Here is a 115,343-nt window from a genome sequence, read left to right on the forward strand (position 1 = left end):
ATTGTTGATAAGTTTGATCACCATAAGTACCTGTACCAGTTTTGGCTGCAACATTTACACCAGATATACCGTGGCCATATGCAGAACCATATGCTTCAAATGTACCTTTAAGTACTTCTGCAAGCATATAAGAAGTGGAATCTTTCATTGCTTTCTTACTTGTGTGATCGTAATTAATTGTTTCCCCATCTTCTTTTTCTACTTTTTTAATAGAATGCGCATTATTATATTCGCCACCATTTGCAATTGATGCAAAAGCAGATGCTAATTGAGTAGGTGAGAATTCTGATGATGAACCACCTAATACTTCAGAAGGTCCAATATCTCCTTCATATTCCAAACCTACTTTATTTGCGAAATCTTTTGGTGCGTCATTTCCAGCGTTCTCTTTTGAAGATTGCCATGCTTTTAATGCTGGAATGTTGAAACTTTGACGTAAAGCGTCATACAATTTAACCTCGCCGTGACCTTTAGTATCATAGTTTCTAAAGGTAACACCATCTACTTGATATGCTTCTTCATCCTGAATTGCATGGTTCGTAGCCCAATTCATATTTTCTATAGCAGGGCCATAAGCTAAGAATGGTTTTAATGATGAACCAGTAGGGTGTGCATCTGTAGCTAAGTTTCTATCAACAATATCTTTATAGTTTCTACCGCCTGATATTGCCACTAATCCGCCAGATTCACTGTCTACGATAGAAGCACCAACTTGTTGGTCTTCGTTTTTATAGTAACCACCATTATCTACACGATCTTGAAGTGTTTGTTGTACGTCTTTGTCCATATTTGTGTAGATTTTAACACCACTGTTAAGAACTTCTCCTAAATCTTTACCTTTGAATGCTTTATTATTCATTAATTCAGATTTTACGAAGTTAACATAAGAATCGTATTCAGGATTTGAACTTTTATCACTAACTTGACGTTCTTCCGAATCACGTTTTACTAAATTATCTTCTAATGATGTATTTTGTGCTTCTTCTTTTTGCTTCTTAGTAATACGATTATGATATTCCATTAAGTATAAAACAGTATCTTTACGTGATTCTGCTTCTTTTGGATGATCATAGATATTATAAGTATTCGGAACTTGTGGTAAACCAGCAAGATAAGCCGATTCAGCTAAATTTAAATCTTTTAAATCTTTATCAAAATAATATTTAGCTGCAGCCTTCACACCATAAACACTGTCAGAATAGTAAATTTTATTTAAATACATCTCAAATATTTCATCTTTACTATATTCTTGTTCAAGTCTATATGATAGGTAAGCTTCTTGTGCTTTACGGGCAATTGATTTTTGATCCGTTAAGAATGAACGTTTAACTACCTGTTGAGTCAATGTCGATGCACCTTGTGAACCAAATCCTCCCGTAAAGTTTTTAGCCACTGCACCAAACAAACGTTTATAGTCAAGTGCACCATGGTCATAGAAACGATTATCTTCTGTAGCCAAGACAGCTGCTTTCATGTTTTTAGGTACTTCATCTAAATCAACATGTTCACGTCTTTGCCCATTATCAATCGTTTTAATCAAATCGCCATCTTTATCATATATTTTAGCAGGAATTGGATCTTGTAATTTTGATTCTGTAAATGCTGGTGCTTTCCAAGCATAATATGCAAATAACAAAATACCAATTAATGCTAGAACAATGAAGGCTATGATGAGAAATCCGATTATCTTAATAATCGTTCTTTTTATATTCCTATTCTTTTTTTCTCCGGACTTATCATTCTTTTTTGAATCAGAAGTCCTTTTTTTCTCCGTCATACGCGGTCCTCACTTTCATCTAATATCAACTTATCAACTGCTTTGAGGTAATTCAATCTTGGTTGATACTGATAAGGAATATAGTAACCATTTTTTCTAATTTCTTCAACCGTAATCGACTTTTTAATTTCTTTTTTGTACCGATGCCAATAATATTTAAATTTGCAATAAGGCAATAAATAAACTTCATCTAATAATTTAAAGCGAATTAATAAAAAAACAATACCTCCTTGATCATAACAAGCATCCATGTGTATCACTTGGTGCTCATGCATATTATTCAATGGAAATGAAGTTTTATTTTTAGTTTCTTTCGCTTCAAAATCTAAATAGTGCCCTTTATAAATACCATTGTAATCAGTAGTCGAAGGCGTTCGGAAATAAGCCTCATTAATTACCGCCTTACTTCTCATAGGATAATGAACATTAACTATTTGAACAGGGGTGGGCTTTTTATGTATAACAGCTTGCCCAAGTTTCAAATAGTGCGTATTAGATAATTCAATATCGCTCTCAAGTGACATACCTCTGCCACCATAATTTATTTTACTCTTATCATCCTTATAAGTTCGTCCGACTTGAGACTTATTTCCGTAAAATGGTTTCCCATTTGGATAATTCATTGTTTTTCACCACTTTAATTTGGTTTCAAAAACTTTTTCCATTATACATGAAAACAGTCATTTTTTCCAAACTATGAAATATAAAGCAATGTATCTGTACATACATCAATATTTATTTTAACGTGCTTTTCTCAATTAAACAATATTTCCCTATAAATAAGCCTATAATATAACATAAATGTAAGTTCATTGTTTCTCAAATGACTATCAAATTCATTTATGGTAAATTTAATATGTAGGAGGAAACTTCATGCAACAATTAATTACCCAACTCTTAAATGATGTACAAAAGATGCAAAATAGATACGAAACAGTCAAATCGAAAGATATAGATTATGACTTTTACAAAGATGTTGTTCCATTTACGAGTTACATAGATAATCTGTTAGAAACGTTTAGCACCTTCGAACCTAAAATACTAAGATTATCCTATATGAATAAGAAAAAATTTGATTTACTTATTTCAAATATTGAATCACTGTCCGTTGAATGTCATTTTAAAAGGACTAGTCGGAAATTATTTACTGAAAAAGTCAAGGCAGTACAATACGATTTAAGTTATATACAAAGAAGTGATGCTAAATTATGATAAAGACAATTTATGTGACTGGCTACAAGTCATTTGAACTTAATATCTTTAAAGATGACGCACCTGAAGTTTCATATTTAAAAAAATTTATAGCACATAAATTAAAATCATTGATTGAAGAAGGACTTGAATGGGTATTAATACAAGGAAAGATGGGTATAGAATTATGGACTGCTGAAGTAGTAATTGATTTAAAAGAAACGTATCCTGATCTTAAACTTGGTGTCGTTACACCATTTTATGGCCACACAGATAGATGGAATGAACAGAATCAAGCAAAATATAATCACATTGTACAGCATGCTGATTTTGTAGATAGTGTGTTTCATACATCATATGTGGGACCACACCAATTTAAACAAACAGATCAATTTATGCTCGACCATACAGATCAAACATTACTAATATATGATGAAGAACAAGAAGCTAGTCCAAAATACTTTAAGCAAATGTTAGTTGATTTTATGGAAAAAACAAATTATACTTGTGACATTGTTTCGTTTGATGAATTAACAGAATTTATCAACGATTTACAGTGGTCTCAAGAACAAAGTTTCGAATGAGGTGGAAAAAATATGTCAGATGTTTCATTAAAACTATCAGCTAAAGATATTTATGAAAAAGATTTTGAAAAAACTATGACACGTGGTTATAGAAGGGAAGAAGTGGATGCTTTCTTAGACGACATCATAGCAGATTATCAAAAGATGGCAGATTTAGATAATGAAGTTGTTAAACTTTCCGAAGAAAACAATAAACTAAAAAAAGAACTAGAAGAATTGAGATTGCGTGTGGCTACTTCAAGACCACAAGAAAACAAAAACTTTTCAGCAAATGGGAATGCTGCAAGCAATGCTACTAATAATAACAACGTCGATATACTAAAAAGAATTTCAAACTTAGAAAAAGCAGTTTTTGGTAAATAATAAAACAAGCAATCATAACAAATGCGATGTCCAAGTAGTTATAATTGCGTACATAAAGATAAGTTTTGTTTTTCTCAAAACTTATCTTATTTTTATTTGTTCTGATCTTTGAAAAATGATATACTCTTAAAGATGGTGTTTTGGGTAATCGCTATAGCGATATAGAGGAAAGTCCATGCTCACACAATCTGAGATGATTGTAGTGTTCGTGCTTGATGAAACAATAAGTCAAGGCATTAAGTTGACGGCAACGAAATAACCTAAGTCTTTAGATACGGTTAAAATAGTTTGAAAGTGCCACAGTGACGTAGCTTTTATAGAAATATAAAAGGTGGAACGCGGTAAACCCCTCGAGTGAGCAATCCAAATTAGGTAGGAGCACTTATTTAACGGAATTCAACGTATAAATAAGGCATACTTTAAAAGTATGTAGACAGATGGTTACCACCAGCGTACGAGTGTAACTAGTACACGTTGGCAGTACAAAGGTACAAAACATGGCTTATAGAAACATCATTACTAGACCCCAAGCTCTCCCAATTAGGAGAGCTTTTTTAATGTTTAAATTTAACATAAAGCCTTAATATAATCCAGAACAGAAGTAAGGTCATATCTATTTAAAATAACTTTTGATAAAATAAAATTAAATCTACTTAAAAAAGGAGCAAAACAATGTATCAATTATTAGCTGTGTGCCCAATGGGGTTAGAAGCAGTTGTTTCTAAGGAAATTCAAGAACTTGGTTATACAACAACAGTAGAAAACGGCAAAATCTTTTTCGAAGGTGATGAAGCAGCAATAGTTAAATGTAATTTATGGTTAAGAACTGCTGATAGAATAAAGATTGTTGTTGGACAATTTAATGCAACAACATTTGATGAATTATTTGAAAAGACAAAAGAACTCCCTTGGGAAACAATCATCGAAAAAGAAGGAAACTTTCCAGTACAAGGTCGTAGTGTAAAATCTACTTTGTATAGTGTGCCAGATTGCCAAGCAATCGTTAAAAAAGCAATAGTAGAGCGTTTAAAATCTGCTTATAAAGAAAAAGGGTGGCTAGATGAATCGGGAGCTAAATATCCAGTGGAAGTATCTCTATTAAAGGATAAAGCACTACTGACAATAGATACTTCTGGATCAGGACTTAACAAACGTGGTTATAGACTAGCTCAAGGTGAAGCACCTATAAAGGAAACACTTGCTGCTAGTTTAATTAAATTAGCAAATTGGACAGGTGATACACCATTGATTGATCCATTTTGTGGTTCTGGAACGATTGCGATTGAGGCATGTTTAATTGCTCAAAATATTGCACCCGGTTTTAATCGAGATTTCGTTTCAGAAACATGGGATATTATGCCTGATAGATTATACGATGAATTGAGAGATGAAGCTGATCAACAAGCTAATTATGATAGACCTTTAAAGATATATGCATCAGATATTGACCCAGAAATGATAGAAATTGCACGTAGAAATGCTGAAGAGGTTGGCTTATCAGACATTATTAACTTTAAAGTTCAAGATGTTAACACTTTATCAATTGAGTCGGCAGAACCAGTTGCATTGATTGGCAATCCACCTTATGGTGAACGCATTGGCGATAGAGCAGAAGTGGAAGAAATGTATCGTTATATCGGCCAATTAATGCAGGAGCATCCTTACTTATCAACTTATATTTTAACAAGTAACAATGAATTTGAATTTTTAGTTAATCAAAAAGCAACCAAAAGACGAAAGTTATTTAATGGTTATATAGAGTGTACTTACTATCAGTACTGGGGGAGTAAAAAACCTAAAAAATAGACTGCATGAGCAATCAGAAAGAGGTGTGACAAATGAATAACGAGTTTAAAAAAGGCATATTTTTTGCTTTTGGTGCATATATTTTATGGGGGATTTTACCTATATATTGGGATTTAATAGAAGATATTGGTGCTTTTGAAATATTAGCTTTTAGAATTATACTTTCAATGATATTTATGTTAATAGTGGTAGTCGTCACTAACAATACAGCACCATTTAAACGTGATTTACAACAGCTCATAGCAAATCCTATACAACTCATTGCTATCATAGCTGCTGGTTATGTAATAACAATTAATTGGGGCACTTTTATATGGGCTGTTACGAATGGCCACGTATTGCAATCCAGTTTAGGCTACTACATTAATCCACTCGTAAGTATTCTATTAGCGTTAATTTTTCTTAAAGAGCGATTTAATAAATTAGAATGGATTGCCATTGGATTTGCAGTTATCGGTGTTTTGTATATGACTATAAGAGTCGGTGTATTCCCTAGTATTTCGTTACTACTAGCATGTTCATTTGGTATTTACGGATTGATTAAAAAAATCGTACCGATTGATGCAATCAGTAGTATTACAATAGAATGCATTGTTACTGCACCAGCAGGCATTATATACCTATGGTACATATGGCAACAAGGTAGTTTAACGTTTGGCTATAATACCTCATCTTTCTGGTTAATCTTCTCAGGAGCTGTAACGGCAATTCCACTTATACTATTCTCAGCTGGCGCCCGTAGAATTCCGCTATCACTGACTGGTTTTATACAATATATCGGACCGACAATTATGTTTGTATTAGGTATTTTCTTATTCAAAGAACCTTTTAGCATCGATCAATTTATTACATTTATTTTTATTTGGGTTGGCATTGTAATTTATAGTATTTCACAATATGTAAAAATTAAAAAGAATAATAACCCTGTTATTCACTAAACGATATTTTCAATTCCGTAAAGGTAACTTTATATAAGTTATCTTTACGATTTTTATTATGTTTTGAAATTGTTCAAAACATGTTTACATATCAAATCGGTCATTTTATTATATTCAATGTCGCAAATATATCATTAGTATAAATTATGCATTTGTAGTATTGTAAAATTAGATAAAAAGTGAACCAATCGAAAATTTATTATATACACTATTATTTTTAATCATATATTATAATGGAGTGATTATATGACGAGAGTATTAATATTAGGGGCAAATGGAGCTATTTCTAAAGCAGCTATTAATTCTTTTTTAGAAAACACCTCATATACGCTGAGATTATTTTTAAGAGACGCTAACAGATTACCTGATTATGCATCAGATCGCATCCGTGTACGTGAAGGAGATGCTACAAACTTCGAGGATGTTAACAGTGCAATGGAAGATGTAGATATTGTATTTGCTAGCCTTTCTGGTGAATTAGATAAAGAAGCAAGTACTATTGTTAAAGCTATGGAACAAAATCACGTTGATCGTTTAATATTTGTAGCGGCTCTTGGTATTTACAATGAGGTACCAGGTAAATTTGGTGAATGGGTAAATAAACAAATCCATAATCACTTACCTATTTATAAACAAGCAGCTGATATCATTGAAAGTTCAAACCTCGATTATACTATTTTAAGACCTGCATGGTTATCAGATATTAACGAAATTGATTATGAGATTAGTCATAAAAATGAATTATTTAAGGGAACAGAAGTTTCCAGAAAAAGTGTTGCTGCTGTTGCAGTCCAAATTGCCAAAAACCCTGAACTGTATTTAAAAGAAAACATTGGTATTAACAAACCTAATACTGATTTTAATAAACCAAGATGGAAATAAAAATAAAATTGTAAAATCGACTAATTTATTAATGATTGCGAATACCACCAGTTAAGGTGGTATTTTTAATTTTAAATTAAGTCACATTCAATAAGTGGAAAATACTTTTTACATTTCTACTTATAAAACATTGCTAAATACAATTTAATTTTGCTAACTTACTTTAGACGCACATTAATTTGTTATACAATAGAAATTAATTACATATAAGTAATAAAGGGGATACATAACATGTCTAAAACGAAGCAACTCGATATACTATATAAATTAAAAAAAGAGGTTGAAAAATCAAACAATCATAGATTGATTCATATTATAAATCAAGTCATTAAAAAAATATTTTTAGAACAGTTTACTGCTACTTTTGTCGGCCATTTTTCAGCAGGCAAATCCACACTTATCAATATGCTACTAGAAGAAAGCATACTACCAAGTTCACCAGTGCCCACAACCAGTAACACAGCAATTGTCTCTGTATCAGATGAACCAGGTATTATAGCTAATTTGAACAACCAAAAATATACTTTATTAACAAACTACGATGAAGTTAAACAAATGAATCGTGAAAATATTGACGTTGAATCTGTAGAAATTAAATTTCCTTCTGATAAATTTAATAAAGGGTTCACACTTCAAGATACACCAGGCGTTGATTCAAATGTATCAACACACCAATCTAGTACTGAAGAATTTATGTATACAAGTAATGTTTTATTTTACACAGTAGACTATAACCATGTTCAATCTGCAATGAATTTTCAATTTATGAAACAGCTGAACTATGCTGGTGTTCCGGTCGTTTTTGTTATCAACCAAATAGATAAACATCATGAATCGGAAATTCCATTCGACACATTTAAACAACGCGTTGAAAAATCAATTGCTGAATGGGAAATCAAATTAGATCAAATATTTTATGTTTCTAAATTTGAACATGAACACAACCAAATTCAAGCACTTTCAGATTATCTCATCGATAAAGATCAACATAGAGAATCAATGGCGGATTATGTGGAGCGTACTGTGAATTTTATTACAGACGAACAACTATCTTTTATACAACATGAAATTCAAACGATTCTAAATGAGCTAGATATATTTGAAGAAGACTTTGACCAAGCATATTTAAACTTTCAACAACATCAACAAGTAAGTGAAGAAGCGAAGTTACTTAATAACCCTGATCAATTGTATGATTTCTTAAAACAAAAGCGTAAAGCGATTCTCGACAATGCATATGTTATGACGCACGATACTAGAGAAAAAATAAGAACTTATTTAGAGAGCAAAACTAAAGACTTTAAAGTAGGCGGCATATTCAATAAAAAGAAAAAAACATTAGAAACGCAACAAATTAGACTTCAAGAATTACTTGAGCAATTACAAGAAAAAGTAAATCAAGAAATACGCCAACCTTTGAGAGAAGATATGTCATTTTTAACGCGATTTATTAACTCATCCGAAGTAAATGATGCGATTTTAAACCAACACTATCAAATGCCTCCAAATCTCATAGATGATTTGTATCAAATGCAAATATCTATTAGTAATCAATATGTTTTAACATTTTCAGATGACTTAATGAAATCTATTAAACAATTTATTATTAAAGAAACTGAACCATTATTTGAGAAAGCAATCAGCCATTCTCAAGCAAACGACATTGGCACAGAAGAAGTAGAAGATTACAATGATTATGTTAAATTTATGGAGTTGCGTAATCTAAGAGAATCACTTGAAACACAAAATTATAGACACTACTACATTCATATTGATGATTCACTAGATAAATTAATAGATAGAGAAGAAATCACATATCAAGCTAAACCAGAGCATTCAGAAGTTCAAAAACAGAATCGTTCTAATACCACTAAAACAAAAACAACGGATACTTCAATTCAAGATATAAAAAATTCATTAAACTTGATAAAAGATATTCCATTATTCGAACAAACAAAACAAGATATCAACGATACACTGAAACGCCTAGATCATAAAATCATTAAAATAGGTGTTTTCGGGACGTTCAGTGCTGGAAAAAGTAGTTTAATCAACGCACTACTAGGCGATGCATATCTTGTTAGTTCACCAAATCCTACAACAGCAGCAATGACAGAACTGACATACGGTGAAGAAAGTCAAATTACACTTAAATCACCTGAGCAAATCTTAGAAGAGTTAAACCAATTATTTGAATTGGAAAACAAAACTTTTGATTCAATAGAGGCATTTTTAAATCAAAACACAGAAAAACTAACAGCATCTTTAGAAAAAAACAAATTAGCATTTATCAATGCGATTGAGAAACATTATGCGATGTATCAAGAAATGTTAGAACAAGGTTTAACACATACCATTGCACGGGATGAAATAAAAAAATGGAGTGCAGAAGACGAATATGCAACCTTTGTAAATACAGTTCATTTGAAATTACCTATCGATTGGTTGAAAGATAAAGTTATCGTAGATTCACTTGGGTTACATTCCAATAATCAACGTCATACAAATGAAACAGAAAAGATTTTAACTTCTTCAGATTTAATACTTTATGTAAGTTATTTTAATCATTCATTCACAGATAATGACAAACGCTTTATAGAACATATGAAAGAAATGAACCAATTAAGTGAAAATCAAGCATTTAAAATGGTCATAAATGCAACTGATTTAGCTGAAACTGAAGAAGACTTAAATGCAGTCATAAACTATGTAAGTGATGCACTTAACCAAGTAAATATGAATTCGGACATTTTTGCAGTTTCGAGTCGAGAAGCTTTAAAAACAGGAGACTTAGGAATTGATAAACTAAAAAATAGTATAAACTATTTTACTCAAGTTGAGTCTAAAGATATATTGCAACAACAAATGACGAAACAATTAACCAATATTTCAGAAGCATTTGACCAAATGATAGAAGACGCACAGCATAATCAATCTAAAATTAAGCAACGTAAAAACAAACTCGAGCAGTATCATAATCAAATATTACTGAATAATAATATATTACAAATTGCCGTGCAGCGTGCTTCAAATGAAGTTGAAGATCAAATTTATCACCTCAATGAACGTTTGAAAATTCAGTTGTTAGATGAAGTTAAATCAATTTATAATGGGCAAATGACACAGAGCAACAACTTTAACGAAGCAAAACGTCATTCCACAAAGCAATACTTAGATCAAATTCATCAAAGATTGTATTTAGAACAATCCTTACTAGTGGAACGTGTTAAAAAGTATTTCATTCAACAAATACATGAAGAAATTGCTCCTTTAAAACAAAAATTAGAGCAATTACACATTTTCATTGAACCTGAATTTAATAAGAGTAATATAGAACTAGACGATCCTTATTTAAAAATTGATTTAAGTCAAATGCTTTCCGCTTTGCCTAAATCATTAACGAAAAAGAACATCTTGCAGCCAAAAATGCAAAATGAAGTTCAAACCACAATAACTCAAAACACGCTCGTACAACTTAAACCTTGTATAGCTGAATTAAGAAAAGCATTAATTGAAATCGTGAATAATTTGAATAATGATGCAGAAATAAAATTCAATCAGTATGAAAAAGATATACACACACAAATTAAACAACTCTTAGCATTTGAAATGGATCATTCTTTAATAAAACAACTCCAAGAAACAAATAGCGAATTAAAAGCTCAGTTGTTAATTTAGAAAGAGGTACTTACGATGTCCAAAAAGATATTATTAATAGACGGTATGGCTCTGCTGTTTCGTCATTTTTACGCAACTAGCCTACACAAACAATTCATGAGAAATTCATCAGGTATTCCTACAAACGGTGTTCAAGGGTTTGTTCGTCATGTATTTACTGCGATAAACGAAATACAACCTTCACATGTGGCTGTGTGTTGGGATATGGGTAAATCTACATTTCGAAATGAAATGTTTGACGGATATAAACAAAATCGACCCGCACCACCAGAAGAATTGATACCACAATTTGATTATGTTAAAGAAATATCAAACCAATTTGGATTTGTAAATATTGGTGTCCAAAATTATGAAGCAGATGATGTAATAGGCACTTTGGCACATCAATATTCACAACAAAATCAAATTTTTGTAATCACTGGTGACAAAGATATTCTACAATGTATTAATCCTAATGTTGAAATTTGGTTAACTAAAAAAGGATTTAACTTATACAACCGCTATACATTAGACAGATTTCAAAATGAATATGGATTAAATCCGCTACAATTAATAGATGTTAAAGCATTTATGGGAGATAGTGCTGATGGTTATCCTGGTGTTAAAGGGATTGGTGAAAAAACTGCTATAAAACTTATTCAAAATCATGGTTCTGTTGAAGCAGTGATTGACGCTTTAAACGAATTGACACCTGGTCAAAGACATAAAATAGAAGATAATTTATACAATTTGAAACTTTCTAAATCACTAGCTAAAATTCATACAGAAGTACCTATTAATACTTCTGATTTATTAAACGACATGAAGTTTGGGACGGATTTAGCTGAAATACTAAATATTTGTAAAGAACATGAACTCTATGTATCAGGAAAATACTTAGCTACACATTTTAGTTAAATAAAAAATAAAGGGCTCATACGTATTCAAATAAATACGTACGAGTCCTTTATAATTATTGTCTAATCCTTTTCATCGTACATGTTTAACGAGATAAAAATGATATCCTTCTATCCTGTAGTCACACTCATATATTTTAAAATAAAGGTTTAAATTCAAAAAATGTGTTTAGAATCATCTATTAAAAGTTTCTCACTATAGAAAGGGACTATTTCTGATTTTCGTCATAATAAGTTTTCAAATATCCTACTGACTTTGAATTGTTAAGATACTGTTTTGATTTAACGCTTTTTTGCTCTTGTTTTAGTAATTTTATATAAGGCATTTTTGGCATGATGATTTGCTTCTTTATTTTGATTCCTTGGAACCCATTTAACAAACAATAAATCAAAATATGACTCTAATGATTTTATTTTGAGCAAGTAATTTATAAACTGCTTATTTTTTACTTGTCCTTTGTTCATACTATCTTCTATTAATTTCGAATCAGTGTATACGAGTGCTGTAGTAATCCCGTGGTGTTTTGCACATTCCAATGCAAATACGAAAGCTGCCCATTCTGCACTATGATTGTCTAAGATTCCTAAATCACAGTCATAATGCAATCGTTCTTGCTCAGTAATGATAACGATAGAACATGCGCTTTGACCAGGATTGCCTGCTGTAGCAGCATCAAAATATATTTTCGCCATAAATTCACCTTCAAATTTAATAAGTTAATTTTATATTATCAAAAGAACATAAATAAGTATAATCATGTAGATGCATTTTTCTTGGAAAAATACATCAATATAACGTAAGCTATTACCGTCGTTAAAAAAGCACAACATTAATTTAATAAAGGATGATCTAATTGAAAAATATGTTTATTATACATGGCTATCAAGCTAGTACAAAAAGCCATTGGTTTCAATGGTTAGCCTCACAAATAGAGGCATATGGTTATAATGTTGAAATTATACACTTACCAAATTCTGATCATCCTGAACTTGATTCATGGTGTCAAGCAATAGATGATATTATTCAAAGTAAATTGAATTCAGAAACTATTATCGTTGCACATAGTTTGGGAGTCATATCAATATTACATTATTTAACTTCTGTTAAGCCTCATTCAAAAATAAAAGGCCTTTTTCTAGTTTCAGGTTTTAACGAAAAGTTATCGAACATACCCGAATTAAATCAATATATAGATAACACACGTATAAAACTCGATAAATTATGCGCGCAACACATTATTACAATTGGTGCTTTAAATGATCCAGTAGTGAATATAGACGCGACAGATAGATTATCAAAACAATTAAATGTCAATACACATTATATAAATCATAACGGCCACTTTTTAGAAACTGAAGGGTATCACACATTCAAGTTCTTAAAAGAAAAGATAATTGAAATATTATAATTATATTAAATCACCAGAAATAAATAAGCCCGTAAATGAACTTATCTGTTAATCATTTACGGGCTTTTCCTCAGTTATATTAAAACATGTCATTAATAACCTTCATCTAATTTTTGTATTTTGCCTTTTCGGTACATTGATTTTGCCCAATAACCAAAAGGAACATTAAAGATAGTAGAAACAATTTTTAATAAATATGTTGTAATAAAGATTTCAAATACCGCTTCATTTGGCATTGCACCTAAAAAAGCAATGATGACAAATAACGCAGTATCCACGATATTACTTAAAATAGTACTACCATAAGCTCTTATAATAAATGTTCTATCTGAACTAAACACTTTTTTGATTAATGAGAAAAGTAATACATCTAAATGTTGTCCAATAATGTATGCTATAACCGAACCTAAAGCAATCCTTGGAACAATATTAAAAATAGATTCTAATGCTTTTTGTGTATTGTCTACCGGGGAAGGCGTGAAATGAAGCGAAAATTGCATCACGATAATCATCACCAATGTCGAACAAAAACCTAACCAAACTGCACGTTTAGCTATTTTGCGTCCGTAAATATCATTTAAAATATCAGTTGCTAAATAGATAGATGCAAACATAACATTTCCCAGGGTTGCTGAAATAGTAAAAATATCGATTGTTTTAATAACTTGGATATTAGCTATAATGGTGCCAATAGCAATCCATGCAATCAAACCATGTTTACCAAACAAACGATACATAGTAACTAATAATATGAATGTTACTAAAAAAGTAATAACGCCAAATATTTCATTAAACAATTTTATTCCTCCTAAATTTTGATAATGCGGGTGTTTAGAAACCGCAAAATAAACAACTACATTATTTTACTAGAAAATATTAAAAAAGCAAGTTCAAACTTCAACTGATTTTTTAAATATTTATACTAATGTTATATTTCATATTAATGATTAAACAATCGTTGTTACAAATGATATAATATCAACAAGTCTCAAATCTTATAATAAATTAACTAGTTGGGTACTTATAATTCATTTTTAGAAGTACAGGAGCGTGAAACGTATTCTAACCTATTCTGAAAAAGAGGCAATTGATGCCATAGACCAATTAATGAACACATATTGTAAAGCGTGTTTATTGAAACGTCATATAAAAAAGACAAACGGCAAAACACAAGCACATCATTTTTGTATTAATGAATGTTCTGTCGGAAAACAAATTAAGCAAATTGGCAATGAATTACAATAAAAAGGAGCATACGATTATGGAAATAATAAATATAGCTACGACACCAAATCCAAATACGATGAAAATTGATTTAAACATAGATAGTGGGGATAACAAACCTAACACATATACAAAAGTTAAAGAGGGACAACCTGACTTCATCAATGCAGTACTAGATGTAGAAGGTGTTAAATCTATATTTCAAGCAATGAATTTTATTTCTGTAGATAAAAATTCAGAAGTAGATTGGGATACACTTTTACCAAACATCACAAAAGCTCTAGAAGAAATATAAACATAAGGAGGGTGCCTTAATGGAAATAGTACGTGTTGAACCTACACCAAGTCCAAATACAATGAAAATTGTACTAAGTGAAAAAAGAGAAGATAACCAGTCTAATACTTATTCATCAGTCGCAGAAGGGCAACCTGATTTTATCAATGATGTTTTAGCAATTGATGGTGTTAAATCTATATTTCATGTAATGGATTTTTTGGCTGTAGATAAAAAACCAAAATTTGATTGGGAAGATGTTTTACCAAAAGTAACAGCAACACTCAATGATGAACAAGAAATAACTTCCGAAGCACAACCAGATGAACATTTTGGTGAAGTAAAAGCAGAGGTTTTGACATTCAAAGGTATTCCTTATCAAATTAAACTAACGACAAGTTCAGAAGAACAACGTAAACAATTACCTGAAATATATGTTGATAGCATGTTAGCTGCACAGAAAGATGATGATAATGTTGTGTTCCAACGTAAATGGGAAGATTTTGGAATACGCTATGGCGAACTCTCAGAGGTAATGGAAGACGTCGTTGAAGAAATAACGGCAATCTATCCTAAAGATCAATTGCAAAAACGAGTTGAAGAAGCTTTAGCATCCAACGTTACAATTCCTGAAACTAAATACCGACATGTAACATTGGAAGCATACCAAGCAACTGAAAGTTGGAAAGAACGATTAAGAATGCTAAAATCATTCCCAACACCTACAATTGAAGATTTACCGTTGCTCGGTGAGGTCGTGAGTGATGAACAGAAAACACCATTAAGACGTGAAGCAATTATACTCCTTGGAATGATTGAAGATGAAATCGTACTCCCATACCTCTATAAAGGCTTAAACGATAAAAGCCCTGCAGTAAGAAGAACTGCTGGTGATTGTTTAAGCGATTTAGGTTTCAAACAAGCATTACCAGAAATGGAAAAAGCATTAGACGATCCACATAAAATAGTCAGATGGAGAGCAGCAATGTTTATTTTTGATGAAGGTGGGCCAGAGCAGTTAAATTCACTTCGTGAACATGCTGACGATTCAGCCTATGAAGTGAAGCTGCAAATCGAAATGGCTATAACAAGAATTGAAAATGGCGATGAGGCATTAGGTTCCGTTTGGAAGCAAATTGCAAATCGAAATAATAGCTAAAGAAACTATCATTAAATGAAATAGGAGTGTTATAAATGAATGCTTATGAAGCATATATGAATGAACTCGCAACACAAATGCGCAGCGAACTCACAAATCACGACTTTAACAGTTTAGAAACTGCTGTTGATGTTGATAACTTTATGAATAATGTATCTGAAGATGAAACAACTTTTGTTGTGATTAATTCAACTTGTGGTTGTGCTGCTGGATTGGCAAGACCTGCTGCAGTTACTGTTGCAGAACAAAATGAAAAAAAACCAACAAATAAAGTGACTGTTTTTGCCGGTCAAGATAAAGAAGCAACCGAAGAAATGCGCGCTTTTATTCAACAAGTACCGTCCAGTCCGTCGTATGCATTGTTTAAAGGAAAAGAATTAAAACATTTTATGCCAAGAGAACATATAGAAGGTAGAGATATACAAGATATTTGTATGGATATTAAAGACATATTTGATGATTATTGTGATTAATCAATAAGACCAAGGCTGAGATATAAATAAATGTCTCAGCCTTAAATTGCTTTAATAACAAGTACAACATCCTTAATACTTATCATGCATTAATTTAATGAGCATATTTTTACTGTTTTTTGAGTAGTTTCTAGGTCATCCTTTTATTGATTATAACTATTTAAAAAGTTTATAATACTTCTAATTATTTATCATAATCATTAGAACAACCAGCCAATATTATTAAGGCATAAACTGAATACATATTTTATTCTCAAATTCCACTCATATTTTCACTTTACTAGTGGTTATTTCTTTAAATTATTGGTATTTTAAAATATGATTAACTATAAATAACTTTACTGTTGAAAGGAGTGTGTTCGTCATGCTAAATACATTTGATCAATCCTATCATGATCTTTGTAACGAAATATTAGAAATAGGAAAGCAAAAAGAAGACCGTACAAATACAGGTACTATTTCAAAATTCGGACATCAATTAAGGTTTGATTTGTCAAAAGGATTTCCATTGCTAACTACCAAAAAAGTATCATTTAAATTGATTGCAACTGAATTACTATGGTTTATCAAAGGCGATACAAATATTAAATATTTACTCCAATATAATAATAATATATGGAATGAATGGGCGTTTGAAAATTATATTAACTCAGTTGATTATAAAGGTCCAGACATGACAAACTTTGGTCATAGAGCCCAAACCGATGAGGCATTTAATAAAAAATATAAAGCGGAAATGCTTAAATTTAAAGAGCTAATTTTAAATGATGCGTCTTTTGCTAAAAAATATGGTGATTTAGGAAATGTTTATGGCAAACAATGGCGTGATTGGGAAGATAAAAATGGCAATCATTTTGATCAGTTAAAAACTGTTATCGAACAAATTAAACATCATCCGAATTCAAGACGCCATATTGTCTCAGCTTGGAATCCAACTGAAATCGATACTATGGCATTACCACCTTGTCACACAATGTTTCAGTTTTATGTCCAAGATGGGAAATTAAGTTGCCAATTATACCAAAGAAGTGCAGATATCTTTTTAGGTGTACCATTTAACATTGCTAGTTACAGTTTGCTGACACATTTAATTGCTAAAGAATGTGGTTTAGAGGTGGGTGAATTTATACACACATTCGGCGATGCTCATATTTATACAAATCATATGGAAGCTATTGAAACACAGTTGTCTCGTACAAGCTATGCGCCACCACAACTTAAAATAAATTCAGATAACTCTATTTTCGACATTAACTATGAAGATTTAGAAATAGTAAATTATGAATCACATCCAGCAATTAAAGCACCAATAGCTGTATAAAATTTTAAAAAATGATTAGTATTAATAATGATTTAATATAATTACTGATAATATTATATTACTATTAGGAGGGAAATTATGACACTTTCTATACTTGTTGCTCACGATCAGCAACGTGTTATTGGGGTAAATAATCAACTACCATGGCATTTACCAAATGATTTAAAGCATGTAAAAAAACTATCCACTGGCAATACACTTGTTATGGGCCGTGCAACATTTGATTCTATAGGAAAGCCGCTTCCTAATAGAAAAAACGTAGTATTAACAAGAAATAAATCATTCGCACATGACGGTGTAGATGTTATCCATTCAATTGACGAAATATATAATTTGCCAGGCCATGTGTTCATTTTTGGTGGACAAACATTATTTGAAGAAATGATTGATAAAGTCGATGATATGTATATTACAGTAATTGAAGATAAATATAATGGAGATACATTCTTTCCACCTTATACATTTGAAGAATGGGAAGTAGAATCTTCTATTCCGGGAACATTAGATGAAAAAAATACGATTCCACATACATTTCTACATTTAGTTCGTAAAGATACAACATAGGAGGAAAGAATAATGAAAATGAAAATTGTAACTGATTCAACATCAGATTTATCTCATGCTTATTTAAAAGATAATGATATACATGTCATCCCACTTAATTTAACTATTGATGGTAAGTCGTATGTAGATCAAGTCGACATTTCCTCTGAAGCATATATAAAAAAATTAGAAGAAAATGCTGATGTAAAAACGAGTCAACCAGCTATCGGTAATTTTATTGAGTTATATGATGAATTAGGCAAAGATGGTTCTGAAATCATTAGTATCCACATGACATCAGGGCTTAGCGGTACTTATCAAACCGCACTTCAAGCAAGTCAAATGACAGATAGTACGGTAACTGTCATAGATTCAAAATCTATTTCATTTGGATTAGGATATCAAGTCCAACATGTTGTAGATTGGAATAACCAAGGTTTTTCATCAGAAGAAATTGTTTCAAAAATAACTGACTTACAAAGTAATATAAAATTATATGTTGTTATTGGCCAATTAAATCAATTAATCAAAGGTGGTAGAATCAGTAAAACGAAAGGATTAATTGGTAATATGATGAAAATTAAGCCAATTGGGACGCTTGACGATGGTAAAATTGAACTCATTCATAATTCTCGTACTCAAAATGGTAGTATTCAATTTCTAAAAAAAGAAATCAGTACGTTTTTAGGAGATAAAAAAATTAAATCTATCGGTATCGCACACGCTAATATTTTAGAATTTGTGGATAAAATTAAAAAGCATTTTACCGAAGAATTTAATATCACTGAATATGATACAAATGTTACAACACCTATAATATCAACACACACTGGAGAAGGCGCAATAGGTCTAGTTGTTTTAAAATCATAAACTAATTTATAATAAATTAAGGTTCGTTTTAATTATTCTTTCATTTGTTAAATTTTCAAAACAATTTAATAGCTTATCACTGAAAATAATGATAACTTAATGACAAGATAATAAAAAAGGAGGTATACCATGGCATATGCGACATTAGCTGGGGGTTGTTTCTGGTGTTTGGTAAAACCGTTCACCTCTTATCCGGGCATTGAAAATGTTGTTTCTGGCTATAGTGGTGGACATGTTGAAAACCCTTCTTATGAAGATGTTAGTCATGGACAAACCGGCCATGTAGAAGCAGTACAAATCACATATAACTCTGAAATTACTTCCTTCGAGAACATTTTAGATGTTTATTTTAAAACATTTGATCCAACTGATAATGGCGGTCAATTTTTTGATAGAGGCGAACATTATCAACCAGCTATTTTTTATCATAATGAAGCACAAAAAAAAGCTGCAGAAGCAAAAATTCAAGAGTTAAATGAGCAGGCAATATTTAATAAACCCGTAATTACACCCATAAAACCATACAAAAACTTTTATCCTGCTGAATCCTATCATCAAGATTACTATAAAAAGAATCCATTGCATTATGAGCAATATCAACGTGGTTCTGGCAGAAAAAGTTTTATAGAAAAACATTGGGGGAAACAATATGATTAAGAAAAATAAAAATGATTTAACAGAAATGGAATACTTGGTAACTCAAGAAGATGGAACAGAGCCTCCTTTCCAAAATGAATATTGGAATCATTTTGAAAAAGGGGTTTATGTTGATAAAATTTCTGGTAAACCTTTATTTACCTCAGAAGAAAAATTTGAATCAGACTGTGGTTGGCCTAGTTTCTCAAAAGCTTTAGATGATGATGAAATCATAGAGCTCGTTGACAAAACATTTGGTATGGTGCGCACAGAAGTACGCTCTGAAGATGCGAACAGCCATTTAGGACATGTTTTCAATGATGGTCCAACTGAAAGTGGCGGTTTAAGATATTGTATTAACTCAGCTGCCGTGCAATTTATACCATTTGAAAAACTGGAAGAATTAGGTTACGGAGATTTAATACCACATTTTGAAAAATAAGGAGCGAACAAGACATGTTTAAAAAATTATTTGGTAAAGGTAAAGAAGTCGACAAAGAAACGAGTGTATATGCACCTATTACTGGAGAATATGTGAAAATAGAAGATATCCCAGATCCAGTGTTTGCGCAAAAAATGATGGGAGAAGGATTTGGAGTAAATCCAACTGATGGTGAAGTTGTTTCTCCAATCAATGGTAAAGTAGATAATATCTTCCCAACAAAACATGCAATTGGTTTACAAGCTGATAATGAACTTGAACTACTTGTTCATATTGGTTTAGATACAGTACAACTTGACGGAGAAGGTTTCGAAGTATTAGTCGAAAGTGGCGATACTGTTAGTGTGGGAGACCCATTATTACGTTTTGATTTAGATTATATAAAAGAAAATGCTAAATCAGTTATTTCTCCAATAATTGTTACAAACTCAGATAACACGTCATCTGTGGCAATTGCCGACGATATAACATCAGTAACTAAAGGTGAAACTAAAATTATTGATGTGACAATGAACTAATGAAAGATCATTCATTTTATCAATTTGCATTAACAGCACGTGGTCGAAAAGACGAAAAAGGCGAATTAGCTGAAGAAATTTTTGATGATTTGTCTTTTCCACGACAGGAAAAAGATTTTCATGCTCTATCAGATTACATTGAAATGCAAGGAAGTTATACCGTTTCAATGTCTGTTTTTGATAGTTTATATGATGAATATACTGAATGGTTAAAATTTTAGTCTTAGTTTATATTTGAGAGAATATAGTAAAGTATATTAAAATAATAAAGTATCATAGAGAGCTGGGATTAATCTTTAATGATTCAATCCCAGCTACTTTTATTTTCAAATCAATAAAATTTCGATTTGAATTATACATATATTTAGGAAGTGATAAAATGTCGGAAAGATCAGACATGCAAAATGAAAACCACGAAGAAACTAAAAATAACGATGCTAATAACAAATATTCCACTAAAAATATGAGCTTTAAACGGAAAAATTTCATTTTAACAATCATAAGTATTGTGCTTATAACAGCAGTTTTAACAGTTTTTGCAACCATAGCAGTCATGAACTGGACAAGTGGGTTAGATGGAAAACAAAGAACAGAAATGAAAAAGGTTGAAGATGTCTATAGTATTTTAAATAAGGAATATTATAAAAATACAGATTCAGAAAAAATATCGGAATCTGCAATTAAGGGAATGGTAAAAGATTTAGATGATCCATATTCGGAATATATGACTAAAAAAGAATCTAAATCGTTTAACGAGGATGTCTCAGGTGATTTTGTGGGTATTGGTGCAGAAATGCAAAAAAAGGGAGATAAAATTCAAATTACAAGCCCTATGAAAAACTCTCCTGCAGAAAAAGCTGGCATTCAACCTAAAGATGTAGTGACTAAGGTGAATGGTAAGTCTATTAAAGGCCAACCACTTGAAGCTATAGTCAAAAAAGTGCGTGGAAAACAAGGTTCAAAAGTTACATTAACAATTGAAAGAGCGAACCAAGAACACGACATCACTATTAAAAGGGATAAAATACATGTTAAGAGTGTTGAATATGAAAAACATGGTAATACTGGTGTGTTTACAATAAATAAATTTCAAAGTAGTACTTCTGGTGAATTAAAATCTTTAATTATTAAAGCTCATAAAGATGGAATTCGAAAAATTGTTCTAGATTTACGTAATAATCCTGGTGGATTGCTTGATGAAGCTGTGAAAATGGTAAATATTTTCGTGGATAAAGGAAAAACCGCAGTTCAACTTGAAAAAGGCGATCAAAAAGAACAAATAAAAACATCAAACGATGCAAGCAAAGAAGCTAAGAATATGGATGTTTCAATTTTAGTGAATAAAGGTTCGGCCAGCGCGTCAGAAGTATTCACTGGTGCTATGATGGATTATAATAAAGCTAAAGTTTACGGTTCAAAAACTTTTGGTAAAGGTATAGTACAAACCACACATGAATTTGATGATGGTTCTCTATTAAAATTTACGAATATGAAATGGTTGACTCCAAAATCTCGTTATATTCATGGGAAAGGCATTAATCCTGATACAAAAATTAATGAACCTGAATATCAATCTTTAAGCGTCATACCTAATACACAGACATACCAGTTGGGTGATGAAGACAAACATGTTAAAACAATTAAAGTGGGTCTATCTGCATTAAACTATCAGTCTAATAATAAATCTAAACGCTTTGATAAGGAATTAGAAGATGCTATTAAATCATTCCAAAAAGATAATAATTTAACAGTTAATGGAAAATTCAACAAACAAACCAATGATAAATTCACACAAGCTTTAGTTAATAAAGCAAATAAAGAAGATACTGTATTACAAACCCTATTAAACAAATTAAAATAAAGAGGTGAACCTCGCATGATAAGATTAGGTACCGTAGAAGATTTACCAACTATTTTAACGATTGTAGAAGAAGCAAAGTCAATAATGCAACAAGAAAACAACAACCAATGGGATGAACAATATCCATTAAAATCACATTTCAAAGAAGATATTAGTAAAGATTCATTGTTTGTTTTAGAAGAAAAAGATACAATTTTTGCCTTTATAGTTGTCGACCAGCAACAATCTGAGTGGTATGATGAACTGGCATGGCCAATTGATAGAAAAAATGCATACGTTATTCATAGATTGGCAGCCTCATCAGAATATAAAGGTGCTGCTACAAAATTATTTGATTTTGCTGTTAACCTTGCTTTACGAGATAATGTACATGTAATGTTAACTGACACTTTTGCATTGAATAAACGTGCTCAAGGATTATTCCAAAAATTTGGCTTTATCAAATTAGGTGAAGTAAATATTGATTATCCTCCTTTCGATAAAGGAGAACCATTCTATGCCTATTATAAAAAATTAGAAGAATAGAGGTAATAATATGACAAAAATCGCATTTACTGGTGGCGGTACTGTTGGACATGTTTCTGTTAATCTAAGTTTGATTCCAACAGCTTTAGAAGAAGGACATGAAGCATTTTATATCGGCTCCAAAAATGGTATGGAACGAGAAATGATTGAATCCCAATTACCAGAAATCCCATATCATAAAATTTCAAGCGGTAAATTAAGACGATACATCTCTTTTGAAAATATTAAAGATATTTTTAAAGTATTAAAAGGTATCTTCGATTCAAGACGCATATTAAAAAAAGAAAAACCTGACCTATTATTCTCAAAAGGTGGTTTTGTATCTGTGCCTGTAGTTATCGCTGCTAAATCCCTAAAAATTCCAACTATTATACATGAATCTGATTTAACACCCGGACTAGCAAATAAAATTGCTTTAAAGTTTGCTAAAAAGATTTATACAACCTTTGAGGATACATTACAATACCTGCCGAGTGAAAAAGCGGATTTTGTAGGTGCTACAGTGCGGGAAGATTTAAAAAGTGGTGATAAAAATAGAGGCTATCAGTTAACAGAATTTAAAGATAATAAAAAGGTTTTATTAATCATGGGTGGTAGCCTTGGAAGTAAAAAGTTAAATGATATTATTAGAGATAATTTAGACGCATTATTAAATAATTATCAAGTGATTCATTTAACTGGTAAAGGATTGCTGGATCAATCCTTGACAAATAAAGAAGGATACGTTCAGTTTGAATTTGTTAAAGACGATTTAACTGATTTATTAGCGATAACAGACACAGTTATTAGTCGTGCTGGCTCAAACGCTATATATGAATTCTTGGCATTAAGAATTCCAATGCTCTTAATTCCATTAGGCCTTGACCAATCTAGAGGAGATCAAATTGACAATGCGAAAAATTTTGAATCTAAAGGTTTTGGAAGAACAATTCCTGAAGACACTTTAACCGAGGATAAACTCATCGATCAGTTAAAAGATATCGAAACTCACCGTGAATCTATTATAACTCAGATGCAAACATACAAAGAAAGTTTTACACGCCAAGATTTATTTCATAAAATTATTAAAGATGCAAATAACTAATAATAGGGAGGATACGCAATGAGTCGTTGGAAAAGAATAAGTCTACTCATTATTTTTACATTAATTTTTGGCATTATTGCATCCTTCCATGAATCAAGATTAGGGAAATGGATAGACAATGAAGTTTATGAATTCATATATTCTTCTGAAAGTTTTATAACTACTACATTTTTCTTAGGAGTAACTAAAATCGGGGAAGTATGGGCAATGGTTTGTTTATCATTATTACTTATCGCCTATTTAATGCTTAAAAAATTAAATATAGAGGCACTTTTCTTTGCAATAGCAATGAGTTTATCAAGTACTTTAAACCCATTATTAAAAAACGTATTTGACAGAGAACGACCTACACTATTACGTCTCATAGATATCTCTGGTTTTAGTTTTCCAAGTGGACACGCAATGGGGTCAGCCGCTTTCTTTGGCAGTACCATTTACATTGCTAATCGTGTCTTGAAAGGTAAAACAAAAGGAATTATGATAGGTCTTTCAGCACTATTTATTATTTTAATTTCATCATCAAGAGTATATCTTGGTGTTCATTATCCAACTGATATCATTGCTGGTATCATTGGTGGTGCTTTTTGTGTCGTATTATCAACATTAATATTAAGACACAAATTAAAAATTTAAAAAATAACGAAATAGAACAAATGGCAATTTCTATATAAAATAGAAATTGCCATTTTTTAAATTCATCTGAGATACTTATATCTCAAACTTAATTTAATTGTGTCAAAAATTATTATAAAAACCGATTTCATAATGCAAACCGGTTTCTATATATACGTTGATTTACAACGTTAGTCTTTTACGGGCATATAAAAGGGGATATTTACGAAAATGATCAATTCTACTAAAACAAATATGTGTGGGGGGAATGTCTATGTAGTATTGATAATCATTTTCAATTACATTATACAACACTGAGAATAATTGTCAATTAGATTTCGAATATTTTCTTATTTTTTATTTCAACATCGTTATACTTATTTATATTCAATATCTTATTTTATTTTTAATACCCTGTTACTTTCTATAAACTGTTATTTCATATATTATATATTTTGAGGTGTAAGCAATGACAAAAATTTTAATTGTTGAAGATGAACAAAATCTTGCACGTTTCATCGAGTTAGAATTAGAGCACGAAAACTATGCAGTAGATATTGAATATGATGGCAAACCTGGGTTAGAAAAAGCTTTAACAGATGATTACGATTTGATTTTGTTAGATTTGATGCTACCTAATATTAATGGTTTAGAAATTTGTAGACAAGTCAGACAAAATAAATCCACTCCTATAATTATTATCACAGCAAAAAGTGACACTTACGATAAAGTAGCTGGATTAGATTATGGGGCAGATGATTATATAGTAAAACCCTTTGATATTGAAGAATTATTAGCAAGAATAAGAGCAATGTTACGTAGACAGCCACAAAAGAACATCATCGACATGCAAGGCATTATTATAGATAGAGATGGCTTTAAAGTAACTGTAGATGGTAATTCTTTAGATTTGACGAAAACAGAATATGATTTATTGACCTTATTAGCTGAAAATCGTAATCATGTATTACAGCGAGAACAAATTATCGCAGATGTGTGGGGTTATGATTCAGAAGTTGAAACTAACGTTGTTGATGTATACATCCGCTATTTAAGAAATAAGCTTAAACCATATAATAAAGATAAAATCATAGAAACTGTACGTGGCGTGGGATATGTGGTTAGAAAATGAAACAGCGTAAATTAAAAACCAAGTGGATGATTATCACAACAACGATTACATTTTCAACCATATTTATATTTAGTTTAATTATCATATTCTTTCTAAGTAACGCATTACGTCACAACGAACTAAGCGAAGCTGAAAGAAGTTCATCGGATATCATTCAACTTTTCGAATCTAAACAATTAAACGATATTACACCATTAGACTTAAATGCTTCGTTAGGTAATTTTCAAAAAGTGATTCTTTATAATAAAAATGGTGAAAAACAAATAGAGACTTCAAATGACAACGATATCGTTTATTCACCTAATTTCAAACCTAAAGAAATTGATACGGCTTTAATAAAAAAATACCATAACAACGATTATTTAATTATTACAAACCGGATTAATACGCACCATTTTAAAGGATATAGCGTAATCATTCATTCTTTAGAGAATTATAATGCACTCGTCAATTCATTGTATTTTATTGCACTCATATTTGGAGTGATTGCTACTTTTATAACTGCAATGGTAAGTTATTTCTTCTCTGCACAAATTACAAAACCATTAATCTTAATGTCTAATAAAATGCAGCAAATTCGTCGTGATGGTTTCCAAGAAAAAGTGGACTTAGTTACTAATTATGAAGAAACAGATAATTTAATTGTCACTTTTAATGAAATGATGTTCCAATTAGAAGAATCGTTTAACCAACAGCGTCAATTTGTTGAAGATGCTTCACATGAGCTACGAACTCCATTACAAATTATTCAGGGTCACTTAAATTTGATACAGCGGTGGGGCAAAAAAGATGCAGCAATTCTTGAAGAGTCACTCGACATATCCTTAGAAGAAATGACTAGAATTACAAAATTAGTTGAAGAATTATTATTGTTAACAAAAGATAACAACAATAGTAAAGAAAATGAAACCGAAAGTGTAGAAATTAATCAAGAGATTACATCCAGAATTAAATCACTAAAACAACTTCATCAAGATTATGTTTTTGAATTTGTACCTTATCAAAAACCGCTTAATATAAAAATAGACCGTTATCAATTTGAACAAGTACTAATTATCTTCATTGATAACGCCATGAAATATGATCAAGTTAATAAATATATTCAAATTCAAACAAATCTAAGGAACAAACAAATATCAATTGAAATCACTGACCATGGTGTAGGTATTCCAAAAGAGGATATAGATTTTATTTTTGACAGATTCTATAGAGTTGATAAATCCCGTTCCAGAAAGTTAGGCGGCAATGGTTTAGGTTTATCGATAGCTAAAAAAATCATTGAATTAAATCATGGAACAATTCATGTAGAAAGTGAAGTAGGAAAATACACGACATTTAAAATCACATTTTGATTTTTAATAGGTTACTCATTCAAGTAAAAATATGTTACGCTATAAAATGAAAATACAATTAGCAGAGCCAAATACAATCAGGTTCTGCTTTTTTCATATAACTAGTTATTGATACTTTAATTTGCATTTATTTAATGCTATTATTGATTTGTAAGCGTTTTAACTATTTTGTGGAGGGTGTAATATGAGCAACGAAAGTCAGGTTACCCAGGCACCTGTAAATTTCGGGGCAAATCTTGGATACATTTTAGATCTATATGATTTATATTTGAATGATCCAGCTTCAGTCCCTGAAGATTTACAAGTCCTATTTAGTACAATCAAAAACGGTGAAGCAAACATCACAACAAATACAGCTGATGGTCAACAAAATACGACTAAAGCTGATAGCACGATTAAACGTGTTATGCGTCTCATAGATAACATACGTCAATATGGGCATTTATTGGCAGATATTTATCCAGTTAACAAACCTGAAAGAGAAAATGTTCCAAAATTAAATATTGAAGATTTTAATTTGGATAAAGAAACACTAGAGTCAATTTCAGCAGGTATTGTATCTGAACACTTTAAAGATATTTACGATAATGCTTATGAAGCTATTGTTCGTATGGAAAAACGTTATAAAGGACCTATTGCATTTGAATATACACATATCAATAACAATAGGGAACGTGTATGGTTAAAACGTAGAATAGAAACACCATACAAAGCAACATTAAACGATAATCAAAAGATTGAATTATTTAAAAACTTAGCACATGTAGAAGGCTTCGAAAAATATTTACACAAAAACTTTGTGGGCGCAAAACGTTTCTCAATAGAAGGTGTAGACACACTAGTGCCAATGTTACAACAAACATTAAGACTTGCTAGTGACGAAGGCATTCAAAATATACAAATAGGTATGGCCCACCGTGGTAGATTAAATGTACTTACACATGTGTTAGAAAAACCATATCAAATGATGATTTCTGAATTCATGCACACTGATCCAATGAAATTCCTACCAAAAGATGGTAGTTTAGAATTAACTTCAGGTTGGTCAGGAGATGTAAAATACCATCTCGGTGGTGTAAAAACTACAAATTCTTATGGCAGTGAGCAGCGCATTTCCCTTGCGAATAATCCAAGTCATCTTGAAATCGTTGCGCCGGTTGTATTAGGTAAAACACGTGCAAATCAAGATGATACCGACAAACCTGGAAAAGTTCATACTGATTTCCATAAATCTATGCCGATATTGATTCATGGTGATGCTGCTTACCCAGGACAAGGTATTAACTTCGAAGCTATGAATTTAGAAAATTTAGACGGCTATTCAACAGGTGGTACACTCCATATTATCACTAATAATAGAATTGGCTTTACAACTGAGCCAGAAGATGGTCGTTCTACAACGTATTCATCTGATGTTGCAAAAGGCTACGATGTACCTATCATGCATGTTAATGCAGATAATGTTGAAGCAACTATTGAAGCAATTGAAATTGCTATGGCGTTTAGAAAAGAATTCCATAAAGATGTTGTCATTGATTTGGTTGGTTATCGTAGATATGGGCACAATGAGATGGATGAACCATCCATTACCAATCCGTTACCATACCATAATATTCGAAAACATGACCCTGTTGATGTACTTTATGGTCATCAATTAGTTCAAGATAATATTATTTCTGAAGATCAAATGAATCAAATCTTTGATGAAGTTCAAAAAGAACTCCGTGCCGCTCATGATGAAATAGATAAAAACGACAAGATGGATAATCCAGATATGCAAAAACCAGATAGTCTTGCCGAACCACTCCAAAGTGTCGATGTGAATGTAAGTTATGAACAACTTAAAGAAATTAATGATGCAATGCTATCATATCCATCTAACTTTAATGTTCTTAAAAAATTAAATAAAGTCTTAGAGAAAAGAAGAGAGCCTTTTGAGAGCGAAGATGGATTAGTTGATTGGGCTCAAGCAGAACAATTAGCATTCGCAACAATCACTCAAAAAGGTACGCCTATTCGCTTAACTGGACAAGATAGTGAACGTGGTACATTCAGTCACCGTCACGCCGTACTCCATGACCCTGATTCAGGTGAAGAATATATCCCACTTCACAATGTTCCAGGACAAAAAGCAACTTTTGAAGTGCGTAACTCGCCACTATCAGAAGCAGCGGTTGTTGGTTTTGAATATGGTTATAATGTGCAAAATAAAGATTGTATGACAATTTGGGAAGCCCAATATGGAGACTTTTCTAATATGGCTCAAATGATATTCGATAACTTCTTATTTAGTGCTAGAGCTAAATGGGGTGAACGTTCAGGTTTAACACTATTCTTACCTCATTCATTTGAAGGTCAAGGGCCTGAACATTCATCTGCACGTTTAGAAAGATTCTTACAATTAGCTGGGGAAAATAACAGTACAGTAGTAAACTTATCAAGCTCAAGTAACTACTTCCATTTACTGAGAGCTCAAGCTGCTAGCTTAGGTACACAATCAATGAGACCACTAGTAGTAATGTCTCCTAAGAGTCTCTTACGTAATAAAACAGTTGCTGACCCAATTGATAAATTTACATCTGGAAAATTCGAACCAATTTTACCAGAAGAACATGATAAAGAAGCTGTTAAAAAAGTAATTCTAGCGTCAGGTAAAATGTTTATTGATTTAAAAGAATATTTAGCAAAAAATCCAAATAATTCAATTTTACTAGTTGCCGTGGAAAGATTATATCCATTCCCAGCTGAAGAAATTGAAACATTACTAAATGAATTACCTCATTTAGAAAATGTAGCTTGGGTACAAGAAGAACCTAAGAACCAAGGCGCTTGGTCATTTGTTTATCCATATCTGAAAGAATTAACTACAGATAAATACGATTTAAGCTATCATGGCCGTATTCAACGTTCAGCTCCTGCTGAAGGTGATGGAGAAATACACAAACTTGTTCAAAATATGATAATCGAACAAAGCACAAAATTTAACTAGGGGGAAGTTAAGCATGCCAGAGGTAAAAGTTCCAGAATTAGCAGAATCCATTACAGAAGGTACCATTGCAGAATGGTTAAAACAAGTCGGTGATAGTGTAGATAAAGGTGAAGCTATCCTTGAATTAGAAACAGATAAAGTAAACGTCGAAGTAGTTTCTGAAGAAGCTGGTGTATTGCAAGAATTACTTGCAAATGAAGGTGATACGGTAGAAGTTGGCCAATCTATCGCTGTTGTAGGCGAAGGAAGTGGCAATAATAATTCAGAAGCACCTAAACAAGATAATTCTGAATCACAAGCAGCTGATAGTAACGAAAAATCAGAGCAACCAAAATCAGAAGCTCAAAATGATAATGAAAGTACTGCTGACGATTCACAAAATAAAGGACAACGTGTTAATGCGACACCATCTGCACGTAAATATGCACGTGAAAAAGGCATTGACTTATCCGAAGTAGCAACGCAATCAAATGATGTTGTTAGAAAAGAACATGTTGATCAATCACAAAATAATAAGAATGAACAAGCTGCACAATCATCATCAAAAGAAGAACCTAAAAAACAAGCAGCTCCACAAAACCCAACAAAACCAGTTATCAGAGAAAAAATGTCTCGTCGTAAGAAAACAGCTTCCAAAAAGTTATTAGAAGTATCTAATAATACAGCAATGCTAACAACATTTAATGAAGTTGATATGACAAATGTGATGAACTTACGTAAACGTAAAAAAGAACAATTCATTAAAGATCATGATGGTACAAAACTAGGTTTCATGTCATTCTTTACAAAAGCATCAGTAGCAGCATTGAAAAAGTACCCTGAAGTAAACGCTGAAATTGATGGTGAAGACATGATTACGAAACAATACTATGACATCGGGGTTGCCGTATCTACAGATGACGGATTACTCGTACCATTTGTAAGAGATTGTGATAAGAAAAACTTTGCCGAAATTGAAGATGAAATAGCTAATTTAGCTATCAAAGCGCGTGATAAAAAATTAGGTTTAGATGATATGGTAAATGGCTCATTTACTATTACCAATGGTGGTATCTTTGGTTCAATGATGTCTACACCAATTATTAATGGTAGCCAAGCTGCGATTCTAGGTATGCATTCTATTATTACACGTCCGATTGCTATCGACGCAGACACAATTGAAAACCGTCCGATGATGTACATTGCATTAAGTTATGATCATAGAATCATCGATGGTAAAGAAGCAGTAGGTTTCTTAAAAACTATTAAAGAATTAATTGAAAATCCAGAAGATTTACTATTAGAATCTTAATCCACAACACAAAATAGTTTACTAACCTTAATACAACGGCGTTCAGCGTCGTTGTATTTTTATGTGCTTATTTCATTTTTAATAACATTCAAATGCCCGCTCTAGCATTATTTTACTATTGAAAGTCATTGTGATTATTTGAATATAAAATAAAAAGCACCTAAATTATTTAAGTGCTTTTGTATTATATGAAAGATATTATTACTAATAATAAAGCACAAGCTAAGCAGATGTAGCCTGTAACTTTAAAATTTTGCTTAAAAAATACATAACTTAAAATGAAAATAGATAGAGTTAGACTTAAGATGGATAGTAGAACAGATACATGAATGATATTAAAACTTATGAAAATATGAAAAACAAATAACATTGTAGCTATTATTAATAATATTATTTCAAGTGGTTTTAAATCTTTCATTTGAGGATTGACCAAAATATTGTCCTCCCTGAATTTATCTAATTAAGCATATCCTTATCATCAAACATGAAAAGCTGTAAAAATATTCATTTCAATCTATTGATATTATTACATATTAATAATGAATAGTCATATGTAAGTACACAGGTTCATCATGTTGGTTTAAATATTGGTGAAATATATTTCCATTGAATTTAATAGCTTCATTTTTATGAATAACAAAGGTTTCTCCATCTAATATAAGTGTTAAGGTACCTTCATAGACTGTGATATATTCCATTGTATTTGATCCATGGGGCGACCCGTCCATTTGCCCTTCAACTCCAATAACAACCATATAGCTTTCAAACTTCTTTTCAATATCAAACTTAAATAGAGGATATGCTTTATATTTATTATCTTCTGAAATTAAGGGTTGTATTTCATTCAAACTAACTTTCTGTATAATATTGCTATTTTCTTGTGTTAATTCTGTGAATGATACTTTTAAACCATTTGCTATCTTCCATAATGTTGTGATAGATGGAATGGATATCTTACGTTCTATTTGTCCCAACATTGTTTTACTTACACCTGTGACATCAGATAATTGTTCCAATGAATAACCACTTTGTTTTCTATATAATTTTAAATTTTCAGCTATAATGTCGTTAATTTCTCTCATCAATTTAAGCACCTCTATTTACAATATAACGTATAAACCATATACTTTAAAGACCAAACATTATAACGTAAATTTGGACGTTATAATGTTTTGATACGTGGGGGAGATTAAAATGTTAATAATATCTATGCTTATATATGCTGTTGTTGCAAGCTTTACACCCGGTCCTAATAATATAATGGCTTTGTTTTTTTCACAAAATTTAAATTTTAAAAGCAGCTTGCGATTTTCAATTGGTGTTGGATTTGGTTTTCTTTTGTTGTTACTAATATCCAGTATATTTAATACAACTTTGCATGCCGCTTTTCCTAAAATTGAATTTTTGATGAAAATATTTGCATTTATATATTTACTTTATTTAGCTTTAAAGATTTCTATGAGTTCTATTTATGGGACAAAGCAAACTTTTAGTCACAAGCTCAGTGGTTTAAAATCTGGTGTAATGCTACAATTCATTAATCCTAAAGGAATTATTTATGCTTTAACAGTAATTTCTACTTTTATCACACCTTTTTCTACGGATTGGCAAAAACAATTACCCTTTATTATCTTACTGGCTATTATCGGTTTTTTAGGTACTTTGAGTTGGGGTGTTTTAGGTTCTTTATTTAAATCATTTATATCAACACATGAACGTATATTTAATTTTGTCATGGCTGGTCTATTAGTTTATGTTGCTATAAATATTTTAATACACTAGTTATGAAATGATTGTTATTTAATGATTATCATATTGTTGTGAAAATTCGCGCGGACTACAACCATATGAGGTTTTAAATCTTCTGTAAAAATTCGAATAATCACTAAAACCACAATGAGTTGCTACTTGTTGTGGATTTTCTCCATTTTTTAATAACCTTTGAGCATTTTGCAAACGCAGATTTAATAAATAACGATATGGTGGATAGCCAACTAGTTTTGTAAATTGTTGCGTGATTTTATGTCGACTTACAAAAAATTTATTTTCAAGTTGCTCTAATGATATTTCCTGACTGTAATGTAATTCCATATAGTCTAATACCTGTCTAACTAAGTGACTAGATGGGTCATCACTATAATCAACGATACCTTCATTTTCTATTGCTACTCTATTAAGTATGATTAAAAACTGTGTCAGTAAAGATTTAGCAGCTAAATCTTTACCAAAAGCTTGATTATCTTGTTCATTAATTAAACCTTGTAACAAATAATATAATTCTCTTTTTTGATATTCCGATAACTGCAATAGATATTTAAATTTAGATGAATATTTATCAAAACACACGCTTAGATCACAATTTTCTACAGAAAGTTCATTTATTATTTCAGCATCAAATCGTAAGCCGATACGCTCTGCGTGACCATCCTTTTGTTCATCCAAACGATGGAATTCGTATGGTGGAATAATGAGCATTGAGCCAACCTCTAAATTAAAAGATTGTCCTTCTATGGTATAAAGCAAATTTCCAGATAATGAAAAAAATATTTCATAATGATCATGATAATGTAATTCATTTCCAAAATGACCGTCACTTATTTTATGCCATGCGGCGTATTGACCATCAAAGGGTAATGAAATTGTATCAAATTGTTGGGTAAATGTTTCTCTATCTTTCATGAAAATATCCCTCCTGCTCAAAAAACATACTTTTTTCCATGATTTACAATGTTGTTATTTTTCCCTCAAATTATAATTATATTATAACACTAAAATATAAATATTTTTGAAAGGAAGAATGAATATGACATCAACTCAAATTGGCGTTCAAATGATGATGCTCAAACAAAAAGTACAAGAAGAAGGATTATATAACGTACTGAAGAAAGTCAGTGATTTAGGTTATAATGCGGTCGAAATTTCTCAAATCGACATGAACCCACAGAATATTGAAGCAATGCAACAAGCGATTAATGATTTTGGAATGAATATTGCAGCAATGTCCTGTGGTGTAGAGCATATATCTGCCAAACAAAAATATCCTGGAGATACATTAGAAGATGATTTCGATAAAATTGTAGCTGATTGTAAAGCTGTGAACTGTTCTATCTTGAGAATAGGGATGTTACCAATTAACTATATGGGGTCCAAAGAAAGCACCTTACAATTTGCTGAAATTTGTGAAACTTATGCCAAAAGACTTAAAGAAGAAGGCATTGATTTATACTATCATGCCCATAATTTAGAATTTGTTCAATACAATGGACAATTTATGCTTGATTTAATGAGAGATCATACAAATCATTTAGGTTTCGAACTAGATATCCATTGGATTTGGAGAGCAGGACTTAATCCAATAGATGTCATTCCAAAATATGCAAATCGTATTCGTGCTATACATTTAAAAGACTATCGAGTAGGTGAAATAGATATGTCACAATACCCTGGCGAAGGACATGAAAAATTATATTATATGTTACATATGATTACTCAATTTGCTGAATTAGGAAAAGGCACTTTACCGCTTAAGGATATTATTGAAATTGGACGTGAAAGTGGCAGTGAATATTTCTTCGTTGAACAAGACGAGCTATACGGCGAAGATCCATATAATTGTTTAACAATTAGCCGGGACCACTTATATGATCTGGGTTATAAATCTTGGTTTTAATGTTTACTCTAAAATAAATATTCTGTGCTTATTTACATTTAATTAAGTAAGCGCTATCAAAATGATAAGGATGTAGATACGATGTTTAAAAATATTGAGATCTCTGGATTTTCTGATGAAATCGCTTCAGATTTTCAAACACAGTTAAAAACGGTAAATGAGCTAGGCATGAGCTATATTTCCTTACGTGGAATCGATGATAAAAATATTGGTGATTACTCAGTAGAAATGATTAAGAAAGATGTAATTCCTCGCTTAAAGCAATGGAATATCGGAGTATCATCTATAGGTTCACCAATTGGCAAAATTTATATAGATGATGAAGCAGCGTTTGAAAGACAATTAGTAATGCTCAAATCATTATGTGAAATAAGTCAATTGCTCAATTGTCAGTATATTAGAATATTTAGTTTTTATATTCCTAAAAAAGACAATTTTGATGATTATAAAAATGTAGTGATTTCAAAATTAAAGGAATTTGCAAAAATAGCTGAGCAATACAATATTGTACTGTTACATGAAAATGAAAAAGATATTTTTGGTGATATTGCTCGTCGATGTAAACTTATTCTTGATGAAGTAAACTCTCCAAATTTCAAGGCGATATTTGATTTTGCGAACTTTGTCCAATGTGGAGAAGATACACAGGACTGTTACGACTTACTTTCAGATGACATAGCGTATATCCATATTAAAGATGCAGTATACAAAGATAATGTTAATGTGCTATGTGGTACAGGTGATGGTCAGATTGAAAGTATCTTAGTACAATTTTTTGAATCAGGTTATCAAGGATTCTTAACACTTGAACCTCATCTTGTCGTTTTTGATGCTATTAAAGACTTAGAATTAGAACATTCAACTGAAACAATTCAAAATTCTGCTGCAAAAGATGGTGCAGAAGGATATAAAATGCAATATGAAGCACTTTTGAAAATATTATCGAATATAAACAATAAGGAGAATACACAATGAAAAAAATTCGTTTAGGCATTATTGGTTTGGGCGCTCAAGGTAGTACGTATGCTGAATTTATTAAAGCTGGTAAAATTCCACAAATTGAAATTGGAGCGATTTGCGACATCAATACTGAAAAGAAAAATGAAGTAAAAAATCATTATCCTAATGTACCATTTTATAATGACTATATCGCTATGCTAGAAAGTGGGGATGTTGATGCAATTGTTACAACCGTTCCTCATTATCTGCATACTGATATAGGTAAAGAAGCCTTAAAACGGGATATTCACGCTTTACTTGAAAAGCCGGCTGATATTTATGCTGAAAAAGTGAAAGAAATAAGTGAATTAGCAGCATCCAAACCACATTTAACATTTGCGATATTCTTTAATCAACGCACAAATCCACTTTATCAAAAAGTAAAATCTCTTATTGATGACGGTGTAATTGGAAATATTCGTCGTACGAATTGGATCATCACGACTTGGTGGCGTCCTCAAGCATACTATGATCAAAGTTCATGGAGAGCTACATGGTCAGAAGAAGGCGGCGGTGTTTTAGTAAACCAAGCGCCACACCAAATAGATCTATTACAGTGGCTATGTGGGATGCCAAAATCTGTGTTTTCAAATATTAAATATGGCTATCAGCGTGATTTAGCGGTTGATGATGATGTAACAACCATTCTAGATTATGGCAATGGTGCGACAGGTGTATTCATTACATGTACCCACGATATTATCGGTACTGATCGTTTAGAAATCACAGGTGATAATGGCAAAATATTAGTTGAAGATAGTAAGACAATCACATTGACACGTCTAAAAGAATCAGAAACACAAATGAATCGAAATATGTCTTGGGAAGAAGCAGCTAAAATCTTTAAAGGCAACGGATTAGAAAATATTTATGATCAGCAAACATTTGAATTTGAAAGTGTATGGGGTGAGCAACATATAAATGTATTAGAAAATTTTGCCGCTAATATCATTGACGGGACACCTTTAATTGCGCCTGGAAATGACGGCATAAATGGCGTGAATTTAGTAAATGCAATCTATTTATCTAGTTGGACAGGTAAAGAAGTAACAGTTCCAGTAAATCCCTCAGAATTTAAAGATGCATTAAAGCAACAAATTCAAAACGAAGCACATTAAAAATGTTTAAAATCGGAGCTGGTAATATGTTGAAAATTGGAATTATAGGACTAGGTGATATTTCAGCAATACATCTCAATACGATAGAGGCAAATTCCAATGTAGCATTAGTAGCTGCATGTGATATTGATAACGCCATGCAAACTAAAGTACCCAATGCTCAATTTTTTACAAATTTTGAAAATATGTTAAAAGAAGTGGATCTAGATTGTGTACATATTTGTTTGCCTCATCATTTACATGTATCTGCGACAACTGCCTGTGTAGAAAGAGGTATACATGTTTTGCAAGAAAAACCTTTATCAATTAATACTAAAGAAGGATTAAAATTAATACAATTAGAGCAAAAATATCCAGATACTAAAATATGTGTTTGCTTTCAAAATAGATTTAATGAAACATTTCAAACTTTAAAACAGATAGTACAAAGCAAAAAGTTTGGTGAAATCATTGGTATAAAAGGTATCGTTACTTGGTTCAGACCTGAATCATATTATACTGATAAACCATGGCGTGGAAAATTAGATACTGCTGGAGGTGGTGTATTAATCAACCAAGCCATACACACCTTGGATTTAATGCAATTACTTTGTGGCCCTGTTGATACAATTAAAGGCAATGTATCACAATTGTTAGATTATCATATTGAAGTCGAAGATACCGCTTCTGCACATATTAAATTTAAAAATGGGGCGAATGGAATGTTTTTTGCCACTAACGCTAATTTTGGCAATTCAAGTATCGAACTTCAAGTCATTTTTGAAAATGAAAAATTCACAATTAAAGATAATATACTTACACGTGTTAATAAAGAAGGATACAAAATTCATATTATTGAAGATAAAAAATTGCCAGGTACAAAATCATATTATGGACCAAGTCATGGGACACTCATAAATCAATTCTACGATTCCATTTATAATCACACTAAAAACTATATACATGTTAAAGATGCATTACCATCAATAGCAATCATAGATGCAATACAAAAATCTTCACAAACAAATGAGACAATTCATTTTACGAGTATTTAGCAAACAAATGAAATTTTGGTATTTTAATTTATTGTGGAACATAATCATAGCGATTAAAAGTAAACTCATTCAAGTTAATTAATGAACTGGTCAGAAATCCTTTTTATATCGATTTCTGTCCATTTTTATTATTCTTAGCTTTATTGTAAATAGTAATTTTATAAACTATAATGATAATAACCAAAATAAGGAGTAATCATGATGACCACAAATAAAATTATTTTAGATTTAGCGATTACATTGGATGGATATATAGAAGGGCCGAATGGAGAAGTTGATTGGTGCATCATGGACGAAGAAATGAACTTTAATCATTTTCTAGAACAAATTGATACTATTATATATGGTAGGAAAAGTTATGATTTATGGGGAGAATTTATGCCAAATTTAAAGGATGATCAATTTGGAGATAAAATGATGTGGGACCAAATTCATAGCAAGCAGAAATTTGTGTTTACTAACCAAAATTATAATGATAAAGCGCATACAAAGTTTATTAACGGTGATGATATCAGTAGCAAGGTTTTGAAAATCAAAAAACATAGCAACAAAGACATTTGGCTCTATGGCGGCTCAAATATTATCACAACTTTTATAAATCTTAACCTTATTGACGAATATAGACTTTCAATCCACCCAGTCATTTTAGGATCTGGAAAACCTCTTTTTGAACACAATCAAAATCGCGTCAACATCTCATTATGTAATACACATGTTTATAAAAGTGGTGTAGTGCAAATGATTTATCAAAAAATAGATTAAACATAGAAGCAAAAATATCTTATTTTTGCATAAACAACTTTAAATGGGAAGTGGTCTTTATCTTATTTGCATTAAAATTAACAAAATGTCAATTTCTATAATTTTTCAATAGAAATTGACATTTATATTATTTCACCAATAATATTAAAATCTTTGGCTAATTTAAAGCGCGTTATTTTAAGCAATAAATACAAAAAGCTCAATAATCGCTAAAATTAAAAACACTAGAAAAACAATGCCATAAATATTATTTTTCTTAATACTTTCTTTGCTTGCTTTTTGCTGTTTTGCTTTATTATTTATATTGGAAAAGAAAGTAATACCTGAATAAACTGCAATCAGTACTGTGACACCAAATAAAATCCATGTACCAAACATATATATAACCTCCTTAAATAACTAAAATAAAATTTTTCATACATATAAAATAATTATTCCTATTATATACCTATATTAATACATTTCTGCTAATCCTCCAATGTTTAAAATTTACAATTTTGTAAATACAATCACAATCAGATACTTCATCATACAAATAACATGTAAAATAAGTTATAATGTATTGAAAGAATATGAATAGAGGGGTTAATATAATGAATGGTCTTAGAAGTGTAACTACAGGGACAAATGATTTAAGTAAAACCAAAGAGTTATTCTCCAGCATACTTGGATTAAATGTGGCAGATAAAGGACAAGCTTTACGTTTTGGTGATGCTGAATTAAATTCAGGTACACGTATACATTTTGTAGAAGTACCAAACTATATTAACAATAACAACCATATTGAAAATATCGGTTTAAGAGTTCCAAGTGATGAAGGACTTGAAGAATATCAATCAATTTTAGAACAGCATCAAATTGCTTTCGGTGCGCCTACTGATTTAAACGGTCATAAATATTTCAATTTCCAAGATCAAAATGGGCAGACATTTAATATTTATTCCAATGAACATAATTCTGGTACACCACTCGGTATACCAACCTTCGAAAGTAATGTTAACCCGCTGCATCAAATTCAAGGCCTAGGTCCTGTTATCTTAAAAGTTAACGATATAGTACTTACACAATCTATTTTAACTAGGGTGTTTGGCCTAGAACATTTTGCAGAATATACTCCTAACGACCATGCTAATTTTAAAATACAAGTTTTTCGTATTGGTGATGGTGGTTTAGGCGGCGAGCTGCATGTTCACGCATCAGACGAAGAAATTTTAATGCCGGAACATGGTATATTAGAACAAATTGAATTTGGAATAGAATCTAAATCACAATTCCAAAAGACTATTGAAGAACTTGAATCCATTGGAATCCCTTATCAAACATTAGATCAAGAAGGCGAAAGATCACTAAGAATCACTGAAAAAAGTGGTATTACATTCATTTTAACCTTAGAAACTTCATAATAAAAAAGAGAGGATTTTTAGCTATGCTACATGAAACTTGGAAAGATCATACACCCATTAAAAAAGTAGAAGTTACACATACAGATGCACAAAAATTCACAGTGTCTGACATGTTAACTGTAGGACAACAATATGATGTAATAAATGAAACTGAAGAATATTATCAAATCATCGACAACTCTGGACTTGTCGGTGGCTACTTTAAAACCTATTTTAAAGAGGTATAATTTACAATATGAAACATGTGAAATAGAAAACGTGTAATATTAAATATAACTTAAATTAATAAGACTAGGGCTATATAATTTCAAACATTATCCAAGCCCCAGTCTATTTTTAATGATATGAATTTTATAAATTATTTTATTTTTAAAGGAGCAAGGAACAATGACGAATTCGCAATATATTAACAAAGATGAAACTGTGTTTGATGATGCGACATCAATGATGGCATTGAATAAAAATATTTTATTAAAAGGACCAACGGGCTCTGGAAAAACAAAGCTAGCTGAGACTTTGAGCGAAACAATAGATCGTCCAATGCACCAGGTCAATTGTTCAGTAGATTTAGACGCTGAAAGTTTATTAGGTTTTAAAACGATACAGACAAATGAAAATGGCACACAAGAGATTGTATTTATTGATGGACCAGTTATCAAAGCAATGAAAGAAGGCCATATACTTTATATCGACGAAATCAACATGGCAAAACCAGAAACTTTACCCATTTTAAATGGCGTATTAGATTACCGTAGAAAATTAACAAATCCGTTCACTGGTGAAATTATCAATGCTGCCCCTGGATTTAATGTAATCGCTGCAATAAACGAAGGATATATTGGTACATTGCCAATGAACGAAGCACTTAAAAACCGGTTTGTCGTTATTCAAGTAGATTATATTGATGGCGATATTTTAAGTGATGTAATTAAAAATCAAAGCCAATTATCAGATGATAAAACAATACAAAAAATCATTAATTTTAATGAAGATTTACGAACAATGACCAAACAAGGCCAAATTTCTGAAGAAGCAGCGAGTATACGTGCTTTAATTGATTTAAGTGATTTGGCTACCGTGATGCCTATAGAGCGTGCCATTAAACGTACAATTATCGATAAACTAGAAGACGAACGTGAACAACAAGCCATATTAAATGCAGTAGAATTAAACTTTTAGTGAGGGATATTTATGAGCGATCGTTTTATATTATTTAATGACGAACAGCTAGATGCAAAGCAAGTAATGATGTTGCAAGATTTGGCTCGATTATTACTAAAAAATGAACAAACACAAGTTAAAATTCAAAAATTCCCATATTACGATCCAATCAATAATATGTTAATAACGAGTGCTTTTTGGTCGCATAGAAGAAATGACATTGAAACAACGGGGCTCAAGACTGATGTCATGCTTGCTGCTTACGGCTACAAATTGATGGATGAAACAGTTGTCAACGAAGTTATTCATAATAATACGTTTAAACATCCAAAATTTTTCCAACAACTTTTTAAATTATTAGAAGATAAAAGAGTATTAAACGAAATAGTTAAACAACGGCCGTCTACTAAAGATGCCATTCACATGCGCAATGAAATTAGATTAAGTTATACTAGTACACAAATCAATGTATATAAAACCAAAAAGACGTTTACAGATTTACTCTTTTTATATTTGGAATCGTCGTTTTTAAGTGAAAACTTTTACGACATACCCCAAATTGGTCCACAAATTGATGATATTCTGACAAATATGTATCAATATTTGCCTAATTTTTTCTATAATGATTCGTCCGAGGATAATATGTACTTAGCTGAACGGATTATGTTCCAAATTGATGATATCTTAAATGAAGATATGTTAAATGAATATTATCATTTACCTAAAAAAGTATATGAAGCCATTCACGAACTCAAATTTGAAGATATAAAACGAACGGATGCAAGTAATACTGATAAATCTTCAAACAATGACCATGATGAAGAAAGTGTTAGTGAAGATATAGAATCTAATCATCAAGATAGTGCTTCACAAGGTGGAGCATATTTAGAAATGGAACTACATGAAGGTGAAAATAGTGAGGTTGTTGGTGATAATGACACTGCTAGAGAAGGCGACAGCGGTGATGATATGACAGATATGCAAACTAAAAAAGGTAAAGGATCTACGAATCAAGTAGAAAGTGAAGAAGGTGGGTCAGTAGGCAATCATTCTGCTTTTGCATTAAAAGGGATAAACGCAAACGTAGACGTTAAATGGAACATACCTGAAATACTACCTGAATATCATAATGAATATCATGATGTTGAAAAAGAAGTCCAATTTGAAACAAAAGACTTGATACAAATTATCAAAAAAACAATAGATAGAGAATACCAAGATGAGCGTCGAAATCTAACAAAAGGACGATTACAAAAAAATCTATTAAATTGGTTTATTGATGATCAATATAAATTATTTTATAAAAAACAAGATTTAAGTCAATCATTTGATGCAACCTTTACTTTATTAGTTGATGCTTCAGCAAGTATGCAAGATAAAATGTCTGAAACAATTAAAGGTGTCGTTTTATTTCATGAAACGTTAAAATCTTTAAACGTAAAACATGAGATACTAGCATTTAATGAAGATGCCTTTGATGCTGATGATACAAAACAACCTAATATTATTGATGAAATTATTGCTTATGATCAATCAACTATAAAACGAGAAGGACCTAGAATCATGGCATTACAACCACAAGATGATAATAGAGACGGTGTTGCGATAAGAATTGGCAGCGAACGCTTAATGCGTAGAGCGCATAATCAACGTTTTCTAATTGTGTTTTCTGACGGTGAGCCATCAGCTTATAATTATAGTCAAGATGGTATTCTTGATACTTATGAAGCTGTGGAAACAGCTCGTAAATTGGGTATTGAAGTTTTTAATGTATTTTTAAGTCAAGACCCAATTACAGAAGATATTGAAGAAACAATTCATAACATTTATGGCAACTATGCAATTTTCGTAGAAGGTGTAGAAAATCTACCAAGCCATCTTGCACCATTACTTAAAAAATTATTATTAAAATCTTTTTAGTACGTAATTTATTTATAAAATCACACATAAATTGAAATATTCAGAAATTTATATAGACGCATTCTTATAAATCGTGATAGAATAGTAAATATTATTTTATAGGCAAGAAGGAGAACGATTTATGAATAAAAATACATGGATTATAGGATTCACGCTGTTTGCTATGTTTTTCGGAGCCGGCAATCTTATATTTCCACCAAATTTAGGTTTAGATAGCGGCCAATTCTTTTGGCCTTCCATATTAGCATTTGCTTTAACTGGTATAGGATTGCCCTTATTAGGGGTAATCGTTGGTGCTTTAGATAAACAAGGTTATATTGGTTCTTTAAATAAAATTTCACCAAAATTTTCTGTGATATTCTTAATTGTCATATATTTAACAATTGGACCTCTTTTTGCAATACCACGTACTGCATCTACGTCATTTGAAATGACAATTACACCAATTGCCCATACAAATAGTAGCTTAGCATTGTTTATATTTACAATCATTTACTTTTTAGTAGTTTTATATTTATGCATTAATCCAAATAAAATGGTAGATCGCATTGGGTCATTGTTAACACCATTATTATTAATTACTATTTTAGCGATGATTATCAAAGGGTTTGTTGATTATGGTGGTAATACACATAGTCAGGCAGCTGAAGCTTTTACTTCTAATTTTGCAGGTTTTTCACAAGGATTTACGAATGGTTATTTGACAATGGATGCGATTGCTGCCATTGCTTTTTCAATGATTGTGGTTAACGCGGTAAAAGCAACTGGCATCACGCACGCCAACAAAATTTTCAGACAAACACTATTAGCTGGAATTATTGCTGCAGTGGCACTTATGTTTATTTATATTTCCTTAGGATTTATTGGTAACCATATGGCTGTCCCGCAAGAGAAAGTTGCCAGTTTAATTGCTAACTATCAAAATATTGGTACATATTTACTAACGACAATGGCAAGCGCTGGATTTGGTGCTTTTGGAAAGTACTTGTTAGGTATCATCGTAGCTCTTGCTTGTTTAACAACTGCTTGTGGATTGATCGTATCTGTTTCAGAGTATTTTAATAGAATATTCCCAAGAATTTCATATAAAACTTACGTTATCATCTTCACGTTAGTGAGTTTTATTTTAGCAAATCAAGGATTAAACTCAGTGATTACAATGTCAGTTCCTGTTTTAAGTATTGTATATCCAGTAGCGATTACTTCGGTACTTTTAATATTACTAGCACGTTTTATTCCAACAAAACCAATTGCACAGCAAATTCCTGTAGCAGTAGTTTCTATTATTTCAATCCTTAGTGTGATTCACACACAAGGTTGGTTCAAGTTAAGTCTTATTGATAACTTACCACTGAAAGATTATTCATTAGAATGGTTCCCAATAGCAGTGATCACTACAATTATTGGTTATATTGTAGCACCGTTATTTAAGAAACAGAAAACTATCGTTTATGAAAAAGAATAATAAAATCAAATAACTCGTAGGGTATAAACATCCCTCATTTACGAAAAAACGTCAATTTCAATAGAAATTGACGTTTTTGTATATTAAGATTACTTGTTCTAGGTGAAAGGAGTACGTAACTGATGGACAGTAACAAGCTCATGATATAACAACCAAGACAAAATATACAATGAAAAAAGAGACCCGTAAATGAATCATTAAAAACATTCATTTGCGGGCTTAATATCTTATAAATTATTTTTGTATCCATTTTATTTTTGCTGTTTCATACCTAATAATTGATTTTTCATTTCTGTTTCTAATTGGTTTAATTCAGTTTCTGCTTGTTTACGTTTATTTCGACCCTGTTCTTGGATTTGGAGGGTCTGTTCAATCGTGTCTATGATATCTTGCTGTGTTGTTTTTAAGGTTTCAATATCGACAACGCCACGTTCATTTTCAGTAGCTGTAGCAACAGCATTTTGCTTTAAAAGTTCTGAATTCTTGAGTAACAAATTATTTGTAGTATCTGTTACTGCTTTCTGTGCAGAAACTGCATTACGTTGTCTCATTAAAGTCAGTGCAATAGACATTTGGTTTTTCCATAAAGGAATGCTCGTTAAAATTGAACTTTGAATTTTTTCTGCTAATGCATGATTCACATTTTGAATCATTCTAATTTGTGGCGCAGTTTGTATAGCAATTTGTCTGGATAGTTGTAAATCATAAATGCGTTTATCTAATCTATCTATAAATTGTTCCATATCTGATACAGCTTGTACATCCATTTGATTACCTGTGGATTCAGCTTGAGCATTTAATTTCGGCATATCTTCTTGTTGTATCACTTGTTGCTTTCTTTTAGCTGCTTCTATATACAGTGTTAATTCATCAAAATACGTTTTATTTAAATGATACAATTCATCTAGCATTCCAATATCTTTATTTAAATTATTTTTATGTTTATCTAGTTCAATTGAAATGCGATCAATTTGAGATCCTACAGATTGCATTTTTGAAAAAATTTCATTAACTGAAGCTTTTGTTCTTCTAAAAATACGTTTTAATTTTGATTGATTTTCTGGGTTTAACTCATCTGGGTTTACAGATTTAAGTTTGCTCATCAATCCATTTAAAGATTCCCCAACAGGACCAACATCTGTCGTTTTCACCTCATTAAGAATACGATGTGAAAATTGAGACATATCAGATTGTGCAGAAGTACCATAATTTAATAAGCTATCATTATCCATTGGTTTTATTTGTTTAGATAATTCATCAATCTTCTGTTCATCTTCTTTAGTATATTGTTTTGTGCTGTTAATAATTTCTGATTCATTTGCTGATTGTTCATCAATATATTTATCCAATGGGTGCGAATTTAAAAAGTCTTGTTCTCTTACCATTTAATTTCACTCCACTTCTTTATATAAGTTACTTTTGTCTTTTTTGTTCAATTTTATTTAATTCCATTTCTATATCTAATTGGCTATAATCTTCTTCATTAATTCTCTTTAAATCTGCTACTAAAGTTCGTTTAACTTCATCTAAAGTGATGCGAGTTTGTGCTAACTTTTGCTTTTCTTCTTCTGATTTTTTTGGTGATTTTGCTAATCTCGTATAAGATTCAATGAGATTTAATGCATTATCAATATGAGAGTAGAAAAAACTTTCTACTTTAAAAAACATTCTGGGTTGTTGCTTTACTGCATAGTATATTGCTCGAGATATTCTATATATTTCGTTTACTTGTCTAAAATCTTTGATTGATCTTACGTTAACAAAAGTTTTTAAAATTCTTCTTATCTTGTCTTGTGCATTATTTAATTGACTATTTACAAAATGATAATCTCTTCGTGTTAAACCAATCTCATTTAAATATTTTCTAGAAGTTAAACGCTGAGTAGGGAAGTAGAATGCTATAAACGCTACTGCAGAAATAAGAAAATCAAAAATAAAATTTAACTCTAATGCAAATACACTAGAAATCCACGCGATAACAGCTATTGGAAAAGCAATAATGGTCCCATAAATTCGCGAAATATTATATCTCAAACTTCATCTTCCTTTATATTGTACTAAAATTTTCCCATGATTCATTCGTTTCTATCTCTTCAATTTCATAATCTTCAACTTGAGAAGCAGGTGAAGCACCCTCAGTGATAGCATTAATAAATGATGTTAGTGATGATTCATCTCCTTGAGCATAAATCTCTACATAATCAGATATATTTTGAACAGTACCTACAACATTATATTTTTTTGCTATCTTCTCAGTATAATAGCGAAAACCAACGCCTTGTACTATACCAAATACTTTAATATGTTTGCATTGCATATAATCACCTCTTATTATCATTATACGAAATTTTATCATACAAAACTAATATTTTTGTCTGAATAACAAGTGTCTATCCGTCAAAAGTATGAAACAGATAACTTGATTTTATATATGATACAGTTAAAATATTACACATAGCTATTTAGCAATATCTTTTGCGTATGGATGAATAAATTTTTTAAAATACGTTACATAACATATAGACAATATATAAAATTATATACAAATAATTCAAAATAAACGTAATAAATCATGATTAATATAATGATGATCATTACAATGATTTATTTGATAAGAGCAAGTATGAAGTTGAAAGTGAAAGGGTGTAATTTACATGTGGACAGTTGCAAAAATTCGGGCTGATTACGAAGGCTGGTGGTTATTTAGTGACTGGACTGATCATATCGTGGAACAATATCATTTTGAAAACTATGAAAAGATGCTAAATTACTATCAATCTATCATTGAAAATAGTAAAAAGCACTATGACAATTTTCTGGTTGGTAAATACAATATTCATGCATTTTATAATAATTGTGAATTAGGATTTTGTGAAGATTGTGATGAAGATTTACAGATTTTTTATAGTTATATTGTTTTAAATAATAATGAAGTTTATTATAAATTACCGATTGTTTAAGAAATTGTTTTTTCACAATTGCATTGCATTTTCAGCTATTATGGCTTATAATATAAGTCAAGCAATTGTTTTATTCCATATTGCAAAGAATATTGTAAGACAGATTTACACTGTGAAATTGTATTTTTTGTAATATGCGAATAATGCATATTGAATGAATATTAGTCTTGGAGGTTTCACATTTATGAAACAAGGTACAGTAAAATGGTTTAACGCTGAAAAAGGATTTGGTTTTATCGAAGTAGAAGGAGAAAACGATGTATTCGTACACTTCTCAGCGATTAACCAAGAAGGTTACAAATCATTAGAAGAAGGTCAATCAGTTGAATTTGAAGTAGTTGAAGGCGATCGCGGTCCTCAAGCTGCAAACGTTGTAAAACTATAATATAGATTGCAATATTGACTATAAAAAGAACCTTGTTAAAGGTTCTTTTTTAATATATAAATTTTTAAAATGTAATTTAAAAAGCTCTTTTAAAGTGAATACTCGTTAATCGAGTACTTTAAAAAGAGCTTTAATTATGATTGATTCTTTATATTATTAACAAGTTATTTTGTATCATTTATGATTAATTGTCGCAATGATTGTCTTTTTATAACTTCTCTAGCTTTACTATCTTTTAGAAAGAATACTGACGGTTTTTGCATTTGGTTGTAATTAGATGCCATGGAATAATGATAAGCACCTGTTGATAAAACAGCTAGATAATCACCGCGTTTAACGGTACTAGGTAACTTAGCATCTTTAATTATAATATCTCCAGACTCACAAAGTTTTCCAGCTATTGTTACAGTTTCATCTTTTGGTTCATTTCTATTAACTAATAATGCTTCATACTGAGCATCATATAATGCAGTACGAATATGATCACTCATCCCACCATCAACTGATACATATTTGTTAACATTGGGAATCTCTTTAATTGTACCAACTTCATATAATGTTACACCGGCTTCTCCAACTATAGATCTACCAGGTTCTATTCCAATTTCTGGAAGAGGGTAGTTAAATTCAGTTGAAATTTCTTTTATCGCATCAGTAATTTCTGAAATTCCAGTTTCGATAGGGAAACTTACATCACCTTCAACATATCTAATACTGAAACCACCGCCTAAGTTAATCAGTTCAACCTCTATAGCATTTTCTTTTAACCATTGAATTACTATTTTTGCTGTTTCAATCATCGCTTCTGTGCCTTCAATTTGCGATCCTACATGAAAGTGAACACCTTTTAAATTTAAATGTTTCGTGTTTTTTACTTTTTCAACTGCTTGATTTGCCAATCCATGTTTAATTGACAAACCAAATTTACTATCTTCCTGACCAGTTTGAATAAATTCATGTGTATGGGCTTCAACACCAGGGTTTAAACGTAATACGACATTTACCGTTTCACTCGCATATTTATCTATGAGTTCTATTTCTTCTAATGCATCAATAACGATATAGCCAACTTTGCTTTCTAAAGCATACCGTAACTCATGCTTTGTCTTGTTGTTACCATGAAAATGTATATGCTGTGGGTCAAAACCGGCTTCCAATGCTGTATACAATTCTCCTTCAGATACTACATCAAGTTCAAGACCTTCTTCTTGTACTAATTTCACCATTTGTAGACAAGTAAATGCTTTAGAAGCATATGAAATGTTATAGTTTAATCCACTTTTCTGAAAAGCAGTGTGAAATCGTTGCATTTGTGATCTGATTTGATGTTCATCGTAAACAATAGTAGGGGTTCCGAAACTTTGAGCTATTGTTTTAAGACTTGTACCTCCCATTGTTAACTCGCCACGATCATTATATTCTACTACCATAATTTATCTATACTCCTTTATTAGTGAGTCGTGATTCATTGCACTTAATTGTTCAGAATTCGCGCCAACACCTTTAAATGTAAACTCGTCAACACGAATATCATTATTATATAATATTACTTCATCTTGTGCATGCACGTTGTTATCAACTTCAACAAACATATGGCTCATCATCAACGCACGAATAGGGTAACGCTTGCCGTTGATAAGTGCCTCATGTTTTGCTCTTGATTTAAGAATACCATCTCCATAGCCAATATCAACTACTGCTAATTTTGTGTGATTATGCGTAGCTTCGAATGCAAAACTATAGCCACAATAATCACCCTCATTTACTTCACGAACTTGGATAACATTACCTTTAACGGTCAGTGATTGTTCAATCTCATTTACATCAATCGTTTGATAAGGTCTAGAACCGTAAAGCGCAATGCCAACGCGCGCATGTGTATGGTTATCAAACACACCGTTTTCCCTATAATAACTTGCACTGTTTTGTGCATGTATCATTTCAAAGTGATAACCTTCGTCTAATAATGCGTCAACAATCTCTAACCAAGCTTTACGCTCTTTATGATATTCTGATACATCAAATTCATCTGCATATCCAAAGTGAGTCCATAAACCTGTAATGCGCATTTTATCTTTACTTTCATCTTTCATATGATGGTGCAACACTTCTTTTATTTCATCTATACTCTTCAAACCTGAGCGATGCAGTAAATTTTCAAATTCTAAATGAACTTGAATACCTTGTAAATCTTTAATATGTTCATAATAGAAATTTAACGAGGGTAGGGTCATTTGAATTTGATAATCTCGCACTTTATCAAATTCATATACTGCATTCATTAAGAAAATCGTTGCATTAGGGGCTAATTGTCTTATGCGAATTGCTTCTCTTAAGGATGTCGTACTAAAAGTATTAATACCAGCTTCTAAAAATTGCTGTACTGCAAACTCCAACCCATAATGATAGGCATTATTTTTAACTACTGCCATAATTTGATTGTTTTGGATTACTTTAAGCACATTATTGTAAAATCGTTGAGTGTCAACAAACCAAACTGCGGTCATTGTGATTCCACCTCACTATAGGATTTTAAAATCGCTTCATAATAATCTGCAATTTTAATCAACATATGTTCATTAAAATTTAAAAGGGCAGTATGCAAACCTGTGACAAAACCTTTTGTCTCGTCTCGTACACCGACAAAAATAAAATAACTAGGTGCAAGTTGACTATAAAAGCTGAAATCCTCGCCAAATAAGTAAGGTGTAGGTTTATCAACTATTGTTAAGTTAGCAATGTTGAGACCATTTTCAATATGTTTACGTAATTCAGGTGAATTATATGTTGGTGGATAGCCTTCTTCAAATTTCACTTCACAATCAACGTCAAATAACAATTTTACACTTTCAGCAATTTTGTGCATTTGCAGTTTCACAGTTTCCAAATCATGGACATCATAAGTTCTAATAGTGCCTTCTAAATAGCCATTGCTTGGTACTGTGTTTATGGCTTCTCCGGCTTCAAAATGACCCATATGTACAATATTTCTCTTTAAGCCATTTAAATGGAATTGTTGTATCTGACCCACTTGACTTAAAACATGCTGCAGCGCTTCTCCAGCAGAATGTCCTTGTTCTTTATCCGCAACATGACTTGATAGACCAGTTAAATAAAAACGATACTCTGTAGCACTTGCTGTAATTTCTTCATCACGAATTACAACTCGACCTTCATCTTCAAAAGGCATCACGTGGATACCAAATATAGCTTCGATAGGGTATTTATCAAAAGCGCCTGCATGGATTAAACGGTTTGCGCCACCTCCTGTTTCTTCAGCTGGTTGAAAGATAAATACAATATTTTGAGGCAATGTGCCTTGATCAGCCATAGACTTACAACGTTTAACAAATAACATTAATGCAGTTGTATGCCCATCATGTCCACATGCGTGCATGACATGATCTGTTTCACTTCGATAAGAGACATCATTTTCTTCATAGATAGGCAAAGCATCTATGTCTGCGCGATAAGCAATCGTATGATTACCATTACCTGGTAGATAAGCAATCAAACCTGTTTCCAATGGACGATCGTATTGGACACCAAGTTCATCTAAAAATGCAGCAATATATTTAGTGGTTTCAAATTCATGGAGGCTTAATTCTGGATGTTGATGCAAATGACGTCTATGCGTTGTAACAAATTCTAACTCATTCATTAAAATCAAATCCTTTTAGTTATTTTAATATGTATTAATATAAAAAATGCTTATTTATGTATAAAAAGGAGGTTAGACGATTTTATAGTTACAAATTAATATATACATTAATAATAAATGAATACATTAGTAATAAAATGTTATATCGTCTAAAACCTCCTACAAATATTAAAATTTCAGTTTTTATGATCTATCTTCTTAATTCAGTATTAATCATTTAATTTTCTTAGTGCTGAAACGATTTCTCTTTTTGAATCTTCAACTTCACTTGTTTGCTTAATTACTTTTGCTGGTGTTCCAGCAACCACAGATCCGGCAGGGACATCTTGCGTAACGATTGCACCAGCTGCAACAATAGAGCCTTCACCAACGCGAACACCTTCAAGTATTACAGCATTTGCACCAATGAGTACGTCATCTTCAATGATCACAGGTGATGCACTAGGTGGTTCAATTACGCCAGCTAATACTGCACCAGCTCCAACGTGAACGTTTTTACCTGTAGTAGCACGACCACCAAGTGTTGCGTTCATGTCAACCATCGTTCCTTCGCCGACTACAGCACCAATATTGATCGTAGCACCCATCATAATCACTGCACCATCTTCAATCGTAGCTTGTTCACGAATAAATGCACCAGGTTCTATACGTGCATTCGTATTAGTTAAATCTTTCAATGGAATTGCTGAATTACGACGATCCATCTCAACTTCTAATTCATCAATCGCTGATTGATTTTTTTCATAAAATTGTTTCCAATCATCCGCTTCACAAAAGATTACTTTAGAGTCAGGTCCACCAAACACTTTAAAATTATCAGGAAATGTTACTTTATCGAACTTACCATTCACATAAACTTTAAGAGGTGTAGATTTCTTTGCATCACTTATATATTGAATAATTTCTTCTGCCGTTAAATGTTGTACCATAATTTTTTCGCTCCTTAAAAGTTATAAATTATCAAATGTATAAAAATCATTTGATTTATTAATTAATTTTTCTGCTGCACCAATCGCTCCATTGGCAAAAATATCTTTTGATTGAGCACGATGGGTGATTTCTATTGTTTCATCAGTACCTGCAAATAACACATCATGTTCACCAACAATCGTACCACCACGAATTGAATGGATACCAATTTCATCTTGTGTACGTTTTTCATCTAACTCATGTCTGTCGTAAACTGGCGTTGTTTTTTCACGTAATGACTCAATTACATCATAAAGCTTTACTAATGTACCACTAGGTGCGTCCACTTTTTTATTATGATGTGCTTCAGTTAGTTCAATGTCAAAATCTTGAAGTAGGGGAACCGCAGCTTCCAAAATTTTAGTTAAAGCATGAACTCCATAACTCAAATTTGCACTGAAAAATACTGGCATTTTACTACTTAATTCTTTTAATTTTGCAATAATTTTTTCTTTTTCTCCAGTTGTTGCGATAACTAATGGCAAATTAAATTCATCATCTAATAAAGGCAACAATAACTCTGGATTTGAAAAATCAATTGCAACATCGGCATCTTTAACGTCTGAAATACGTTGGAACGTTGGATAAGGGTATGATTTAGATGAATTAGGTACAATCACACCTTCAATTTGATGTCCTTTTGCTTCAGCTAATCTTGCTACACGTTGATTCATGGCACCATAGCCTATTAAAACAATGTTCATGTATTGTCACCTGCTTTAAATTGTTCATATGCTTCTTCTAACGTTTGACGTTCTGCATCTTGCAGTTTCACTAGTGGAAGGCGTACTTCATAATTACCAAACCCTTCAACGGCTGTTAATGCTTTGATAGGAATAGGGTTAACATCAACAGCTAATGCATCTAATAGCGTTTGTATAGGTTGAAATTGTGAATTGATATCTTTTCCACTTTGTTTTGCATCGAATAATGACTGGAATGCATTAGGAATTACATTTGCAGCGACAGAAATGACACCGTTACCACCTTTTTCAAAATAATCTACCACATTATCATCATTACCGCTATACAAAGCAAAATGATTTAAATCTAAACGTTTTTTCAATTCATCCATATATTCAAAATCATTAGTAGCATCTTTTATCGCTACAATATATTCATTATCACTTAATGTTTCAACCGTTTCTGGATTAATAGTCATATTCGTACGTGAAGGTACATTATACAAAATGACAGGTAATTTTACTGCATTAGCTATGGTTGTAAAGTGTTCAATCAATCCACGTTGATTTGTTTTATTGTAGTAAGGCGTGATTAACATAATACCATCTGCGCCAATTTCTCTCGCACGTACTGAAGCTTGAATAGATTTTTGAGTATTATTCGTACCTGTGCCAGCAATCACTGGTACTTTGCCATCTACATAATTAACAACTGTCTCTAATACTTGATCTTTTTCTTCATCAGTTAATGTAGGGTTTTCGGCTGTTGTACCATTAACCACGATACATTTCGCATTATTTTCTAATAAATATTTTACATGTCTTCTAAGGGCGTTTAAATCAACTTCGTTGTGTGTGAAAGGTGTTGTCAAAGCAACACCTACACCTTCAAAAATATGTCCCATTTTATCTTACTCCTTTCAAACTCATTACTTGTTCTAAAACTTGTACTGCATTTAAAGCTGCACCTTTTAGTAAGTTATCTGAAGTACACCAAACATGGAAAGTATTATCTAACGAATCATCTCGACGAATTCTACCAACAAATATTTCATCCTTACCAGTTGCATTTATCGCTAGTGGATATTCATTTTGTTCTGGATTATCAATCAGTACGACACGTCCGTCATTGTCAAAAAGCTGCTGAATTGCTTGTACTGAACTTTCGCTTTCAAGCGTAACGCTCATATGCACACTGTGACTATCTTGAACAGGCACACGCACACAAGTTGCTGTTACTTTCAAATCTTCATCTTTTAAAATTTTTCTTGTCTCATCAATCATTTTTTGTTCTTCTTTTGTATACCCATTTTCTAAAAAACTATCGATATGTGGTAAAACATTATTATAAATAGGATGTGGATATGCTTCAGGTGCTTTACCATTCGCACCTTCAGATAAATCTTGTCTGCCTTTTACACCAGACCCTGAAACAGCTTGATATGTTGTATAAGCTACACGTTCTAATCCAAATGCTTCTTGCAATACTTTTAAAGGTACAACCGATTGAATAGTAGAGCAATTTGGATTAGCGATGATTTTTCTTTTTAATACAGGTTCATTAACTTCAGGTACAATTAAATCAATGTCATCTGCCATTCTCCATTGACTAGAATTATCAATAACAATGGCACCAGCTTGTTCAAAAATAGGGGAGAAATGGGCGCTGGTACTTCCACCGGCACTCATTAAAACATAGTCATAATGTTCACTTGCAGCTTCTTCAGTTAATTCTTTAACCGTATATGTTTTGCCTTGAAATTCAATTTTTTCTCCTGCTGAACGTGCTGAAGAAAACAATACTAATTCATCAAATGATATGTTTTTACGATCTACTGTTTCTAACATTTTTCTTCCAACTAAACCAGTTGCGCCTGCTATTGCTAATTTTGTCATATATTATACACTCCATTTTCATTTTAATAAGTTTGCTAAAATTAATTATATTTAGAAAATTCAGATATCAAAAGTTTGATACAAGGCATGAACTGCGCGTTCACCATTTTCAGAATCTATTACACATGAAATACTTATTTCGGATGTGGTGGTTTGATAAAATGCAATATCATTTTCAATCAATGTTATAAATGCTTTTGAAGCAACACCAGACATATCTCTCATACCAGAACCAATTAATGAAAGTTTAACGTATCCCTCATTTATCTTGAAGTCTAAAGCATTAAACCTTTCTTTTAAGTCATCTAAGATGTTTGTTATTTGAACAGCATCTGTATCTTTTATCGTGAAAGACATTTGTAACCCTTCCAAATTAACGATTTGAGAAATCATATCGACATTGACTGATCCTTCTTCTAAATGGTTGAATAAATCTGTCAGTAATCTATTATCCGGTAGGGGATAACTAATTGTAACATGTTGCATATGTTTATCTAATGCAACACCAGTAACTGCTTTTTTTTCTAATAATTCTGCTTGTGACATAATCCATGTTCCTTTCACATTTGATAAAGTTCTTCCTAAATACAAGGGGATGTTATAATTTTTCGCTAATTCAACGCTTCTCGTTTCAAGTACGCCTGCACCTAAAGCGCTCATTTCCATCATTTCTTCATACGAAACATAGGACAGACGTTTCGCATCTTTGTAAACCCGGGGGTCAGTCGCATATACACCATCTACATCAGTGTATATCTCACAAGTCGTTTGGTTACTTGCAGCTAAAGCTACAGCAGTGGTATCTGAGCCACCACGACCTAAGGTAGTTACTTCTAATTCATCATTTACCCCTTGAAATCCTGCTACCACTAGTACATCGTTACTTTCAAAAGCTTGTTCAAATGTACTTGGGTCGATTTCAGCAATTTTACTTTTTAAATGATGACCAACCGTTTTGATTCCTGCTTGATATCCAGTCATCGCTTTTGCATTTATACCGATGTCATTTAATACCATCGATAAATAGGAAACGGTCTGTTGTTCACCAGTTGTTAATAACAGAGCCAATTCTTGATCTTTTGGTGTCGTAGTAAGTGTTGAAACATTAGCCATCAGCTCATCTGTTGTTTTACCCATTGCACTTACAACAACGATAAGTTGCTCACCTTCATCAACTCTTGTTTTTAACATGCCTGCTATATTTTTAATTTTAGTAAAATCACTTACTGAAGAACCTCCAAATTTCAAAACACTTCTTTCCAATTCCATATCCTCCTCATTTGATAGGGGAGAATCACAGTGATATAAAAAAGAACAAGTCCGGAATGCGAACCTGTTCTATAATTTATATACAAGTGATGCACTCCATTATTTTAAAATAATGACAGACTCTTAGCTCTTAACCATAAAGTCCAACTTGTTATAAGCTGCTATTATAACTGTTTCGGCATCTCACCCTTTCAAAATTAGCTGCTAGCAGACAGGTTCTTCTAAAATTTACTAATGATTGATGCGCCTCATCAAAACTTATTTAATTTTTGTTTATGAATCATATTATACATATGCTTATATGTACTGTAAACCGCTTTTACAAAGTTTTTTAAATTTACTGAAAAATTAAACGTTTTTATAAACGTTTTGCTAATTAAGTGTAATTTATATACTTTTAAAAAGAACTAAAATATTAAACTTTTAAAATTTATGAGCTTTCTCTTTAAAATTCTTCATATATGGCTGGATCTTGGTCTTTACGTCTACCATCTACACGTGTTAATGCGTTGATTTTCTCAATGTCATTATTATCAAGGGAAAAGTCAAAAATATCAATATTTTGTAATTGTCTTGATACTGTCGTAGATTTCGGAATAGGTACAACACCATTTTGAACATGCCATTTTAATATAACTTGAGGAATAGTTTTATTATGTTTTGTGGCAATTTCCACAAGGTTTTCATCATTGATAACACTAGAAGCACGACCTAATGGACTCCAAGCTTGAGTAATAATTCCTTTAGAAGTATTGTACTGAACCAATGCTTCTTGATTGAAGTATGGATGTAACTCAATTTGGTTCACAACTGGCAAAACGCCAGTTTCTTGTTGTAGTGTATCGATATGTTCTGGTAAAAAGTTACATACACCAATTGATTTTATTAAGCCAGCTTTTTGTGCTGCAATCATTGCTCGCCAAGCTTCAACATACTTTCCTTGTTTGGGATTAGGCCAGTGAATTAAATATAAATCAAGATAATCTACACCTAGACGATAAATTGATTCCTGAATTGCAGTCAGTGCATCGTCGTAAGTTTGATAACGACCAGGTAATTTTGAAGTAATCATAATTTGTTCGCGTGAAACTCCACTCATCTCGATTGCTTTACCTACAGTACCTTCATTCTCATAATTATAGGCAGTATCTAACAAACGATAACCTTGTTCTAAGGCATTCACAATCGCATGTGTGCCATGCGCGCCATTTAACTTATATGTACCAAAACCAATTTGAGGAATTACTTGTCCATCTAACATATTTAACTGTTTCATTTGCATACCTCCATAACGAAATATGTATTTGATTATATTATGCTTAACCATTTATGCCTAATATTTAGACTCGTAGGGAGGAAGTTACTATAAACAAAAAAGCTAAGATATGTTAATATCTCAGCTTTTAACGTACGATTTCAATCATTGATAATATTTTGCATTTATTTTTAATAACGCGATTTACAATCTGAATTTTTGAAATATACAATACGTATCATCAATTCAATATGATACTTTATATATCGCTTTGTATTTTTAAAGGGTTATTTACTTAATACACCAGTTTCTTGTAAATAAGCTTCATAAGATATTTCTTTTGATAAACCACCAGTAGGGTTTAAGTCAATTACTCGGTTTGCAATTGTATTGATAAATTCAAAGTCATAAGATGTGAAAATCATAGAACCTTTGAAATTTTTCAAACCATCGTTTACTGCAGTAATACTTTCTAAGTCTAAGTGGTTTGTTGGTTCATCTAGCAATAGAACATTTGCGCTAGATAACATCATTTTACTTAACATACAGCGTACTTTCTCTCCACCAGATAAAACACTAGCTTTTTTCTTAACTTCTTCGCCACTAAATAACATACGACCTAAGAAACCTCTTAAGAATGTTTCAGTTTGTTCATCTTCAGGTGCATATTGACGTAACCAATCAACTAAATTCATATCTACACCTTCAAAGTAGTCAGAGTTATCTTTAGGGAAGTAACTGCGAGAAGTTGTGACACCCCATTTTACTGATCCTTCGTCTGGTTCCATTTCACCTGCAAGTATTTTAAGTAGAGTAGTTTTCGCAATTTCACTATCTCCAATTAAAACCGCTTTATCATTAGGGTTCATTGTGAATGAAATATTGTCTAACACTTTATTACCATCAATCGTTTTTGATACATTTTCCACAAATAGCAAGTCATTACCAATTTCACGTTCTGGCGTGAATTTTACGTATGGATAACGGCGTGAAGAAGGTTGAATATCGTCTAATTCAATTTTTTCTAGTTGTTTTTTACGACTTGTTGCTTGTTTAGATTTAGATGCATTTGCAGAGAAACGAGCAACGAAATCTTGCAATTCTTTAATTTTTTCTTCTTTTTTCTTATTTTGCTCTTGTGCCATTTTCATTGCTAATTGACTTGATTGATACCAGAAATCATAGTTACCAACATAAACTTTTATTTTTCCATAATCTAAGTCTGCAATATGTGTACATACATTATTTAAAAAGTGTCGGTCATGTGATACCACAATTACTGTATTTTCAAAGTTAATTAAGAAATCTTCTAACCAGCTTATCGCAGGTATATCTAAACCGTTGGTCGGTTCATCAAGTAGAAGTACATCGGGCTTGCCGAATAAACTTTGAGCTAATAATACTTTTACTTTTTGATTATTTTCTAATTCAGCCATTTTTTTATCTTGTAAATCAGCAGATATACCCAATCCAGATAATAAAGAACCTGCATCTGCTTCGGCATTCCAACCGTCCATTTCAGCAAATTCGCCTTCTAATTCTGCAGCTCTGATTCCATCTTCATCACTGAAATCTGGTTTCATATAAATCTCATCTTTTTCTTTCATTACTTCATATAAACGTTCATGACCTTTAATCACAACATCTATCACACGTTCATCTTCATAAGCAAAGTGATCCTGTTTTAAGATTGCTAAACGTTCGTCTTTTCCCATAGATACATGACCTGATTGTGCATCCAACTCACCAGATAAAATCTTTAAAAACGTTGATTTTCCAGCACCGTTGGCTCCAATCAAACCATAACAATTTCCTTCTGTAAATTTAATATTTACATCCTCGAATAATTTACGATCACCAAACCGTAAACTTACATCAGTAACTTGTAACATGCATTTACTCCTTTACGTTAATCTACCGGACAAATTATAACACACTTAAGAAGGAGTTTCGACCATTCACAATGAGGTGATGCTTGTTTCTTTATAGCATGTTATAATAGTTAAGAATAAATTTAAGTACGAAGGAGAACAGTATGGCCCAAGAAGAGAAAAATATTGTAGGTTCCATTGAATTTCTTGAAGTCGTTGGATTAGAAGGATCTACTTACAAGTTACAAGGACCAAACGGAGAAGAAGTTAAACTCAATCAATCAGAAGTTAATGAAGAAGACGAGTTAACGATAGGCGAGGAATATAGTTTCTTCATTTATCCTAATAGATCAGGTGCATTGTTTGCGACACAAAACATGCCAGACATTACTACTAGCAAATATGATTTTGTGAAAGTATTAAAAACCGACCGAGATGGTGCACATGTCGATGTAGGTCTTCCAAGAGAAGTTTTAATTCCATGGATAGATTTACCAAAAGTCAAAGATGTATGGCCGACACAAGGTGATGAATTATTAGTTACTTTGCGTATTGATAGTGAGAATAATATGTATGCTCGACTAGCAACTGAGACAATTGTTGATTCAATGTACACGCCAGTACACGATGATACATTACAAAATAAAGTTATTGAAGCAAGACCATACAGAGTTTTAAGAGTCGGAAGCTTTATGCTATCCAAAGATGGCCATAAAATATTCGTACATGAATCTGAACGTAAATCTGAACCTCGTTTAGGTGAAAAACTAGAAGTTCGTATCATCGGACATAATGAAAAAGGGGAGCTTAACGGTTCATTTTTACCATTTGCACATGAAAGACTTGACGAAGATGGTCAACATATTTTTAATTTACTCGTAGAATATGATGGTGAGCTTCCATTTTGGGATAAATCAAGTCCTGAAGCGATTAAAGAAGTATTCAATATGAGTAAGGGTGCATTTAAGCGCGCAATTGGCCATTTATATAAAAACAAAATTATCACTATTGAAACTGGTAAAATTGCATTAACTAATAAAGGTTGGAGTAGAGTCGAAGATTAGTTTCTACTATATAAAATAGTGTTTAGATACTTATAAATTAAATTTATCCTGTACTACATAAATCGTTGTGTAGTACAGGATTTTTTTGTTTTTATATTACAAAACAAACGTATTTTGTAATATTTATATTTTTACAAATACCGTCATATCAACATTTCAAAAATCATAGCATACATAGAATCTCTTATTGTGAATTTTGTAAATGAGGTCAATAAATACTTAACAAAAGATTTACATTATCTATATTTGTATTTAATAAAAGGTGTGTAGTATAGGAACTGTAAGAAATACATATAACTTTTGGGTTATTCACTTATTAGGAGGATGTTTCAATGAAAAAATGGCAATTATTTGGTACTACTGTAATCGGCGCTTCACTTTTATTAGGAGCTTGTGGCGGTGGAAATAGCGATTCTGGTAAAGGAAGTGGAGAAGTTAAAGGTGATGGTTCATCTACTGTAGGTCCAATCATTGAAAAATTAAATGAAAAATTCGCAAAAGATAATTCAGATGTAACTGTATCTAATGGTACAGCTGGAACTGGTGGCGGTTTTGAAAAATTCATTTCAGGCAGCACTGATTTCTCAAATGCATCTAGACCTATAAAAGACGAAGAAAAGAAAAAATTAGATGATAAAGGTATTAAATATGATGAGTTTAAAGTTGCTCAAGATGGTGTGACAATTACTGTAAATAAAGATAACGACTTTGTAGATGAACTTACTAAAGAACAATTAAATGAAATCTACTCAGGCAAAGCAAAAACATGGAAAGACGTTAATTCAAAATGGCCAGACAAAGAAATCAAAGCATTTTCTCCTGACCAATCTCACGGTACTTACGATTTCTTCTCTGAAGAAATTATGGACAAAAAAGATATTAAAGCAGAGAAAAATGCTGATACAAATACAATTGTTCAGTCAGTAGAGAAAAATAAAGATAGTGTCGGCTATTTTGGTTATAACTTCTATAAACAAAATAAAGACAAGCTAAAAGAAGTTAAAATCAAAGATGAAAATGGTAAATTAACTGAACCAACTAAGAAAACAATTCAAGATGGTTCTTACGCATTAAGTAGACCACTTTATATCTACACTAACGAGAAAAAATTAAAAGATAATGAAGGATTCCAAGACTTCATGAAATTTGTCATGAAGGATAAAGGAAAATCAGCTGAAGACGCAGGATTTGTTGCCTTACCTGAAAAAGATTACACTGAACAACAAAGCAAATTAAAAGACATCATTGGTAAAGATAGCGACAAAAAAGACAGCAAAAAAGAAGATAAATAAACATAATAGCAATTTTAAAGTTGGGATTCAGGAAGTAGATAGACAAATAGCATGATTAAGTTATCTATCTACTTCCAAGTTCAATTTATCTAGCGTTTAACAATATAGTGAAAATCGCTATGTTGCTCAACACTAGATGATGAACAATCCCGACTTTTATTTTAAATATTGGGAGTCTATAAGAAAGAAGGGTATTTACATGGCTAATCAGAATACTTCTGTTAGTGAAATGATTGCTAAAAACAATGCTAAGAAAAAAGGTATTAGCGATAAAATTGTACCGATCATTCTGGGAATCATTGCAATTTGCTCAATTTTAGCAACAGTAGGGATAATCGTTACATTATTAACAGAGACCATTACATTTTTTACACGTGTTCCAATTACTGAGTTTTTATTCTCCAAAGATTGGAATCCATTCTCATCAACACCACAATATGGCATTTGGGCATTGATCTTAGGTACGCTTAAAATAACAGTTATTGCAACAATTGTTGCTGTTCCTTTAGGATTAGGCGCTGCTTTATATTTAAGTGAATATGCTTCTACAAGAGTGAGAAAAATAATAAAGCCGATTTTAGAAATATTATCTGGGATACCAACAATTGTTTTCGGCTTTTTCGCTTTAACATTTGTTACCCCTGTACTCCGTGCAATATTTCCTGAATTAGGTAGTTTCAATTCAATTAGTCCAGGTATTGTCGTAGGCGTTATGATTATTCCACTAATTTCGAGCATGAGTGAAGACGCGATGTCATCTGTGCCAAATAAAATGCGTGAAGGTGCACTCGGTTTAGGCGCAACAAAATTTGAAGTTGCTACAAAAGTGATATTACCAGCTGCTACTTCAGGTATTATGGCATCTATCGTATTAGCTGTCTCACGTGCAATCGGGGAAACGATGATTGTATCACTTGCAGCAGGTAGTACTCCAAGTTCTTCATTAGATTTAACCGGATCTATCCAAACGATGACTGGATATATTGTGCAAGTTGCAACAGGAGATGCGACATTTGGCTCAGATATCTATTACAGTATCTATGCTGTTGGTTTCACACTATTCTTATTCACACTTGTGATGAATTTAATTTCACAATGGATTACGAAACGCTTTAGAGAGGAGTATTAAAATGGCAGAGACAAATACTAAAGCGCTTGTTAATCAACAAAAAGTTGAGAAAAAACTTTCCAGTAGGTTAGCAACAAATAAATTCAATAAATGGGCATTTTTCACATGTACTTTAGTAGCCTTACTTTTTTTAGCTGCTTTAATTATAGATACACTCATTAAAGGTGCAGGGCATTTAACACCGTCGTTCTTCACCAATTTCTCATCTTCTACGCCTTCAATGGCCGGTGTGAAAGGCGGTTTAATCGGTACAATTTGGTTAATGATTACTATTATTCCAATTTCAATTATATTGGGTGTAGGTACAGCAATTTATTTAGAAGAATATGCTAAAGATAATGCATTAACAAGTTTTATTAAAGTTAGTATTTCAAACTTAGCTGGTGTACCTTCAGTCGTTTTTGGTTTACTTGGTCTCACTATTTTTGTAAGAGGTATGGGTATAGAAGCGCTTGCTTTAAGTAACTCTGTACTTGCTGCGGCTTTAACTATGTCGTTACTTATCTTACCAGTCATTATCGTTGCAAGCCAAGAAGCCATCAGATCGGTACCAAGCTCTGTTAGAGAAGCTTCATATGGCTTAGGTGGAAACAAATGGCAAACGATTCGTCGCGTTGTATTACCAGCAGCGATTCCTGGTATATTAACAGGCTTCATTCTAGCATTATCTCGTGCATTAGGTGAAACTGCACCACTCATACTTATTGGTATACCAACCGTATTATTAAGTTTACCTTCAAGTGTATTCGACCAATTCCAAGCGTTGCCAATGTCGATTTACAATTGGGCAAAACTACCACAAGATGAATTCCAAAATGTTGCGTCGGCCGGTATCATTGTCTTGCTAGTGATTTTACTGCTAATGAACGCAATCGCAATATTCTTAAGAAATAAATACAGTAAAAAATATTAATGTTATTTCAAAATCAAATTTAATTAAGCGGTTATTTTGGGGAAAATTATAATTTTATAGTTTATAACATAATCGCAAAAGGAGTTTTAATTATGACTAAAGATACAATTAAAGAAGAAAAATCAAAAATCGCAGAACATACAAATCAAGATTCTGCACCAATTGCATCGATTGATAGAGAAACAAATAAAAATGACAATAAAATTCCTGATAGTGAGAAAAAAATAGTTTATTCTACAAAAAATTTAGATTTATGGTATGGCGATAATCATGCTTTAAAAAACATCAATCTAGATATTTTAGAAAATAATGTCACTGCAATCATAGGACCATCAGGTTGTGGTAAATCTACTTATATTAAAACATTAAATAGGATGGTAGAACTTGTGCCATCTGTTAAAACAGCAGGTAAAATCATTTACCGTGATCAGAATATTTTTGATGAAAAATATTCTGTTGAAAAATTAAGAACAAATGTCGGAATGGTTTTCCAACAACCGAACCCATTCCCAAAATCTATATATGATAACATCACTTACGGACCTAAAATACATGGTATTAAAAATAAAAAGATTCTTGACGAAATTGTCGAAAAATCTTTACGTGGCGCTGCAATATGGGATGAGTTAAAAGACCGCTTAGATACAAATGCATATAGCTTATCAGGTGGTCAACAACAACGTGTTTGTATCGCACGTACATTAGCAATTGAACCAGATGTTATTTTAATGGATGAACCAACATCTGCGTTGGATCCAATTTCAACATTGAAAGTAGAAGAACTCGTACAAGAGTTAAAAGAAAAATATTCAATTATTATTGTTACACATAATATGCAACAAGCTGCGCGTGTTTCTGATAAAACAGCATTTTTCCTTAACGGCTATGTAAATGAATACGACGACACTGATAAAATCTTCTCTAATCCTTCAGACAAACAAACAGAAGATTATATCTCTGGTCGCTTCGGTTAATATATGGTTATTAGAGAAAAATATGAAGGCCAATTAGACGAATTAATGAAAGATTTACGTCGACTTGGCCTTCACGTATATTATAATATTGAATATGCATTAAGATCGTTAAGTGAAGAGGATAGAAATTATGCGCGCCAAACGATTGCGAACGATAAGGATATTAATGCCTTAGAAACAGAAATAAATGAAAAAGTGATTATGTTAATCACCAAACAACAGCCTATTGCTACTGATTTAAGATTAATGATGGCTGCACTAAAAATCGCTTCTGATTTCGAAAGAATAGGTGATAATGCCGCAAATATTGCTGAAATTAGATTACGCGCTAAAATCACCGATGAATATGTGCTTACAAGATTGAATACTATGGGTAAACTCGCATTATTAATGTTAAAAGATTTAGATGATGCAGTAAAAAGAGATGATGTCACTTTAATTAAGGAAATTATCGAACGTGACGAAGATATAGATGATTTATATAAAAATATCGTTAACACAACTTATTTAATAGATAACGACCCTTTTGTTGCAGGACAAGCACATCTAGCAGCTAGACATTTAGAACGTATTGGTGACCACATTAGCAATGTTGCAGAAAGCATTTTTTACTTTGTTACAGGTGAACGTTACGAATCATATGATTAAATACAAATAGCACGATGTCGAATATTAGCTACATCCAGTTGGAAATCCGGATTTGCTTATTTTATCGGCATCGTGCTTTATATTTAAGATAGATCTTTGTTTATATTATAGTTATTGATCTTCAGCCTCGATTTCATCTGTAAGTTGTTCTAACTCATCTACCAAGTTACCTATATATGCAATTGTCGCTTTTAGTGGTTGATCCGTGCTAATATCAATACCAGCTAATTGAGCTAATTCGGCAGGTGATTGGCTACCTCCTGCTTTCAATGTAGTTAACCAATCATTCACAGCAGGTTGTCCCTCTTGTTGAATACGTTGTGACATTACCGTACCAATTGTTAAACCAGCAGAATACGTATACGAATATAATCCCATATAATAATGTGGTTGTCTCATCCATGTAAGTTCAGCACCTTTTGTAAATTTAACACTTTCTCCAAAAAATTGAGAATAAACATCCAACATAATTCGATTCAATAACGGGGCAGTCAATGATTCACCATCATCAACTTTTTTATATACCTCGCGTTGATACGCTGCTTCTAGTAAGTGCGTTACCATATTGTGATAATAAGTTCTAGAAACGATAGAACCAATTACCCAGCGCTTAAATTGAGCATCACTACTGTTTTTGAATAAATAATTTGCCATTAGCATCTCATTCATTGTCGATGGTGCTTCTACAAAATACATGGACGGTTCTGATTCTAAATAATTTTGATGACTTTGTGCTAAGGTAAAATGACCAGCATGACCTAATTCATGTGCTAAAACAAAGGTTTCAGTCATTTTTCCAGTCCAAGAAATAAATATATATGAATGTGTAGCATATGGACTTGCACAATACGCACCAGTATCTTTACCTTTATTTTGAGCAAAATCTATCCATCTATCTTGATAGGCCGTTTCAACCATATTTAAATAATCTTTACCTAAAACATTTAATGCACCATAAATATACTTTTTAGAATCCTCAATAGAGATATCGGGTTCGTAATTAGGATCTATAGATATTTTTAAATCTTCAAAATGCATGACTTCTAAGCCATGAACACGTTTAATCAATTTTGCATATTTTTGCATAATAGGTGCTAAATCACTCATAATAACATCAATTTGGCGATCAAACATATCTCGATTAATTTCTTGATCTTGTAGTAGGTAATCTATTACAGAATCATAACCGCGTAGATCTGCTTCAATTTTTTCTTGTTGTACTTGCATATTATATGTCGCAGCAGTTGTATGTTGATACTTATTTAATGCATCGCTAAATTTTTTGAAACTAATTCTTCTAAATGCTTCTTCTGGATGATCTTCATATTCATTTTCAAAAGTAGCATAATCTAAAGAGTATGTTTTGCCTTTATATTCAAATGAGTCAAAATCTATATCTAACATCTTCGTGATACCATATAATTCAAAAGGGCGTTCAAACACTGATGATAAACTTGCTAATGTTTTTTCAACTTCAGGACTAAGTTGATAAGGTTTGCGTGCCTTTAATTTTTCCAAAAAATGTGGGTATTTAGATGTTGAGATAAAACGCTTGAACGTTTCATCTGAAAGTGCCAATATTTCGGACTCAACAAATGATAATTCACTGGCAATTTTCCCATAAGTATTTGAAAATTTAGCACTTAATGTTTGTGCATGTTCATTTGTTGTATCCACACTTAATCTCAACTCTGCATAATTTGCCATTTTATCTAATTCAATCAGAATATCAGAATATATAGCCAATGCCTTTTCAATTATAGTAGGATTATCCAATTGATGAACATAGTTTTCATTAAATGTTTTAGCAGCAGCTGTTGTTTTTTCTAAAGTTTGATAAAATGCTTCATCGGAAGAAAACAGAGCTGAAATGTCCCAAGTTATTTCATCAGAAACTTCATTTCTAAGTGGTAAAGTATCCGCCATTTAATCACTCCTAGTTATGTATAATAAATTCAATTTTAATTATACATGAAATCACCTTGTAAGATACAATTGTGCGTTTATATGCTAAATTCGCATCAGAAAACAAACTTTCTACTTGAACAAAACAAATGTTAATTGACGTGATTAATGCAATATTTTAATATATTATTATACGACTCAAGATGGATATGATATATAATTTCGTTTAGTATAATAATATTATTATAATGACAAGTATGTCGATTTTTATAAGGAGCGCTATAAATGACTATTTTTGATTTACCCAATTTTTTATGGATTACAGTGGTAGCTGTTATAATAGTTACATTATTCTGTACACTTGTTTTAAATAAATGGTTTACATCAGCTATTTTAACATTTGTAATTTTAGCTATTGCTGCATTCTTAATACCTAATTTCGAAAATATTACTTACGAGCCATTATTAGGTTTTGCTGCATTTATGGCGGTACTAAGTTTAATCATGAGCTTTTTAATTTGGTATTTCACACGTGACTTTAGACGTAAACGTCGAGAAAAAAAGGCGCTTAAAGAAATGCGAAAACGTGGTATCTCACCTGAAGACGAAGCACATGAGTTTAAAAGAAGAAAATAATTATTTAAATATAACATAGAAAATTAATCCCATAATAATTGCGTCAACTAATATGGTTAAAAGTCCCAGACATATTTTGTCTCAGGGACTTTTTTTATACTGCTATAAATTATGTAAAAAGTTATTATTGACCCTAACGTTCCGTTAAAGATTATAGTTATTATATAAGGAGGTAAATTAAATGCAAATGACAGTTAAACAGATTGCAGATTTAGTAGGTATCAGTGTGCGTACGTTACATTATTATGATGAAATTCATTTATTAAATCCTACCAAACTGTCTAAATCAGGGTATCGGCTATATTCAGAAGCAGACTTAGATAAACTACAACAAATATTATTTTTTAGAGAGCTAGATTTTCCTCTTAAAAAAATTAAATCAATCATTGCTAGTCCATCCTTTGATAGACAAGAAGCCTTAAAAATGCACAAACAATTGCTTATAGATCGAAAAAATCGAACCGATCAAATGATTCAAACAATCGATCAAACGTTACGCTATATGAGGGGAGAAATAACTATGACAAATGAAGAAAAATTCAAGGGTTTTAATTTTGACAATTTACCCAAAAGCTATGATGAAGAAGCACGTAAAAAGTGGGGCGATTCTACCGTTACGAAAGCAAACCAACATATCAACGCGTGGTCAGATAAAGAAAAAGTTGTGAAAACTAAAGAAATGAATGATATCTTTTCAACTTTTGCCAATTTAAAAAGCCAATCGCCAGAATCTGCTGAAGTCCAATCAAATGTGCAAAATTGGTTTGATTATCTAAATTCAAACATAAATTTTGATTACACACTAGACATCTTTGAACGTTTAGGTCATATGTATGTTGAAGACGAACGATTCAAAGTAAATATAGATAAATTTGGAGCTGGCACCGCTCAATTCATTAAAGACTCAATTGAAGTTTATGTAAAGAACAATCAATAATCATATACGCCTTTATTAAATCCAAAAAATTACGATTTGATAAAGGCATATATTTTATATGACATTATCTGTTAATTACGTTAAATAACTACGTCAAAATCAACAATAATAAATTATAGATTTACAGCAAATATTTAACATACAATCTAACTTACTGGCTATAAAAACACATGGTCGTTTGATATTTACAGTCATGAATACAGTATTAATATAACTCATAATCTAATTTAAACAGAAACTAAAATATAAATTAATGCAAAATAGGTGCCCTATATCAAAATATACATAACTTCCTATAATATATATTATGTAAACTAAATTGTTAACTGAAATATGTATGCCGATTTTCGTCTTATTTAAAAGATATTTATCACTTACTTTATTTAAGTCCAAGTATTGCTTAATTCAGCTTTGATAAATCATCAAAATCTATACGTTTAAAATGAATTGAAAACATACATTAACAACAATTTCAATATGTCTATGTTAGTCATCATCATTATATGTATTTAGTTTCATTCATTTGCTCTTAATTTTTCAACAGCAATGCTCAATATATAATTTTTATAATCTTACTGTAGAGATCTAAATACCGATAACATATTTATAAACAAATTTTTGTTCGCTCATTTGCAATCATATCTACATTGATACACAAAAACAAAGTTCAACGTTCAAAAATCAACTTCTCAGCGTTTCAAAATGATATAGCTTTATTAAAATAATTACAATTTTTAAAAATATAAGCGAGAATGCTATCAAACATTACTCGCAATAATCTTTAACTGTATGGTTTTTAATTAAACCTATAATATTTATAGTTTACATAACATAAATAAAATAAACTATAAATGCCAATTACTTTAAGTACTATATAAATATAAATGGTGTTAAAACAGAAAATTAAGTTTCAACACCATTTATCAAAATTTTTGTATTAATTATCACAGTATAAATAATCTCTTGTCATTGGAAGTTCATTATTAACACCTTTTGTGATTAAAAATTGATGCAAATCGGAAACACCACATGTGAAGTTTGCCGCACATGCATTTAAATACAAACGCCACATTCTTATAAATCGCTCATCAAATTGTTCGCGTACTTTATCTATATTTGCTTCAAAATTTTCTGCCCAGTTACGTAAAGTTAAAGTGTAATGCCTTCTTAAGCTTTCTACATCTACAATTTTCAAGTTATTCTGTGACATATTGTCAACTAATGCTCTTATTGAAGGAATTGCACCTCCGGGGAAAATATATTTAGTGAGAAAGTCGTTACCTTCTACTTCAACAAGTCCAGTAATACAATGTAACAATGCCACACCGCCATCGTTCAATAACTTATGTGTATTTTCCATGAATATAGGAATATGATCATGCCCAACATGTTCTAACATGCCTACACTTACAATTCGATCAAAAGTTCTTTTTTCATTAATAAGTTCTCTATAATCCATTAACTTAACATCCACCTGGCCGATCAAACCTTCAGCCTTTATGCGCTCTTTTGTTTTGATATATTGTTCTTCACTTAATGTAATACCTAATGTTTGAACATTATATTGTTTTGCAGCTTCAATAATAAGATGTCCCCATCCAGATCCAATATCCAATAAACTCTGGCCAGACTGTAAATTTAACTTTTTTAATATATGGTTAATCTTGTTAACTTGAGCGGTATATAACGAATCTGCTTTCGTTTTAAAATATGCACATGAATAATTCATCGTTTTATCTAACCATAAGCGATAAAAATCATTGCCTAAGTCATAATGAAATGAAGCATTTTCTTTAGCAATTTTTTTAGTATTTTTATATTTTTTTCGAGAATGCACATGCTTTTGCTTAGGTTTATTTATAAAACTTCTTTGTTGTGAAAAAATGGATTCCATAATATATTCTAAATCCCCATCGACTTCAATATCTTTATCCATATAGCCTTCAGCTAATGCAATCATGGGATTTGTTTTTAGCAGTTTTTTATTTAGCGGTTTGTTAAAAATTAAATGGAATTTAGCAACTCCATCGTTATAATTTACCACTGAACCATCCCAAAACGTTACACTAAACGGTTCAGTAGCTAAATTTTTTAGTATTTTTTTATAAATTGATTTTTGAATCGAAATACCCATTAATCAAACACTCCCTAACGTAAAATGAATATTTATTTTAAAACCCTATATCTTATACATTGGACCTAAATATTGATTAAATCAAACAAAACAGATTACTTTGTTATTCGTTTTTGTTAACATAACATTATTATGATTCACCAAAGTGTTGAATTCTTTCATTACGGGTAAATGTTATTAAGATTGGAGTGTAAAACATGCAACAAAAAACGGGAATTAGATGGTCCAGTTTATTAATTGGTGTTTTCTTCTTGATTATAGGTGTTTTTATCATTAGTTTTCCTGAAGAAAATTTATTTGCTATTACTTGGCTAATAGGTATTTTATTCGTTATTAACGGTTTCATTGAAATTTTTGTGAGACGCATTATGAAACAAGCTACGCAAAAGGGTTCAAATTTGCTGATTGTCTTAGGTATTATCAACATCATCATCGGCATGCTTATATTATTTAATGTAGTAACAAGTACGACATTTATTGTTTACTTATTTGCTATATGGTTTATTATTAATGCAGTTTTAAATATGTTTACAATTACACCCGCAGAAGGTTCAAACAAACGATTTCATATGGTATCTATCTTATTAAATATTATAGAAATTATATTGGGTGTAATATTATTATTTAATCCATTGATCGCTGCTGTTATTATCGCTGTATTTATGAGCGCAGTTTTCTTTATTATTGGAATAACTTATCTCATAGACGCCTTACGTTAATTTATTCTTTTAAAAACGTATTTAAAATGTAAATGTATAGTAAGCACATTTTAAAATTATAATAAATTAATAATATAATATAAGAATTTACTATTCAATTATAGAATAAAATAATATTGCGCTTCTTATGAGTGAGTTATATACTAAAAATGTGGAAACAACCAGAATAGACATCGCATGATTATCCACATAAAAGGAGTTGGCAGAAATCTAATTTTCAGCCGCGGCAAAAATGACTAGAATTGAAAAATTATTAGGGTTTATCAGAGCTTCAGTTCAGTCATCTATTGCCAAAATAAAATGAGGTTCGGCGAATACATTATGTCGCTGCCTTTTTTGAACATAAGAAAGCATACTGGCTTAGGGCTTATATACCAGTATGCTTTCTTTTTATTTTTATTTTTTAATTTTTTTCCTAATATTGTTAAGCGTATTGAATAACTTATATTTTGTTTTTTTGATTGGTTTATAAAAATCACCAATTAATTCTTCGATTTGTACACCGAAACCACGCTTAAATCGGTAAACACCATAGTCTTCACTATTTTCAGTGAAGTCACCAGATAAGCCATAGAAATTATAACGACCATATCCGTGATCAAAACAATAATTAATCATAAACCAATGCATCATATATGGCCCCATATATTGATTGTATTTCTCAGATGACCCACCTGAGAAGTAATTCACTTCATATGCATTAGCAAAATATACGCCTGCTGCAAGATTTAAGATTGAGCCATCTGTCTGTCTTAATTCACTCGCATGTAATAATTCTTTTTTATCATGTTCAATTTGTTTATCGATTTCAGCAATTTTTTTCAATTGCTTGTCAGATTTATTCTCATTTTGCATCATTTGATCTCTACGTGCTTCTTTTTCATTAATACTTTCTTGTGTATGCGTAACATATTCATCTAAATCTAAATAAGCTAGAGGAATCAAAGCTTTATCCCCATAATTATCTATGAAATTATAGAAATATTCATCCGTTTTGGATACAAAACCAGCACGTTTTTCAGTTTCACGATAAAGTGATAAAAAGATATCAAATTCTTCTCTTTCTAAAAATCTTACTCTTACGCCGAAATTAATAGCTTTATTTATATTTCGTTTTCTTTGACTATCAAACTGTTTTTTTAATGACGCAGGTGTTTTACCATCTAAATTAAGTACACCCATCCATCTAACCTGACTTGAGGTATCATATTCTGTTGTAAACCCATGATGCGTATATCCATGAGATTTAAATAAATTAACAAGCGCATCATTTTCTTGATGATCAGCCATTGGATGAATATCTTTATCATAAATTTGGTATATCCAATAAGGATCCATTTTTACATATAAGCAATTTTGTTTTTGAAGATAAGTATCTAATTCACGTAAATAGAAATCAACTAAACCTAAATCTTTATAATCCATGACTGGACCACGGTTTGAATAATAAACATAGCTTCCCATAGTTGGGATTTTAGAGAAAAGACTAGCTGCGATAACTTGATTATCATCATCTTTTAAGCCTAATAAAACAACTTGAAAACCATCTTCTTCTCTAGTAGCTATATTTTCTTTTACTTGAAAGTAATGACTCTCTAATGCTGGATTTTGTACAAAATTGTCAAATTCTTTGACAGTTAACTCTGTAAATTTCATTATAGCTAGTTCCTTTCTAAATATAATACATATTACTTTTTATCTTTTAATCCCTTTAACATTGTATAAATTTTGTACATTGGCTTATTGATTGGTTTTATAAAATCACCAACATATTCAACTACATCAGCGTTGAATCCCTTTTTAAACTTCACAACACCTGCATCTTCTGCTTCTTCCGAAAAATCACCACTAATGCCATAGAAGTTATATCTATCGATATTATTATCGATTGCATAATTAATCATTTTCCATTGTATTGCATAGCTTCCTGCAAAATGTCTAAACTCGTTAGATGTTCCTCCCGCATAATACACTACTTCGTATGGATTGACGATAAAGAATGCTGCTGAAATTGGTAATTCATTACCGTGTTGTTCTTGTAATGATTTAGCTTCATCAATCTTTTGTTGATTTGCAATAAGTTGTTTTTCTAAATTTTCTTTTTTATTATATGCTTTTTTATTTTCTGGACGTTTTTCTATATCTTTAAGCGCTTTGTTAATATCTTTACTTAACACTTCACGCTCTGACTTGAGTTCATCGATGTATGCTTCAAAATCCATATAAGCTAATGGCACTAATACACGATTCTTATAATACTTCAGTCTATTGTAATAGAAGCTGTCTTCTCTATCATCAAAATCTTTCGATTCTGAAGTATCTTCCATAAACGAACGGAAAATTGGTAATTCATCTTCGCCTAAGAATCTGACTTTCACACCATTTTTTTGAACTTTTTTTGTATTACGTTTACGCAAACTATCCATATCATTTAGGACATCTTTTGCTGTCTTATCTTTTAAATCTAAAACAGAGTGGAATCTTATTTGAATAATTGGATCAAAACCAGTTAAAAACCCTTGATGTTTATATCCAAGTTGCTTCATTTTATCGAAAATCCAATCATGACCAGCATTTTCTAATACATCTCCATCATGATTTCGATATTGATATGCAAGGTATGGATCTACTCTTAAATACAATGCATTATGTTTTTTCACATATTTAGCTAATTCATTGAAAAAATAATGGACAAGTTCTTTATTTTCGAAATCAATCACCGGTCCACGATTTGTATAAAAATATTTGAATATTTTCATAACCGGTACAGCAGTTAATAAGCAGGCTGCTATAACTTCATTTTCATTATTTTTCACGCCTACCAAATGCGTTTCTGTACCTTCTGCAATTTTCAACTCATAATTCCCTACCATTTGTGTAAAATGACTGTTGGGCATATGGTCAACAAATGCACCAAACTCTTTTGCAGTTAAATTCGTAAATTTCATTTTATATACTCCTATTTGTCTATAGTACTTTATTTCGAGTTTAAACTTTAATCTTAATTATTATACAATATTCAATTATAAAACTAAATCGATACCCTAGTTAGAATTACTAAATGCTACAATTTACTTATAATTTATGTGTTGCTTTATTATAGCATTACTTTTATTTTAACAAAGAATAACTATTTAAACACAAATCTTAATTAAATTATGAAAAAATAAAAACTACTAACAAGTTTTATACTTGTTAGCAGTTTAGGTTATCTAAAATCACCTGGTTTTTAAAGACTAGCTATTTTAAGGCATCTTTTAGTGCTTCACCGATTGCTACACTAGATTGAGGATTTTGGCCAGTGATGAATTGGTTATCTGTTTCAACATGTTCTGTGAAGTTATCTTTTGGAACAAATTTAGCGCCTTGTTGCTCTAACTCTGTTTGCGTTAAAAATGGTACTTTATTTTCTAGTCCCATCGTACGCTCTTCATTATCTGTAAAGGATGTTAAAGTAACACCTTCTACAAGATATTTACCATTTTTGTCTTTTGCACCGACAAATGCACTTGGACCATGACATACAGAACTGATAAATTTGCCTTCATCTTTAAAATCAGACAATATATTCGTTAATTTTTGATTATGCGCGAAATCAAATACTGTACCGTGACCTCCTGGTAGGTATACTGCATCATATTCTGAAACATTAATGTGATCTATATTTGGCACATCACTAATTTTTTCTACAAATTGTGCGTATTTCGTTAATTCATCATTTTGAGTTGAATTTGGATCTAAAGGAATTTCTCCACCCTCAATTGAAACGATATCTACGTCGATACCTGCTTCCGTTAAAATATGATGCGGTTCACTTGCTTCCTCTAACCATAATCCTGTTGGTGTACCGTCTTCATATTGTGCTCTACTTGTTATAATGAATAAAACTTTTTTATTCACGATTGTCACCTCTTCATTTATTTAGGTTTTTATCTACTTGAACTCAGTTAGAATTCAATTCTGTGTTTTGATATTGACTATCTATTTCAAACAATACCCACCTAAAATAAACTTTACACATCAACCGTTAATTTATACATCATCTAACGCTGTTCTAATAGATTTTAGATAAGCGATTGTTGATGCATTTTGATCTTGTTCAAACCGTTTAACAATTTCACTACCGATGACTACGCCATCAGCTACTTCGCTAATATCATTAACATGAGCTTTAGTTCGGATACCAAAACCTGCCACTACAGGTACATGCGCTTTGTTTTTAATTTTTTCAATTTTTCGTTTCAGCTCTGGATGGAACTTTCCATTTTCTCCTGTTGTCGCATTCATTGTAACTGTGTAGATAAACCCTTCAGCATTTTCAGCAATTTGATTGATGCGTTCATCAGATGTTGTCATAGCAACTAATGAAATAATATTAACTTTACGGTGAGGATGTCTATTTTTTAATTGTTGGACTAGTTCATGTGGCAAATCAGGTATTATTAAGCCATATACACCAGCTTTCTCACATGCGTCAAAAAAAGCGTCTTCTCCATAATGATTAATGATATTGATATACGTCATAAGTACGTATTGACTGTTTATAGCATCACGATGTGCAGTCAGTTCATCAAAAATATATGTGATATTCACACCTTGTTGTATGGCTTTATTACCGGCTTCCATAATTACTGGTCCATCAGCTACTGGATCTGAAAATGGCACCCCTATTTCAATAATATCCGCGCCTGAGTCACTTAATATTTTCATGTTTTCAATAAAATTTTTGTTCCCCATGATATAGGGAATAAATAATTTATGCATCACTTTCGCCACCTTGTCTCATGTAATTTCTAATTGTTTCCATATCTTTATCACCGCGCCCTGACACAGTAACAACAATGATTTGATCTTTATCCATAGATGGTGCTAACGCTTCTACAAAACTAAGTGCGTGTGCACTTTCTATCGCAGGTATAATACCTTCTGCCTGAGTGAATTTCACTAAGGCATCCATAGCTTGTTTATCGCTAGCAGTTGCATATTTAACTCTACCTATATCATGATAATATGAATGTTCCGGTCCTACACCCGGATAATCTAACCCAGCTGAAATTGAATGTGCTAATTTTATCTGTCCATTTTCATCTTGTATTAAATACATTTTCGTACCATGTAAAATACCTTCTTGTCCTTTATTTATTGCGAGTGCATGTTTGTCACTGTCAATGCCCTCACCTGCTGCTTCAACACCATATAGCGCCACATCATCTTGAATAAATGGGTAAAATGTACCAATTGCATTTGAACCTCCACCTACGCATGCAACCATCGCATCTGGTAAACGTCCTTCCTTAACTTTGATTTGATCTTTGATTTCATTACCTATAACTTTTTGGAAATCTCTCACGATAGTTGGAAATGGATCTGGACCTAAAGCAGACCCTAATAAATAATGTGTATCGTCTACATGACTTACCCAATATTGTAGCGCCTTATTAACTGCATCAGATAACGTACCCTGACCTTCCGTTACGGGTTCTACTTTTGCACCAAGTAATTCCATTCTAAATACATTTAATTCCTGTCTTTTGATATCTTCTTCACCCATAAACACTACGAGCTCCATATCAAACAATGCCGCTGCTGTCGCACTAGCAACACCATGTTGTCCTGCACCTGTTTCTGCAACTAATTTATTTTTGCCCATTCTTTTAGCTAAAAGTGCTTGACCCAAGGCGTTATTAATTTTGTGAGCACCGGTATGATTTAAATCTTCTCTTTTTAAATATATTTTTGCGCCACCTAGCGCTTTTGTATATGATGCTGCATATGTTAACGGTGTCTCTCTTCCCACATAATCTTTTAAATAATTATTCAGTTCATTCTGAAACTCAGGATCTATTTTAGCTTCTCCATAAGCTTGTTTAAGTTCTTGAATTGCTGGCATTAACGTTTCAGGGACATATTGACCACCAAAATCACCAAAAAATCCAAATTCATCTGCTTCTGTCTGTATGTTTTTAACCATATTTAATTAACTCCTTTTACAAGTTCTATGATTGCTTGCATTTTATTGCTATCTTTTATACTATTTGTTTCGATACCACTTGCAATATCATAACCATTGTGATTTAAATTAAGTTTATTTATACTTTGAATATTTTTATAATTCATTCCGCCAGCTATTAAAAAATCTACATCTTTTATATCTTTTAAGATTTCCCAATCATAGGATTGGCCAGTACCACCGTAAGCAATTGAAGGTGTATCAATTATAAATTGGTCTACAAAATCTTTATAATATCGAATGTCTTTTGCTAATGTATTTGCATTTTTTGCAGGCAAAGCTTTAATAATTTTTATATTACTTTTTTTCTGACGTATAAAATGGATAGTTTCTAAATTTTCTGTTCCATGTAATTGAATGGTAGTAATATTTGTATTATCTATGAGATGACTGATTGTTTGATGATCTGGATTTACTACAATTACTACTTTGTCTTTATCTTTTGGTATTAAATTTGCAAATGCCTGTATCTTATCAATTTCCACATAACGTTTACTGTTGGGATAATGAATAAAACCTATTGCATCAATATTTAAATCTTTTGCTTTATATACATCTTCAAGTGTTTTAAAACCACAAAATTTCAACTTCATCCTTTCACCTTATCTAACTTAAGACTTGGTAAAAACTGACTTAAATCATCGCATTTCATTAAAGATTCACCAATAAGCAAACCATCAATACCTGCGTTTACAATGTTTAATACATCTTGTTGATTACGTATGCCACTCTCAGAAATATAATAATAACCTGCTTTTTTATTTTCTAAAATTTCATTGGTATGCAAAACATCTGTTACAAATCGTTTTAAATCTCTATTGTTTACACCAATAATTTTGGGATTCAACTTGTAAGCACGTGCCAACTCTTGTTTATCATGAACTTCTACTAAAACTTCTAAATTTTTTGAAGTCGCGTAATCATATAATTCTTTCAACTGCTTGTCGGTTAATACATTTACAATGAGTAAAATAATAGACGCCCCTGCTTTTTTGGCAACATCAATTTGAATAGGATCAACTACAAAATCTTTACACAATACAGGTAAATCTGTGACCTGTGTCAATGTTTGTAATCGTTCGTAACTTCCGCCAAAATAATGTTCGTCTGTTAAAATTGAAACTGCATTAGCACCAAATGCTTCATACGCCCTAACTTGTTGTGTTAAATCTCTTCCTGGAAGTTCAGATAATGTCGGACTTTTTGATTTTATCTCAGCAATTACTGATAATTGATCAGCCTGTGATAACTGTGATTCAAACGTTTGTTTATGCGTGATGTCTATTTGCTTAAGGTCAGATAATTTTTTTGTATAATAACCGCTTTGTAACAATTCCTTTTTATAAGCTACGATTTCATCCAATATAGTCATACGTTTTGCCTCCCATTTTGTTGTATTGTTTGAGCGCATCTCCATTTTTAATCAGCATCTTTGCTTTATGAACACCTTCTTGAATGGTGGTAGCTTTTTCAGAAACATATAAGGCAATGCCTGCGTTCAATAGCACCACATCTCTTTTCGCGCTTTGATCTTTACCATTTAATATTTGTTTTGTGATTTCTAAATTTTCCTGGGGAGTTCCTCCTATTAAATCTGCATTTGGGGCATAATCTAATCCTACATCTGTCGCATTAATAGTATAAGATTTAATATATTTATCTTTCGTTACTTCATATAGTGTGTTTTCCCCGGATAATGTAGCTTCATCCATACCATTGGCCCCATGTAAGACGATTGCTCTCTTTCTACCTAAATCAGCTAATGTTTGAGCAATTTTATTTAACTGTGAAGATTCATAGACACCCATCACTTGATAATCTAATTTGAACGGATTAATGAGTGGTCCAGTAACGTTAAAAATAGTTGGATTACTAATGGCTTTCCTTAACGGTTGGATATGTTTCATAATTGGATATGTTTCAGTCGCATTTAAAAAAACAAGCCCTTGTGCTTTTAAATGCGTTTCTGTTTCCTCAACATTTCGCGTTGGAATACACATTGCATTTAATAAATCGGTACTCCCTGAAGCTGACGTAACACTTCTATTACCATGTTTAATCACTGGAACACCTGCACTAGCCAATACAAAAGATACTGTTGTTGAAATATTAAAGCTATTAGATTTATCTCCACCAGTCCCACAAACGCACATACTATTAGGATAAGTTGGTTGTTCAGGGTACATAGATCCTATTAAACTTTTCGACATATATGTTAATTCTGCTTGACTCGGTTCTCTCTCTGAAAAGGCTTCTAACAGTTCTCTTTTAGTATCGATTTCTAATTGATCCGTGATCAATAATTCTATAAATTCATTCATTTGTGCTTGATCAAGTGGTTTATACTGTTTTATATGATTTTGTAGACTCAATATAATTGGCCTCCTCTACTATATTTAAAAAGTTACTTATGATTGCTTCCCCATATTCTGTCGCAAAAGATTCTGGGTGATATTGAATACCAAAATGTAAATAATTAATATGTTCAAATGATTGAATACTATCTTTTGTTTGAGCAGTTATTTTTAGTGTATCTGGTAACGTTTTTGGGTCACTAATCAATGAGTGGTACCTCATTATTTCAGAATATTCTGTAATATTCCGGTATAGTTTAGACTCACTTACAATCTGCATTGTATCTTTTTTTCCGTGACATATTTTTTTACTTTGGATAACATCTCCGCCGTGGTAACATGTCAATGCTTGTGATCCCAGACATACACCTAATATCGGTTTATATTTATAATGTTCAATAATATTGACTAAATGGTTAGTATCTAGCGGATGTCCAGGGCCAGGTGATATAACCAAACCATCTATTTCTAAATCAAATATATCTGCATCGTCTGGATATTTAATAATTACATCAGAAGTCTTTCCTACAATATCGACTAAGTTATACGTAAAAGAATCGTAATTATCCACTACTAATATCATGGTGTAACCTCCAATAAACTTTTGGCTTTTAATTTTGTTTCTTCTAATTCTTTTTCAGGTATTGAATCATAGACGACACCACATCCTGCTTCTACATTGATATACGTTTCATCAATCATCATTGTACGAATCGCTAAGGCAAAATCTAGGTCATGATTACAGTTGATATATCCTATACCACCACTGTATACACCTCTTTTTTGAGGTTGTGCTTCATATATTCTTTGTATCGCTCTTAATTTAGGTGCGCCGGATACGGTACCCGTTGGTAATAAACTTGCGATTACAGTCATCGGTGAATAATTTGATTTCAGCTTTCCTGTTACCTCACTCACAATATGCATCACATGTTCATAGCGTTCTATTGACATTAATTTTTCAATTTTAGAACTAGCAATTTCACTTACTCTATGAATATCATTTCTGCCTAAATCAACAAGCATGCTATGTTCGCTTATCTCTTTTTCATCGCTGATTAACTGTTTTTCATTTTCAAGATCTTCTTTGTCAGTCGCGCCCCGTTTTATTGTTCCAGCTATTGGGTTTGTTACTACATTTTGTCCTTTCACTTTGACAAAACTTTCAGGCGAACTACCTACAATAATTGGTTCATCAAAATTCAAATAATACATATAAGGACTTGGGTTTTGTCTCTTTAAATTTTGATAAAGCTGATAAGATAATTGTTGTAAATTCATTCCAAAATCATGTTTGTACTTATATATAATTGAAGGTACAACTTGAAACATATCTCCTTGTTGTATCAGCGATTTCATTTCGCTAACAGTTTTTTTAAATTGATCAGGAGCAATATTTGACTCAATTGCTTTTGCTTTTGTGTCATTTTTTATAGGTGCAGGATATATATTTACGTCTTGTAACTCATCAACATGACGTTTGACACGGCGTGTTAATTGTTCTTCACTTTCATTTGAAAACAAGTTTGTGGATATAACATATAGATGCTCTTTGTAATGATCAAATACATATACATCCTCTACCATGTAAAATTTAGCATCGTGTTGTTTATGGTCAGCTAAATCGATTTGCTTTAATACAGGAAATTCATGTCTTACCAAGTCAAAACTACACGATCCAACAAATCCTGATACAAACGGTAATTGTGCTAAATCTTCATCTTCTATTTCTGCTTTATATTGATCTATAAAAGCTTTCAACTTTTCATATGGTGCTTCGTTTTCTATTTCATTTTGCCTATCATTGTATTGAATGACCATATTTTCATTATCTAAAGTCACGGCGCCGTACACATCAAATATTACAATTGAATAGCGTCCTTTTACTTTAGATTGTTCTGTACTTTCCAATACTATTTTTCGTTTTTTCAATCTTGCCAATGCTTCTGGTGTTACTTCAGCATTTATCCTTTGATATTGTACTTTCATTTTTATTCCTCCTCATAAAAAAATCAGCATCCTTAAATATTAATTAAGGACGCTGATGCGCGGTACCACCTAAATTAGTAGACATTATCAGTTTCATCTACTCACTCATTTAATTATGCAATTTTAATCCAACAAAACCCAATTTCAGTATGTGTAGGTGTTAGTTTTCATCTACCACTAACTTTCTGCTTGCTACCATTCACAACTTACTACATTTTGTTTTTTTATAAAAAAACACCACACTAACGCATGCTGTAAGGACGCGTTACCGTGGTGCCACCTTAGTTAACAATTTCATTGCTCACTTTAAATGCTATTATATTATCCTCACGTTTAAAAGCCCAATTCACAATATATGTTGTGCTAATTTTCATCTGCCATTAGCTTTCTACTTGCTACAAATCATATACGTTACTTTATCTTTCAAACGGCAACTATCGTTGCAAAATGAATTAACTAGAATAATACAAGTATCATTTAATTTTGTCAACTCTTATTTTAAATTTCTTCAGTTTATTTAAAGTTAATTAGTGACTAACCTTTTTAAATATATAGCCTTTGTTTTAGTTAAATCATTTCGAATCAAAAGTGTTTTAAAATCGTGTCCTTATATGTTAAGTCTGTTTATGAAATAGAAATTGAAACACGTATTGCGAATTAACTTCACCTACTATACAATGTTACTATTCTGAAAATTTTGATAGAGGTGGTCAGCAAAATGAAACAAATACTTTTTGTAGGTTTAGGCTTAATTGGTGGTAGTCTGGCCAGTAATTTAAGATATTATCACAATGACATTGAAATTACTGCATATGATGCAGATCGCTCTCAACTAGAAAAGGCTTTATCTATTGGAATTATTGATTATCAATCTAGTGATTATAAAGCCTGTGTAGAAAATGCAGATATTATTATTTATGCCACGCCTGTGCAACAAACAATCAAATATTTACAAGCACTACCAAACTATCAAACGAAGCCTAATGTCATCGTTACTGATACTGGCAGTACTAAATTGACAATTTTGCAATATGAACAATATCTTTTAAATTACAATATCCACTTAATTGGTGGTCACCCAATGGCAGGTAGCCATAAATCCGGGGTGCTCAATGCAAAGAAACATTTATTTGAAAATGCTTTTTATGTTTTAGTTCACGATGAACCTGCAAATGATAAAGCTTTTGATGAAATACGTTTATTACTTAGTACAACAAATGCTAAATTTATTGCTACCAATCCAAAAGAACATGATTTTGTAACAGGCATTGTTAGTCATGTCCCTCATATCATTGCATCGAGTCTCGTGCATTTAAATGCAAACCATGCGTCTCACTCTTCACTTGTTAAGACACTTGCTGCTGGAGGTTTTAGAGATATTACAAGAATTGCAAGTGGCAGTCCAATTATGTGGCGTGATATTACCATTGAAAATAAAAATACCATCGTTGATATATTAAAGGAATGGAAATCACAAATGGAAGATGTCATCACGCTCGTTGAAGAAAATAAACCGGAGGCGTTATATGATTTTTATAATGACGCAAAAGTATATAGAGATGAATTGCCACTTAAATCACAAGGAGCACTGTCTATAGAGTATGATCTTTATGTAGATATTCCTGACAAACCAGGTATGATCAGCCAAGTAACACACATCTTAAGTTTACATAATATTTCTATAAGCAACTTAAGAATATTAGAAGTTCGTGAAGATATTTATGGTGCATTAAGAATTAGCTTTAAAAATCCTGAAGACCGAAAAAAAGGCGCTGAAGCATTAAGCGACTTTGATACTTATATTGAATAGACTTTATCTTATCTTTATAATTTAATAACTTCATTGTGATTGTGTTAAGTAATTGCTTAATTTAATTTTTCTTTGCACAAATGCAAAACTTGAAAAAACATTTAAGTCAGTTACTTATTTAGAATCTGTTAAATATTAATTAGTTCAATGTCAAAATAAAAACGTTTTAGTATATGACCAAATATGAGCCTAGCGCAAGTTTTATTAGAAAACTTGCGCTAGGCTCATATCATTTAGTTCTTTTGTCGATTTCATTTGAATTAAAACCATCCAATATATCATACGCTGTGCTACATATTTAATTTATCAATTTCCCTTCTTCTTCTTGTATCATCTCTATAATTTCATTATCTTCATTCATAAGTGCAACTTTTGGACTATGATTTAATGCTTCTTCTGCTGTAACTTGTACATAAGACATGATAATAATAATATCATTTACTTGAACAAGCCTAGCAGCTGCACCATTTAGGCATATTTTTCCACTATTACGTTCTCCTTCAATCACATAGGTTTCTAATCTTTCTCCATTGTTATTATTCACAATTGCAACTTTCTCATTTGGTAATATATCTACCGCATCTAAAATATTGCGATCTATCGTGATACTTCCTACATAATTAAGATTAGCTTCTGTTACACGTGCACGATGTATTTTTCCATTCATCATAGTTTTTATCATTTGTTTTATACTCCTGTTCAAAAAATTAATTTTACATTTTTAGTTGATTAACACTTTATTATTTATTACTATCATAAGCATATCTATTATAATTTTATTTTCTAAATAAACGGAGGTCAACTATAAATGAAAAAAATAGGTATTATTGGTCCTGGCGCTGTCGGTAGTTGTATCACAGTTCAACTTTTAGCAACAGAACATAAAGTCTATTTAATTGGTAGACGTAATGCGTGCATTACCTATCAAGATCCTTCGAAAAATGTAAATATGACACTTAATGTTGTTACAGCATCGGACATTACCGAACCATTAGATATTATATTCATCGCTGTTAAAATCCCACACTTAGATGGATTATATAAACAAATTAACCATTTAACTCAAGATACTACTATTGTTATATTAGCTCAAAATGGATATGGACAACACTTTAAGCTCCCCTTCCCAAATATGTATCAAGCTGTAACTTATATTAGTGGTCAAAAGACTGATCAACACGTGATTCACTTTAGAGATGAGATACTTCACTTACAACGAGATGATAACACAGAGTCATTGAAAAAAACATTAGCTTCAAGTGGACTTTCACTTGTGTTACATAAAAACATTGAAGTGGAAATATGGTATAAACTATTAGTAAATCTAGCAATCAATACAGTTACTGCGCTTGGAATACAGCCTGCTTCTATACTCAAACAACCTCATATTTATTCGCTATGTGTATCACTATTAAAAGAAGGTTATATAATAGCTAAACACTCTGGTATTAATTTTTCTGAGGATGTTATTGATGAAATAATGACAATTTATCAAGGTTATCCAGATGATATGGGAACAAGCATGTATTATGATGTACTTGCAAATACTCCATTAGAAATCGATGGAATACAAGGTTTTCTATATCGACAAGCGCGAAAGTATAAATTAACGACACCGCACCTAGATACGATTTATGCTTTATTATTATCTAGACATCATGTTTTTTCAAATAATTCATAGTAAGCATGTGCACCCTATTATTTTATACATGCTTCTTATGCTGATATTATATTTACAGTTTGGTGGGTGTGTGTTTATTTTATCCTTACGTAGTATAGACAAGACAATTCGTTAATGATGTTATAGATATATGATTTAAATTGTGTCGTTAAACGCTCACTCAATTTGATTTAATAATTATTTTTGGAACGGGCCGCCCCATATAAGCTTATTTAAAATGATACCCGTTCCACATATTGATAATGAAGTTAATTTATAACTACTTTAAATCTTTAGTTTATCATTATTCCTTTTCACATTTTATGGCCTGCCATAAGCCCTAAACGCCCATGTTTTGTACCTGCGTCTGTATAAGAGATTGCTTTAGATACGATACCCTTACCAAATTTTTGATGTAACGCGTCAATCGTTTTGGCCAATTTTTCATTTCTTTTTCTTTCGTATTCATCTATAAATAAATTCAATTGTGTATTTCGCTCATCTATAAACTGTGTGAGTGAAATACTCACTTTTCTATATAGCATTGTTGAATCACATAATTTGTCAGCTAAAGATTCTACCACCTTGAAAATCGTACCTTCTAAATTAGTTGGATCCTCTAATGTGTATTGCTTATGCACCCCTCCATGATCACTATAACCAAATGAAAAATGTATCGTCTTAGCTAATTTATTTCTTGCTCTAACACGACTCGCTACATCCTCAATTAACTCCTGCATCACTACTTTAGCTTCCTCATAACGATAATCACGCATCAATATTTGACTTTTACAAATCGAGGGATTAACTACACTATACTTGTCTCTTATTCTACTTTGATCAATACCATTCGCATGCAAGTGTAAATCCACACCTACTGTACCAAAATCCCTTTTTAAATATTGATATGGATAATGCGCTAGATCTCCTATAGTAAAAATACCGCGTTTATTCATTTTTGCTTCTGTTTTTTTACTAATTCCCCAAAATTTACTCAATGGTGAAACAGGCCAAAGTTTGTGTGGCACATCTTGATATCTCCATTCAGCAATGAAACTATTAGTATGTTTTGCTTCTATATCCATTGCAACTTTACTCAATAACATATTTGAACCAATTCCTATTGAACAATGTATACCTGTTTCTTCTAGAATTTCATATTGTAGCTTTTTGCAAAAAGACTGAATTGTACTACTAAATCTGTGATAACTATTTGTTACATCCATAAAGAATTCATCAATGCTATATTGATGTAAGTCTTCCGGAGCGACATAGCGTAAAGCAATTTTAGAGATTGCTACTGAAACTTCCAAATATTTTCTCATGCTTGGATTGATAATATATATATCATTTCTATGAGGAATTTCGAATAATCTCGATCCTGTTTTAATACCTATAGCTTTTAGTGGACCCGTAGCAGCTAATACAACTGATCCCTGTCTCTTAGTATCTGCAACAACTGCTAACTTTTCTTTCATTGGATCTAGACCTTTTTGTATACAAGAAACACTTGCAAAAAAACTTTTCTGATCAATACACAATATATCTCTTTCCTCTAGCAGATTGTAATCATAAAATTCATACATATGACATTCCTCCCCTAATCACTTATATTATACAAGAACAAATGTTCTATTTCAACTTAAATAAGAACGTTTGTTCTTGTTGTTATTTTTATAATTTTGTGAATTTTCATGCTATAATATATAAAAATAGATTAAGGTGGGATTTAAATGCCAATAGTAAATGTAAAATTGTTAGAAGGTCGCTCTGATGAACAACTAAAAAATTTAGTCACAGAAGTTACTAATGCAGTAGAGAAAACAACAGGCGCAAACAAAGAAGCTATACAAGTTGTAATAGAAGAAATGAAAACTTCTCATTATGGCGTTGCAGGAATTAGAAAATCAGATCAACAATAATTTACATACGAACATAAACATCAATATCTATTGCATCATATAGATATTGATGTTTTTTTACTTTTGCCAAATCTAACTATACATGAATGGTATGCTTAGAGAAACGTATCATGTGTAGGCATATAAAACTGTTTCAACTACATCATTTAAAGCAATTGGGTCATTTGCTGACACCCGAGGAAACAAATATGCAAAAGAGGCTATGGGCACGAATCATATTCCTAGGCAAACTGCACAATCAAAATCGCAACATTCAAATAAATAAGGACTAATCCATTGGCACATGATATGCTCCCTTCAAAGTAGACACTTAAAAATGTAAACTTTGAAGGGAGCTTTTTTATGACTCATAGAAAATTATCACCTGAAACTTATCAAAAAGCTTTCAGCTTATATGAAGAAGGATATAGTATGAAAAATGTAATTCAAAAATTAAATTTAAATTGTTCTCCTAGAATATTATTGATTAACTATTATAAATTTAAGAAGCATGGAATAAAGGTGCTTTTACCAATTCAAAGAAATAATACCTACTCAAATGAATTTAAGCTTAAAGTTGTGAACGAATATATAAATGATGGCCTATCTTTAACTGATTTAGTAGTTAAATATAATATCCCCACTACTTCAACTGTAAACAAATGGATTTCAAAGTATTTATCGGGTAAAATATTAAAAACATATTCTCCAAAACCCGAGGTGTATCAATTGAAATATAAATCATTAACATTTGAAGATCGTGTAGAAATCGTTGATTATTATATGAATCATGGCCAATCGTATAAGACAACAGCAAATCATTTTAACATCAATTATAGCCAAGTATATAACTGGGTAAAAAAGTACAACTTGCATGGGTATGATGGGCTTAAAGATGGACGTGGAAAAGGGAAACCCCAGTCTGTATTAACACCTGAAGAGGCATTAAAAGCTGAAATTAAGATACTTAAAGAGAAAAATAAATTTCTTCAAATGGAAAATGACGTTTTAAAAAGGAAGAAGAAATAGAAAGGAAGTTGATGAAACAGGCATCAGACAAAAAGCATCATACCAAACGGTAAAAGCATTTAAAAACCTTTATCCGATAGCTTGGTTATGTTCAGTATTAAAGATATCACGTTCAAGTTACTATAAATGGTTACATCGCAAACCATCAAATAAAGAAATTGAAAATCAAAAATTAATCAAAGATATCGTTGATATCTACAATAAATACAAAGGCATATATGGATATCGTCGTATATACATATATTTAAGACTTAAACTACATCAAAAAGTAAATCATAAACGTGTCTATAGATTGATGAATCAACTTAATCTAAAATCTACTATCCGCCCTAAAAGAAAACGATATATTAAAACAACACCTGAAATTACAGCACATAATATATTAAATAGAAAATTTGAAGAACAAATCCCAAATAAAAAATGGTTAACTGACGTTACAGAATTCAAACTCAGCAATGGTAAAAAACTTTACTTAAGTGCTATTTATGACTTAGGCAGCAAACAGATTATCAGTCATAAATTAAGTACCTCAAATAACAATAAATTTGTATTAGATACGCTCAAAAAAGCAGTCAAACTTGTGCCGAATACCGAAGGTATACTCTTGCATAGCGACAGAGGATATCAATATACAAGCAGATTATTTAAAGTTACGTTAGAGCAACTTGGTATAAAACAAAGTATGTCACGACCAGGATGTTGCATAGATAATGGACCTATGGAAGGTGTATGGGGAACTATTAAAAGTGAATTGTTTAGAGGAAGAAAAAAAGTGATTTTTAAAGACAAGGCTACAGCAATAAAAGCAATTAATTCATATATAGAATTTTTTAATCAAGAAAGAATAACATTAAAAATGGCTACCCTTATATCGTAAATATAAGGTAGCCATAAACATTTTGTTTTTTTCACTGTCTACTTGACAGGGTGCAGTTCAACACGGATTAGTCCTTATAGCGTGAAATTTGTATTCCATTCTCATTTAAATGAATTCACTAAACTCGTTATTCATTCAAAAAATTCTGTACTTCCTTTTTATTTTTGGCTTTATCGATTTCTAACGCACTACCATCCATTGGTGATTGGATATCTTGATAAGTGTTTTGTATAGGTAAAGTAATAGAATCTACCTTTTTATCACCACGTATTCCAAAATTCAAACCAGTTTGAATGAGTGCAGAATCAGGCATATTTGTATTTAAATAACCTCTCAAAATACCCGCAACTCGAGGTAATTTAGGTAGCGTATCCAAACTCGCTAATTCTTGTTTAAGTGATTGCATGACTTGTTGCTGACGTCTTACACGACCGAAATCGCCTTCTTCATCATGTCTAAATCTAGCATACCCTAATAATTCTTTACCATTTAATCGATGATGACCTTTCTTCAGTGACACACCTATATTTTTAGACATATCTTTTTCAACATCAATTGGAACACCATTAGGTTCCAATTCATCAATCATTTTTTCAAAACCAGTAAAATCAAGAATTGCATAATACTCAGGGTCTATACCTAAATTTTTCTTTAATGTTTGTCGCAATAGTTCAGGTCCACCGATAGAATAAGCAGAATTAATTTTATGTTGACCATTTCCCGGTATATCCGCATAAATATCTCGCATGACAGACATCATCTTCATTTTTTTATGAATATAATCATACTGTGCAATCATAATCGAGTCTGTTCTAGAAATACCACCTTGCTCTTTATCTGCACCTAAAACCATAATTGTGATTTTTCCATCATTTTTTTTAGCACCGTTAAATTTGTGTTGCTTGAGCGTTTTGCCCTGATCTTTTGCGTATTCAATACCTGATTTATAACCATGCACAGAATAGCCAACAATAATGGCTAAAATAATTACAATAATTAAAATTATAATTGGAAATTTTTTAATTTTTCTTTTTTGTCCTACGCATCGTCGGTTGTTCTTCTGTGTTTGTGCTTTCTTTACTTCTGTGTTTATGTTCATTCATATGTAATCAACCTTATATCTTCAAAATTGCACTGCTATGTACTATAATTAACATATATTAAAGTTATATAAAAACTGAATAAAAATCAAGTAATATCTTAATATATGGTACTAAGGTCTAATATGGAAAGGATGTTAAACATGAATATAAATAAAGCATACTTCGCTGGAGGTTGCTTTTGGTGTATGGTCAAGCCTTTCGACACATTTGAAGGGATTGAGAAAGTGACTTCTGGTTACATGGGAGGTCATAAAGATAATCCGTCGTATGAAGAAGTTAAGACGGGTGACACCGGGCATTATGAAACAGTTGAAATAGAGTATGATGTCGCTCTATTTTCATACAATAAATTATTAGAAATATTCTTTTCTGTAATAGATCCAACTGATGAAGGAGGACAATTCCAAGATAGAGGATCACAATATAAAACAGCAATTTTTTATACAAACGAAGACCAAAAAGCAGTAGCTGAAGATTATGTAGCACAATTAAAACAAACTATAGACAAAGAAAAAGCTATTGCTACAAAAATATTACCCGCTTCTACATTTTATGAGGCTGAAGCAGAACACCAAGATTTTTATAAGAAAAACCCTGAACGATATGCTCAAGAACAACAAGAACGTCAAAAATATAAGTAAACAAAAAAACCGGTGCTTTTGCATCCGGTTTTTTGTTTACTCGCACTTTAACATAAATTACTGCCGCTTCATTTCTAAAGGAATTTTATTCTTTTTCTCAACCTTTTTACCATTATATAAATCCATTATCGTTTTAACACTTTCTTCACCCATCAAATTAGGTTGTTGCGCCACTGTAGCAAATAGCTTACCTTTTTCAACAGATTTAATCGCATCTTCATTACCATCGAAACCAACGACTTTAATGTCTTTATTTCCTATCGCTTCTACAGCACCTAATGCCATTTCATCATTTTGAGCAAAAATAGCTTGTATTTCAGGATGAGCTTGAATAATATTTTGTGTCACATTTAGACCTTCTGTTCTATTAAACTTAGCACTTTGTTTGGAAACTACATCAAGTGATTGATCTGCGACGTTATGGAAACCTTTACCACGTTCCCGTGTAGCACTGGCACCTGGGACACCTTCAAGTTCAGCTACTTTCGCATCTTTACCTAATTCATCAACAATGAGTTTCCCTCCCATATCACCGCCTTTGATATTATCCGATGCTATAAATGAAGCAACATCCCCTTTAGCTACATCTCTATCTAATGTAATGACTGGTATTGCCTCATCATTTGCGATTTGAATACTACCTGATATCGCATCAGAATCTGTCGGGTTTACAATCAAGTAATCTACTTTTTGTTGAATTAAGTCATCAATATCATTAGCTTGTTTCGCTGCATCATCTTGAGCATCTGCAAACTTAACTTTGACGCCTTGTTTCTTCGCTTCTTTTTCAATACCATCTTTAATTTTCACAAAGAAAGGGTTATTTAATGTAGAAATACTCACACCAATAACAACATCAGATTTTTTCTTATCTACTTTACCATTGTCATTTTTTTCTATAGGTGATTCTAGTGAACAACCTGTTAAAAATAATAATATAGCTGTTACAGTTATAAAAAGCTTTTTCAATACCAACACCCCCTGTTATTTGTTTTTTCTATCTATAAGTACTGCAATGATAATCACGACACCTTTAACCACTTGTTGGTAAAATGAAGATACACCTAATAAATTTAAGCCATTGTTCAAAACACCGATAATTAACACACCAATCAACGTCCCAACTATACGTCCTTTACCACCTGTAAGCGAAGTACCGCCAAGAACTACTGCTGCAATAGCATCTAATTCATAGGACATCCCTGCAGTTGGTTGTGCCGAATTTAAACGTGAAGTTAAAATTGATCCTGCCATAGCTGACATTAAGCCGGCTAAACTATAAATCATTATTTTAATTTTATTGACCTTAATCCCTGAAATAAATGCCGCCTTTTCATTACCACCCATAGCATAAGTCTGTCTACCAAATACAGTTTTATGCAGTAGGATATATAATATGATAAATGTAATAAACATCGTGACAGCTGGTACTGGAATACCTAAAAAGTAGCCTCTACCAAATAATTGAAATGCATAACTACCATTTAAATTTGTAATAGGATTTCCATCTGTAATAACAAGTGTTAGCCCTCTAAATACGGTCATTGTAGCTAATGTCGCAATGAAAGGCGCCATTTTACCTATCGTGATGAGCAAGCCATTTATAGCACCCAATACCGCCCCAAATATGCAACCTATAAATAAAGCTACAATAGAATCCATACCAGAAACCATTAAAATCGCAACAAATGCACTAGATAAGGCAAGTGTCGATCCTACTGATAAATCAATACCTCCAGTTAATATTACGAAAGTCATGCCAAATGCAATTAAACCATTAATTGAAACCTGTCTTAATAAATTAAATAAATTAGAAGGCTCTAAAAAAGCACTATTTAATACACTGATAATAACAACTAATAATATTAAACCAATAAAAGGTATAATTTTTTCTAAATACGAATAAGAAAATGATAATTTAGACTGCTTCATTTAATTTTCCTCCTGTAGCTAAAGTCATAATACGCGCTTCCGTGATAGCTGAATCTTCTAATATGCCTGCAATGGAACCTTCATGTACAACTGCGACTCTATCACTCATGCCTATAATTTCTGGTAATTCTGATGAAATCATAATAATAGACATACCTCGGTCCGTTAATTCATGCATCAATTGATATATTTCTCGTTTAGCACCTACATCGATGCCACGTGTTGGTTCATCTAATATTAATACATGTGGTGCAGTCGCAATCCATTTAGCCAAAACAACTTTTTGTTGATTACCACCAGATAAAGTGCCACATATATCTCCTATTTTGCCTTTAATATTTAAACGCTGAATCATCTGTTCTGAATATTGTTCCATAGCATGTTGTGTTAAAAATCCAGAGCTTGAAAAGCTTTTTAAAGCTGGTAAAGTAATATTTTCTAAAATTGAATCTTGTAAAACTAACCCTTCTTCTTTTCTATTTTCTGTAATAAAAGCTAAACCTTGTGAAATAGATTGATTAGGATTTTGAATTTGTAATTGTTGATTATTTAGTTTTACCGTTTTATTCCCTTTATCTAATCCAAAGAGTACTCTCATAATTTCTGAACGACCCGCACCCATCAAACCACTAAAGCCAAGTATTTCTCCTTTATGTAAATCAAAATGTATATCCTTTAAATGATGTTCATCTGAATCTAAATTTTCAACAGTAAGCACAACATCTTCTTGATGATATTGTCTAACAGGGTATTGATTATCTAAATCTCTACCAATCATAGATTTTACTATTTCAGCATGTGTCGTATTTTGTGTTTCCTTAGTTAAAATCGAACGACCATCTCTCATAACTGTAATACGATCTGAAATTGTAAAAATTTCTTCCATTCTATGAGAAATATATACAAAAGAAACGCCATCTTTTTTTAAATTTTTAATTTGTTCAAATAATGTATCTATTTCATTATTTGTTAAGGCTGCAGTAGGTTCGTCCATGATAATGATTTTTGATTTTTCCATTAATGCTTTACTGATTTCAAGCATCTGCTGCATACCAACGGATAAAGTGCCTGCCATACGATTTAAATCGATTTCAATATTTAGCTTTTTAAAAATGGCCAAAGCACGTTGTTTCATTTTATTATTATCAACAATGCCAAATAATTTTGTTTCTTCTTTTCCTAAAAACAAATTTTCAAGTACTGTAAGATTAGGCCAAATATTTAACTCTTGCTGAATAAACGACACACCATTTTGTTCAGCATCTATTGTATTTTTAAAGTGTATCGGCTGACCATTTTCTAAAACATTACCACTATCCGCATTATATACGCCAGTTAATACTTTCATAAGTGTACTCTTACCAGCTCCATTTTCACCCATTAACGCATGTACTTCTGCATCATTGATTTCAAAATCAACACCTCTTAAAACATCGTTTTGACCAAATGACTTATATATTTGATTCATCGTTATCATATTTTTCACCCCTTAAAATAAAACACCACTAGATAAAATTACATTAGCGTAAGGTGTCGCTTCACCTGTTCTTATAATTGCTTTAGTTTCCTTACTATACATTTTTAAAGTTTCATGAGATTCCGTGATCATATCAATATTTTCAGCTAATAATTTCACATATAACTCACTATTTTGTTTTATCATTTCATTTGCAATAGTAAGCTGTTCAATTGCCATATGTTCTTTAACTACATTAAATACTTCTTCAAATGATGGATGTCCAAAAGTTAATGCTAAATCTATTTTTTTAACACCATCTGGTACCGGCAGTCCACAATCAGCTATGATAATTGTATCTGTATGACCTAAATCACTAAGCACTTTAGAAATTTCGCTATTTAAAATACCAGTTTTATACATTTAAATCCCCTCTCGTTAAATCTTATTTTATGTAACCCGTTACACATTACTACTTAAATCTAATACTATTTCTGCGTTTAATTGATAACTTTAACCTATTATCTTGTTGTTCAATTATAGAATTTTTATTTAACTTTAATAAAATTGATACCGCTTGCTGCCCTAAAAAATATGCGGACTGATCAATAGTTGCAATTTGAGGAAACGTCATTGCAGAAAAAGGTATATTATCATAGCCCACAATTTGAATATCCTCGGGAACTTTCAATTGAAATTGTTGAACAAGGCCCATCGTTTCAATTGCCAGTACATCATTGCTGCATATAATACTATCAATCTGAAAATCTTTAATTAATGAAATAAATGCACTTTTATTATTTAATGTTTCTGCTGAGCAATCATAATAGCTCACATTATAGTTATTCAATTCTTGTTTAATACCATCTGTCCTTAATTTAAATGCCCGTATATTCAAATCTAAATGGAGGATCAAAATATTTTTTGGTTTACCTTCTAACACAAGTCGAGCTTGTAATTGTCCGCCTTCAAAATGATTCATAGAAATACCATTACCTTCATTTTCAACACGATCTACAAATACATAATGAATACCTTGTGACACTAATAGCTTTTCAATTTGATCATCAGCAAATGCTGTTGCAATAACTCCTACACAATTATAAGCATTGAAAGTGAATAAATACTCTTTCGCCTTATCAACATCGTTGTCACTATTTCCAATTAAAACTTGAAAACCGTGCGCAAGCGCTATATCTTCAACACCTCTTGCTATAAGTGTAAAAAAAGGATTACTGATATCTGGTAATAATAAGCCAATCATTTTTGACTTACGTTTATATAATGTACGTGCTGCTTCATTAGGTTGATAGTTAAGCTCATGAATCGCACGTTCAATTTGTATTTTTGTTTGAGCTTTGACATATCCATTATTATTTATCACTCTAGATACCGTTGCTACTGAACAACCAGCTAACTTAGCTACTTCTTTAATTGTTACTATAAAAATCACCTCTATTTTTGTAACCGTTTTCATATTATCATAATCATTTACATTTTGATAGTTTATTTGAAAATTTAATTATTGTAATATTTAATATTCTATATTTTTTTAATTTATTTATATAAAACGAAAACGATAATTTATAGTAATCAAATCAGCAGTATAAATAATTTTTTATTTTATGATCAAAAAATTAGCGTTAACTTTTCTATTAAATAATTATATAAGCAGTTGAAATCAGTTATATTAAATTCGTACTTATACAAATTTTTATTTAGCGCTTACCTCATTATGTTTTTAAAATATATTTCTGTCATATCGTAAAATTCAAATAAAAAAGACCCATCCAGTAGTTCGGATAAGCCCTTTATGCTGATAATAAAATTTTTATTTTCTAACATTATAAATTTATTTTATAGTAGACACTTGATCTATATTCTCTATTGCTTTCACCTTTTTATTTGAATCAAAATATACTTTAACAGAGAAATAATTGGATGGATTATCATCGTATATCATCGTACCATTGTGATTATTGTGTACTCTATAACCATGTACTTGCGAAAATGATTCAATAGTAACATTATCAGGTACAACAAAAATTCGTTGAACTTTATTATTTTTGAATAAAAAAGCCATGTCACCATATTTATGTGCTTTCATATTAGCAATTTGTATTGTTTTTTCACTATCACCAAAGTATGTTTCAACTTTGTGTTTGTCCATGCCTTTAGAAACGTGCATATAATGATTTCTTACATCACTATTCATAAAATTTTCACTGAATTGTTGTGACAAAACATTGATCTTAGGCAATTTATACTTGGTCTTTTTCTCCTGTTTAAATTTTTCGTTTTGAGCAGATTGATTTGAACCTTTGTAATTTGTATGTATGTTATCATATAACGATTTAATTGAGAGTGTTAACGCAACTAAAAGCATCACGATTACCAAACTAATTATAACTTTTTTCATTTCCCCACCCCATTGTTCACTCTGCAAACATTAATATTTACATATTACTACATTATATTGAAATTTTAAATGTATATTAATAATATAACAAATGAAAATAATTCAAAAAGCTAATGTTACTACAGTGAAAAAATACAATTATATTTCAAAAAGAAACCAACTATATAAAATGTCAATTTTTATTCAAATAAGATGATATCATGATGTTGAAAGCGTTTTCTAATGATGATATATTATAAATACACCTTGAACAAAGGGGTAACTAGAAATTCATAAATATAGTTAGAGTCAAAATGATATTTAGAAAGTATATCGTTAGTTTATTAAAAAGTAGTTAATAACTTCTCCGGCGTTAACTACAAAAACCATTAAAAACTATAACTCCAAAAAACAACCAACAATCATTAACGGGATTGTTGGTTGTTTTGTTTTATTATTTTTTTCTAACTACACGCATGACTTTTGTCATACTTACCCACAATGAGTTATCTTTACGATACACTAAGAACCTTGGCTGCCAATTGGGATTAAACTTTTCTTTATAACGTCTTAATCCTTGAAATCTATATAATCCATTGAAATGCTCAAATACTCTACCTGCAAGTCTTTCTCTATAAAAAGAAAAAGGTACTTTACCCACATTGGACAGTGTAGCCATGCCCATATTAAAGTATTGATACCCATTTGCCTTAGCCCATAACAGCATATGAAGATATAAACTATCCATCAGAGGTAAGGAGGTATCCGATTTCCAACGTATTAAATCAATAGACACAGTTGAATTATCATTAACAGGCATAAATGTACAAAAACCAATTATAGCATTTTCTTTATCTTTAATAACTCCGATCGGCGCCTTCGATATATAATGTTCACTAAAATGTCCTACTGAAAATTGCATTTCTGTAGAGCCTGATAACCAATCATCGCTTATTTGTTTTAATTCATCAAAAATGTTTTTTGAAAAAGGAGGTTCCAATACCTCAAAAGTACACCCCAAATCATCTAACTTATTTAAAGTAGCACGTAAACCACGCTTCTTTTTACCTGAAGTAGTGAAAGTTGATAAATCAATAATGGCTTCTTCGCCTAATTTAAAAAACTGATTTCCAAAATCATGATAAATTGACATATATTTATCAGTGACTTGATAGAAAATAATGTCGTAACCTAAATATTGAGCTTCATTATAAAATCTTTCGAGCAACTCATGGAACGAAGCACTATTTCCAATGGGGTCACCTAAAACAATATAGGCATTCCCCTTATAACGATACATCACAAATGCGTCTTGTTGTTCATTAAAGAAAAACTTCTTATCACCACTGTATATGAGATGACTTAAATAATTTCCCCCAAATTTCTGAATAATCGTTTCACATTGTTCTAGTTTTTGACCACTGCCTGCAGATTTGAATCTTGCTTCAAACCACCACACAACAATACTAACTATAATTGCTACTGTAATAATCGTGAACCAAAAATAATATCTTAAAAGAGACGTATCTACTTCTATATGATAAATATCTAAAGTGTAAAATGTATTTTTTATAAACACATGATTAATGAATAACACAAGAGCCCCAATAATTACACTAGACAATAGTTTCGTATATCTAAACGGACGCTTTATGACACGTGCACTTCTATAAAATACAGCGAGCATTACAAACATAGTAATTAACCAACCTAAAAGTACCAAAGAAGGATAAGTATAAACAGTGACACTAAATATGATAATGATTGAACAAATTGCAAACAAAAGTGCTCTCTTAGATAAATGATATACACCTATCACATTTAATAATAGTAATAGACATGCACATGTATGAATAGAAGCGATAATATAATAAAACGCATGGTTATTACTATATAACCCATCATAAATTATTGTAATGTTATTAAAGAAAAATAAAGCACTCGTAAATAAAAGTAACAATGCAATGGAAAATGCTGGTATCCTAGTTAAGATATCTTTTTGATAAGATGCTAAAAGTGATGACATATCTTTCACAGGTATCATAATTTTAGAATCATCCAAATAACGTTTTGCCGTATTTCTAAATTCAAACGTTGAGAGAATAAGGGCAATTAAAACAGGAAATAAGTAATAAGCAAACCTGTAGAGCAATAAAGCTAAAACAATTTTTTCTTCTGGAATATTTAAACTTTTCAATCCTAGTAATAGTACCAAATCAAATGTACCAAATCCTCCAGGAATAAAACTGATTAACCCTGATAATGCACCAATGATAAATATTCCCATAAATACAGAGAAATGCACCTGTATACCAACAATTAATAATGCCATATATAATACTGCAGCAGCAATCATCCATTCAATACTAGAAACAATGGTGCAATAAATTCCAGTCAATTTACTTTCTTTATTTACTGGTTTCCAAATTGTAATAAAAATAAAAATAGGCAAAAACAACGCAACAACATACATTAACCATCTAACCCAAGGGAACGGACTAAATACATGTCTAACATCAAACACATGAAATACTACTAAAATAGAAAGCATACTTAAACCCGTCAACATGGAGATTAAAACAATAGAAATAGTATGCAGTAATGCTTTTTTATCTTCTGTAGTATCTTTATATAATAAAAATCTTACGCTCGCTCCTATGAATCCTCCAAAGCCCAATACTGCGTTCAAAGCATTTACAATATATCCTATACGTACGGTTTTAACTAAAGATATCTTCAAGTGTAAAACTTTAGCTAAAATCACATCATACATTGATAATACCAGTATGGCTAGACCACCACTCAAAAAAAGCACAACCAACCATACACTATTAATATCTTTTATAGAATGAATCGTTTCTTTTAAATTTATATTTGCTAGTTCTTTATATAAAGTAAAAACAACAAATATAAATAATGAAAGTGCAAATAAAACTTTCATTATCGTTAATATTTTATTTACTAGCTTCTTTGACATGTGTTCACATCACTTTTCTATATTCATATAACATTTAAAATATAGCACAATTTTTATTTTTTATAAATAATTTTTATACGAGTTAAATATTACAATATTGTTAGACCACACACTCAGTTACAAAAAATATAGACATACTTTCATTTTATATGCACAACAATAAAAAGTATCTTAATATATCAATTCACTTAACAACATGTCATTCCACTTCGGTTATGATAAGAGGCTGAGACATTTGATTTGTCCCAGCCTCTGTCGTACATTATTTATAATTTAACTTTTACGAATTTCTTCATCAGAAGTAATTTCATATTCTCCTGCATCATCACCATAATATTTGTTATAACGACGTTTGTACATTGTATATAAATGTGAAACTAGTACTTTCAATATTGCATAAGCAGGAATACCTAAAATGACACCGACAACACCTAATAAATTACCTGCACTTAATAAGATGAATATAATTGTAAGTGGGTGAATTTTCAATGTTTTACCCATGATATTTGGAGAAATAAAATGCCCTTCAATAAATTGAACAGCCGTCCAAACTATCACTAACTTCAACAACATAATTGGTGAAGTAATTAAAGCAATAATAATTGCTGGTGATATCGCAATCGTTGGACCAATATATGGAACAACACTAGTAACTGCAGCTATTGAAGCTAAAATTAAACTGTAGTCTAAACCGATGATACTATATCCGATAAATAATAATATACCAATACAAAATGATACAATAATTTGTCCTTGGATATAAGAACCAACTTGTAGACTCATTTTATCTAACAAATCATGAAAGTCTTTTCTAAATTTAGGGGGCATTAAGTTTGTTGAAAACTCTTTGAAGCGGTGCCCATCTTTTAACATAAAGAATAAAACAAATGGTGTTGTAGCAATTACCACACCAACATTCACTAATGCTTCAGCAAAATTTTTAACTTTAGAACCAAAACCATTAAAGTAATCAGACACCATTGAAGGTAATTTTTTAGCCAATGAATCTAATTGATCTTGAATTTGACCATAAAAATTAGAAATTAAAGAGTATTTCGTTACACTATCTATAAATTTATTAACCTTATCTACATAGTACGGGAAGTTATTTCCAAAACTTTTAAACTGAGCACCAATTACAGGTATTAATAAATTAATTGCTAGCGCAATAACACCAATAATGACTAAGAATAATATGATTACACCCCAAAGTCTTGAAATATTATACCGTTCCATCAAATTAACTAATGGGTTAAATAAATAATATAATATAATCGATACAATAATCGGTGCTACAATTGTATTAAAAACAATTATAAATGGTTTAAAAATATAAGAAACTTGATCAAATATAAAAATAGCACAGCCAATAAATATTAATATAAGCAAAGCAAAAACTAAATCTTTGCCACCTAAAAATTTCATAAAGCGTGTTTCAGGGAAACTTAGTTTTAATCTATTTTCCTTAGATGTCGTTTCTTGTTTTAAATTATCTTCATTTGACATAACATCACCAAACCTTATTTTTCAAAATATATTGTTTATTTAGCGCATAGCAAAAAATAATGCACCTTTGTAATACAATACATAACGTTCAATATTTAAAATAACTAATGTTAATCATAACACAATGACCATTTACCAAACATATATTTTGCCATGTTTTATTAAAAATTAACTAAACATCCATAATAATAGCAACGAACAATATGTATTAATACGATATAAGTATATTATACTAAAATATAAAAATGTATATTAAAAAGCAGTAATATAAAATCAAATGTTTATCATCCATTTTATATTACTGCTTATATATGAATTATTATTAAAGAAACTATGATAATGATGTTGAAGAAAATTCAAATCTTTGCATTAATGTTTAAATACAATTATTTCTTCTTCATTCCCCAACTCTCAATACCAAACAAGTTAATTTCTAACTCTTCAGGTTTAAATACAGGTTTTTTGCCAGCTTTACGTTGACGTTGGTAATCATTCATAACTGCAAAAGCAATGTTAGATAAACCAATAATAGCAACTAAGTTAACGATGGCCATTAGACCCATAAACACATCTGCTGTACTCCATACCGTTTCAGTTTTCACAACAGCACCGACGAAGACAAGTACAACAACTAAACATCTGAAAATAAATAATACTGTTTTATTTTCCCATAAAAATTCCATGTTCGATTGACCATAGTAGTAATTACCAATAACCGAAGAAAATGCAAATAAAGTGATAGCAATCGTTAAGAAAATACCTCCTGCACTACCTAAGTGTTCATTTAAAGCTGATTGTGTAACTGCAACGCCTTGTGCTGCATTCTCTCCAAATTCTAATCCTGTATATAATAAAATCATGATCGCCGTTGCTGTACATACTAGCATCGTATCAAAAAATACGCCCAATGATTGGATTAAACCTTGTTTAACTGGATGTGGCGCTGCAGCAGTAGCAGCAGCATTTGGCGCAGAACCCATACCAGCTTCGTTTGAGAACAAGCCACGTTTTATACCTTGCAGAACGGCTGCTCCAATCGCGCCTCCCGTTGCTTGTTCAAATCCAAATGCATTTTTAATTATAGTTGCAATCATCGGTATGATTTGATCATAGTTAAATATTAATATTACAGCAACTAATCCTATATATATAATTGCCATCACAGGTACAATAATCGAAGATAATGTTGCAATACTTCTTACCCCACCAAATATAATAATAGCAGTAATAATAGCTAAGATTACACCCGTTATAATAGGACTTACATTATATTGCGTTTTTAATGATTCAGCTATTGTGTTTGATTGTACTGTATTAAAAACAAATGCAAATGTCACTGTGATTAGCACCGCAAACACAATGCCTAACCATTTTTGATTGAGTCCCTTAGTTATGTAATAAGCTGGTCCTCCACGATAACCACCTTCTTCATCAGGTACCTTGTACACTTGCGCAAGCGTTGCTTCAATAAATGCACTGGCTGCTCCGATAAAAGCAATAATCCACATCCAGAATACTGCACCAGGACCGCCTAATACAATTGCTGTCGCAACACCGGCTATATTACCTGTGCCAACACGAGAACCTGCACTAATCGCGAATGCTTGGAATGGTGAAATACCTTTTTTCCCATTTTCTAACGTTTCAGGTTTTTCTCCAATTGCTCGAAACATTTCCGGTATCCATCTTAATTGTACGAACTTAGATCCAATAGTAAAAAATATACCTGCTGTGATTAATAGTCCAATTAAGTATTGTGACCAGATTAAATCATTCCCGACTTGAACAAATGCTTTGAACCAATCCGGAATCAAACTATCAAAATTGCTCAATTTAATCCCTCTCATCTATACAATTTAATTTTCATAGTAAAATCAAGAGATTTATAGTCGCATTCATGTTTATAAACAATATTCAACTGCTTATGTAGACATGAAAATGAATGAATCAGTTCAGTATAAAACATTACGCCTTGCACTAAACTTTTTCACATTGCTATAAATCTCTTGCTTCATTTTTGTTACACCTTATAGGTATTTTATCATTATATTGTTGTATTTACTAACAAAATTTTAAAATTAAAGTTATTTAACAATCATACTAACAACGTCGCCAAACTCTTTAACATCTACTACAAAGCTGCCATTAGTATATTGTTCTGATAGATGAATATCTTTAATATTGCCACTTTCTTCATGTTGTTTTGAATATATTGTATAAGTCGTATGATCTGGCTGCACAACATTAGCAGCTACGATGCGATGTGGTGATTTTTTAAGCTCTTTTAATAAAGTAATACCACGTTGTGCACGTTTGGCATTTTGTAAAATATTGAATCCTATGCGTTTTAATGAACCTCGTTGTGTTGCCATCAAGATCGTATTTTTTTCATTAACGATTTGGGTTAAGACAACAAAGTCTTCACTTTTAAGATTAATCGATTTAACACCAGCGGCTCTAAGTCCTGTATCTGATAACTCTTCACTACTGTATGTTAATGACATACCTTTGTGTGTTAGCACGGTAATCGCTTGAGGTTCATCTAATCTCATTACATTTATCACTTCATCATTATCTTTTAGTTTCATAGAAACAAGTGGTTTGTTATATCTTGATGTTTTAAACATAGAGACATTGCTTTTCTTAATCATGCCATTGCGCGTAGCTAAAATATAAAATGCGTCTGGTCTAAAATCATTTTCACAGTAAACATCGATAACATGCTCGCCTTCATCAATGGGTACAATCTGTGATACATGCTGTCCTAAATCTTTCCACTTAATCTCTGAAAGTTTATGAACTGGAATATAAAGATGTCTGCCTTTATTCGTAAATACTAATGCTGTGTCTAATGTATTGACTTCTTGGTATTTGAGCATTGCATCGCCATCTTTCACACCTAGCTCCTCTACACCACTTGCATTAAAGCTACGTAACGATGTTCGTTTAATGTAACCATGTTTCGTAATACTCATAATCACATTTTCACTTGGCACCATAACTTCTTTATCAATCTTAATTTCACTGATTTCAGCTTCTATAGAAGATAAACGTTGTTGTTTATATTTATTTTTAATTTCGCTCAATTCTTCCTTGATAACATTTAACAAAGCATCATGATTATCTAATATATTTTTTAAATGTGCAATTTTAGCTTTTAATTCATCATGTTCTTCTTGTAGTTGTACAATATCTGTATTTGTCAGACGATATAACTGCAACGTAACTATCGCCTCAGCTTGTGCTTCTGTAAAATCAAACTCAGAAACTAAATTATCTTTAGCATCTTTTTTATTTTTTGAATTTCTAATGAGCTTAATAACTTCATCTAAAATTGACAAAGCCTTCATGAGACCTTCTACAATATGCATTCTACTCTCTGCATTATCCAATTCAAAACGTGTACGCTTTGTAACTACATCAATTTGATGATTGAGATAACTGTCTATAAATTGACGAATACCCATAAGAAGCGGTCGACCATCACTTATTGCTACCATATTAAAATTATATGCCACTTGTAAGTCTGTATTTTTATATAAATAATTAGCAACCGCTTCGCTATTAACATCTTTCTTTAATTCGATGGCAATACGTAACCCTGTACGGTCAGTTTCATCACGTACTTCTACAATACCATCTACTTTTTTATCTGCTCGCAGTTCATCCATCTTTTTAACAAGTGCACTTTTATTAACTTCATAAGGTAATTCAGTAACGATGAGTTCTTTTCTACCATTTCTTAATTCTTCAACATCAACTTTAGAGCGCACAACAATTTTACCTTTTCCGGTTTCATACGCTTTCTTAATACCGTCTATTCCTTGAATAATACCACCAGTAGGAAAATCGGGACCTTTGATATACTTCATCAACTGGCTTACTGTGATATTTGGGTTATCTATATACTTCAATGTTGCTTGAATAACTTCAGCGAGATTATGCGGTGGTATATCCGTAGCATAACCTGAAGATATGCCTGTACTTCCATTAATTAACAAATGTGGCAGTCTAGCTGGTAAAACCATAGGTTCCATTGTCGTATCATCGTAGTTAGGCATAAATGGCACTGTTTCTTTATTAATATCTCTTAATAGCTCTTCTGAAATTCTGCTTAATTTCGCTTCTGTATAACGCATAGCTGCTGCTGGATCGTTATCGATACTACCATTATTACCTTGCATTTCTATCAAAACATGTCGCAATTTCCAGTCCTGACTTAATCGAACCATCGCATCATATACAGATGAATCACCATGCGGATGATATTGTCCGATGACATCACCGACTGTTTTTGCACTTTTACGGAAATTTTTATCAAATGTATTACCACTAGCATACATAGCGTATAAAATACGTCTTTGAACAGGTTTAAGCCCATCACGAACATCTGGTAATGCACGCTCTTGAATGATGTATTTACTATATCTACCAAATCGGTCGCCAATAACATCTTCCAGCGACAAATCTTGAATTATTTCACTCAATTCATTTCCTCCTCATCAGAATAATCCTGTTCTAGTATTTGAATTTCATTGTTATCCAGAATACTTTGATCTTCTTGAAGACCAAATTCAACGTGGTTTTCAATCCACTCACGTCTAGGAGCTACTTTGTCTCCCATTAAAGTTGTTACGCGTTTCGATGAACGTAACTCATCATCAACTTGTACTCGAATCAACGTTCTTGTATCTGGGTTCATCGTTGTTTCCCATAATTGATCAGCGTTCATTTCACCTAAACCTTTATAGCGCTGTAAACTAAATCCTTTACCTAATTTTTTTTGTAATTTTTCTAATTCTTCATCTGTCCATGCATATTCTATTTTCTTAGAAGCACCTTTACCTTTTTCCAGTTTGTATAATGGCGGTAAGGCTATAAATACTCTTCCTGCTTCTACTAAAGGTTTCATATATTTAAAGAAAAATGTTAGTAAAAGCACTTGAATGTGCGCACCATCAGTATCAGCATCTGTCATTATAATGACGCGGTTATAATTGCTATCTTCTAATTTAAATTCATTACCTACACCTGCACCTATTGTGTGGATAATCGTGTTAATCTCTTCATTTTTAAAAATATCTTCTAAACGTGCTTTTTCAGTGTTTATAACTTTACCTCTTAATGGTAAAATCGCTTGATATTTGCGGTCACGTCCCAATTTTGCAGAACCGCCAGCTGAATCACCCTCAACTAAATACAGTTCTTTTTTCTCTGTATTCTTACTTTGTGCAGGTGTTAATTTTCCTGATAACAACGTATCTTTTCGTTTATTTTTCTTACCAGATCGTGCATCTTCTCTTGCTTTACGTGCTGCCTCTCTTGCTTGCTGGGCTTTTAATGCTTTTTTAACGAGTGCTTTTGACAATTGTCCTTTTTCTTCTAAATAATAAGGTAATTTTTCAGATACAACAGAATCTACTGCACTTCTCGCTTCAGGCGTGCCTAACTTAGACTTAGTTTGTCCTTCAAATTGTAATAATTCTTCTGGAATACGAATAGAAATAATCGCTGTCAAACCTTCACGTATATCATTACCATCTAGATTCTTATCTTTTTCTTTCAATTCATTAATACGTCTAGCATAGTCATTAAATACTCTCGTCATGGCTGTTTTAAAGCCAACTTCATGCGTACCGCCATCTTTAGTACGTACATTATTGACAAAACTTAAGATACTCTCCGAATATTGATCATTATATTGAAATGCGACCTCTACTTCTATTCCATTAGCAGTTCCAACAAAATTTGCTACATCATGTAACACTTCTTTACCTTCATTTACATAACTTACAAATTCTTTAATGCCATCTTCATAATGGAATACATCTTCTCTTTCTTTACCAGATCTTAAATCCTTAAGCGTAATTCTAAGATTTTTAAGCAAAAATGCTGATTCTTGTAAACGTTCGCTTAGCACGTCATAGTTAAAAGAGGTTGCTGATTTGAAAATTTCAGCATCTGGTTTAAAGGTAACTTTAGTACCTGTTTTTTTAGTTTTCCCTAGTTTTTCTAGGCCTGTAGCTGGTATACCACCTTGACTGAATCGTTGTTTATAAATAGCGCCATCTCTGTAAATTTCTACTTCTAACCATTCACTTAATGCGTTTACGACTGATGCACCTACACCATGTAAACCTCCTGAAGTTTTATATCCACCTTGTCCAAATTTACCGCCTGCATGAAGTACTGTAAATATTACTTGAACAGTTGGTTTGCCCGATGTATGAATACCAGTCGGCATCCCACGTCCATCATCTTCTATAGTAATACTTTCATCTTTATTTATTGTAACTGCTATTTCATTACCAAAGCCGTTTAATACTTCATCGACGGAATTATCGACAACTTCATACACTAAATGATGTAATCCTCTTTTATCGGTAGAACCAATATACATACCAGGTCTTTTTCTAACGGCTTCTAGCCCTTCCAAAACCTGAATGGAATCATCCGAATAATTATTTTGTTTGTTCATTGCCAATCGTTTCGCCCTCCTACAAACGTACGTTCGTTTTTAAAACTATACATTAGTTATTCTTATATAAATCTTGATAAATTGCAAGTATCAAATTATATTTGAACCGTGTTTTACTACAGTTATAAATTTTTGTTCGTCTAACCGTGGTCATATGTGGTAAAATAATTTTAATGTCATTAAAGGATGTGGATTATGTATGGTGATGATAATAATCATGTTAATTTTAAGTTATCTCATTGGTGCTTTCCCAAGTGGCTATGTAATAGGTAAATTATTTTTCAAAAAAGATATTAGACAATTTGGTAGTGGGAATACAGGAGCAACAAATAGTTTTAGAGTGTTAGGTAAACCTGCAGGATTCCTAGTTACATTTTTAGATATATTTAAAGGATTTATTGTTGTATTCTTACCACTTTGGTTACCAGTACATGCAGATGGTGCTATTAGTACATTTTTCACAAATGGACTCATCGTAGGCGCATTTGCAATTCTAGGTCATGTGTATCCAATTTACCTTGGATTTAAAGGTGGAAAAGCAGTTGCCACAAGTGCAGGTGTGATACTTGGAATCAATCCTCTACTATTACTCATTTTAGCAGCGATTTTCTTTGGCATACTTTATTTAACAAAGTATGTATCACTTTCGAGTATCATAGCATCAATCTGTTGTGTTATCGGTGCGCTGTTAATTCGTGATTATATCTTATTAGTCGTGAGTTTCGGTGTAGGCGTCTTATTAATATTTAGACATCGAACAAATATCGTGAGGATTTTTAAAGGCGAAGAGCCAAAAATTAAATGGATGTAACTATTACAAAAGTCACTAGCAATCAATAAAAAATAGCAAACATTGCTCAGTCTGAGATATTCTTATGTCTCAACTATTGAAAAGTAGATATGAATATTTGGCTAATAGAAAACGACAACACAAAAACTTGTTTATTAGCCAGCTTTCCAACATAGTGAAACAGAAATCTTTAACACAGACTTCTGTTTCACTATTTTTTTATTCACTAAAATAACAATATACACTTCAGAATATTATAATACTCTTAATTATGTCACACTAATTCACAACATTATTAAAAATTCCTTCCCTCAACCTAAAACATATTGAACAATTTGAATTTAAAGAAAATAATACTTAATTATGTTATACTACTTTTATTGTTACTCAAATTTGGGTAATAGATATAGTACTAATTTAAAAATTAGTAACCAATGGTCACAAGTTTTAAACTTGTGAAATGAGAGGGGACTTTTATTATGGATATAAAACTTTCAGATAACGCTGTATCTTGGTTTAAAGATGAACTTGATTTACCTGAAGATAACAAAGTCTTACAATTTTTCGTTCGCTATGGTGGAGAATTCCAATTAAAACAAGGATTTAGCCCTGCATTCAGTGTTGATCAAAAAGATGATGTAGAAATTGGTTACGAAAATCATTTTGACGGCTTAGATGTAGTAATTGCAGAAAAAGACTTATGGTATTTTGAAGACCATGATTTATTCATAGACGTCAATGATAGTGTCGATGAAATTTCATATTCTGCTAAATAATAATAGAACTCAATTCACATAACACAATTGATCATTCATATATAAATATATACTTAAAAAGAGCCTGGTTCCATTCCAGGCTCTTTTTATTTATCATTTTGATAATCTTGTGTACATTTCAAAAACACATTGCAAATCAATCATTGTATATAAATACATACGCATACACTTAATTATGCATTTATACATTTAACTACAACTATATTAAAGTATGCCATTTTTCACTTCAAATGTTTCTCCTGCTTGATTTCTTTTATCTACATCGGCATACATTGCATGCCATTCAGGAAAATATCTATCCAATCTAATAGGCTTAAAGTTATCCTTTCTAATACAAGTCAAAACAGTTGAACCAGTAGTCGCTAAATCACCTACTTCGTTATATACTTCATAACGATAAATTGATCTTAAACGCGTATATTTTTCAACCCATGTCTTAATTTTCACAGTTTCAGGATACTGTATTGTTTTTATATACTTAATATCTAAATCTGTAACCGGTGAAATAATACCAGATTCTTCCATAGCTTTATAGCTAAAACCTAATTTTGATATATAATCTGTACGTGCAACCTCAAACCATGTTGGGTAATTACCGTGATAAATCACACCCATTTGATCTGTTTCTGCATAACGTGAAGGAATTTCTGTAATACTATAAATCATTATAAACGTCCTCTTTTCAATTGTTCGTAGTACTTATATATAAATATTAACATAAAAAAGAATGCAAGGCAGAAATCACATTTTAAAATTCGTTGATTATAGACTCACCGAGCTAAAAATAAAACGCTAACGTTTAAAAAATCTATTCAACGTTCGCAAATTAAAATAAAGGCTGAGACACAAAATATTGTCTCAGCCTTAACTATATTCATAATGAACAGTTAATTTGCTAATTTATTTCTTAATACTAATTGTAAAATACCGCCATTACGATAGTAATCAATTTCTACATGTGAGTCGAAACGTGCAACTGCTTCGAAGTCAATAACTTCTCCATTCTCTTTTTCAGCAGTTACTTTTACTAAATCATGTGGTTTTACACTTTCATCGATATCTACTGAAATCGTTTCTGTACCATCTAAGCCTAAACTATCAGCAGATTCGCCATCTTTAAACTGTAAAGGTAACACACCCATCATAACTAAGTTAGAACGGTGAATACGTTCATAACTCTGAGCGATTACAGTTTTAACACCTAGTAAATTTGTACCTTTAGCTGCCCAGTCACGAGAAGAGCCCATTCCGTAATCATTACCAGCTAATACTACTAAACCAGTGCCATCTTCTTTATATTTCATCGCTGCATCATATATAGGCATTTGTTCACCAGTAGGCCAATAAGTTGTGAAACCACCTTCTGTACCTGGTGCTAATTGGTTTTTAATACGAATATTAGCAAAAGTACCACGAACCATTACCTCATGGTTACCACGGCGAGAACCATAAGAGTTAAATTGACGAATAGGTACGTCATGATCTAATAAATATTTACCTGCTGGTGTATCTTTACCGATAGCACCTGCTGGAGAAATATGGTCAGTCGTAACTGAATCTCCAAATTTACCCATAATACGTAAATTATTTAATGATTTAATATCATCAGGTTCTTTAGATAAGTTTTGGAAGAATGATGGATTTTGAATATAAGTTGACTCTGGATCGAAATCATATAACGGTTGGTCTGTTACATCGATTTCATTCCACATTTCATTATTATTATAAACAGTTTCATATTCTTCTTTAAACAATTCAGGAGTAACAACACTGTCTACAGTATCTGCGACTTCTTTAATTGTTGGCCAAATATCTTTCAAGTAGATATCTTCTCCATTTTTACCTTTACCTAAAGGTTCATTTTGTAAATCAATATCGACTGTACCAGCAAGTGCGTATGCAACTACTAATTGAGGTGATGCTAAATAGTTCGCTTTTACTAATGGATGAATACGTCCTTCAAAGTTACGGTTACCTGATAAAACAGAAGTCACAAGTAAATCTTCTTCAGCAATCGCTTTTTCGATTTCTTCTAATAATGGTCCTGAGTTACCGATACATGTCGTACAACCATAACCTACTAAATTAAATCCTAAGTCATCTAAATATTCTTGCAGACCAGAATCTCTTAAATAACCAGTAACAACTTTAGAACCTGGCGCTAATGATGTTTTAACATATTCAGGTACTTTCAAGCCTTTTTCTACTGCATTCTTAGCTACCAAACCTGCACCTAACATAACATATGGATTTGACGTATTTGTACAAGATGTAATTGCTGCAATAGCAAGGTCACCTGTAGTCATTTGTGTTTTAGAACCATCTTTAAATTCAATTGTTGCTGTTTTATCAAATTCACTCTCATCAAAACCATGACCTTGGTTACCAGCTGGTGCAGTAACAGATTTTTCAAATTCTTCTTTCATATCACTTAAGAAGATTAAATCTTGTGGACGTTTCGGACCTGAAAGTGAAGCTTCAACTGTAGCTAAGTCTAATTCAACAACGTCTGTATAATCTGGTTCATCTTTATCAGCAGTAAAGAACATATTGTTTTCTTCTAAATATGTTTTAACTAATTCAATTTGTTCGTCTGAACGACCAGTTAAACGTAAATATTTTAAAGATTCTTCATCTACAGGGAAGAAGCCACAAGTTGCACCATATTCAGGTGCCATATTTGCAATTGTAGCTCTATCTGCTAATGGTAGATGTTCTACACCTGGACCAAAGAACTCAACAAATTTACCAACAACGCCTTTTTTACGTAATTCTTGTGTTACACGTAATGCTAAATCTGTTGCAGTAGCACCTTGAGGTAACGCATTGGATAATCTAACACCAATCACTTCAGGAATTGGGAAGTATGAAGGTTGACCAAGCATACCAGCTTCGGCTTCAATACCACCTACACCCCAACCTAATACACCTAGACCATTAATCATAGTTGTATGTGAGTCAGTACCTACTAAAGTATCTGGAAAAGCAACTGTTTCTCCGTCTACTTCACGTGCGTGAACAACGTTTGCTAAGTACTCTAAGTTAACTTGGTGTACAATACCAGTTGCTGGTGGAACTGCACTATAGTTATCAAATGCTTTAGTAGCCCAATTTAAGAATTGATAACGTTCATAGTTTCTTTCAAATTCTAATTTCATATTTCTTTCTAGTGCGTCTGGATTCGCATAGCTATCTACTTGAACTGAGTGATCGATAACTAAATCTACTGGCACTTCAGGGTTGATTTTGTTTAAGTCTCCCCCAACATCATTCATAGCTTTACGTAATGACGCTAGGTCAACAACTGCAGGTACACCAGTGAAATCTTGTAAAATAACACGAGATGGTTTGAAAGGTACTTCACCTTCTGTACCTTTATTGAATTCTGACAATGCTTTGATGTGCTCTTCAGAAATAACAAATCCATCTTCTTGTCTCAATTCAGATTCTAGTAAAACTCTAATCGAATATGGTAATTTGGATATCTTTGTTAAACCTTGTTCTTCTAAAGTTTTTAAATCATAGTATGTGTATGATTTCCCATTTAGCTCGAATGACTTTTTCGCTTGCTCTTTTAAATTAGAAGCCATATAAATCCCCCTTGAAAATTTTAGTAAATATATGCCGTTAATTAAATTGTATAATTATATGTAACTTAAAACAACTACCTAACATTATAAACCTCTATAATTTAGATTTGAATTTACAATCAGCATGTATAAGCAAAACTTATCGCAAGTGTATCGTGTAATAAGTTATTATTATTAATTGAGAATCATTATCATTAATTTAGAGCAATTAGTATATATACAAAAAACTGAGAGCCTATGTTGGCCCTCAGTTTTTAAGACTATTTTTCAGATTTTTCAGCGTCTCTTAACGGCGCTCTTCTATTAATTATATCATCTTCAAAATCTTCTTGTTGATATTGTACATAATCTTGTAATCTGTGTTTGTTAGGCGTTAAAGTTAAGCCTAAGAATTTACGTTCCTTATTTGCATCCTTGTAGAAAGAAATCATCATCATTATAACTACAAAGGAGAATGGTAACGCACTAATTATCGCAGCACTTTGAATTGCATTCAACGCATCTGCACCATTTCCTCCACCTGCAAATAGTAATACGAAAGCAATTAATGACTGAGCAATACCCCAAGTCACTTTAACAACATTTGAAGGTTCTAATGAACCAAATGTCGTTTGCATACCTAATACAAATGTTGCAGAGTCGGCAGATGTAATAAAGAATGATGCAATGAGTACTAGTGCTATCAACGACAATATAATTCCAAATGGTATTTCATTAAACACACCAAATAGTTGTGTTTCAGCAGTCATATTAAATAGTTCTGGATTTTTCTTACCAGTTTCAATACCTAATACACCAAATACGCTGAACCATACAAAACTTACTAAAGCAGGTACTAAAAGTACACCAGCAATAAATTCACGTACTGAACGACCTTTAGAAACACGTGCTATAAAGATACCTACGAATGGACTCCAACTTAACCACCAGCCCCAATAGTAAAGTGTCCAGCTAGACATCCATTCACGTTTTTGTGGGTTTTGAGCTGCTGTATCAAAAGTATTAAATAGGAATGAATTTAATAAACTACCTGTTGAACTTGTCATCATATTTAATATCAACACAGTTGGTCCAATAATTAAAACTGCAATCATTAAGACCGCACCCAAGCTAATATTTAAATTACTTAAGTATTGGATACCTCTACTTAAACCTGACCATGCACTCATAATAAATAGAATCGTAACGATCACAATAATGATTGCTTGTACCCAAATAGTATTTGGTACACCAAATAGGTAATTCAAACCACCATTGATTTGTAGTGCACCCATACCTAACGAAACAGCAACACCGACAACTGTTGCAAATACTGCTAACACGTCAATGATCGTTCCAATTGGACCTTCTACTTTATTGCCTAAGATAGGGCGTAACGTTCTTGAGATAAGTCCTGGTTCTCCT

Annotated in this window: 106 protein-coding genes, 1 other RNA gene and 1 riboswitch (2 of these 108 only partly in view); of the genes, 58 read left to right on the forward strand and 49 right to left on the reverse strand. The window is 31.6% G+C overall.

The window, feature by feature from the left end:
* Both JG554_RS06925 and recU read right to left on the reverse strand, forming a co-directional pair.
* A protein-coding gene (locus tag JG554_RS06925) for a transglycosylase domain-containing protein (protein ID WP_046208243.1) crosses the window boundary here: on the reverse strand, positions 1 to 1,777 show its 5' portion. Its footprint begins 434 nt before the window's first position; the window shows 1,777 of its 2,211 coding nt (coding positions 1-1,777); it begins with the start codon at positions 1,775 to 1,777; its stop codon lies off the left edge, out of view.
* Positions 1,774 to 2,400 carry a Holliday junction resolvase RecU gene (gene recU, locus JG554_RS06930; protein ID WP_046208244.1) on the reverse strand — a complete coding sequence of 209 codons (627 nt, stop codon included), beginning with the start codon at positions 2,398 to 2,400 and terminating at the stop codon, positions 1,774 to 1,776. Before recU ends, JG554_RS06925 begins: the two co-directional genes overlap by 4 nt.
* A 250-nt stretch (positions 2,401 to 2,650) precedes the next feature.
* Between recU and JG554_RS06935 the strand changes: the two genes are divergently transcribed.
* The 9 genes from JG554_RS06935 (at position 2,651) to JG554_RS06975 (ending at position 12,116) form a co-directional block, all read left to right on the forward strand.
* Positions 2,651 to 2,989: a DUF1798 family protein gene (locus JG554_RS06935; protein WP_064208949.1), complete on the forward strand. Its 339-nt coding sequence runs from the start codon at positions 2,651 to 2,653 to the stop codon at positions 2,987 to 2,989.
* Positions 2,986 to 3,552 (forward strand): SLOG family protein, encoded by a 567-nt coding sequence (locus JG554_RS06940; protein WP_070038186.1) that lies wholly within the window; start codon positions 2,986 to 2,988, stop codon positions 3,550 to 3,552. The genes JG554_RS06935 and JG554_RS06940 overlap by 4 nt, the downstream gene beginning before the upstream one ends.
* A 12-nt stretch (positions 3,553 to 3,564) precedes the next feature.
* On the forward strand, positions 3,565 to 3,915 hold the full coding sequence (gene gpsB / locus JG554_RS06945; protein ID WP_046208247.1) for a cell division regulator GpsB: 351 nt from the start codon (positions 3,565 to 3,567) through the stop codon (positions 3,913 to 3,915).
* Between the two features lie 136 nt (positions 3,916 to 4,051).
* Positions 4,052 to 4,425, forward strand: an RNA gene (rnpB, locus tag JG554_RS06950) — RNase P RNA component class B.
* 162 nt (positions 4,426 to 4,587) lie between these two features.
* On the forward strand, positions 4,588 to 5,721 hold the full coding sequence (locus JG554_RS06955) for a THUMP domain-containing class I SAM-dependent RNA methyltransferase (protein ID WP_064208950.1): 1,134 nt from the start codon (positions 4,588 to 4,590) through the stop codon (positions 5,719 to 5,721).
* 32 nt (positions 5,722 to 5,753) lie between these two features.
* Complete coding sequence (gene rarD / locus JG554_RS06960) at positions 5,754 to 6,659, forward strand: EamA family transporter RarD (protein WP_046208249.1); 906 nt, start codon at positions 5,754 to 5,756, stop codon at positions 6,657 to 6,659.
* A gap of 246 nt (positions 6,660 to 6,905) precedes the next feature.
* A complete protein-coding gene (locus JG554_RS06965; RefSeq protein WP_070038184.1) occupies positions 6,906 to 7,541 on the forward strand; it encodes an SDR family oxidoreductase in 636 nt (211 codons plus the stop codon).
* 231 nt (positions 7,542 to 7,772) lie between these two features.
* Positions 7,773 to 11,219 (forward strand): dynamin family protein, encoded by a 3,447-nt coding sequence (locus JG554_RS06970; protein ID WP_070038181.1) that lies wholly within the window; start codon positions 7,773 to 7,775, stop codon positions 11,217 to 11,219.
* A 15-nt stretch (positions 11,220 to 11,234) separates the two neighbouring features.
* Positions 11,235 to 12,116 carry a 5'-3' exonuclease gene (locus JG554_RS06975; RefSeq protein WP_046208252.1) on the forward strand — a complete coding sequence of 294 codons (882 nt, stop codon included), beginning with the start codon at positions 11,235 to 11,237 and terminating at the stop codon, positions 12,114 to 12,116.
* Positions 12,117 to 12,397: 281 nt separating this feature from the next.
* Here the strand turns inward: JG554_RS06975 and JG554_RS06980 are convergent, their stop codons facing one another.
* Positions 12,398 to 12,808, reverse strand: coding sequence for a ribonuclease HI family protein (locus JG554_RS06980; protein WP_046208253.1), 411 nt, complete (start codon positions 12,806 to 12,808; stop codon positions 12,398 to 12,400).
* Between the two features lie 170 nt (positions 12,809 to 12,978).
* On the opposite strand from JG554_RS06980, the gene JG554_RS06985 reads away from it, so the two are divergent.
* Positions 12,979 to 13,524 (forward strand): RBBP9/YdeN family alpha/beta hydrolase, encoded by a 546-nt coding sequence (locus tag JG554_RS06985; protein ID WP_225309918.1) that lies wholly within the window; start codon positions 12,979 to 12,981, stop codon positions 13,522 to 13,524.
* 92 nt (positions 13,525 to 13,616) lie between these two features.
* Here the strand turns inward: JG554_RS06985 and JG554_RS06990 are convergent, their stop codons facing one another.
* Complete coding sequence (locus JG554_RS06990; RefSeq protein ID WP_046208255.1) at positions 13,617 to 14,321, reverse strand: queuosine precursor transporter; 705 nt, start codon at positions 14,319 to 14,321, stop codon at positions 13,617 to 13,619.
* 253 nt (positions 14,322 to 14,574) lie between these two features.
* Here JG554_RS06990 and JG554_RS06995 point away from each other — a divergent pair, with 253 nt between their 5' ends.
* The 19 genes from JG554_RS06995 (at position 14,575) to sucB (ending at position 31,830) form a co-directional block, all read left to right on the forward strand.
* On the forward strand, positions 14,575 to 14,769 hold the full coding sequence (locus JG554_RS06995; RefSeq protein ID WP_046208256.1) for a zinc-finger domain-containing protein: 195 nt from the start codon (positions 14,575 to 14,577) through the stop codon (positions 14,767 to 14,769).
* Between the two features lie 16 nt (positions 14,770 to 14,785).
* Positions 14,786 to 15,043: a NifU N-terminal domain-containing protein gene (locus tag JG554_RS07000; protein WP_046208257.1), complete on the forward strand. Its 258-nt coding sequence runs from the start codon at positions 14,786 to 14,788 to the stop codon at positions 15,041 to 15,043.
* Positions 15,044 to 15,062: 19 nt separating this feature from the next.
* Entirely contained in the window at positions 15,063 to 16,181 is a 1,119-nt protein-coding gene (locus tag JG554_RS07005) for a conserved virulence factor C family protein (RefSeq protein ID WP_046208258.1), read from the forward strand.
* A 35-nt stretch (positions 16,182 to 16,216) separates the two neighbouring features.
* A complete protein-coding gene (gene brxA / locus JG554_RS07010; protein WP_046208259.1) occupies positions 16,217 to 16,654 on the forward strand; it encodes a bacilliredoxin BrxA in 438 nt (145 codons plus the stop codon).
* Positions 16,655 to 17,018: 364 nt separating this feature from the next.
* Positions 17,019 to 17,975 (forward strand): thymidylate synthase, encoded by a 957-nt coding sequence (locus tag JG554_RS07015; protein WP_070038173.1) that lies wholly within the window; start codon positions 17,019 to 17,021, stop codon positions 17,973 to 17,975.
* Positions 17,976 to 18,053: 78 nt separating this feature from the next.
* A complete protein-coding gene (locus JG554_RS07020; protein WP_046208261.1) occupies positions 18,054 to 18,539 on the forward strand; it encodes a dihydrofolate reductase in 486 nt (161 codons plus the stop codon).
* Positions 18,540 to 18,548: 9 nt separating this feature from the next.
* Complete coding sequence (locus JG554_RS07025; RefSeq protein ID WP_046208262.1) at positions 18,549 to 19,388, forward strand: DegV family protein; 840 nt, start codon at positions 18,549 to 18,551, stop codon at positions 19,386 to 19,388.
* 129 nt (positions 19,389 to 19,517) lie between these two features.
* Positions 19,518 to 20,045: a peptide-methionine (S)-S-oxide reductase MsrA gene (gene msrA, locus JG554_RS07030; protein ID WP_046208263.1), complete on the forward strand. Its 528-nt coding sequence runs from the start codon at positions 19,518 to 19,520 to the stop codon at positions 20,043 to 20,045.
* Positions 20,038 to 20,466: a peptide-methionine (R)-S-oxide reductase MsrB gene (gene msrB, locus JG554_RS07035; protein ID WP_046208264.1), complete on the forward strand. Its 429-nt coding sequence runs from the start codon at positions 20,038 to 20,040 to the stop codon at positions 20,464 to 20,466. Before msrA (JG554_RS07030) ends, msrB begins: the two co-directional genes overlap by 8 nt.
* A gap of 14 nt (positions 20,467 to 20,480) precedes the next feature.
* Positions 20,481 to 20,984, forward strand: coding sequence for a PTS sugar transporter subunit IIA (locus JG554_RS07040; protein WP_046208265.1), 504 nt, complete (start codon positions 20,481 to 20,483; stop codon positions 20,982 to 20,984).
* Positions 20,984 to 21,205: a YozE family protein gene (locus JG554_RS07045; RefSeq protein WP_046208266.1), complete on the forward strand. Its 222-nt coding sequence runs from the start codon at positions 20,984 to 20,986 to the stop codon at positions 21,203 to 21,205. Before JG554_RS07040 ends, JG554_RS07045 begins: the two co-directional genes overlap by 1 nt.
* A 158-nt stretch (positions 21,206 to 21,363) precedes the next feature.
* Positions 21,364 to 22,845: a S41 family peptidase gene (locus tag JG554_RS07050; protein WP_070038171.1), complete on the forward strand. Its 1,482-nt coding sequence runs from the start codon at positions 21,364 to 21,366 to the stop codon at positions 22,843 to 22,845.
* A 15-nt stretch (positions 22,846 to 22,860) separates the two neighbouring features.
* Positions 22,861 to 23,370 (forward strand): GNAT family N-acetyltransferase, encoded by a 510-nt coding sequence (locus JG554_RS07055; protein WP_064208958.1) that lies wholly within the window; start codon positions 22,861 to 22,863, stop codon positions 23,368 to 23,370.
* Positions 23,371 to 23,380: 10 nt separating this feature from the next.
* A complete protein-coding gene (locus JG554_RS07060) occupies positions 23,381 to 24,454 on the forward strand; it encodes an undecaprenyldiphospho-muramoylpentapeptide beta-N-acetylglucosaminyltransferase (RefSeq protein WP_046208269.1) in 1,074 nt (357 codons plus the stop codon).
* 18 nt (positions 24,455 to 24,472) lie between these two features.
* Positions 24,473 to 25,087 (forward strand): phosphatase PAP2 family protein, encoded by a 615-nt coding sequence (locus JG554_RS07065; protein WP_046208270.1) that lies wholly within the window; start codon positions 24,473 to 24,475, stop codon positions 25,085 to 25,087.
* A gap of 448 nt (positions 25,088 to 25,535) precedes the next feature.
* Positions 25,536 to 26,198: a response regulator transcription factor gene (locus tag JG554_RS07070; RefSeq protein ID WP_064208959.1), complete on the forward strand. Its 663-nt coding sequence runs from the start codon at positions 25,536 to 25,538 to the stop codon at positions 26,196 to 26,198.
* Positions 26,195 to 27,550 (forward strand): HAMP domain-containing sensor histidine kinase, encoded by a 1,356-nt coding sequence (locus JG554_RS07075; protein WP_046208272.1) that lies wholly within the window; start codon positions 26,195 to 26,197, stop codon positions 27,548 to 27,550. Before JG554_RS07070 ends, JG554_RS07075 begins: the two co-directional genes overlap by 4 nt.
* A 184-nt stretch (positions 27,551 to 27,734) precedes the next feature.
* Complete coding sequence (locus JG554_RS07080) at positions 27,735 to 30,539, forward strand: 2-oxoglutarate dehydrogenase E1 component (RefSeq protein WP_107360333.1); 2,805 nt, start codon at positions 27,735 to 27,737, stop codon at positions 30,537 to 30,539.
* Positions 30,540 to 30,552: 13 nt separating this feature from the next.
* Positions 30,553 to 31,830 carry a dihydrolipoyllysine-residue succinyltransferase gene (gene sucB / locus JG554_RS07085; RefSeq protein WP_046208274.1) on the forward strand — a complete coding sequence of 426 codons (1,278 nt, stop codon included), beginning with the start codon at positions 30,553 to 30,555 and terminating at the stop codon, positions 31,828 to 31,830.
* Between the two features lie 533 nt (positions 31,831 to 32,363).
* Here the strand turns inward: sucB and JG554_RS07090 are convergent.
* The gene (locus tag JG554_RS07090; RefSeq protein ID WP_064208960.1) at positions 32,364 to 32,912 is read right to left on the reverse strand and encodes a helix-turn-helix domain-containing protein; all 549 of its coding nucleotides are present in this window, start codon (positions 32,910 to 32,912) and stop codon (positions 32,364 to 32,366) included.
* A 112-nt stretch (positions 32,913 to 33,024) separates the two neighbouring features.
* Between JG554_RS07090 and JG554_RS07095 the strand changes: the two genes are divergently transcribed.
* The gene (locus JG554_RS07095; RefSeq protein ID WP_064208961.1) at positions 33,025 to 33,612 is read left to right on the forward strand and encodes a LysE family translocator; all 588 of its coding nucleotides are present in this window, start codon (positions 33,025 to 33,027) and stop codon (positions 33,610 to 33,612) included.
* 18 nt (positions 33,613 to 33,630) lie between these two features.
* Here JG554_RS07095 and JG554_RS07100 read toward each other — a convergent pair whose 3' ends face one another.
* Complete coding sequence (locus JG554_RS07100) at positions 33,631 to 34,509, reverse strand: AraC family transcriptional regulator (RefSeq protein WP_046208278.1); 879 nt, start codon at positions 34,507 to 34,509, stop codon at positions 33,631 to 33,633.
* A gap of 124 nt (positions 34,510 to 34,633) precedes the next feature.
* Between JG554_RS07100 and JG554_RS07105 the strand changes: the two genes are divergently transcribed.
* From JG554_RS07105 to JG554_RS07125, 5 genes are all read left to right on the forward strand, one after another.
* A complete protein-coding gene (locus JG554_RS07105) occupies positions 34,634 to 35,500 on the forward strand; it encodes a sugar phosphate isomerase/epimerase family protein (protein ID WP_064208962.1) in 867 nt (288 codons plus the stop codon).
* An 81-nt stretch (positions 35,501 to 35,581) separates the two neighbouring features.
* Positions 35,582 to 36,475: a sugar phosphate isomerase/epimerase family protein gene (locus tag JG554_RS07110; protein ID WP_046208280.1), complete on the forward strand. Its 894-nt coding sequence runs from the start codon at positions 35,582 to 35,584 to the stop codon at positions 36,473 to 36,475.
* A complete protein-coding gene (locus tag JG554_RS07115) occupies positions 36,472 to 37,617 on the forward strand; it encodes a Gfo/Idh/MocA family protein (protein WP_046208281.1) in 1,146 nt (381 codons plus the stop codon). The genes JG554_RS07110 and JG554_RS07115 overlap by 4 nt, the downstream gene beginning before the upstream one ends.
* A 26-nt stretch (positions 37,618 to 37,643) precedes the next feature.
* On the forward strand, positions 37,644 to 38,651 hold the full coding sequence (locus tag JG554_RS07120; RefSeq protein ID WP_064208963.1) for a Gfo/Idh/MocA family protein: 1,008 nt from the start codon (positions 37,644 to 37,646) through the stop codon (positions 38,649 to 38,651).
* Positions 38,652 to 38,849: 198 nt separating this feature from the next.
* Positions 38,850 to 39,413: a dihydrofolate reductase family protein gene (locus JG554_RS07125; protein ID WP_046208282.1), complete on the forward strand. Its 564-nt coding sequence runs from the start codon at positions 38,850 to 38,852 to the stop codon at positions 39,411 to 39,413.
* Positions 39,414 to 39,590: 177 nt separating this feature from the next.
* Here JG554_RS07125 and JG554_RS07130 read toward each other — a convergent pair whose 3' ends face one another.
* The gene (locus JG554_RS07130; RefSeq protein ID WP_046208283.1) at positions 39,591 to 39,791 is read right to left on the reverse strand and encodes a hypothetical protein; all 201 of its coding nucleotides are present in this window, start codon (positions 39,789 to 39,791) and stop codon (positions 39,591 to 39,593) included.
* Positions 39,792 to 40,006: 215 nt separating this feature from the next.
* On the opposite strand from JG554_RS07130, the gene JG554_RS07135 reads away from it, so the two are divergent.
* From JG554_RS07135 to brnQ3, 5 genes are all read left to right on the forward strand, one after another.
* Positions 40,007 to 40,816, forward strand: coding sequence for a VOC family protein (locus tag JG554_RS07135; RefSeq protein ID WP_046208284.1), 810 nt, complete (start codon positions 40,007 to 40,009; stop codon positions 40,814 to 40,816).
* Positions 40,817 to 40,839: 23 nt separating this feature from the next.
* On the forward strand, positions 40,840 to 41,043 hold the full coding sequence (locus JG554_RS07140) for a DUF6501 family protein (protein WP_019468793.1): 204 nt from the start codon (positions 40,840 to 40,842) through the stop codon (positions 41,041 to 41,043).
* Between the two features lie 160 nt (positions 41,044 to 41,203).
* Complete coding sequence (locus JG554_RS07145) at positions 41,204 to 41,995, forward strand: ATP-binding protein (protein WP_046208285.1); 792 nt, start codon at positions 41,204 to 41,206, stop codon at positions 41,993 to 41,995.
* A gap of 12 nt (positions 41,996 to 42,007) precedes the next feature.
* On the forward strand, positions 42,008 to 43,897 hold the full coding sequence (locus JG554_RS07150; RefSeq protein WP_107360322.1) for a vWA domain-containing protein: 1,890 nt from the start codon (positions 42,008 to 42,010) through the stop codon (positions 43,895 to 43,897).
* A 121-nt stretch (positions 43,898 to 44,018) separates the two neighbouring features.
* Positions 44,019 to 45,362: a branched-chain amino acid-like transporter carrier protein BrnQ3 gene (brnQ3, locus tag JG554_RS07155; protein WP_203265213.1), complete on the forward strand. Its 1,344-nt coding sequence runs from the start codon at positions 44,019 to 44,021 to the stop codon at positions 45,360 to 45,362.
* A gap of 251 nt (positions 45,363 to 45,613) precedes the next feature.
* Here the strand turns inward: brnQ3 and JG554_RS07160 are convergent, their stop codons facing one another.
* The 3 genes from JG554_RS07160 to JG554_RS07170 are packed head-to-tail and all read right to left on the reverse strand — an operon-like array spanning position 45,614 to position 47,679.
* A complete protein-coding gene (locus JG554_RS07160; RefSeq protein WP_107360321.1) occupies positions 45,614 to 46,747 on the reverse strand; it encodes a toxic anion resistance protein in 1,134 nt (377 codons plus the stop codon).
* Positions 46,748 to 46,775: 28 nt separating this feature from the next.
* Positions 46,776 to 47,396, reverse strand: coding sequence for a 5-bromo-4-chloroindolyl phosphate hydrolysis family protein (locus JG554_RS07165; protein WP_046208289.1), 621 nt, complete (start codon positions 47,394 to 47,396; stop codon positions 46,776 to 46,778).
* Positions 47,397 to 47,409: 13 nt separating this feature from the next.
* On the reverse strand, positions 47,410 to 47,679 hold the full coding sequence (locus JG554_RS07170; RefSeq protein ID WP_046208290.1) for an acylphosphatase: 270 nt from the start codon (positions 47,677 to 47,679) through the stop codon (positions 47,410 to 47,412).
* 337 nt (positions 47,680 to 48,016) lie between these two features.
* Here JG554_RS07170 and msaA point away from each other — a divergent pair, with 337 nt between their 5' ends.
* Both msaA and cspA read left to right on the forward strand, forming a co-directional pair.
* Positions 48,017 to 48,322 (forward strand): regulatory protein MsaA, encoded by a 306-nt coding sequence (gene msaA, locus JG554_RS07175; protein ID WP_019468786.1) that lies wholly within the window; start codon positions 48,017 to 48,019, stop codon positions 48,320 to 48,322.
* 184 nt (positions 48,323 to 48,506) lie between these two features.
* Complete coding sequence (gene cspA, locus JG554_RS07180; RefSeq protein ID WP_001831260.1) at positions 48,507 to 48,707, forward strand: cold shock protein CspA; 201 nt, start codon at positions 48,507 to 48,509, stop codon at positions 48,705 to 48,707.
* Between the two features lie 164 nt (positions 48,708 to 48,871).
* On the opposite strand, the gene lysA is transcribed toward cspA, so the two are convergent.
* The 10 genes from lysA to JG554_RS07230 all read right to left on the reverse strand — a co-directional run bounded on the left by lysA (position 48,872) and on the right by JG554_RS07230 (position 60,332).
* On the reverse strand, positions 48,872 to 50,137 hold the full coding sequence (gene lysA, locus JG554_RS07185) for a diaminopimelate decarboxylase (protein ID WP_107360341.1): 1,266 nt from the start codon (positions 50,135 to 50,137) through the stop codon (positions 48,872 to 48,874).
* A 3-nt stretch (positions 50,138 to 50,140) separates the two neighbouring features.
* Positions 50,141 to 51,214: an alanine racemase gene (locus tag JG554_RS07190; RefSeq protein WP_107360342.1), complete on the reverse strand. Its 1,074-nt coding sequence runs from the start codon at positions 51,212 to 51,214 to the stop codon at positions 50,141 to 50,143.
* Positions 51,211 to 52,368 carry an amidohydrolase gene (locus JG554_RS07195; protein ID WP_107360343.1) on the reverse strand — a complete coding sequence of 386 codons (1,158 nt, stop codon included), beginning with the start codon at positions 52,366 to 52,368 and terminating at the stop codon, positions 51,211 to 51,213. Before JG554_RS07195 ends, JG554_RS07190 begins: the two co-directional genes overlap by 4 nt.
* A gap of 209 nt (positions 52,369 to 52,577) precedes the next feature.
* Entirely contained in the window at positions 52,578 to 53,297 is a 720-nt protein-coding gene (dapD, locus tag JG554_RS07200) for a 2,3,4,5-tetrahydropyridine-2,6-dicarboxylate N-acetyltransferase (RefSeq protein WP_064208971.1), read from the reverse strand.
* A gap of 21 nt (positions 53,298 to 53,318) precedes the next feature.
* The gene (dapB, locus tag JG554_RS07205) at positions 53,319 to 54,041 is read right to left on the reverse strand and encodes a 4-hydroxy-tetrahydrodipicolinate reductase (protein WP_203265214.1); all 723 of its coding nucleotides are present in this window, start codon (positions 54,039 to 54,041) and stop codon (positions 53,319 to 53,321) included.
* Positions 54,038 to 54,925, reverse strand: coding sequence for a 4-hydroxy-tetrahydrodipicolinate synthase (gene dapA, locus JG554_RS07210; protein ID WP_046208296.1), 888 nt, complete (start codon positions 54,923 to 54,925; stop codon positions 54,038 to 54,040). The genes dapB and dapA overlap by 4 nt, the downstream gene beginning before the upstream one ends.
* 1 nt (position 54,926) lies before the next feature.
* A complete protein-coding gene (locus JG554_RS07215) occupies positions 54,927 to 55,916 on the reverse strand; it encodes an aspartate-semialdehyde dehydrogenase (protein ID WP_046208297.1) in 990 nt (329 codons plus the stop codon).
* Positions 55,917 to 55,976: 60 nt separating this feature from the next.
* Positions 55,977 to 57,185: an aspartate kinase gene (locus JG554_RS07220; protein WP_174894772.1), complete on the reverse strand. Its 1,209-nt coding sequence runs from the start codon at positions 57,183 to 57,185 to the stop codon at positions 55,977 to 55,979.
* An 81-nt stretch (positions 57,186 to 57,266) separates the two neighbouring features.
* Positions 57,267 to 57,445: riboswitch (Lysine riboswitch) on the reverse strand.
* Between the two features lie 185 nt (positions 57,446 to 57,630).
* Positions 57,631 to 58,461 carry an aldo/keto reductase gene (locus tag JG554_RS07225; RefSeq protein WP_064208975.1) on the reverse strand — a complete coding sequence of 277 codons (831 nt, stop codon included), beginning with the start codon at positions 58,459 to 58,461 and terminating at the stop codon, positions 57,631 to 57,633.
* Positions 58,462 to 58,727: 266 nt separating this feature from the next.
* The gene (locus tag JG554_RS07230) at positions 58,728 to 60,332 is read right to left on the reverse strand and encodes an ABC-F family ATP-binding cassette domain-containing protein (protein WP_119505741.1); all 1,605 of its coding nucleotides are present in this window, start codon (positions 60,330 to 60,332) and stop codon (positions 58,728 to 58,730) included.
* Between the two features lie 143 nt (positions 60,333 to 60,475).
* Here JG554_RS07230 and cvfB point away from each other — a divergent pair, with 143 nt between their 5' ends.
* The 6 genes from cvfB to phoU all read left to right on the forward strand — a co-directional run bounded on the left by cvfB (position 60,476) and on the right by phoU (position 66,331).
* Positions 60,476 to 61,375, forward strand: a complete 900-nt coding sequence (cvfB, locus tag JG554_RS07235; RefSeq protein ID WP_046208301.1) for an RNA-binding virulence regulatory protein CvfB — start codon at positions 60,476 to 60,478, stop codon at positions 61,373 to 61,375.
* Between the two features lie 332 nt (positions 61,376 to 61,707).
* Positions 61,708 to 62,667, forward strand: a complete 960-nt coding sequence (locus tag JG554_RS07240; RefSeq protein ID WP_064208976.1) for a PstS family phosphate ABC transporter substrate-binding protein — start codon at positions 61,708 to 61,710, stop codon at positions 62,665 to 62,667.
* Between the two features lie 199 nt (positions 62,668 to 62,866).
* Positions 62,867 to 63,796 (forward strand): phosphate ABC transporter permease subunit PstC, encoded by a 930-nt coding sequence (pstC, locus tag JG554_RS07245; RefSeq protein WP_046208303.1) that lies wholly within the window; start codon positions 62,867 to 62,869, stop codon positions 63,794 to 63,796.
* Position 63,797: 1 nt separating this feature from the next.
* A complete protein-coding gene (pstA, locus tag JG554_RS07250; protein ID WP_019468772.1) occupies positions 63,798 to 64,709 on the forward strand; it encodes a phosphate ABC transporter permease PstA in 912 nt (303 codons plus the stop codon).
* A 92-nt stretch (positions 64,710 to 64,801) separates the two neighbouring features.
* Positions 64,802 to 65,683 (forward strand): phosphate ABC transporter ATP-binding protein PstB, encoded by an 882-nt coding sequence (gene pstB, locus JG554_RS07255; RefSeq protein ID WP_046208304.1) that lies wholly within the window; start codon positions 64,802 to 64,804, stop codon positions 65,681 to 65,683.
* A 3-nt stretch (positions 65,684 to 65,686) separates the two neighbouring features.
* On the forward strand, positions 65,687 to 66,331 hold the full coding sequence (phoU, locus tag JG554_RS07260; protein WP_046208305.1) for a phosphate signaling complex protein PhoU: 645 nt from the start codon (positions 65,687 to 65,689) through the stop codon (positions 66,329 to 66,331).
* A gap of 111 nt (positions 66,332 to 66,442) precedes the next feature.
* On the opposite strand, the gene pepF is transcribed toward phoU, so the two are convergent.
* Complete coding sequence (gene pepF / locus JG554_RS07265; RefSeq protein WP_070658519.1) at positions 66,443 to 68,257, reverse strand: oligoendopeptidase F; 1,815 nt, start codon at positions 68,255 to 68,257, stop codon at positions 66,443 to 66,445.
* Between the two features lie 264 nt (positions 68,258 to 68,521).
* Here pepF and JG554_RS07270 point away from each other — a divergent pair, with 264 nt between their 5' ends.
* Positions 68,522 to 68,872 (forward strand): hypothetical protein, encoded by a 351-nt coding sequence (locus tag JG554_RS07270; protein WP_070038133.1) that lies wholly within the window; start codon positions 68,522 to 68,524, stop codon positions 68,870 to 68,872.
* A gap of 181 nt (positions 68,873 to 69,053) precedes the next feature.
* Positions 69,054 to 69,809, forward strand: a complete 756-nt coding sequence (locus tag JG554_RS07275; protein ID WP_070038130.1) for a MerR family transcriptional regulator — start codon at positions 69,054 to 69,056, stop codon at positions 69,807 to 69,809.
* Between the two features lie 937 nt (positions 69,810 to 70,746).
* Here the strand turns inward: JG554_RS07275 and JG554_RS07280 are convergent.
* A complete protein-coding gene (locus JG554_RS07280) occupies positions 70,747 to 71,943 on the reverse strand; it encodes an SAM-dependent methyltransferase (protein ID WP_119505798.1) in 1,197 nt (398 codons plus the stop codon).
* A gap of 197 nt (positions 71,944 to 72,140) precedes the next feature.
* Between JG554_RS07280 and JG554_RS07285 the strand changes: the two genes are divergently transcribed.
* Positions 72,141 to 72,662: a DUF308 domain-containing protein gene (locus tag JG554_RS07285; protein WP_046208310.1), complete on the forward strand. Its 522-nt coding sequence runs from the start codon at positions 72,141 to 72,143 to the stop codon at positions 72,660 to 72,662.
* A gap of 396 nt (positions 72,663 to 73,058) precedes the next feature.
* On the opposite strand, the gene JG554_RS07290 is transcribed toward JG554_RS07285, so the two are convergent.
* From JG554_RS07290 to JG554_RS07335, 10 genes are all read right to left on the reverse strand, one after another.
* Positions 73,059 to 74,318 carry an aminoacyltransferase gene (locus JG554_RS07290; protein WP_046208311.1) on the reverse strand — a complete coding sequence of 420 codons (1,260 nt, stop codon included), beginning with the start codon at positions 74,316 to 74,318 and terminating at the stop codon, positions 73,059 to 73,061.
* 32 nt (positions 74,319 to 74,350) lie between these two features.
* Complete coding sequence (locus JG554_RS07295; RefSeq protein ID WP_046208312.1) at positions 74,351 to 75,610, reverse strand: aminoacyltransferase; 1,260 nt, start codon at positions 75,608 to 75,610, stop codon at positions 74,351 to 74,353.
* Positions 75,611 to 75,902: 292 nt separating this feature from the next.
* On the reverse strand, positions 75,903 to 76,562 hold the full coding sequence (locus JG554_RS07300; protein ID WP_046208313.1) for a type 1 glutamine amidotransferase domain-containing protein: 660 nt from the start codon (positions 76,560 to 76,562) through the stop codon (positions 75,903 to 75,905).
* A gap of 132 nt (positions 76,563 to 76,694) precedes the next feature.
* A complete protein-coding gene (gene trpA, locus JG554_RS07305) occupies positions 76,695 to 77,426 on the reverse strand; it encodes a tryptophan synthase subunit alpha (protein ID WP_107360291.1) in 732 nt (243 codons plus the stop codon).
* Positions 77,419 to 78,633, reverse strand: a complete 1,215-nt coding sequence (gene trpB, locus JG554_RS07310; RefSeq protein WP_203265215.1) for a tryptophan synthase subunit beta — start codon at positions 78,631 to 78,633, stop codon at positions 77,419 to 77,421. Before trpB ends, trpA begins: the two co-directional genes overlap by 8 nt.
* Positions 78,634 to 78,635: 2 nt before the next feature.
* A complete protein-coding gene (locus JG554_RS07315) occupies positions 78,636 to 79,265 on the reverse strand; it encodes a phosphoribosylanthranilate isomerase (protein ID WP_107360293.1) in 630 nt (209 codons plus the stop codon).
* Positions 79,262 to 80,044, reverse strand: coding sequence for an indole-3-glycerol phosphate synthase TrpC (gene trpC / locus JG554_RS07320; RefSeq protein ID WP_064208984.1), 783 nt, complete (start codon positions 80,042 to 80,044; stop codon positions 79,262 to 79,264). Before trpC ends, JG554_RS07315 begins: the two co-directional genes overlap by 4 nt.
* Positions 80,028 to 81,044 carry an anthranilate phosphoribosyltransferase gene (trpD, locus tag JG554_RS07325; RefSeq protein WP_107360294.1) on the reverse strand — a complete coding sequence of 339 codons (1,017 nt, stop codon included), beginning with the start codon at positions 81,042 to 81,044 and terminating at the stop codon, positions 80,028 to 80,030. Before trpD ends, trpC begins: the two co-directional genes overlap by 17 nt.
* Positions 81,013 to 81,609 carry an anthranilate synthase component II gene (locus JG554_RS07330; RefSeq protein ID WP_046208319.1) on the reverse strand — a complete coding sequence of 199 codons (597 nt, stop codon included), beginning with the start codon at positions 81,607 to 81,609 and terminating at the stop codon, positions 81,013 to 81,015. Before JG554_RS07330 ends, trpD begins: the two co-directional genes overlap by 32 nt.
* Positions 81,606 to 83,015, reverse strand: coding sequence for an anthranilate synthase component I (locus JG554_RS07335; protein WP_107360295.1), 1,410 nt, complete (start codon positions 83,013 to 83,015; stop codon positions 81,606 to 81,608). The genes JG554_RS07330 and JG554_RS07335 overlap by 4 nt, the downstream gene beginning before the upstream one ends.
* Positions 83,016 to 83,733: 718 nt before the next feature.
* On the opposite strand from JG554_RS07335, the gene JG554_RS07340 reads away from it, so the two are divergent.
* Positions 83,734 to 84,825, forward strand: a complete 1,092-nt coding sequence (locus JG554_RS07340) for a prephenate dehydrogenase (RefSeq protein WP_203265216.1) — start codon at positions 83,734 to 83,736, stop codon at positions 84,823 to 84,825.
* Positions 84,826 to 85,123: 298 nt separating this feature from the next.
* Here JG554_RS07340 and panD read toward each other — a convergent pair whose 3' ends face one another.
* Positions 85,124 to 85,507, reverse strand: a complete 384-nt coding sequence (gene panD, locus JG554_RS07345) for an aspartate 1-decarboxylase (protein ID WP_046208322.1) — start codon at positions 85,505 to 85,507, stop codon at positions 85,124 to 85,126.
* A 126-nt stretch (positions 85,508 to 85,633) separates the two neighbouring features.
* On the opposite strand from panD, the gene JG554_RS07350 reads away from it, so the two are divergent.
* Positions 85,634 to 86,506 (forward strand): oxidoreductase, encoded by an 873-nt coding sequence (locus JG554_RS07350; protein ID WP_046208323.1) that lies wholly within the window; start codon positions 85,634 to 85,636, stop codon positions 86,504 to 86,506.
* A 293-nt stretch (positions 86,507 to 86,799) separates the two neighbouring features.
* Here JG554_RS07350 and JG554_RS07355 read toward each other — a convergent pair whose 3' ends face one another.
* The gene (locus JG554_RS07355; protein WP_064208988.1) at positions 86,800 to 88,071 is read right to left on the reverse strand and encodes a Y-family DNA polymerase; all 1,272 of its coding nucleotides are present in this window, start codon (positions 88,069 to 88,071) and stop codon (positions 86,800 to 86,802) included.
* Between the two features lie 147 nt (positions 88,072 to 88,218).
* Between JG554_RS07355 and JG554_RS07360 the strand changes: the two genes are divergently transcribed.
* Both JG554_RS07360 and JG554_RS13370 read left to right on the forward strand, forming a co-directional pair.
* A complete protein-coding gene (locus tag JG554_RS07360) occupies positions 88,219 to 88,407 on the forward strand; it encodes a 2-hydroxymuconate tautomerase (RefSeq protein ID WP_046208325.1) in 189 nt (62 codons plus the stop codon).
* A gap of 342 nt (positions 88,408 to 88,749) precedes the next feature.
* Positions 88,750 to 90,292 (forward strand): IS3 family transposase gene (locus JG554_RS13370; protein WP_445194169.1). Its coding sequence is split into 2 segments (ribosomal slippage): positions 88,750 to 89,409 and positions 89,411 to 90,292, totalling 1,542 coding nucleotides; the frame shifts between segments, so codons are not numbered across the junction.
* 127 nt (positions 90,293 to 90,419) lie between these two features.
* On the opposite strand, the gene JG554_RS07375 is transcribed toward JG554_RS13370, so the two are convergent.
* Positions 90,420 to 91,391: an LCP family protein gene (locus JG554_RS07375; RefSeq protein ID WP_203265218.1), complete on the reverse strand. Its 972-nt coding sequence runs from the start codon at positions 91,389 to 91,391 to the stop codon at positions 90,420 to 90,422.
* A gap of 144 nt (positions 91,392 to 91,535) precedes the next feature.
* On the opposite strand from JG554_RS07375, the gene msrA (JG554_RS07380) reads away from it, so the two are divergent.
* On the forward strand, positions 91,536 to 92,036 hold the full coding sequence (gene msrA, locus JG554_RS07380) for a peptide-methionine (S)-S-oxide reductase MsrA (protein ID WP_046208543.1): 501 nt from the start codon (positions 91,536 to 91,538) through the stop codon (positions 92,034 to 92,036).
* 57 nt (positions 92,037 to 92,093) lie between these two features.
* Here msrA (JG554_RS07380) and JG554_RS07385 read toward each other — a convergent pair whose 3' ends face one another.
* From JG554_RS07385 to parE, 11 genes are all read right to left on the reverse strand, one after another.
* Positions 92,094 to 93,005: a D-ribose ABC transporter substrate-binding protein gene (locus JG554_RS07385; RefSeq protein WP_203265219.1), complete on the reverse strand. Its 912-nt coding sequence runs from the start codon at positions 93,003 to 93,005 to the stop codon at positions 92,094 to 92,096.
* Positions 93,006 to 93,020: 15 nt separating this feature from the next.
* Positions 93,021 to 93,968 (reverse strand): ABC transporter permease subunit, encoded by a 948-nt coding sequence (locus tag JG554_RS07390; protein WP_046208545.1) that lies wholly within the window; start codon positions 93,966 to 93,968, stop codon positions 93,021 to 93,023.
* On the reverse strand, positions 93,955 to 95,445 hold the full coding sequence (locus JG554_RS07395) for a sugar ABC transporter ATP-binding protein (RefSeq protein WP_107360368.1): 1,491 nt from the start codon (positions 95,443 to 95,445) through the stop codon (positions 93,955 to 93,957). Before JG554_RS07395 ends, JG554_RS07390 begins: the two co-directional genes overlap by 14 nt.
* A 12-nt stretch (positions 95,446 to 95,457) precedes the next feature.
* Positions 95,458 to 95,847: a D-ribose pyranase gene (rbsD, locus tag JG554_RS07400; protein ID WP_046208547.1), complete on the reverse strand. Its 390-nt coding sequence runs from the start codon at positions 95,845 to 95,847 to the stop codon at positions 95,458 to 95,460.
* Between the two features lie 49 nt (positions 95,848 to 95,896).
* Positions 95,897 to 96,901 carry a LacI family DNA-binding transcriptional regulator gene (locus JG554_RS07405; protein ID WP_064208993.1) on the reverse strand — a complete coding sequence of 335 codons (1,005 nt, stop codon included), beginning with the start codon at positions 96,899 to 96,901 and terminating at the stop codon, positions 95,897 to 95,899.
* A 375-nt stretch (positions 96,902 to 97,276) separates the two neighbouring features.
* Positions 97,277 to 97,843 carry a hypothetical protein gene (locus JG554_RS07410; RefSeq protein ID WP_107360369.1) on the reverse strand — a complete coding sequence of 189 codons (567 nt, stop codon included), beginning with the start codon at positions 97,841 to 97,843 and terminating at the stop codon, positions 97,277 to 97,279.
* 433 nt (positions 97,844 to 98,276) lie between these two features.
* A complete protein-coding gene (gene mprF / locus JG554_RS07415) occupies positions 98,277 to 100,799 on the reverse strand; it encodes a bifunctional lysylphosphatidylglycerol flippase/synthetase MprF (protein WP_107360187.1) in 2,523 nt (840 codons plus the stop codon).
* A gap of 273 nt (positions 100,800 to 101,072) precedes the next feature.
* Positions 101,073 to 102,305, reverse strand: coding sequence for an AI-2E family transporter (locus JG554_RS07420; RefSeq protein ID WP_070658483.1), 1,233 nt, complete (start codon positions 102,303 to 102,305; stop codon positions 101,073 to 101,075).
* A 386-nt stretch (positions 102,306 to 102,691) separates the two neighbouring features.
* Entirely contained in the window at positions 102,692 to 104,137 is a 1,446-nt protein-coding gene (locus tag JG554_RS07425; RefSeq protein WP_046208551.1) for a glutamine transporter AlsT, read from the reverse strand.
* 252 nt (positions 104,138 to 104,389) lie between these two features.
* Positions 104,390 to 106,792 carry a DNA topoisomerase IV subunit A gene (gene parC, locus JG554_RS07430; RefSeq protein ID WP_107360186.1) on the reverse strand — a complete coding sequence of 801 codons (2,403 nt, stop codon included), beginning with the start codon at positions 106,790 to 106,792 and terminating at the stop codon, positions 104,390 to 104,392.
* Entirely contained in the window at positions 106,789 to 108,783 is a 1,995-nt protein-coding gene (parE, locus tag JG554_RS07435; RefSeq protein ID WP_164987281.1) for a DNA topoisomerase IV subunit B, read from the reverse strand. Before parE ends, parC begins: the two co-directional genes overlap by 4 nt.
* 202 nt (positions 108,784 to 108,985) lie before the next feature.
* Between parE and plsY the strand changes: the two genes are divergently transcribed.
* Both plsY and JG554_RS07445 read left to right on the forward strand, forming a co-directional pair.
* Positions 108,986 to 109,594, forward strand: a complete 609-nt coding sequence (gene plsY / locus JG554_RS07440; RefSeq protein ID WP_046208729.1) for a glycerol-3-phosphate 1-O-acyltransferase PlsY — start codon at positions 108,986 to 108,988, stop codon at positions 109,592 to 109,594.
* 458 nt (positions 109,595 to 110,052) lie between these two features.
* Positions 110,053 to 110,349, forward strand: a complete 297-nt coding sequence (locus tag JG554_RS07445) for a HesB/YadR/YfhF family protein (protein WP_046208554.1) — start codon at positions 110,053 to 110,055, stop codon at positions 110,347 to 110,349.
* Positions 110,350 to 110,553: 204 nt separating this feature from the next.
* On the opposite strand, the gene menI is transcribed toward JG554_RS07445, so the two are convergent.
* The 3 genes from menI to JG554_RS07460 form a co-directional block, all read right to left on the reverse strand.
* Positions 110,554 to 111,015, reverse strand: coding sequence for a 1,4-dihydroxy-2-naphthoyl-CoA hydrolase MenI (menI, locus tag JG554_RS07450; protein ID WP_046208555.1), 462 nt, complete (start codon positions 111,013 to 111,015; stop codon positions 110,554 to 110,556).
* Positions 111,016 to 111,236: 221 nt separating this feature from the next.
* Positions 111,237 to 113,939: an aconitate hydratase AcnA gene (acnA, locus tag JG554_RS07455; RefSeq protein ID WP_046208556.1), complete on the reverse strand. Its 2,703-nt coding sequence runs from the start codon at positions 113,937 to 113,939 to the stop codon at positions 111,237 to 111,239.
* Positions 113,940 to 114,199: 260 nt separating this feature from the next.
* Positions 114,200 to 115,343, reverse strand: partial view of a BCCT family transporter gene (locus tag JG554_RS07460; protein WP_371090931.1) — the 3' portion only. Its footprint extends 500 nt past the window's final position; only the last 1,144 of its 1,644 coding nucleotides appear in the window; the start codon falls outside the window, past its right edge — the gene reads right to left on this strand; its stop codon occupies positions 114,200 to 114,202.

The sequence above is a fragment of the Staphylococcus sp. 11-B-312 genome, assembly GCF_016743055.1.
Lineage (GTDB): Bacteria > Bacillota > Bacilli > Staphylococcales > Staphylococcaceae > Staphylococcus > Staphylococcus ureilyticus.

Excerpts from the sequence above, each read along its gene's own strand:
- rarD (WP_046208249.1), top strand. The coding sequence starts at position 5,754 with ATGAATAACGAGTTTAAAAAAGGCATATTTTTTGCTTTTGGTGCATAT.
- pepF (WP_070658519.1), bottom strand. The coding sequence starts at position 68,257 with ATGGCGGATACTTTACCACTTAGAAATGAAGTTTCTGATGAAATAACT.
- cspA (WP_001831260.1), top strand. The coding sequence starts at position 48,507 with ATGAAACAAGGTACAGTAAAATGGTTTAACGCTGAAAAAGGATTTGGT.
- JG554_RS07340 (WP_203265216.1), top strand. The coding sequence starts at position 83,734 with ATGAAACAAATACTTTTTGTAGGTTTAGGCTTAATTGGTGGTAGTCTG.
- JG554_RS07110 (WP_046208280.1), top strand. The coding sequence starts at position 35,582 with ATGTTTAAAAATATTGAGATCTCTGGATTTTCTGATGAAATCGCTTCA.
- JG554_RS07065 (WP_046208270.1), top strand. The coding sequence starts at position 24,473 with ATGAGTCGTTGGAAAAGAATAAGTCTACTCATTATTTTTACATTAATT.
- JG554_RS07125 (WP_046208282.1), top strand. The coding sequence starts at position 38,850 with ATGATGACCACAAATAAAATTATTTTAGATTTAGCGATTACATTGGAT.
- dapD (WP_064208971.1), bottom strand. The coding sequence starts at position 53,297 with ATGGTACAACATTTAACGGCAGAAGAAATTATTCAATATATAAGTGAT.
- JG554_RS07360 (WP_046208325.1), top strand. The coding sequence starts at position 88,219 with ATGCCAATAGTAAATGTAAAATTGTTAGAAGGTCGCTCTGATGAACAA.
- gpsB (WP_046208247.1), top strand. The coding sequence starts at position 3,565 with ATGTCAGATGTTTCATTAAAACTATCAGCTAAAGATATTTATGAAAAA.
- JG554_RS06975 (WP_046208252.1), top strand. The coding sequence starts at position 11,235 with ATGTCCAAAAAGATATTATTAATAGACGGTATGGCTCTGCTGTTTCGT.
- JG554_RS07275 (WP_070038130.1), top strand. The coding sequence starts at position 69,054 with ATGCAAATGACAGTTAAACAGATTGCAGATTTAGTAGGTATCAGTGTG.
- JG554_RS07375 (WP_203265218.1), bottom strand. The coding sequence starts at position 91,391 with ATGAACATAAACACAGAAGTAAAGAAAGCACAAACACAGAAGAACAAC.
- dapA (WP_046208296.1), bottom strand. The coding sequence starts at position 54,925 with ATGGGACATATTTTTGAAGGTGTAGGTGTTGCTTTGACAACACCTTTC.
- JG554_RS07160 (WP_107360321.1), bottom strand. The coding sequence starts at position 46,747 with ATGGTAAGAGAACAAGACTTTTTAAATTCGCACCCATTGGATAAATAT.
- JG554_RS06940 (WP_070038186.1), top strand. The coding sequence starts at position 2,986 with ATGATAAAGACAATTTATGTGACTGGCTACAAGTCATTTGAACTTAAT.
- trpC (WP_064208984.1), bottom strand. The coding sequence starts at position 80,044 with ATGACTATATTGGATGAAATCGTAGCTTATAAAAAGGAATTGTTACAA.
- JG554_RS07145 (WP_046208285.1), top strand. The coding sequence starts at position 41,204 with ATGACGAATTCGCAATATATTAACAAAGATGAAACTGTGTTTGATGAT.
- JG554_RS07005 (WP_046208258.1), top strand. The coding sequence starts at position 15,063 with ATGGAAATAGTACGTGTTGAACCTACACCAAGTCCAAATACAATGAAA.
- JG554_RS07015 (WP_070038173.1), top strand. The coding sequence starts at position 17,019 with ATGCTAAATACATTTGATCAATCCTATCATGATCTTTGTAACGAAATA.
- phoU (WP_046208305.1), top strand. The coding sequence starts at position 65,687 with ATGGTTATTAGAGAAAAATATGAAGGCCAATTAGACGAATTAATGAAA.
- msrA (WP_046208263.1), top strand. The coding sequence starts at position 19,518 with ATGGCATATGCGACATTAGCTGGGGGTTGTTTCTGGTGTTTGGTAAAA.
- JG554_RS07390 (WP_046208545.1), bottom strand. The coding sequence starts at position 93,968 with ATGAAGCAGTCTAAATTATCATTTTCTTATTCGTATTTAGAAAAAATT.
- JG554_RS06980 (WP_046208253.1), bottom strand. The coding sequence starts at position 12,808 with ATGGCGAAAATATATTTTGATGCTGCTACAGCAGGCAATCCTGGTCAA.
- JG554_RS07105 (WP_064208962.1), top strand. The coding sequence starts at position 34,634 with ATGACATCAACTCAAATTGGCGTTCAAATGATGATGCTCAAACAAAAA.
- rbsD (WP_046208547.1), bottom strand. The coding sequence starts at position 95,847 with ATGTATAAAACTGGTATTTTAAATAGCGAAATTTCTAAAGTGCTTAGT.
- JG554_RS07215 (WP_046208297.1), bottom strand. The coding sequence starts at position 55,916 with ATGACAAAATTAGCAATAGCAGGCGCAACTGGTTTAGTTGGAAGAAAA.
- JG554_RS07150 (WP_107360322.1), top strand. The coding sequence starts at position 42,008 with ATGAGCGATCGTTTTATATTATTTAATGACGAACAGCTAGATGCAAAG.
- JG554_RS07315 (WP_107360293.1), bottom strand. The coding sequence starts at position 79,265 with ATGAAGTTGAAATTTTGTGGTTTTAAAACACTTGAAGATGTATATAAA.
- JG554_RS07020 (WP_046208261.1), top strand. The coding sequence starts at position 18,054 with ATGACACTTTCTATACTTGTTGCTCACGATCAGCAACGTGTTATTGGG.
- JG554_RS07050 (WP_070038171.1), top strand. The coding sequence starts at position 21,364 with ATGTCGGAAAGATCAGACATGCAAAATGAAAACCACGAAGAAACTAAA.
- msrB (WP_046208264.1), top strand. The coding sequence starts at position 20,038 with ATGATTAAGAAAAATAAAAATGATTTAACAGAAATGGAATACTTGGTA.
- JG554_RS07170 (WP_046208290.1), bottom strand. The coding sequence starts at position 47,679 with ATGCAATGCAAACATATTAAAGTATTTGGTATAGTACAAGGCGTTGGT.
- JG554_RS07140 (WP_019468793.1), top strand. The coding sequence starts at position 40,840 with ATGCTACATGAAACTTGGAAAGATCATACACCCATTAAAAAAGTAGAA.
- msrA (WP_046208543.1), top strand. The coding sequence starts at position 91,536 with ATGAATATAAATAAAGCATACTTCGCTGGAGGTTGCTTTTGGTGTATG.
- recU (WP_046208244.1), bottom strand. The coding sequence starts at position 2,400 with ATGAATTATCCAAATGGGAAACCATTTTACGGAAATAAGTCTCAAGTC.
- JG554_RS07290 (WP_046208311.1), bottom strand. The coding sequence starts at position 74,318 with ATGAAATTTACAGAGTTAACTGTCAAAGAATTTGACAATTTTGTACAA.
- JG554_RS07410 (WP_107360369.1), bottom strand. The coding sequence starts at position 97,843 with ATGAAAAAAGTTATAATTAGTTTGGTAATCGTGATGCTTTTAGTTGCG.
- trpA (WP_107360291.1), bottom strand. The coding sequence starts at position 77,426 with ATGCATAAATTATTTATTCCCTATATCATGGGGAACAAAAATTTTATT.
- trpB (WP_203265215.1), bottom strand. The coding sequence starts at position 78,633 with ATGGTTAAAAACATACAGACAGAAGCAGATGAATTTGGATTTTTTGGT.
- JG554_RS07075 (WP_046208272.1), top strand. The coding sequence starts at position 26,195 with ATGAAACAGCGTAAATTAAAAACCAAGTGGATGATTATCACAACAACG.
- lysA (WP_107360341.1), bottom strand. The coding sequence starts at position 50,137 with ATGGTAGTAGAATATAATGATCGTGGCGAGTTAACAATGGGAGGTACA.
- JG554_RS07350 (WP_046208323.1), top strand. The coding sequence starts at position 85,634 with ATGAAAAAAATAGGTATTATTGGTCCTGGCGCTGTCGGTAGTTGTATC.
- mprF (WP_107360187.1), bottom strand. The coding sequence starts at position 100,799 with ATGTCAAAGAAGCTAGTAAATAAAATATTAACGATAATGAAAGTTTTA.
- parE (WP_164987281.1), bottom strand. The coding sequence starts at position 108,783 with ATGAACAAACAAAATAATTATTCGGATGATTCCATTCAGGTTTTGGAA.
- JG554_RS07230 (WP_119505741.1), bottom strand. The coding sequence starts at position 60,332 with ATGTTACAAGTTACTGATGTAAGTTTACGGTTTGGTGATCGTAAATTA.
- JG554_RS07100 (WP_046208278.1), bottom strand. The coding sequence starts at position 34,509 with ATGAAAGATAGAGAAACATTTACCCAACAATTTGATACAATTTCATTA.
- JG554_RS07240 (WP_064208976.1), top strand. The coding sequence starts at position 61,708 with ATGAAAAAATGGCAATTATTTGGTACTACTGTAATCGGCGCTTCACTT.
- JG554_RS07330 (WP_046208319.1), bottom strand. The coding sequence starts at position 81,609 with ATGATATTAGTAGTGGATAATTACGATTCTTTTACGTATAACTTAGTC.
- pstA (WP_019468772.1), top strand. The coding sequence starts at position 63,798 with ATGGCAGAGACAAATACTAAAGCGCTTGTTAATCAACAAAAAGTTGAG.
- JG554_RS07225 (WP_064208975.1), bottom strand. The coding sequence starts at position 58,461 with ATGAAACAGTTAAATATGTTAGATGGACAAGTAATTCCTCAAATTGGT.
- JG554_RS07195 (WP_107360343.1), bottom strand. The coding sequence starts at position 52,368 with ATGAATGAGTTAGAATTTGTTACAACGCATAGACGTCATTTGCATCAA.
- JG554_RS07090 (WP_064208960.1), bottom strand. The coding sequence starts at position 32,912 with ATGAGAGAAATTAACGACATTATAGCTGAAAATTTAAAATTATATAGA.
- pstC (WP_046208303.1), top strand. The coding sequence starts at position 62,867 with ATGGCTAATCAGAATACTTCTGTTAGTGAAATGATTGCTAAAAACAAT.
- brxA (WP_046208259.1), top strand. The coding sequence starts at position 16,217 with ATGAATGCTTATGAAGCATATATGAATGAACTCGCAACACAAATGCGC.
- JG554_RS07280 (WP_119505798.1), bottom strand. The coding sequence starts at position 71,943 with ATGGGTATTTCGATTCAAAAATCAATTTATAAAAAAATACTAAAAAAT.
- pstB (WP_046208304.1), top strand. The coding sequence starts at position 64,802 with ATGACTAAAGATACAATTAAAGAAGAAAAATCAAAAATCGCAGAACAT.
- JG554_RS06965 (WP_070038184.1), top strand. The coding sequence starts at position 6,906 with ATGACGAGAGTATTAATATTAGGGGCAAATGGAGCTATTTCTAAAGCA.
- JG554_RS07045 (WP_046208266.1), top strand. The coding sequence starts at position 20,984 with ATGAAAGATCATTCATTTTATCAATTTGCATTAACAGCACGTGGTCGA.
- sucB (WP_046208274.1), top strand. The coding sequence starts at position 30,553 with ATGCCAGAGGTAAAAGTTCCAGAATTAGCAGAATCCATTACAGAAGGT.
- JG554_RS07060 (WP_046208269.1), top strand. The coding sequence starts at position 23,381 with ATGACAAAAATCGCATTTACTGGTGGCGGTACTGTTGGACATGTTTCT.
- JG554_RS06970 (WP_070038181.1), top strand. The coding sequence starts at position 7,773 with ATGTCTAAAACGAAGCAACTCGATATACTATATAAATTAAAAAAAGAG.
- brnQ3 (WP_203265213.1), top strand. The coding sequence starts at position 44,019 with ATGAATAAAAATACATGGATTATAGGATTCACGCTGTTTGCTATGTTT.
- acnA (WP_046208556.1), bottom strand. The coding sequence starts at position 113,939 with ATGGCTTCTAATTTAAAAGAGCAAGCGAAAAAGTCATTCGAGCTAAAT.
- JG554_RS07095 (WP_064208961.1), top strand. The coding sequence starts at position 33,025 with ATGTTAATAATATCTATGCTTATATATGCTGTTGTTGCAAGCTTTACA.
- JG554_RS07295 (WP_046208312.1), bottom strand. The coding sequence starts at position 75,610 with ATGAAATTTACGAATTTAACTGCAAAAGAGTTTGGTGCATTTGTTGAC.
- JG554_RS07405 (WP_064208993.1), bottom strand. The coding sequence starts at position 96,901 with ATGAAAACGGTTACAAAAATAGAGGTGATTTTTATAGTAACAATTAAA.
- JG554_RS07270 (WP_070038133.1), top strand. The coding sequence starts at position 68,522 with ATGACTATTTTTGATTTACCCAATTTTTTATGGATTACAGTGGTAGCT.
- JG554_RS07120 (WP_064208963.1), top strand. The coding sequence starts at position 37,644 with ATGTTGAAAATTGGAATTATAGGACTAGGTGATATTTCAGCAATACAT.
- JG554_RS07285 (WP_046208310.1), top strand. The coding sequence starts at position 72,141 with ATGCAACAAAAAACGGGAATTAGATGGTCCAGTTTATTAATTGGTGTT.
- JG554_RS07395 (WP_107360368.1), bottom strand. The coding sequence starts at position 95,445 with ATGATAACGATGAATCAAATATATAAGTCATTTGGTCAAAACGATGTT.
- msaA (WP_019468786.1), top strand. The coding sequence starts at position 48,017 with ATGTGGACAGTTGCAAAAATTCGGGCTGATTACGAAGGCTGGTGGTTA.
- menI (WP_046208555.1), bottom strand. The coding sequence starts at position 111,015 with ATGATTTATAGTATTACAGAAATTCCTTCACGTTATGCAGAAACAGAT.
- JG554_RS07070 (WP_064208959.1), top strand. The coding sequence starts at position 25,536 with ATGACAAAAATTTTAATTGTTGAAGATGAACAAAATCTTGCACGTTTC.
- JG554_RS07055 (WP_064208958.1), top strand. The coding sequence starts at position 22,861 with ATGATAAGATTAGGTACCGTAGAAGATTTACCAACTATTTTAACGATT.
- JG554_RS07355 (WP_064208988.1), bottom strand. The coding sequence starts at position 88,071 with ATGTATGAATTTTATGATTACAATCTGCTAGAGGAAAGAGATATATTG.
- JG554_RS06955 (WP_064208950.1), top strand. The coding sequence starts at position 4,588 with ATGTATCAATTATTAGCTGTGTGCCCAATGGGGTTAGAAGCAGTTGTT.
- JG554_RS07445 (WP_046208554.1), top strand. The coding sequence starts at position 110,053 with ATGGATATAAAACTTTCAGATAACGCTGTATCTTGGTTTAAAGATGAA.
- dapB (WP_203265214.1), bottom strand. The coding sequence starts at position 54,041 with ATGAACATTGTTTTAATAGGCTATGGTGCCATGAATCAACGTGTAGCA.
- JG554_RS06935 (WP_064208949.1), top strand. The coding sequence starts at position 2,651 with ATGCAACAATTAATTACCCAACTCTTAAATGATGTACAAAAGATGCAA.
- JG554_RS07190 (WP_107360342.1), bottom strand. The coding sequence starts at position 51,214 with ATGACCGCAGTTTGGTTTGTTGACACTCAACGATTTTACAATAATGTG.
- JG554_RS07080 (WP_107360333.1), top strand. The coding sequence starts at position 27,735 with ATGAGCAACGAAAGTCAGGTTACCCAGGCACCTGTAAATTTCGGGGCA.
- JG554_RS07220 (WP_174894772.1), bottom strand. The coding sequence starts at position 57,185 with ATGGAATTGGAAAGAAGTGTTTTGAAATTTGGAGGTTCTTCAGTAAGT.
- JG554_RS07000 (WP_046208257.1), top strand. The coding sequence starts at position 14,786 with ATGGAAATAATAAATATAGCTACGACACCAAATCCAAATACGATGAAA.
- JG554_RS07335 (WP_107360295.1), bottom strand. The coding sequence starts at position 83,015 with ATGAAAGTACAATATCAAAGGATAAATGCTGAAGTAACACCAGAAGCA.
- cvfB (WP_046208301.1), top strand. The coding sequence starts at position 60,476 with ATGGCCCAAGAAGAGAAAAATATTGTAGGTTCCATTGAATTTCTTGAA.
- JG554_RS06985 (WP_225309918.1), top strand. The coding sequence starts at position 12,979 with ATGTTTATTATACATGGCTATCAAGCTAGTACAAAAAGCCATTGGTTT.
- JG554_RS07135 (WP_046208284.1), top strand. The coding sequence starts at position 40,007 with ATGAATGGTCTTAGAAGTGTAACTACAGGGACAAATGATTTAAGTAAA.
- JG554_RS07040 (WP_046208265.1), top strand. The coding sequence starts at position 20,481 with ATGTTTAAAAAATTATTTGGTAAAGGTAAAGAAGTCGACAAAGAAACG.
- JG554_RS07420 (WP_070658483.1), bottom strand. The coding sequence starts at position 102,305 with ATGTCAAATGAAGATAATTTAAAACAAGAAACGACATCTAAGGAAAAT.
- JG554_RS07130 (WP_046208283.1), bottom strand. The coding sequence starts at position 39,791 with ATGTTTGGTACATGGATTTTATTTGGTGTCACAGTACTGATTGCAGTT.
- JG554_RS07115 (WP_046208281.1), top strand. The coding sequence starts at position 36,472 with ATGAAAAAAATTCGTTTAGGCATTATTGGTTTGGGCGCTCAAGGTAGT.
- panD (WP_046208322.1), bottom strand. The coding sequence starts at position 85,507 with ATGATAAAAACTATGATGAATGGAAAAATACATCGTGCACGTGTAACA.